At 68.3% G+C, this 111,043-nt stretch carries 109 protein-coding genes, 1 tRNA gene and 1 riboswitch (1 of these 111 cut by a window edge); of the genes, 73 read left to right on the top strand and 37 right to left on the bottom strand.

Features of this window, described 5'->3' with window-relative positions:
• Both hpxZ and AruCF_RS07845 read left to right on the top strand, forming a co-directional pair.
• On the top strand, positions 1 to 6 hold the end of the coding sequence (hpxZ, locus tag AruCF_RS07850) for an oxalurate catabolism protein HpxZ (RefSeq protein WP_049072899.1). Its footprint begins 372 nt before the window's first position; only the last 6 of its 378 coding nucleotides appear in the window; its start codon lies off the left edge, out of view; it ends in the stop codon at positions 4 to 6.
• Between the two features lie 147 nt (positions 7 to 153).
• Positions 154 to 708 (top strand): NADPH-dependent FMN reductase, encoded by a 555-nt coding sequence (locus AruCF_RS07845; RefSeq protein ID WP_049072898.1) that lies wholly within the window; start codon positions 154 to 156, stop codon positions 706 to 708.
• Positions 709 to 1,643: 935 nt separating this feature from the next.
• Here AruCF_RS07845 and AruCF_RS07840 read toward each other — a convergent pair.
• A complete protein-coding gene (locus AruCF_RS07840; protein WP_006386517.1) occupies positions 1,644 to 1,862 on the bottom strand; it encodes a dodecin in 219 nt (72 codons plus the stop codon).
• Positions 1,863 to 2,050: 188 nt separating this feature from the next.
• On the opposite strand from AruCF_RS07840, the gene AruCF_RS07835 reads away from it, so the two are divergent.
• Positions 2,051 to 2,554, top strand: a complete 504-nt coding sequence (locus AruCF_RS07835; protein WP_049072897.1) for a DUF6496 domain-containing protein — start codon at positions 2,051 to 2,053, stop codon at positions 2,552 to 2,554.
• 12 nt (positions 2,555 to 2,566) lie between these two features.
• Here the strand turns inward: AruCF_RS07835 and AruCF_RS07830 are convergent, their stop codons facing one another.
• Entirely contained in the window at positions 2,567 to 3,478 is a 912-nt protein-coding gene (locus AruCF_RS07830) for a LysR family transcriptional regulator (protein ID WP_049072896.1), read from the bottom strand.
• Between the two features lie 110 nt (positions 3,479 to 3,588).
• Here AruCF_RS07830 and AruCF_RS07825 point away from each other — a divergent pair, with 110 nt between their 5' ends.
• The 3 genes from AruCF_RS07825 to AruCF_RS07815 all read left to right on the top strand — a co-directional run bounded on the left by AruCF_RS07825 (position 3,589) and on the right by AruCF_RS07815 (position 5,842).
• Positions 3,589 to 4,383 (top strand): SDR family NAD(P)-dependent oxidoreductase, encoded by a 795-nt coding sequence (locus tag AruCF_RS07825; RefSeq protein ID WP_049072895.1) that lies wholly within the window; start codon positions 3,589 to 3,591, stop codon positions 4,381 to 4,383.
• 27 nt (positions 4,384 to 4,410) lie between these two features.
• Positions 4,411 to 5,424, top strand: a complete 1,014-nt coding sequence (locus AruCF_RS07820; RefSeq protein ID WP_049072894.1) for a zinc-binding alcohol dehydrogenase family protein — start codon at positions 4,411 to 4,413, stop codon at positions 5,422 to 5,424.
• A gap of 118 nt (positions 5,425 to 5,542) precedes the next feature.
• Positions 5,543 to 5,842, top strand: a complete 300-nt coding sequence (locus AruCF_RS07815) for a hypothetical protein (protein ID WP_372363406.1) — start codon at positions 5,543 to 5,545, stop codon at positions 5,840 to 5,842.
• Between the two features lie 94 nt (positions 5,843 to 5,936).
• On the opposite strand, the gene AruCF_RS07810 is transcribed toward AruCF_RS07815, so the two are convergent.
• The 4 genes from AruCF_RS07810 to AruCF_RS07795 form a co-directional block, all read right to left on the bottom strand.
• Entirely contained in the window at positions 5,937 to 6,227 is a 291-nt protein-coding gene (locus tag AruCF_RS07810; protein WP_235432758.1) for an antibiotic biosynthesis monooxygenase, read from the bottom strand.
• A gap of 190 nt (positions 6,228 to 6,417) precedes the next feature.
• On the bottom strand, positions 6,418 to 6,774 hold the full coding sequence (locus AruCF_RS07805) for a hypothetical protein (RefSeq protein ID WP_049072891.1): 357 nt from the start codon (positions 6,772 to 6,774) through the stop codon (positions 6,418 to 6,420).
• A 78-nt stretch (positions 6,775 to 6,852) separates the two neighbouring features.
• A complete protein-coding gene (locus AruCF_RS07800) occupies positions 6,853 to 7,758 on the bottom strand; it encodes an aldose epimerase family protein (RefSeq protein ID WP_049077641.1) in 906 nt (301 codons plus the stop codon).
• 91 nt (positions 7,759 to 7,849) lie between these two features.
• Positions 7,850 to 8,860 carry an NAD-dependent epimerase/dehydratase family protein gene (locus AruCF_RS07795; protein WP_049072890.1) on the bottom strand — a complete coding sequence of 337 codons (1,011 nt, stop codon included), beginning with the start codon at positions 8,858 to 8,860 and terminating at the stop codon, positions 7,850 to 7,852.
• Between the two features lie 86 nt (positions 8,861 to 8,946).
• Here AruCF_RS07795 and AruCF_RS07790 point away from each other — a divergent pair, with 86 nt between their 5' ends.
• The 7 genes from AruCF_RS07790 to AruCF_RS07760 all read left to right on the top strand — a co-directional run bounded on the left by AruCF_RS07790 (position 8,947) and on the right by AruCF_RS07760 (position 15,979).
• Positions 8,947 to 9,846, top strand: a complete 900-nt coding sequence (locus tag AruCF_RS07790; protein ID WP_049072889.1) for a LysR family transcriptional regulator — start codon at positions 8,947 to 8,949, stop codon at positions 9,844 to 9,846.
• A 108-nt stretch (positions 9,847 to 9,954) separates the two neighbouring features.
• Positions 9,955 to 10,218, top strand: coding sequence for a hypothetical protein (locus tag AruCF_RS07785; protein ID WP_063579915.1), 264 nt, complete (start codon positions 9,955 to 9,957; stop codon positions 10,216 to 10,218).
• 238 nt (positions 10,219 to 10,456) lie between these two features.
• On the top strand, positions 10,457 to 10,762 hold the full coding sequence (locus AruCF_RS07780; RefSeq protein WP_049072887.1) for a cupin domain-containing protein: 306 nt from the start codon (positions 10,457 to 10,459) through the stop codon (positions 10,760 to 10,762).
• 132 nt (positions 10,763 to 10,894) lie between these two features.
• The gene (locus AruCF_RS07775) at positions 10,895 to 11,521 is read left to right on the top strand and encodes a pyridoxamine 5'-phosphate oxidase family protein (RefSeq protein WP_049072886.1); all 627 of its coding nucleotides are present in this window, start codon (positions 10,895 to 10,897) and stop codon (positions 11,519 to 11,521) included.
• Between the two features lie 168 nt (positions 11,522 to 11,689).
• On the top strand, positions 11,690 to 14,344 hold the full coding sequence (gene mutS, locus AruCF_RS07770; protein WP_049072885.1) for a DNA mismatch repair protein MutS: 2,655 nt from the start codon (positions 11,690 to 11,692) through the stop codon (positions 14,342 to 14,344).
• Positions 14,341 to 15,534 (top strand): ribosomal protein uL16 3-hydroxylase, encoded by a 1,194-nt coding sequence (locus tag AruCF_RS07765; RefSeq protein WP_049072884.1) that lies wholly within the window; start codon positions 14,341 to 14,343, stop codon positions 15,532 to 15,534. Before mutS ends, AruCF_RS07765 begins: the two co-directional genes overlap by 4 nt.
• A 217-nt stretch (positions 15,535 to 15,751) precedes the next feature.
• Positions 15,752 to 15,979, top strand: a complete 228-nt coding sequence (locus AruCF_RS07760) for an endopeptidase (protein ID WP_080977372.1) — start codon at positions 15,752 to 15,754, stop codon at positions 15,977 to 15,979.
• Between the two features lie 169 nt (positions 15,980 to 16,148).
• Here AruCF_RS07760 and bamC read toward each other — a convergent pair whose 3' ends face one another.
• From bamC to AruCF_RS07740, 4 genes are all read right to left on the bottom strand, one after another.
• Positions 16,149 to 17,273, bottom strand: a complete 1,125-nt coding sequence (gene bamC / locus AruCF_RS07755; RefSeq protein WP_049072883.1) for an NlpB/DapX family lipoprotein — start codon at positions 17,271 to 17,273, stop codon at positions 16,149 to 16,151.
• Positions 17,274 to 17,290: 17 nt separating this feature from the next.
• On the bottom strand, positions 17,291 to 18,196 hold the full coding sequence (gene dapA, locus AruCF_RS07750; protein ID WP_049072882.1) for a 4-hydroxy-tetrahydrodipicolinate synthase: 906 nt from the start codon (positions 18,194 to 18,196) through the stop codon (positions 17,291 to 17,293).
• An 87-nt stretch (positions 18,197 to 18,283) separates the two neighbouring features.
• Complete coding sequence (locus AruCF_RS07745; protein WP_049072881.1) at positions 18,284 to 18,931, bottom strand: site-2 protease family protein; 648 nt, start codon at positions 18,929 to 18,931, stop codon at positions 18,284 to 18,286.
• Between the two features lie 126 nt (positions 18,932 to 19,057).
• Positions 19,058 to 19,684: an L-threonylcarbamoyladenylate synthase gene (locus AruCF_RS07740; protein WP_049072880.1), complete on the bottom strand. Its 627-nt coding sequence runs from the start codon at positions 19,682 to 19,684 to the stop codon at positions 19,058 to 19,060.
• Positions 19,685 to 19,773: 89 nt separating this feature from the next.
• Here AruCF_RS07740 and ypfJ point away from each other — a divergent pair, with 89 nt between their 5' ends.
• From ypfJ to AruCF_RS07725, 3 genes are all read left to right on the top strand, one after another.
• Positions 19,774 to 20,628, top strand: a complete 855-nt coding sequence (ypfJ, locus tag AruCF_RS07735) for a KPN_02809 family neutral zinc metallopeptidase (protein ID WP_049072879.1) — start codon at positions 19,774 to 19,776, stop codon at positions 20,626 to 20,628.
• Between the two features lie 181 nt (positions 20,629 to 20,809).
• Positions 20,810 to 21,346, top strand: coding sequence for a hypothetical protein (locus AruCF_RS07730; RefSeq protein WP_049072878.1), 537 nt, complete (start codon positions 20,810 to 20,812; stop codon positions 21,344 to 21,346).
• Positions 21,343 to 22,110: a DUF1828 domain-containing protein gene (locus tag AruCF_RS07725; protein WP_049072877.1), complete on the top strand. Its 768-nt coding sequence runs from the start codon at positions 21,343 to 21,345 to the stop codon at positions 22,108 to 22,110. The genes AruCF_RS07730 and AruCF_RS07725 overlap by 4 nt, the downstream gene beginning before the upstream one ends.
• Before the next feature lie 2 nt (positions 22,111 to 22,112).
• Here the strand turns inward: AruCF_RS07725 and AruCF_RS07720 are convergent, their stop codons facing one another.
• From AruCF_RS07720 to AruCF_RS07710, 3 genes are all read right to left on the bottom strand, one after another.
• Positions 22,113 to 22,385: a hypothetical protein gene (locus AruCF_RS07720; RefSeq protein ID WP_080977371.1), complete on the bottom strand. Its 273-nt coding sequence runs from the start codon at positions 22,383 to 22,385 to the stop codon at positions 22,113 to 22,115.
• Positions 22,386 to 22,612: 227 nt separating this feature from the next.
• A complete protein-coding gene (locus tag AruCF_RS07715) occupies positions 22,613 to 23,263 on the bottom strand; it encodes a hypothetical protein (protein ID WP_049072875.1) in 651 nt (216 codons plus the stop codon).
• A gap of 132 nt (positions 23,264 to 23,395) precedes the next feature.
• A complete protein-coding gene (locus AruCF_RS07710) occupies positions 23,396 to 24,136 on the bottom strand; it encodes an ArsR/SmtB family transcription factor (RefSeq protein ID WP_049072874.1) in 741 nt (246 codons plus the stop codon).
• A 78-nt stretch (positions 24,137 to 24,214) separates the two neighbouring features.
• Here AruCF_RS07710 and AruCF_RS07705 point away from each other — a divergent pair, with 78 nt between their 5' ends.
• Positions 24,215 to 25,477 carry an MFS transporter gene (locus AruCF_RS07705; protein ID WP_049072873.1) on the top strand — a complete coding sequence of 421 codons (1,263 nt, stop codon included), beginning with the start codon at positions 24,215 to 24,217 and terminating at the stop codon, positions 25,475 to 25,477.
• Between the two features lie 134 nt (positions 25,478 to 25,611).
• On the opposite strand, the gene AruCF_RS07700 is transcribed toward AruCF_RS07705, so the two are convergent.
• From AruCF_RS07700 to AruCF_RS07690, 3 genes are all read right to left on the bottom strand, one after another.
• Complete coding sequence (locus AruCF_RS07700; RefSeq protein ID WP_049072872.1) at positions 25,612 to 26,244, bottom strand: FMN-binding negative transcriptional regulator; 633 nt, start codon at positions 26,242 to 26,244, stop codon at positions 25,612 to 25,614.
• Positions 26,245 to 26,388: 144 nt separating this feature from the next.
• Complete coding sequence (locus tag AruCF_RS07695; protein WP_049072871.1) at positions 26,389 to 26,874, bottom strand: GNAT family N-acetyltransferase; 486 nt, start codon at positions 26,872 to 26,874, stop codon at positions 26,389 to 26,391.
• Between the two features lie 30 nt (positions 26,875 to 26,904).
• Positions 26,905 to 27,099: a hypothetical protein gene (locus tag AruCF_RS07690; protein ID WP_049072870.1), complete on the bottom strand. Its 195-nt coding sequence runs from the start codon at positions 27,097 to 27,099 to the stop codon at positions 26,905 to 26,907.
• 470 nt (positions 27,100 to 27,569) lie between these two features.
• On the opposite strand from AruCF_RS07690, the gene AruCF_RS29450 reads away from it, so the two are divergent.
• From AruCF_RS29450 to AruCF_RS07660, 7 genes are all read left to right on the top strand, one after another.
• Positions 27,570 to 27,737 (top strand): hypothetical protein, encoded by a 168-nt coding sequence (locus AruCF_RS29450; protein WP_006390438.1) that lies wholly within the window; start codon positions 27,570 to 27,572, stop codon positions 27,735 to 27,737.
• A gap of 131 nt (positions 27,738 to 27,868) precedes the next feature.
• Positions 27,869 to 29,482 (top strand): PQQ-binding-like beta-propeller repeat protein, encoded by a 1,614-nt coding sequence (locus AruCF_RS07685; RefSeq protein ID WP_049072869.1) that lies wholly within the window; start codon positions 27,869 to 27,871, stop codon positions 29,480 to 29,482.
• A gap of 54 nt (positions 29,483 to 29,536) precedes the next feature.
• Positions 29,537 to 29,908 carry a tRNA-binding protein gene (locus AruCF_RS07680; RefSeq protein ID WP_049072868.1) on the top strand — a complete coding sequence of 124 codons (372 nt, stop codon included), beginning with the start codon at positions 29,537 to 29,539 and terminating at the stop codon, positions 29,906 to 29,908.
• Positions 29,909 to 29,950: 42 nt separating this feature from the next.
• Positions 29,951 to 30,130: riboswitch (yybP-ykoY riboswitch) on the top strand.
• Between the two features lie 4 nt (positions 30,131 to 30,134).
• Entirely contained in the window at positions 30,135 to 30,704 is a 570-nt protein-coding gene (mntP, locus tag AruCF_RS07675; protein WP_049072867.1) for a manganese efflux pump MntP, read from the top strand.
• Between the two features lie 215 nt (positions 30,705 to 30,919).
• Positions 30,920 to 32,143 (top strand): phosphoadenosine phosphosulfate reductase, encoded by a 1,224-nt coding sequence (locus AruCF_RS07670; protein ID WP_049072866.1) that lies wholly within the window; start codon positions 30,920 to 30,922, stop codon positions 32,141 to 32,143.
• Complete coding sequence (locus AruCF_RS07665) at positions 32,140 to 32,685, top strand: GNAT family N-acetyltransferase (protein ID WP_068958993.1); 546 nt, start codon at positions 32,140 to 32,142, stop codon at positions 32,683 to 32,685. The genes AruCF_RS07670 and AruCF_RS07665 overlap by 4 nt, the downstream gene beginning before the upstream one ends.
• Positions 32,630 to 33,205 (top strand): IbrB-like domain-containing protein, encoded by a 576-nt coding sequence (locus tag AruCF_RS07660; protein WP_232732789.1) that lies wholly within the window; start codon positions 32,630 to 32,632, stop codon positions 33,203 to 33,205. Before AruCF_RS07665 ends, AruCF_RS07660 begins: the two co-directional genes overlap by 56 nt.
• Here the strand turns inward: AruCF_RS07660 and AruCF_RS07655 are convergent.
• Entirely contained in the window at positions 33,141 to 34,514 is a 1,374-nt protein-coding gene (locus tag AruCF_RS07655; protein WP_049072864.1) for a sensor histidine kinase, read from the bottom strand. The genes AruCF_RS07660 and AruCF_RS07655 overlap by 65 nt on opposite strands.
• Complete coding sequence (locus AruCF_RS07650; protein ID WP_063569081.1) at positions 34,511 to 35,176, bottom strand: response regulator; 666 nt, start codon at positions 35,174 to 35,176, stop codon at positions 34,511 to 34,513. The genes AruCF_RS07655 and AruCF_RS07650 overlap by 4 nt, the downstream gene beginning before the upstream one ends.
• 72 nt (positions 35,177 to 35,248) lie before the next feature.
• Here AruCF_RS07650 and AruCF_RS07645 point away from each other — a divergent pair, with 72 nt between their 5' ends.
• The 5 genes from AruCF_RS07645 (at position 35,249) to AruCF_RS07625 (ending at position 41,327) form a co-directional block, all read left to right on the top strand.
• Positions 35,249 to 36,040 (top strand): sulfite exporter TauE/SafE family protein, encoded by a 792-nt coding sequence (locus tag AruCF_RS07645; RefSeq protein ID WP_049077638.1) that lies wholly within the window; start codon positions 35,249 to 35,251, stop codon positions 36,038 to 36,040.
• 514 nt (positions 36,041 to 36,554) lie between these two features.
• On the top strand, positions 36,555 to 37,106 hold the full coding sequence (locus tag AruCF_RS07640; protein ID WP_049072862.1) for a fimbrial protein: 552 nt from the start codon (positions 36,555 to 36,557) through the stop codon (positions 37,104 to 37,106).
• A gap of 158 nt (positions 37,107 to 37,264) precedes the next feature.
• Entirely contained in the window at positions 37,265 to 39,754 is a 2,490-nt protein-coding gene (locus AruCF_RS07635; protein WP_049072861.1) for a fimbria/pilus outer membrane usher protein, read from the top strand.
• A gap of 41 nt (positions 39,755 to 39,795) precedes the next feature.
• On the top strand, positions 39,796 to 40,542 hold the full coding sequence (locus tag AruCF_RS07630; RefSeq protein WP_049072860.1) for a fimbria/pilus periplasmic chaperone: 747 nt from the start codon (positions 39,796 to 39,798) through the stop codon (positions 40,540 to 40,542).
• A gap of 203 nt (positions 40,543 to 40,745) precedes the next feature.
• A complete protein-coding gene (locus AruCF_RS07625; protein WP_049072859.1) occupies positions 40,746 to 41,327 on the top strand; it encodes a fimbrial protein in 582 nt (193 codons plus the stop codon).
• A gap of 219 nt (positions 41,328 to 41,546) precedes the next feature.
• Here the strand turns inward: AruCF_RS07625 and AruCF_RS29085 are convergent, their stop codons facing one another.
• Both AruCF_RS29085 and AruCF_RS07620 read right to left on the bottom strand, forming a co-directional pair.
• Positions 41,547 to 41,759, bottom strand: a complete 213-nt coding sequence (locus tag AruCF_RS29085; protein WP_144419109.1) for a hypothetical protein — start codon at positions 41,757 to 41,759, stop codon at positions 41,547 to 41,549.
• 50 nt (positions 41,760 to 41,809) lie between these two features.
• The gene (locus AruCF_RS07620; protein ID WP_144419108.1) at positions 41,810 to 42,271 is read right to left on the bottom strand and encodes a hypothetical protein; all 462 of its coding nucleotides are present in this window, start codon (positions 42,269 to 42,271) and stop codon (positions 41,810 to 41,812) included.
• A gap of 197 nt (positions 42,272 to 42,468) precedes the next feature.
• Here AruCF_RS07620 and AruCF_RS07615 point away from each other — a divergent pair, with 197 nt between their 5' ends.
• The 10 genes from AruCF_RS07615 (at position 42,469) to AruCF_RS07570 (ending at position 55,154) form a co-directional block, all read left to right on the top strand.
• A complete protein-coding gene (locus tag AruCF_RS07615) occupies positions 42,469 to 43,659 on the top strand; it encodes an EAL domain-containing response regulator (protein ID WP_049072857.1) in 1,191 nt (396 codons plus the stop codon).
• 8 nt (positions 43,660 to 43,667) lie between these two features.
• Positions 43,668 to 46,970: an ATP-binding protein gene (locus AruCF_RS07610; protein ID WP_049072856.1), complete on the top strand. Its 3,303-nt coding sequence runs from the start codon at positions 43,668 to 43,670 to the stop codon at positions 46,968 to 46,970.
• A gap of 65 nt (positions 46,971 to 47,035) precedes the next feature.
• Entirely contained in the window at positions 47,036 to 47,683 is a 648-nt protein-coding gene (locus AruCF_RS07605; RefSeq protein WP_049072855.1) for a response regulator, read from the top strand.
• A 75-nt stretch (positions 47,684 to 47,758) separates the two neighbouring features.
• Positions 47,759 to 48,853 (top strand): extracellular solute-binding protein, encoded by a 1,095-nt coding sequence (locus tag AruCF_RS07600; RefSeq protein ID WP_080977369.1) that lies wholly within the window; start codon positions 47,759 to 47,761, stop codon positions 48,851 to 48,853.
• 161 nt (positions 48,854 to 49,014) lie between these two features.
• Positions 49,015 to 49,752, top strand: a complete 738-nt coding sequence (locus tag AruCF_RS07595; protein ID WP_049072853.1) for a DUF1120 domain-containing protein — start codon at positions 49,015 to 49,017, stop codon at positions 49,750 to 49,752.
• Between the two features lie 46 nt (positions 49,753 to 49,798).
• Positions 49,799 to 50,551, top strand: coding sequence for a hypothetical protein (locus tag AruCF_RS07590; RefSeq protein ID WP_049072852.1), 753 nt, complete (start codon positions 49,799 to 49,801; stop codon positions 50,549 to 50,551).
• 54 nt (positions 50,552 to 50,605) lie between these two features.
• Entirely contained in the window at positions 50,606 to 51,277 is a 672-nt protein-coding gene (locus AruCF_RS07585; RefSeq protein WP_049072851.1) for a DUF1120 domain-containing protein, read from the top strand.
• 38 nt (positions 51,278 to 51,315) lie between these two features.
• Complete coding sequence (locus AruCF_RS07580) at positions 51,316 to 51,951, top strand: DUF1120 domain-containing protein (RefSeq protein ID WP_049072850.1); 636 nt, start codon at positions 51,316 to 51,318, stop codon at positions 51,949 to 51,951.
• A gap of 69 nt (positions 51,952 to 52,020) precedes the next feature.
• Positions 52,021 to 52,734 (top strand): fimbria/pilus chaperone family protein, encoded by a 714-nt coding sequence (locus AruCF_RS07575; RefSeq protein ID WP_049072849.1) that lies wholly within the window; start codon positions 52,021 to 52,023, stop codon positions 52,732 to 52,734.
• Entirely contained in the window at positions 52,731 to 55,154 is a 2,424-nt protein-coding gene (locus AruCF_RS07570) for a fimbria/pilus outer membrane usher protein (RefSeq protein WP_049072848.1), read from the top strand. The genes AruCF_RS07575 and AruCF_RS07570 overlap by 4 nt, the downstream gene beginning before the upstream one ends.
• Positions 55,155 to 55,169: 15 nt before the next feature.
• Here the strand turns inward: AruCF_RS07570 and AruCF_RS07565 are convergent, their stop codons facing one another.
• A complete protein-coding gene (locus tag AruCF_RS07565) occupies positions 55,170 to 56,744 on the bottom strand; it encodes a methyl-accepting chemotaxis protein (RefSeq protein WP_372363418.1) in 1,575 nt (524 codons plus the stop codon).
• Positions 56,745 to 57,514: 770 nt separating this feature from the next.
• Between AruCF_RS07565 and AruCF_RS07560 the strand changes: the two genes are divergently transcribed.
• The 5 genes from AruCF_RS07560 (at position 57,515) to AruCF_RS07540 (ending at position 65,274) form a co-directional block, all read left to right on the top strand.
• Positions 57,515 to 60,367 carry an autotransporter domain-containing protein gene (locus AruCF_RS07560; protein ID WP_302476741.1) on the top strand — a complete coding sequence of 951 codons (2,853 nt, stop codon included), beginning with the start codon at positions 57,515 to 57,517 and terminating at the stop codon, positions 60,365 to 60,367.
• 335 nt (positions 60,368 to 60,702) lie between these two features.
• Entirely contained in the window at positions 60,703 to 61,620 is a 918-nt protein-coding gene (locus tag AruCF_RS07555; RefSeq protein ID WP_049077633.1) for an N-carbamoyl-D-amino-acid hydrolase, read from the top strand.
• A gap of 99 nt (positions 61,621 to 61,719) precedes the next feature.
• Positions 61,720 to 62,118: a DUF6157 family protein gene (locus tag AruCF_RS07550; protein ID WP_049072846.1), complete on the top strand. Its 399-nt coding sequence runs from the start codon at positions 61,720 to 61,722 to the stop codon at positions 62,116 to 62,118.
• 198 nt (positions 62,119 to 62,316) lie between these two features.
• A complete protein-coding gene (locus AruCF_RS07545) occupies positions 62,317 to 63,024 on the top strand; it encodes a response regulator transcription factor (protein ID WP_049072845.1) in 708 nt (235 codons plus the stop codon).
• 558 nt (positions 63,025 to 63,582) lie between these two features.
• Positions 63,583 to 65,274, top strand: coding sequence for a flagellin N-terminal helical domain-containing protein (locus AruCF_RS07540; protein WP_049072844.1), 1,692 nt, complete (start codon positions 63,583 to 63,585; stop codon positions 65,272 to 65,274).
• A gap of 109 nt (positions 65,275 to 65,383) precedes the next feature.
• Here the strand turns inward: AruCF_RS07540 and AruCF_RS07535 are convergent, their stop codons facing one another.
• On the bottom strand, positions 65,384 to 66,865 hold the full coding sequence (locus tag AruCF_RS07535; protein ID WP_080977368.1) for a methyl-accepting chemotaxis protein: 1,482 nt from the start codon (positions 66,863 to 66,865) through the stop codon (positions 65,384 to 65,386).
• Positions 66,866 to 67,328: 463 nt separating this feature from the next.
• Here AruCF_RS07535 and AruCF_RS07530 point away from each other — a divergent pair, with 463 nt between their 5' ends.
• Together AruCF_RS07530 and AruCF_RS07525 are read left to right on the top strand one after the other, a co-directional pair.
• On the top strand, positions 67,329 to 68,294 hold the full coding sequence (locus AruCF_RS07530; RefSeq protein ID WP_049072842.1) for a Bug family tripartite tricarboxylate transporter substrate binding protein: 966 nt from the start codon (positions 67,329 to 67,331) through the stop codon (positions 68,292 to 68,294).
• A 118-nt stretch (positions 68,295 to 68,412) separates the two neighbouring features.
• Positions 68,413 to 69,030: a LysE family transporter gene (locus AruCF_RS07525; protein WP_049072841.1), complete on the top strand. Its 618-nt coding sequence runs from the start codon at positions 68,413 to 68,415 to the stop codon at positions 69,028 to 69,030.
• A 33-nt stretch (positions 69,031 to 69,063) separates the two neighbouring features.
• Here the strand turns inward: AruCF_RS07525 and AruCF_RS07520 are convergent, their stop codons facing one another.
• The 3 genes from AruCF_RS07520 to AruCF_RS07510 all read right to left on the bottom strand — a co-directional run bounded on the left by AruCF_RS07520 (position 69,064) and on the right by AruCF_RS07510 (position 71,343).
• Positions 69,064 to 69,441 (bottom strand): HVO_A0114 family putative DNA-binding protein, encoded by a 378-nt coding sequence (locus AruCF_RS07520; RefSeq protein ID WP_049072840.1) that lies wholly within the window; start codon positions 69,439 to 69,441, stop codon positions 69,064 to 69,066.
• A complete protein-coding gene (locus AruCF_RS07515; protein ID WP_049072839.1) occupies positions 69,438 to 69,725 on the bottom strand; it encodes a toxin-antitoxin system TumE family protein in 288 nt (95 codons plus the stop codon). Before AruCF_RS07515 ends, AruCF_RS07520 begins: the two co-directional genes overlap by 4 nt.
• A 160-nt stretch (positions 69,726 to 69,885) precedes the next feature.
• Positions 69,886 to 71,343: a phospholipase D-like domain-containing protein gene (locus AruCF_RS07510; protein WP_049072838.1), complete on the bottom strand. Its 1,458-nt coding sequence runs from the start codon at positions 71,341 to 71,343 to the stop codon at positions 69,886 to 69,888.
• A gap of 204 nt (positions 71,344 to 71,547) precedes the next feature.
• Here AruCF_RS07510 and AruCF_RS07505 point away from each other — a divergent pair.
• Positions 71,548 to 71,623 (top strand) — tRNA-His (locus tag AruCF_RS07505).
• A gap of 104 nt (positions 71,624 to 71,727) precedes the next feature.
• Here the strand turns inward: AruCF_RS07505 and AruCF_RS07500 are convergent.
• Positions 71,728 to 72,663: an alpha/beta fold hydrolase gene (locus AruCF_RS07500; RefSeq protein WP_049072837.1), complete on the bottom strand. Its 936-nt coding sequence runs from the start codon at positions 72,661 to 72,663 to the stop codon at positions 71,728 to 71,730.
• A gap of 95 nt (positions 72,664 to 72,758) precedes the next feature.
• Here AruCF_RS07500 and AruCF_RS07495 point away from each other — a divergent pair, with 95 nt between their 5' ends.
• Positions 72,759 to 73,343: a CGNR zinc finger domain-containing protein gene (locus AruCF_RS07495; RefSeq protein ID WP_049072836.1), complete on the top strand. Its 585-nt coding sequence runs from the start codon at positions 72,759 to 72,761 to the stop codon at positions 73,341 to 73,343.
• Positions 73,344 to 73,386: 43 nt separating this feature from the next.
• On the opposite strand, the gene AruCF_RS07490 is transcribed toward AruCF_RS07495, so the two are convergent.
• Positions 73,387 to 73,815, bottom strand: coding sequence for a PaaI family thioesterase (locus AruCF_RS07490; RefSeq protein WP_049072835.1), 429 nt, complete (start codon positions 73,813 to 73,815; stop codon positions 73,387 to 73,389).
• A 171-nt stretch (positions 73,816 to 73,986) separates the two neighbouring features.
• On the opposite strand from AruCF_RS07490, the gene AruCF_RS07485 reads away from it, so the two are divergent.
• The 3 genes from AruCF_RS07485 to AruCF_RS07475 all read left to right on the top strand — a co-directional run bounded on the left by AruCF_RS07485 (position 73,987) and on the right by AruCF_RS07475 (position 77,004).
• A complete protein-coding gene (locus tag AruCF_RS07485) occupies positions 73,987 to 74,892 on the top strand; it encodes a helix-turn-helix transcriptional regulator (RefSeq protein WP_049072834.1) in 906 nt (301 codons plus the stop codon).
• Positions 74,893 to 75,216: 324 nt separating this feature from the next.
• On the top strand, positions 75,217 to 75,924 hold the full coding sequence (locus AruCF_RS07480; protein WP_144419107.1) for a fumarylacetoacetate hydrolase family protein: 708 nt from the start codon (positions 75,217 to 75,219) through the stop codon (positions 75,922 to 75,924).
• A gap of 207 nt (positions 75,925 to 76,131) precedes the next feature.
• Entirely contained in the window at positions 76,132 to 77,004 is an 873-nt protein-coding gene (locus AruCF_RS07475; RefSeq protein WP_049072832.1) for an NAD(P)-dependent oxidoreductase, read from the top strand.
• Between the two features lie 21 nt (positions 77,005 to 77,025).
• Here the strand turns inward: AruCF_RS07475 and AruCF_RS07470 are convergent, their stop codons facing one another.
• Together AruCF_RS07470 and AruCF_RS07465 are read right to left on the bottom strand one after the other, a co-directional pair.
• The gene (locus AruCF_RS07470) at positions 77,026 to 78,297 is read right to left on the bottom strand and encodes an MFS transporter (RefSeq protein WP_054417706.1); all 1,272 of its coding nucleotides are present in this window, start codon (positions 78,295 to 78,297) and stop codon (positions 77,026 to 77,028) included.
• 155 nt (positions 78,298 to 78,452) lie between these two features.
• A complete protein-coding gene (locus AruCF_RS07465; RefSeq protein WP_049072830.1) occupies positions 78,453 to 79,415 on the bottom strand; it encodes a LysR family transcriptional regulator in 963 nt (320 codons plus the stop codon).
• Positions 79,416 to 79,556: 141 nt separating this feature from the next.
• Between AruCF_RS07465 and AruCF_RS07460 the strand changes: the two genes are divergently transcribed.
• The 3 genes from AruCF_RS07460 (at position 79,557) to AruCF_RS07450 (ending at position 82,359) form a co-directional block, all read left to right on the top strand.
• On the top strand, positions 79,557 to 80,534 hold the full coding sequence (locus AruCF_RS07460; RefSeq protein WP_049072829.1) for a Bug family tripartite tricarboxylate transporter substrate binding protein: 978 nt from the start codon (positions 79,557 to 79,559) through the stop codon (positions 80,532 to 80,534).
• Between the two features lie 65 nt (positions 80,535 to 80,599).
• Positions 80,600 to 81,553 (top strand): substrate-binding domain-containing protein, encoded by a 954-nt coding sequence (locus AruCF_RS07455; RefSeq protein WP_049072828.1) that lies wholly within the window; start codon positions 80,600 to 80,602, stop codon positions 81,551 to 81,553.
• A 17-nt stretch (positions 81,554 to 81,570) separates the two neighbouring features.
• Entirely contained in the window at positions 81,571 to 82,359 is a 789-nt protein-coding gene (locus tag AruCF_RS07450; protein WP_049072827.1) for a deaminated glutathione amidase, read from the top strand.
• 34 nt (positions 82,360 to 82,393) lie between these two features.
• Here AruCF_RS07450 and AruCF_RS07445 read toward each other — a convergent pair whose 3' ends face one another.
• On the bottom strand, positions 82,394 to 82,963 hold the full coding sequence (locus AruCF_RS07445) for a helix-turn-helix domain-containing protein (RefSeq protein ID WP_049072826.1): 570 nt from the start codon (positions 82,961 to 82,963) through the stop codon (positions 82,394 to 82,396).
• Between the two features lie 38 nt (positions 82,964 to 83,001).
• On the opposite strand from AruCF_RS07445, the gene AruCF_RS07440 reads away from it, so the two are divergent.
• Positions 83,002 to 83,883 carry a DMT family transporter gene (locus AruCF_RS07440; protein WP_049072825.1) on the top strand — a complete coding sequence of 294 codons (882 nt, stop codon included), beginning with the start codon at positions 83,002 to 83,004 and terminating at the stop codon, positions 83,881 to 83,883.
• A 10-nt stretch (positions 83,884 to 83,893) separates the two neighbouring features.
• Here AruCF_RS07440 and AruCF_RS07435 read toward each other — a convergent pair whose 3' ends face one another.
• Complete coding sequence (locus AruCF_RS07435) at positions 83,894 to 84,550, bottom strand: GntR family transcriptional regulator (protein WP_049072824.1); 657 nt, start codon at positions 84,548 to 84,550, stop codon at positions 83,894 to 83,896.
• A gap of 216 nt (positions 84,551 to 84,766) precedes the next feature.
• Between AruCF_RS07435 and AruCF_RS07430 the strand changes: the two genes are divergently transcribed.
• The 4 genes from AruCF_RS07430 (at position 84,767) to AruCF_RS07415 (ending at position 90,196) form a co-directional block, all read left to right on the top strand.
• Positions 84,767 to 85,741 (top strand): Bug family tripartite tricarboxylate transporter substrate binding protein, encoded by a 975-nt coding sequence (locus tag AruCF_RS07430; protein ID WP_049072823.1) that lies wholly within the window; start codon positions 84,767 to 84,769, stop codon positions 85,739 to 85,741.
• 25 nt (positions 85,742 to 85,766) lie between these two features.
• Positions 85,767 to 87,362: a gamma-glutamyltransferase gene (gene ggt, locus AruCF_RS07425; RefSeq protein ID WP_049072822.1), complete on the top strand. Its 1,596-nt coding sequence runs from the start codon at positions 85,767 to 85,769 to the stop codon at positions 87,360 to 87,362.
• A gap of 108 nt (positions 87,363 to 87,470) precedes the next feature.
• The gene (locus AruCF_RS07420) at positions 87,471 to 88,811 is read left to right on the top strand and encodes a trypsin-like peptidase domain-containing protein (protein WP_049077631.1); all 1,341 of its coding nucleotides are present in this window, start codon (positions 87,471 to 87,473) and stop codon (positions 88,809 to 88,811) included.
• A 122-nt stretch (positions 88,812 to 88,933) separates the two neighbouring features.
• On the top strand, positions 88,934 to 90,196 hold the full coding sequence (locus tag AruCF_RS07415) for an arsenic transporter (protein ID WP_049072821.1): 1,263 nt from the start codon (positions 88,934 to 88,936) through the stop codon (positions 90,194 to 90,196).
• 99 nt (positions 90,197 to 90,295) lie between these two features.
• Here AruCF_RS07415 and AruCF_RS07410 read toward each other — a convergent pair whose 3' ends face one another.
• Complete coding sequence (locus AruCF_RS07410; protein WP_100508524.1) at positions 90,296 to 90,841, bottom strand: thioredoxin family protein; 546 nt, start codon at positions 90,839 to 90,841, stop codon at positions 90,296 to 90,298.
• 101 nt (positions 90,842 to 90,942) lie between these two features.
• Entirely contained in the window at positions 90,943 to 91,635 is a 693-nt protein-coding gene (locus AruCF_RS07405) for a cytochrome c biogenesis CcdA family protein (RefSeq protein ID WP_049072820.1), read from the bottom strand.
• 182 nt (positions 91,636 to 91,817) lie between these two features.
• On the opposite strand from AruCF_RS07405, the gene AruCF_RS29080 reads away from it, so the two are divergent.
• From AruCF_RS29080 to AruCF_RS07395, 3 genes are read left to right on the top strand one after another with little or no spacing between them, the layout of a single operon-like run.
• Positions 91,818 to 91,979 carry a hypothetical protein gene (locus AruCF_RS29080; RefSeq protein WP_156524610.1) on the top strand — a complete coding sequence of 54 codons (162 nt, stop codon included), beginning with the start codon at positions 91,818 to 91,820 and terminating at the stop codon, positions 91,977 to 91,979.
• Between the two features lie 8 nt (positions 91,980 to 91,987).
• Complete coding sequence (locus tag AruCF_RS07400) at positions 91,988 to 92,725, top strand: response regulator (RefSeq protein ID WP_049072819.1); 738 nt, start codon at positions 91,988 to 91,990, stop codon at positions 92,723 to 92,725.
• Positions 92,726 to 94,051 carry a sensor histidine kinase gene (locus AruCF_RS07395; RefSeq protein WP_083036593.1) on the top strand — a complete coding sequence of 442 codons (1,326 nt, stop codon included), beginning with the start codon at positions 92,726 to 92,728 and terminating at the stop codon, positions 94,049 to 94,051.
• Between the two features lie 117 nt (positions 94,052 to 94,168).
• On the opposite strand, the gene AruCF_RS07390 is transcribed toward AruCF_RS07395, so the two are convergent.
• The gene (locus AruCF_RS07390; protein ID WP_049072817.1) at positions 94,169 to 94,594 is read right to left on the bottom strand and encodes an organic hydroperoxide resistance protein; all 426 of its coding nucleotides are present in this window, start codon (positions 94,592 to 94,594) and stop codon (positions 94,169 to 94,171) included.
• A 126-nt stretch (positions 94,595 to 94,720) separates the two neighbouring features.
• Complete coding sequence (locus AruCF_RS07385; RefSeq protein ID WP_049072816.1) at positions 94,721 to 95,674, bottom strand: LysR family transcriptional regulator; 954 nt, start codon at positions 95,672 to 95,674, stop codon at positions 94,721 to 94,723.
• Between the two features lie 269 nt (positions 95,675 to 95,943).
• Here AruCF_RS07385 and AruCF_RS07380 point away from each other — a divergent pair, with 269 nt between their 5' ends.
• The 9 genes from AruCF_RS07380 (at position 95,944) to AruCF_RS07340 (ending at position 105,927) form a co-directional block, all read left to right on the top strand.
• Positions 95,944 to 96,918 (top strand): ABC transporter permease, encoded by a 975-nt coding sequence (locus AruCF_RS07380; RefSeq protein ID WP_006390493.1) that lies wholly within the window; start codon positions 95,944 to 95,946, stop codon positions 96,916 to 96,918.
• Positions 96,915 to 97,820: an ABC transporter permease gene (locus AruCF_RS07375; RefSeq protein ID WP_049072815.1), complete on the top strand. Its 906-nt coding sequence runs from the start codon at positions 96,915 to 96,917 to the stop codon at positions 97,818 to 97,820. The genes AruCF_RS07380 and AruCF_RS07375 overlap by 4 nt, the downstream gene beginning before the upstream one ends.
• An 8-nt stretch (positions 97,821 to 97,828) precedes the next feature.
• On the top strand, positions 97,829 to 98,812 hold the full coding sequence (locus tag AruCF_RS07370; protein WP_049072814.1) for an ABC transporter ATP-binding protein: 984 nt from the start codon (positions 97,829 to 97,831) through the stop codon (positions 98,810 to 98,812).
• Positions 98,809 to 99,837 carry an ABC transporter ATP-binding protein gene (locus AruCF_RS07365; protein ID WP_080977366.1) on the top strand — a complete coding sequence of 343 codons (1,029 nt, stop codon included), beginning with the start codon at positions 98,809 to 98,811 and terminating at the stop codon, positions 99,835 to 99,837. Before AruCF_RS07370 ends, AruCF_RS07365 begins: the two co-directional genes overlap by 4 nt.
• Positions 99,834 to 101,429, top strand: coding sequence for an ABC transporter substrate-binding protein (locus tag AruCF_RS07360; protein WP_049072813.1), 1,596 nt, complete (start codon positions 99,834 to 99,836; stop codon positions 101,427 to 101,429). Before AruCF_RS07365 ends, AruCF_RS07360 begins: the two co-directional genes overlap by 4 nt.
• A complete protein-coding gene (locus AruCF_RS07355; protein ID WP_049072812.1) occupies positions 101,426 to 103,324 on the top strand; it encodes a CocE/NonD family hydrolase in 1,899 nt (632 codons plus the stop codon). Before AruCF_RS07360 ends, AruCF_RS07355 begins: the two co-directional genes overlap by 4 nt.
• Positions 103,325 to 103,433: 109 nt before the next feature.
• Positions 103,434 to 104,450 (top strand): porin, encoded by a 1,017-nt coding sequence (locus tag AruCF_RS07350; RefSeq protein ID WP_049072811.1) that lies wholly within the window; start codon positions 103,434 to 103,436, stop codon positions 104,448 to 104,450.
• Positions 104,451 to 104,626: 176 nt separating this feature from the next.
• Positions 104,627 to 105,103: a hypothetical protein gene (locus AruCF_RS07345; protein WP_063569072.1), complete on the top strand. Its 477-nt coding sequence runs from the start codon at positions 104,627 to 104,629 to the stop codon at positions 105,101 to 105,103.
• Positions 105,100 to 105,927 carry a DUF2145 domain-containing protein gene (locus AruCF_RS07340; protein WP_049072809.1) on the top strand — a complete coding sequence of 276 codons (828 nt, stop codon included), beginning with the start codon at positions 105,100 to 105,102 and terminating at the stop codon, positions 105,925 to 105,927. The genes AruCF_RS07345 and AruCF_RS07340 overlap by 4 nt, the downstream gene beginning before the upstream one ends.
• A 52-nt stretch (positions 105,928 to 105,979) precedes the next feature.
• On the opposite strand, the gene AruCF_RS07335 is transcribed toward AruCF_RS07340, so the two are convergent.
• Both AruCF_RS07335 and AruCF_RS07330 read right to left on the bottom strand, forming a co-directional pair.
• Positions 105,980 to 106,507: a DedA family protein gene (locus tag AruCF_RS07335; protein WP_063569071.1), complete on the bottom strand. Its 528-nt coding sequence runs from the start codon at positions 106,505 to 106,507 to the stop codon at positions 105,980 to 105,982.
• Positions 106,508 to 106,555: 48 nt separating this feature from the next.
• Positions 106,556 to 107,926, bottom strand: coding sequence for an aminotransferase-like domain-containing protein (locus AruCF_RS07330; RefSeq protein ID WP_235432756.1), 1,371 nt, complete (start codon positions 107,924 to 107,926; stop codon positions 106,556 to 106,558).
• A 315-nt stretch (positions 107,927 to 108,241) separates the two neighbouring features.
• On the opposite strand from AruCF_RS07330, the gene AruCF_RS07325 reads away from it, so the two are divergent.
• The gene (locus tag AruCF_RS07325; RefSeq protein WP_049072807.1) at positions 108,242 to 109,165 is read left to right on the top strand and encodes a LysR family transcriptional regulator; all 924 of its coding nucleotides are present in this window, start codon (positions 108,242 to 108,244) and stop codon (positions 109,163 to 109,165) included.
• A gap of 117 nt (positions 109,166 to 109,282) precedes the next feature.
• Positions 109,283 to 111,031 carry an FUSC family protein gene (locus tag AruCF_RS07320; RefSeq protein WP_083036591.1) on the top strand — a complete coding sequence of 583 codons (1,749 nt, stop codon included), beginning with the start codon at positions 109,283 to 109,285 and terminating at the stop codon, positions 111,029 to 111,031.
• Positions 111,032 to 111,043 lie beyond the last annotated feature (12 nt).

Below are 111,043 nucleotides of genomic sequence, written 5' to 3'. Positions count from 1 at the left end.
GCGTAACCCGTCCGTGCCGCCCGTGGGACCGGGCCGGGCCGCCGCGTCCTGACACAAGTCAACACCGTCCATAACCTTATGGGTTCGCCGCCATTGAGCCGTCATGAGGACAGGTCTACACTGGGCTTTCCCCCGACCCAGGAGCCCCGCCTCATGAGCACCTACAAGATCGCCGTCTTCGTCGGCAGCCTGCGCGCCGCATCGATCAACCTGCGCCTGGCGCGCGCACTGGAAAAACTGGTTCCCGCGGACTTCAAGTTCGACTACGTCAGCCTGGGCGACGTGCCGTTGTACAACCAGGACAACGAGAACAACCTGCCCGCGCCCGCGGCCAAGCTCAAGCAGCAGATCCTCGATGCGCAGGGCATCCTGTTTGTCTCGCCCGAGCACAACCGCTCGGTGCCCGCCGCCATCAAGAACGCGATCGACTGGGGCACCCGTCCGTGGGGCCAGAATTCATGGGCCGGCAAGGCCGTGGGCATCCTGGGCACCTCGCCCAGCGCCGCCGGCACCGCCCTCATGCAGCAGCACCTGCGCAACATCCTGGCCGCCGAAGGCGCCAACGCCCTGACCACGCCGGAAGTCTTCCTGCAGTACACCGATGGCCTGGTCGACGACCAGTACAACATCACCAACGAAGGCACGCGCAAGTTCCTGCAAGGCTGGATCGACCGCTACGTCGACTGGGTCAAGAAGTTCAACGCCTGATTGCCGCCGCTGCCGGGCCAAGGGCGCCTGCCCGCCCGGCAACCGATCGCCCGTCTACCTCCGGGCGATCACGCCCCCCGCCAAGCCGGGGGGCTTTTTTTGTGGATAGAGCGCCCCCGCTCCCAAATATTTCCCTTCGCCTCCGCCTCAGCAGGCAACAAGCACGCCTCGCGCGCGCCCCCCTGCCCACCAACACCGCCCCAAAAAAAGCCGCCCGGCCGCCCGAGGCCGGGCAGCCCCCCTCGGGGGGCTGCAAGCACACGCAGTGCGCGCCGCGCGGGGGCCAACAATATCCCCGCCAACTGTGGAGAAGCTTGAGGACAGCTGTGGGGCAGGTGCGAAAAAGCCTGTCATGCCAGGCACTTGCAAGTGTCGATCAAAAAATGCGCAATCGACCGTTTGGCCGATCTCCGGAGCACTTATCCACCGCCTGAAGGACGAATCCCGCGCCTGGCGCCAGCACACGCGCCAACACGGCCATTTGTCCCAGCATTCTGTGGACAAGCATGAGGACAGAATGAGGGCAGCTCGGATTTTCCCTTGCACATCAAGCACCTGCGAGGGGTGATCAAGAAAGGCCCAGCGCGGCCCGAAAAGGCGCCGGGTTGTCCCCGGGAAATGTGGATAAGGCTGAGGACAGCCTGCGGGCAGCCACGAAAATCCCTTTGCCGCCAAGGCCTTGCGGCGGGCGGGCAATAAACGCTCAGGGCCGCTCCCGCGGTACGACCGCGACCGCCGCCGCGCGATGGATGCGGCGCGCGGCCGGATTTGTCCCCACGGAATGTGGACAAACCTCTGAACAGTCTCATGACAAGCTGAAAAAAAGCTTATCCGGCAAGCACTTGCAGTCAGCGCTCAAAAAAGGAGCAGCCGCGCGGACGCGCCCGCGACCTGCACGCCACCCTGTGCGGCCGGGACCGCGCCCCGGCGACGCGCTAGACGTCGCCATCCTCCAGCCGCATGCCGATCTTCAGGCCGACCTGCCAGTGCGCCACCTTGCCGTCCTTGATGTGGCCGCGCACCTCGGTGACCTCGAACCAATCCAGGTGGCGTAGCGTTTCGGACGCGCGTTCGATGGCCTTGCTGATCGCATCGTCGGTGGACTTGGTGGACGAGCCCACCAGTTCGATCTGCTTGTAGACATGATTCGACATGGCTTGTCTCCTTTGAGGGGGAAGCGTTGCGAATCGTCGGCCGCGCGCGGGGTTCCGGCGCTTACGACCGGCAATCCATTCGAACACACAGGATACCGCGCGGGGCATAGAGTGGTGTTACGAGTTCCGTCGGCGCGGCCTCGCCCACGTCGCGGTCTCGCTTCTGAAACGCAAGCCAGGAGGTTGTCATGCCTGAACGGAAAACGCTGCAACGCGCCGCGCGCGACAAGAAGCAAGGCAAGTCCCCATCCACCCAAGCGGGCGAATTCGTGCGCGAGGAAATCGACCACGTGCGCGAAGGCAAGCACGGCGTGCGCTCGACCAAGCAGGCCATCGCCATCGGCCTGTCGAAGGCGCGCCGCGCCGGCGTCGACCTGCCCTCGCCCAAGAAGGCCGGCGCGGCCACCCGCCGCAAGGCCAAGCAGGACAGCGAGGCGGCGCACGACGGCCACGCGAAATCCGCCACGCGCGCCCGCGCCACCACCCGCGCCCTCAAGCGTGAAAGCGCCAAGCCGGCGTCCAAGTCCGCCCTGTCGCGCCATGCGTCCAAGACGGCCAGCCGGCGCACGGCGGCGGATCGTTCGGCCGCCGCGAAAAAGGCCGCCGCCACCAAGGGCGCGGCGGGACGCTCGGCCGCCGCCAAGAAAGCCGCGCGCACCCGCGCCGCCAACCGCGCCGCCGCCCATCACTGAGCGGCGCGGCGGTCACGGCGTGGCGCCGGCCTCGAACTCCCGCAGGCGCGCCTGCAGGAATTCACGCAGGCGCTTGACCGCGGGCGACAGCAGCATGCGGTGCACGCACAGCAGGTACAGCGGCGACGGTTCGCCGATGTAGTCGGGCAAGGCCTGCACCAGCCGCCCGGCGCGCAGATCGGCCAGCACGTCGTAGCGCGACTTGTAGGCCACGCCGTGGCCGGCCAGCGCCCAGCGCCGCACCAGGTCGCCATCGTCGCCAACGCGGTCGCCCTTGACCGGCACGGTCACCGCGTCGCCCTCGTGCTCGAAGGCCCAGCGGTCGTGCAGGGACTCGCCCAGCACGAAGCACAGGCAGTTATGGCGGCGCAGGTCGGCGGGGGTGCGCGGCATGCCGTGGCGCGCGAAATAGGCCGGCGCGGCGCACACGACGCGGCGGTTGTGCTCGCCCAGCGGCAGCGCCACCAGGCCCGAATCGCCGGGCGTGCCGTAGCGCAGCGCGATATCGACCGGCTGCCGGTACAGGTCGGCCAGGCGGTCGCTGATGCGCACCTGGAAGTTCACGCGCGGATGGCGCTGCTGGAATTCGTCCAGCCAGGGCAGCAGCACATGGCGGCCCAGGTCCGACGGAATCGACACCGACAGCGTGCCGGAGATCGCCGTCTTGTCGCGCGCCAGCGCGCTCTGGCCGGCCTGCAGGCTCGACAAGGCGGCGCGCGCGTATTCCAGGTAGCGCTCGCCGTCGCCGGTCAGCCGCAGGCTGCGCGTCGAGCGCACGAACAGGCGGGTTTCGAGCGACAGTTCGAGCCGCTTGAGCGCGGCGCTGGCCACCGCCGGTGTCAGGTCCAGCTCGCGCGCGGCAGCCGAAAAACTGCCGTGATCCGCCGCCGCCACAAAGATGCGCAGGTCTTCAAACCGAACCATGAAGGGCTCATTTTCAAAAAATTATTGAAACTGAGTCCGATGCTAGCCGGTTTTTCCGCATTCGCCACTGGGTAATGATGGCGTCACCCCCACGCTTTTGGAGTCCCCCCATGAAAATCGAACTCGACGGCAAGAAGGCCCTGGTCACCGGCTCGTCCGGCGGCATCGGACTGGCCATCGCCCAAGGCCTGGCCGAGGCCGGCGCCCAGGTCGTGCTGCACGGCCGCAACGCCGACAAGCTCAAGCAGGCCGCCGACGCCGTCGCGCGCCAGCATCCGGGCGCCCAGGTCCACACCGTGCAGGCCGACCTGTCCACCGCCGACGGCGCCGCCTCGATCTGCGCCGCCCATCCCGATGTCGACATCCTGGTCAACAACGCCGGCTACTTCGCGCCCAAGTCCTTCACCGAGATCACCGACGACGACTGGCGCTACATGCTCGACACCAACGTCATGAGCGGCGTGCGCCTGTCGCGCTATTACCTGCCGCGCATGCTGGCCGCCGACTGGGGCCGCATCGTCTTCATCTCCAGCGAATCGGCGCTGCACATTCCCGCCGAGATGATCCACTACGGCGTCAGCAAGACCGCGATGCTGGGCGTCTCGCGCGGCCTGGCCGAGCTGACCGCAGGCAGCGGCGTGACCGTCAATGCCGTGCTGCCCGGCCCGACGCGCTCCGAAGGCGTGGTCGATTTCTTCGCCGAAATGGCCAGGGAACAAGGCCTGCCGCAAGAACAGATGGAACGCGACTTCATCGCCCAGCACCGCCCCAGTTCGCTGCTGCGCCGGCTGGCGACGGTGGAGGAAGTGGCCAACATGGTCGTCTACACCTGCTCGCGCCAGTCCTCGGCCACCAACGGCGCCGCCCTGCGCGTCGATGGCGGCGTGGTCCGCACCATCGCCTGATCCCTTTTTCCCGTTCAGAGATCCCCCATGAAAGCCATCGCCTACTTCCAGAACCTGCCCGCCACCGACCCGCAATCGCTGCAGGACATCACCGCGCCCGAGCCCGTGCCCGGCGACCACGACCTGCTGGTCGAAGTCAAAGCCATTTCCGTCAACCCGGTGGACGTGAAGATCCGCGCCAACCGCAAGCCGAAGGACGGCCAGCCCGAGATCATCGGCTGGGACGCCGCCGGCATCGTGCGCGCCGTGGGCGCCAAGACCAGCCTGTTCGCGCCCGGCGACCGCGTCTGGTACGCCGGCGCCCTGACCCGCCCCGGCGCCAACAGCGAACTGCACGTGGTCGACGAGCGCATCGTCGGCCGCATGCCGCAGCGCCTGGATTTCGCGCAGGCCGCCGCGCTGCCGCTGACCACCATCACTGCCTGGGAACTGCTGTTCGACCGCCTGCGCGTGCTGGACAACGCCGCGCCCAGCCAGGGCTCCCTGCTGGTGGTCGGCGCGGCCGGCGGCGTCGGCTCGATCCTGGTGCAACTGGCGCGCCAGCTGACCGGCCTGACCATCATCGGCACCGCCTCGCGGCCCGAGACCCAGGCCTGGGTCACCGAGCTGGGCGCCCATCACGTCATCGACCACACCCGCCCGCTGGCCGAGGAACTCAAGCGCATCGGCCATCCGCAGGTCAGCTTCATCGCCGGCCTGACCCAGACCGACCAGCATTTCCCGCAACTGGCCGAAGCCATCGCGCCGCAGGGCAGGATCGCGCTGATCGACGACCCCTCGGCCATCGACGTGCGCCTGCTCAAGGGCAAGTCGGCCTCGCTGCACTGGGAATTCATGTTCGCCCGGCCGCTGCACAACACGCCCGACCTGATCGCCCAGCACGAGCTGTTGAACCAGGCCGCGCGGCTGATCGACAACGGCACCCTGCGCACCACGCTGGGCGAGCACTACGGCCGCATCAACGCCGAAAACCTGCGCCGCGCCCACGCCTTCATCGAGAGCGGCAAGGCGCGCGGCAAGGTGGTGCTGGAAGGCTTCTGATCCGCCCGGCCCGTCCCGACGAAAAAAATGGGACGGGCGTCTCGCATTCGCCCGGAGAAAGAGGTAAAACCTCGACTGCGCGCCGCGGGCCTGCCGCCCGCCGCCGCGCCTTCGGGAGTTGGCTCTGATTTCTCACCTGTTCGACCAAGCGCGGGAACCCATGCTCTGGGGCATGGTGGCGGTCGCCCTGCTGATGCTGCGGCTGGTGCCGCTGCAGGGCTGGAAAGCCGTCATCGTGGCGGGCATCACCGCCGGGCTGGTGTTCGACACCATCCAGTTCCGGGTCGGCCCGCCGCGCCTGTGGGACGCCCTGGTAATGGGTTCGATCCTGGCCGCCCTGCTGGTGGCCGCGGCGCAGGAACTGCTGGTGCTGGTGCTGCGGCGCCTGCGCGCGGCGCGTTCGCGGGCGCGCGCCTGACCCCGACCCGAGCCGCCGACACATCCTGTCGGCGCCGCCGCGCGTTTCTTCACACAGCCCGATCAAATCGCGCGAAACCTGGCGCGCCGTCGGCTCAGGCGGCGGGCAGCCCGGGCAACACCAGGTCATCGACCTGGTAGGTGTGGAATTCGCTGGTCGATACCGCATCGAGCTTGCGGAATTTCTCCACGAACACCGGATCGGAAAAGAATTCGTCGACCTTTCCCGCCCCCGAGATCGCCTCGATGTTCACCACGGTCTTGCCGTCCGTGCTTTTGGCCAGGTTGCTCCACAGGAACCCCGGCTTGGTGCGCGCGACATAATGCACCACCTCCTGGATCGCCTGGAAGGCGTCCTCCTGCCGGCCCGGATGGGCATGAATCACGTTGACGATGAATACCGTGCCATCCGGCGCGGGCTTGAAGGTGGCTGAAACGGGAAAGGCCCTGTCGGCTCCTGCGGTGAAAGACAGGCAACACTATGGCCCGGCGCGACGCCGCGAAAAAGAGGCCGGCGGGCGCGAGACTACGGACATTGCCGTCCGCAATCGCGCGCCTTCCCGGCCCGGAGCCGGATCAGGCCTGCCCGTCGCGCCGGGCGCGGGCGTGCGGATCGCGGATCTCGTCTTCCAGTTGCGCGATCAGCCAGTCGAACCAGCCGTTTTCGGTGCGCGCATACACCGCCGCGGCCGGAATCTTGCCTTCGCGCCAGCCCGGCTGGTGCGTGTCCATCCAGGCCGACAGGCTTTTGTGCGGGGCCAGCAGGCCCGACAGCCACGACCAGACATAGTCGGGCACGTTGCGCCGGAATCCCTTGGCGCAAGCGTAGATCGTCGGCTCCAGCGGCAGGTTGCCCGAACGGGCCAGCCTGGCCTGCACCCGGCGCAGCGTTTCGGCGGCCGCCTGCAATTGTTCGGTGCTGAGCTTTTTCACGTAACGACTCCTGGATTGGGTTTTTGCCGGATTATCGCCGGAGCGTCGGGTCGTTGCCAGCGGCATCGCCGCGCGCCATCAACGCACGCCACGCGGCGCTTGCAGCGCCAGCAGCATCGACGCGCTGAAACGCTCGCCCGGCGCCAGCACCCGCAGGCCGGTGCGCGTCTCGCCCGCCGCAGCCAGGTTGAAGGCGTCGGCCACATTGGTGACCGGCTCCACGCACAGGAAATCCGCTCCCGGCGCGGTGTAGACCACCAGGTGCGCGAAAGCCGGATCGGCGTGCAGCGCCAGTTCATGGCCATCCGGCCAGTGCAGCGTGGCGCGGCCGCCCCACTGCGACAGATAGGTATCGCAGCCCTCCGCCGACTGGCCCAGCTCGCGCACGTGGGCGGTCTGGCTGGCGCCGGGCAGGCCATCGGCATCGGTCGGCCAGATGCGCCGCGCATGCAAGGCAACGCGCGTCGCGGTGAAATACGGGTGAATGCCGCAGCCGAATGGCATCGGCGCATCGCTGTGGTTGATCATCAGGAGCGTGAGCGACAGGCCGCGCGAATCCAGCCGGTAGCGCTGCACGCATTCATACGGCCACGGCCAGCCCAGCACGCCGGCAGGCTGCCGCAGCACCAGATCCACGGCATCGTCGGCCAGGTGCCGCACCTCCCAGGGTTGGTACAGGCCGCCGCCGTGGATCGCCTGCGGCCGTCCCGGCAAGGATTGCAGCGCATGCCGCGCGCCGCCGAAAGTGAACACCCCGTCGCGCACCCGGTTCGAGTACGGCGCCAGCGGATAGGAACCGGCGCGCGGCCATTGCGCCAGCGGCCAATCCGTCTCGGCCAGCGGCACGATCCAGTCGTGCGCATCGGTCGACAGGCGCGTCAGGCGCCCGCCGCCGCCGGGCGCGAACTCGGCGCGGTGCGGGCCGTGGGCGATGGTTACGCGTTCGCTGGCATCCAGCGTCGCGGGAAAGGGCAAATCAGGCATCGGGCGCTCCCGCGGCGCTGCGAACGGCCGCGTGGCGCCATTGTGCATGGCCCGGTCCGGCGCCAGCAAGCCGGATGCGCCGGCGCCCCCTTCAGGCCGCGGCCGCCGGCAACGCGGCCGGCAGGCAATTGAGCCCGCGCAGCGTCGCCGCGACCGCCTCGTCCAGCGGCGTATGCGGTTCGGCGCCCAGCACGCCGACCAGGCGCGCGTTGTCCATGCGCAGCGGCTGACGCCACAGGTAACGCATCTCCAGCAGCTCGCGCACGGTCTCCGAAAAAGGCGCCGCCAGCCGCAGCAATCCCCATGGAAACGCGGCCACGCGCGGTTCGAGGCCGTGACGGCGCGCCACCCGCGCGATCGCCGCCGCCATCCCTGTGCCGTCGGGATCCCAATGCCCCGCCATATGCAGGGCGGTGAACGGCGCCAGCGCCTCGCGCCGCGCCAGCAGCTCGACCAGGGCCCGGCCCACGTCCGGCAGATAGCTCCACTGATGCCCCACGCCCGGCGTCCCCGGGTTGCTGATGCGCCGCAACGGCCGCCCCGGCTTGACCAGTCCTTGCGAGAACCAGTTGTTGCCGGCGCGCGGGCCGAAGAAATCACCCGCGCGCAGCACCAGCGCGCGCGCGCCGCGTTCGCTGGCCGCCCGCAGGCGACGTTCGAGCTCCACCCGGATCGCGCCCTTGCGCGTCAGCGGATGCTGCGGCGAACTCTCGCGCAGCACCGCAAACGCATCCGGCCCGTAGTTGTAGATCGTGCCCGGCAGCACGATCGTCGCGCCCTGGGCGGTCGCCACCGCAATGGTGTTGTCGATCATCGGCAACACCAGTTCGCCCCAGCGGCGATAGCCCGGCGGATTGACGGCATGCACGATCACCTCGCACCCCAGCGCCGCCCGCGCCACGTCCTGGCGATTCATGGCATCGCCGCGCAGCCACGTCATGCCGTCGCGCCGCGCCGTTTCCGTCGCCAACCCGCGCGCCAACGCGCGCACGCCCCAACCGGCGTCGCGCAGCTGGCGCGCCGCCTCGCCGCCAACGCCGCCCGTGGCGCCCAGCACCAGCGCGGCGCCCGGCCGGCTCGATTCGATCATCGTCATGGTCATCTCCCGTGAATCCATGGCGACCATTCTGGCGCGGCGGCCATACGAAATAAATTGCCGAACTTCGCCCTGCCGCTATACATTTCTGCATGACCAAACCGATCGGCTGGGAACTCTATCGCAGCTTTCTCGCCGTGCTCGCCGAGGGCTCCCTGTCCGGCGCGGCACGGGCGCTGGGCATCACCCAGCCCACCGTGGGCCGTCACATCGCGGCGCTCGAACGGGCCCTGGGCCAAGTCCTGTTCACCCGCTCGCAGACCGGCCTGCTGGCCACCGACGCCGCCTTGGCGCTGCGCGGCTACGCCGAAGCCATGCACAGCCACGCCGCGGCCCTGGAACGCGCGGCCGCCGCGCAGGGCCCGGGTGTCTCCGGCACCGTGCGGATCTCGGCCAGCGAGGTCATCGGCATCGAGGTGCTGCCCCCGGTGCTGGCGCGCCTGCGCCGCGACCACCCGCGCCTGACCCTCGAACTGGCCCCCACCAACCGCGTGCAGAACCTGCTGCTGCGCGAAGCCGACATCGCCGTGCGCATGGCGCCGCCGAAACAGGAACAACTGATCGCGCGCCCGGTCGGCCATGTAGACATCGGCCTGTACGCGCGCAAGGACTACCTGCGCCACCGCGGCACGCCCGCCACGCTGGCCGACCTGGCCGGCCACACGCTCATCGGCTATGACACCGAAACCCCCTTCCTGCGCGGCGCCGGCAAACGCCTGGCGGTCCCCTGGAGCCGCGACAGCTTCGCCCTGCGGGCCGACAGCGACCTGGCGCAACTGGCCCTGATCCGCGCCGGCGCGGGCATCGGCTTCTGCCAGGTGGCGCTGGCCCGCCGCGACCGGCGACTGGCGCCGGTGCTGCCCGACCATGTGTCATTCCAGCTCGAAACCTGGATCACCATGCACGAAGACCTGCGCGCCAGCCCGCGTTGCAAAGCGGTGTTCGACGCGCTGGTGCAATGCCTGCTGGCCCATACGGGGGCAACGCGCTAGCGCCGGCGGCCCGGCTCCCGGCGGTGCGACATGCGGTCGGGATTCGGTCCGATGTTCGGATATACTGTTTATCCATACAGCAATCCGACCGCAAGGGCGCCCCACCCCATGACCAGTCTGATCAATTCCCCACCCAGCCGCAGCATCTGGCTCAGCGCCTTCCCGCGCCTGGCCGGCGTCAAGAATGGCGACTACCTGCCCTTGCGGCGGCTGCAGGAAGCCACCGGCCTGGACGGCGGCCAGAAACTGCGCGACGTGCTGGCCGCGGCCGAGCGCGAAGGGCTGCTGCTGATCGATCGCGGCGCCACGCCCGCCAGTTACCGCGCCACGTACGCGCTTGAACGCCAGGTCACGCTGTTCGCGGCCGACTGACGAGCCGCCCGCGGCGATAGAGTGCTAACGATCCCTTGCAATGCTGTTACATCTCGGGAAATAGAATTTCCCGGAATGCACCCTACGGAGAAAAACATGCAAGAAGACACCGCCAAGCCCGAACCCACCCGCCGCCGCTGGCCCTTCGGCTACGGCCAGGAAGGCTGAACCGCTTTTCTCTTTCCCGGGGCATGCAAGCGCAGCCCATCCGCTCGGGCGCCGTCCCGATACACCGACCATGCCCCTGCTCAATCTGGTTGACGCCGCCAGCCGCCTGCCCGACGCCTGGAAATCCGAGGTGCTCGCCCGAACGGGCGGCAGCAACATCAAAGTCCTGCGGATGGATGGCCAGCCCTCCCCCGCCGAAACCCACGACTACGACGAGGCCCTGATCGTCATCAGCGGCGCCCTGCGCCTGTCGGTGCGGGACGAAGTGATCGAGGTCGCGGCCGGCGGCATGTATCTGGCGCCGGCCGGCGTGCCGCACGCCGTCGTCGCGGGCAGCCATGGCGTGCTGATGATCGTCGATCCGGTCGGCAGCTGAGGCCGCGACGGATATGACGCTCGCTGACCGCGAGCGGGAACGCGGCGACACCCGTGAGGTATTCTTCTCCGTTTGCAGCACGTCGGCACGGGTCCAATCGCCCGCCGCCCACCCTTTCCCCGAGCCTTCGCCATGCCCCTGGACACCGCCCATCTCGTTACCGACGCCGCCGCCCTGCAAGCCCTGTATGGCGAACCGGGCGAAGCTTCGCTGAAAAAAGAAGTGGACCACGTCCATCCGCACTACCGCGCCTTCATCGAGGCCGCCCCGTTCGCGGCGCTGGCCACCTCCGGCCCGGACGGCCTGGATGTGTCGCCGCGCGGCGATCCCGCCGGCTTCGTCGTGGTCGAGGATGAAAAGACCCTGCTGCTGCCGGACCGGCGCGGCAACAACCGCATCGACAGCCTGCGCAACATCCTGGCCGAGCCGCGCGTGGCGCTGCTGTTCCTGATTCCCGGCGTCAACGAAACGCTGCGCGTGAACGGCACCGCGCGCATCAGCGTCGACCCGGCGCTGCTGCAACGGTTCGAGATGGACGGCAAGCAGCCGCGCTCGGTCCTGATCGTCGACGTACAGAAAGTGTTCTTCCAATGCTCGCGCGCCCTGCTGCGCTCGCGGCTGTGGGACCCCGCCACCCAGATCCCGCGCACGGCGCTGCCCAGCGTCGGCCGCATGCTGTCCGACCTGACCGCTGGCACCTTCGATGGCGTGGCTTACGACCGGGACCTGCCGGCTCGGGTCGCCAGCACGTTGTACTGAGACGCGCGGTTCCATGAGCCTCGTCGGCATTTTCGTGCTGGTCCACGGCATCGTCCTGCTGCCCTTCCTGGCCTGAAGGTTCCCGCGCCGGGCAACCCGGCCGGGCGACGCCGCGCCACCCTCCGCCTCAGCTCCCCCGCCCCGCCCCGGCCCGATACAATCACGGGCATGAATTCCGCAACACAGACCACCGCCGCCGAGGCCCACGCGGGCCACACCCCCATGATGCAGCAATACCTCCGCCTGAAGGCGGAGGCCGGCCCCCTGCTGCTGTTCTACCGCATGGGCGACTTCTATGAAATGTTCTATGAAGACGCGGAACGCGGGGCGCGCCTGCTCAACCTGACGCTGACCAAGCGCGGCTCCTCCAACGGCACGCCGATCCCCATGGCCGGGCTGCCGGTGCACGCGATGGAGCAGTATCTGGCGCGGCTGGTGGCGATGGGCGAGTCCGTCGCCATCTGCGAACAGATCGGCGATCCCGCGGCCTCCAAGGGCCCGGTCGAGCGCCGCATCGTGCGCATCGTCACCCCCGGCACGCTGACCGACGACGCCCTGCTGCCGGCCAAGGCCGACCGCGCGCTGGCCGCGGTGTTCGTCACCGGCAACGCGCGCGCGCCGCGCGCCGGGCTGGCCTGGCTGAATCTGGCCAGCGGCGACTTCCGCGTCACCGAATGCGCGCCGGCGCAGCTCGAATCCGAGCTGCACCGCATCGCGCCGGCCGAGATCGTCTGCGCCGACAGCGCCGAATTCGACTTCCCGTTCGAAGGCGCCCGTTCGCGCGTGCCCGACTGGCACTTCGAAAGCGACGGCGCCCGCGCGCACCTGCTGGCGCACTTCAAGACCGACACGCTGGCCGGCTTCGACATCGAAGACATGCCGGCCGGCATCTGCGCCGCCGGCGCGCTGCTGCGCTATGCCGCCCGCACCCAGTCACAGGCGCTGGCGCACGTGCAGAGCCTGTCGGCCGAGCGCCCCGGCCAGTTCGTGCTGCTCGACCCGGTCACGCGCCGCAACCTCGAACTGACGCAGACGCTGTCGGGCGAGGATTCGCCCACGCTGTTCTCGCTGCTGGACGGCTGCCGCACGCCGATGGGCAGCCGCCTGCTGCGCCGCTGGCTGCACCATCCGCTGCGCGAGAACGAACAGGCCCACGCCCGCCAGCATGCCATCTCGACGCTGCTGGCCGGGCGCATGGACGTCGAACAGACCTTCGGCTCGGCGGGCCTGCTGGAGACGCTGCGCGGCGCGCTCAACGCCTTCCCCGACATCGAACGCATCGCCGCGCGGCTGGCGCTGCGCTCGGTGCGCCCGCGCGAACTGGCCAGCCTGCGTGATGCCCTGCAAGCCCTGCCGGCGCTGCGCGACCTGGTCGCGCCGATGGCCGCCTCGCCGCGCCTGAACGACCTGGTCTCGCATCTGTCGGTGGACCCGGCGCTGGCCGCCCTGCTGGCCCGCGCCATCGCCCCCGAGCCGGCCGTGGCGATCCGCGACGGCGGCGTGCTGGCCGCCGGCTTTGACGCCGAACTCGACGAACTGCGCGCCCTGGCCGCCGACGGCGGCGACTTCCTGGTGCAGCTGGAAGCGCGCGAACGCGAGCGCACCGGCATCAGCAACCTGCGCGTCGAATTCAACCGCGTGCACGGCTTCTACATAGAGGTCACCAAGGGCCAGACCGCCAAGGTGCCCGAAGACTACCGCCGCCGCCAGACGCTCAAGAACGCCGAACGCTACATCACCCCGGAACTCAAGACCTGGGAAGACAAGGTGCTGTCGGCGCAGGACCGCTCGCTGGCGCGCGAGAAGTGGCTGTTCGAGCAACTGCTGGACGTGCTGGCCGAACACGTGCGCCCGCTGTCCGACTGCGCCGGCGCGCTGGCCGAACTCGACACGCTGGCGGCATTGGCCGACCACGCGCGGCGCCACGACTGGATCGCCCCCGAACTGTCCGAGCAGGCCGACATCGACATCGACGCCGGCCGCCATCCGGTGGTCGAACAGGCCATCGAACGCTTCACGCCCAACGGCTGCCGCCTCGATCCCGCGCGCCGCATGCTGCTCATCACCGGCCCCAACATGGGCGGTAAATCGACCTACATGCGGCAGGTGGCGTTGATCGTGCTGCTGGCGCGCATCGGCAGCTTCGTGCCGGCGGCGCGCGCCCGCATCGGCCGCATCGACCGCATCTTCACCCGCATCGGCGCCGCCGACGACCTGGCCGGCGGACGCTCGACCTTCATGATGGAGATGACCGAGGCCGCCGCCATTCTCGCGGCCAGCACGCCCAACAGCCTGGTGCTGATGGACGAGATCGGCCGCGGCACCTCCACCTACGACGGCCTGGCGCTGGCCTGGGCCATCGCCTGCCGCCTGCTGGCGCACAACCGCGCCCTGACGCTGTTCGCCACCCACTACTTCGAACTGACGCGCCTGCCGGCCGAACAACCCGCTTCGGCCAACGTGCACCTGGCCGCGGCCGAGTCGGCCGGCGGCATCGTGTTCCTGCACGAAGTGCGCGAAGGCCCGGCCAGCCGCAGCTACGGGATCCAGGTGGCGCAACGCGCCGGCGTGCCCGCCGCCGTGATCCGCCAGGCCACCCGCGAACTCGAACGGCTCGAAGCGCAAGGCGCGCCCACGCCGCAGCTCGGCCTGTTCTCGGCCGCGGCCGAGGCCGACGCGCAGGCCTACGCCGAAGCCGACCGCGCCGACGCCATCGAGGCGCTGGACACGCTGCGCGAGGAACTCGCCGGCATCGACCCCGACAGCCTGACCCCGCGCGAAGCGCTGGACGCCCTCTACCGCCTGAAGAAGCACCTGCAATGAACCTCGACCATCCCCTGCCGCTGCTGGGAAACCAGAGCCCCAACGACTTCATGCGCCGCTACTGGCAGAAGAAGCCGTTGCTGATCCGCCAGGCCATCCCCGACTTCAAGCCGCCGGTGACCATCGCCGCGATCAAGAAGCTGGCGCGCCGCGACGACGTCGAATCGCGCCTGATCTGGCGCGAGAATGGCGAATGGCAGATGGAGAACGGCCCCTTCGCCCGCCTGCCCAAGGACAACGAAGGCGACTGGACCCTGCTGGTGCAAAGCGTCGACCTGCACAGCGACGCCGCGGCCGAACTGATGCAGCAGTTCCGCTTCATTCCCGACGCGCGGCTCGATGACGTGATGATCAGCATCGCCAGCCACGGCGGCGGCGTCGGCCCGCACTTCGACAGCTACGACGTGTTCCTGCTGCAAGCGGCCGGCGAGCGCGAATGGCGCTACGGCCGCCAGAAAGACCTGTCGCTCGAACCCGACCTGCCGCTCAAGATCCTCAGCCATTTCCAGCCCGAGGAACAGGCCGTGCTCGCGCCCGGCGACATGCTCTACCTGCCGCCGCAGGCCGCGCACGACGGCATCGCCGCCGGCGACGGCTGCATGACCATCTCGATCGGTTTCCGCGCCCCCACGCAGGCCACGCTGGCGCGCGGCCTGCTCGAAGCCGCCGCCGATCAGGTGATGGCGCGCGTCGGCCTGCTGGGCGGTCCCTACGGCGAGCCGGCGCTGCCCGGCCCCAAGCTGTCGGCTGTCTACCGTGATCCGGCCCAGGCCGCCGTGGCCACGCCGGCGCAGGTGCCGGATGCGCTGGTGCAGGCCACGCTCGACACCGTCAGCAAGCTGCGTTTCGACGACGCGCTGGCCTCGCGCTTCCTGGGATGCTGGCTGACCGAGCCCAGCAATCTCAGCGTGTTCGACGGCCCCGAAGGCCTGGACGTGGACCTGGAAGAAGACTGGCCCGCCAGCGGCAGGCTGGTGCTGGACCGCCGCAGCCGCATGCTCTATCGCGGCAAGCAGCTTTTCATCAACGGCGAAACCGCCATGACGCCCGCGACGCCCGCGCTATGCAAGCTGGCCGATGCCCGCAGCCTGGACTGCGCCGATCCGGCCTGCGCGCGCCTGTCGGACGAGGCGCGCGCTTGCCTGGCGGACTGGCTCGACTCGGGCTGGATCCATTACGTCGCCTCGTAGTATCCGGAAACCTGCGCGTATCCGTCTTGCACAGAACGCAATGAGGTCTATGCGCAGGGTCACATAAAGCAAGACATCACACCGCGCGGAAAGGTTTGTTGCCGTTGGGATGCGACCTTTTTAACTTTCACACTCGCAAGGCTTACGCGTTCCTGTAGCCTGGATTCTGGTTTCCCCTGACGGGGTTTCAAGAGTCGTCATCTACAGGAGTCCAAAAATGATGAGCAAAACCTTGATTATTGCGTCGGTGCTGGCGGTCTCGCTCAGCGCGTGCAACAAGAAGGAAGATGCCCCGGCCCCCGCGAACAACCCCACGCCGGGCGCCACCACCCCGGCCCCCTCGAGCACGCCGCCGGCCAGCTCGCCGGCGCCCGCCCCCACGCCTGGCACCACGCCTGGCGGCGGTTCGAACACCCCGGGCGGCTCGACCACGCCCGCATCGTAATCAGCGACCAACCCCCGCGCTGATCACGCAAAAAGCCTCGGCCACGCGCCGGGGCTTTTTCTTGTCTGTCTGTTTCTCTATCAAGGGAAAGGCGCCCAAAAAGGAAAAGGCCCCCGCAGGGGCCTTTTCCGGGCCAGCCAGGCGACGCGACGCCTGGCCAGGGGCAGGATTACATCTTGTCCTTCAACACGCTCAGCAGGCGCTGGGCGGTGGCGCTGTTGTCGCGTTCGCCCTTGGCGTCCAGCACCGTCACGTTGGTCTGGTCGCCGCTGGCGCTCAGGTGGATGCGGTACTGCGGCGCCTCGGCCTTCTTGTCGCCCGAGAACATGCGGCTGAAGAAGCCCGGCTGGTCGATCTTCTCGCCCGTGTCGGTGTCGAAGTAGCGCACGTAGTAGTCGCCGGCGGAACGGTCGCGGTCCTCGACCGAGAAGCCGCCGCCGTCCAGCGCCACGCCGACACGGCGCCAGGCGCGGTCGAACGATTCGCTGACGATCAGCTGCGCGCCCTGGGTTCGGACATCCTGCTGCACCGCCGGCTTCTGCGGCGCGGCCTCGGCCTGCTGCACCAGCTTGCGGGCGTTGTCGACGTCGGTGCCCAGGTAGACCATCATGCGCGCCAGCATGGCGGCGTTCAGGCCCGGATCTTCCTTGCCGTTCTGCCACTGCACTTGCGAGCCGTCGCCGCCGACGCGCTTTTCGAGCATCTGGCGGTGGCTGACGTAGATCTCGGTGTGGCCGTTGACGCGTTCGACGCGGGTGCGGAATTTCTCGCGCTCGCCGCTGTCCCAGGCCGACTCCAGCACCGCGCCCAGGGCCTGGCGCAGCCAGCTTTCCGGGATCTTGGCGCGGTTTTCCGCCCAGTCGGTCTCGATCAGGCCGGCGGCCGGATTGTTGCTGGCGACGGTGAAGCCGTTTTCGGTCCAGAAGTCGACCAGGCGCGGGAACACGTCCTCGGGCGCGCGGTCGACCACCAGCCAGCGCAGGTCGCCATCGCGTTCGACGCGCATGTCCTGGCGGTTGGGCAGCACGTTGCTGGCCTTGGGCGCTGAGGCCTGGGCCTGGCCCTGCTGCTGGAACTGCGAATAGGTGGTCGAGCCCGACGTCGGCGCGCGATAGCGCGGATCGCTGGCGGCCTGGGTCAGGTCGGGCGGGATGCTGAGCGGTTCGCCACGTTGCGTGACGGCGCTCTTGTAATTGACGGACTCTTCATTGCCCAGGAATTGGTTGACCTCGCTGCAGCCGGCCAACAACACCAGAGACATCAATGCCGACAGACCGGCATGACGCTTGTTCATACGTATCCTCACGATATTTAGAGCAGGCCCGTTTCCTGGAGCGCGCGACGCACCGTTTCGTGGTGCGATACGCCCAGTTCCACCAGCGGCAAGCGGTAGCCCAGCGCGGTGCGGCCCATTTCGGCCAACGCCCACTTGACGGGAATAGGATTGGCTTCAACGAACAAAGCCTTGTTCAGACGGGCCAGGTGCGCATTAAGTTCACGCACCTTCGGCACATTGCCCGCCAGGGCGGCGGCGCACAAGTCACGCATGAGCTTGGGCGCGACGTTGGCGGTCACGGAAATATTGCCGCGCGCGCCCAGCAGGATCAGGGCGGCGGCGGTGGGGTCATCGCCGCTGAACACCTGGAAGCTGGCCGGCGCCTCGCGCAGCAGCAGGCCGCCGCGGGCGATGTCGCCGGTGGCGTCCTTGATGCCGATGATGCCCGGCACCTGGGCCAGGCGCAGCACCGTGTCGTTGCTCATGTCGGCAACGGTGCGGCCCGGCACGTTGTACAGGATGGTCGGCAGATCGACGGCTTCCGCGATGGCGCGGAAGTGACGGTACAGGCCTTCCTGCGACGGCTTGTTGTAGTACGGCACCACCGACAGGCCGGCCTGCGCGCCCACCGCCTTGGCGTGGCGCGTGAGGTGGATGGCTTCGTCGGTGGAGTTGGCGCCCACCCCGGCGATGACCGGGATGCGGCCCGCGGCATGCTCGACCGCGACGCGGATCAGTTCCGCGTGTTCTTCCATGGAGACCGTCGGCGATTCCCCGGTGGTGCCCACCACCACCAGTGCATCGGTTCCTTCCTGGATGTGCCAGTCGATCAGCGACCGATAGGCCGCGTAGTCCAGGCTGCCGTCGGGCTGCATCGGGGTGACGAGGGCCACCATGCTGCCCTGGAAATTAACGCCTGCGGCGGTTGCAGGGGATGCCATAAATGAGGGGCTCCAAAGCCCCACGGCGGGATGCCCCAGGGCCAGAATCAATGAAACCGCTGAGTTTAACGGATATTGGCCAAAATCCTAGAGGAACCACTGAACGATCGTCGTTCCCAAAGCCAATACCGGACGCATCAATATCCACAGCACGTCGGTCACCAGCAGCACCACCACGATCACCAGCCCATACGGCTCGATTTTCGAGTATTGCCAGGCCAGGCGGTTGGGCAGCAGGCTGAAAAGGATGCGTCCCCCATCCAGCGGCGGAATCGGCAGCAGGTTCAGCGCCATCAGCACCAGGTTGACCTGCACGCCGGCCATCGCCATTTCGAACCAGAAGCTCTCCTGCATGCCGGTTTCCAGGAACAGGCGCAGCGAAAACACCCACAGGATGGCCATCAGCAGGTTGGCGGCGGGCCCGGCCAGCGCCACCCACAGCATGTCCTTCTTGGGACGGCGCAGACGGCCGAAATCCACCGGCACCGGCTTGGCCCAGCCGAACAGCATGCCCGGGCTGCCCAGCAGCTTGGAGGTCAGCAGGATCACCACCGGCACCAGCAGCGTGCCGATCGGGTCGATGTGGCGCGCCGGGTTCAGGCTGATGCGGCCCGCCTGGTAGGCGGTCGGATCGCCGAACATGCGCGCGACGTAGCCATGCGCGGCCTCGTGCAGGGTGATGGCGAAGATTACCGGTATCGCGTAGACCGCGATCGTCTGGATGATGTCATTCATGGCGAAGCGGATTGTAGAGGAGCCGCGTGACGAACAGTGCGGCCGGATGCAAAGCGGCGCCATGCCTGCCGCGTGGCGGCGGCGGCCGGCGGCGCGCGCCGCCGCGTGAACGCGCGATCGGCCGTTTCAGGCCAGGCCCAGCGTGGCCGGATCGCCGCGCCCCACCCGCACCACCACCGGCTCGGCGCCGGTCAGGTCGATCACGGTGGTCGGCGAATGCGGGCAGGCGCCGGCGTCGATGATGGCGGCCAGGTCGTGGTCGTAGCGCTCGCGGATGTCCTCGGCGTCGTTCAGGGCGTCGTCCTCCCCCTTCGGGATGAGGGTGGTGGACAGCAGCGGCGCGCCCATCTGTTCCAGCAGCCCCAACATGACGGCGTGATCCGGCACGCGGATGCCGATGGTCTTGCGCGATGGATGCGAAACGCGTCGCGGCACTTCCTTGGTGGCTTCCAGGATGAAGGTCCACGGCCCCGGCGTGGCGGCCTTGAGCAGGCGGTACTGGCGGTTGTCGACGCGGGCGAAGTGGCCGATCTCGGCCAGGTCGCGGCACAGCAGCGTGAGGTGATGGCGTTCGTCCAGGCCGCGCAGGCGGCGCAGGCCGTCGGCCGCGTTCTTGTCGTCCAGGCGCGCGACCACCGCGTAGCTGGAGTCGGTGGGCACCGCCACCAGCCCCCCGTCGTTCAGCCATTGGGCGGCCTGCTTGAGCAGGCGCGGTTGGGGATTCGCGGGGTGGATATCTAAATGGAGAGCCATGGGTTTATCCTAACACTCTTGAAGGCCGCTTCACCATTGGCGGCCCTGGCAACACATGGCGGCCTTGCCGGCCCGCCCGGAGACACAGTATGCGCCTGGACGATTCCCGCGAAAGCGACAACGTGGAAGACCGCCGCGCCAGCGGACCGCGCATCGGCGGCCGTGGCACCATCGGCATCGGCACCATCGTGCTGGCCCTGGTGGCCATGTATTTCGGCGTCGACCCCAGCGTGGTGCTGCAAATGGCCGAGGGCCCGCCCGCCCAGCAGCAACAGGGCCCGGCCGCGCGGCCGCCCGCCAACGACCCGCAGGCGCGCTTCGTCTCCAAGGTGCTGGGCGAAACCGAGGACACCTGGAGCGCCATCTTCCAGAAAGACCTGAACCGCCAGTACGTGCCGCCCAAGCTGGTGCTGTTCCGCGGCGCCACGCCCACGGCCTGTGGCACCGGCCAGGCGGCCATGGGGCCGTTCTACTGCCCGGGCGACAGCAAGGTCTACATCGACCTGGCCTTCTTCGACGAGCTGCAGAACCGCTTCAAGGCGCCCGGCGATTTCGCCCAGGCCTACGTCATCGCGCACGAGGTCGGCCACCACGTGCAGCACCTGCTGGGCATCTCCGACCAGGTCGACAACCTGCGCCGGCGCAACCCGTCGCAGGCCAACGCGCTGTCGGTGCGCATGGAACTGCAGGCCGACTGCTTCGCCGGCCTGTGGGCGCAGCGCGCCAACGCCGCCCGCAACATCCTCGAAAGCGGCGACGTCGAGGAAGCGCTGGCCGCCGCCACCGCCATCGGCGACGACCGGCTGCAGAAGCAGAGCCAGGGCTACGTGGTGCCGGACGCCTTCACCCACGGCTCGTCGGCGCAGCGCGTGCGCTGGTTCAAGCGCGGCCTGGACAGCGGCGACCTCAAGCAATGCGATACTTTCGCCGCCAGCTCGCTGTAGGCCGGCATGCCGGCCGCCGCGCCGCCAAGCCTGTATATCCATACAGCCTCGGACCCGACGCCGTCTTCATCTTGTAAGATTACGCCCCCGCGCCCATCAGGCGGCGCGGGCCAGAGCCCCCGCGAGGGGGCTTTTCCGCTGGGCGGCCCGGCGGTGCATTCCCAGACTCTAGATCCGTTCCATGGCCAACAAGTTCGAACCGTTAATCACCCCTGACGAGGTGCAAGAGATCCTTGCGGAGCCCAAGGAAACCGTCAAGCCGGTCGCCTGGATCCCCAAGCCGGCCGCGATCACCCCGCTGTGGATGGAATTCGCCAGCCCGTGCCGCGTCAAGGGTGAAGTGCGCGACGACGTGATTTTCCGCGCCACCTACCGCGGCGCCCGCACCGACGTGCACGGCCAGGCCACCATCTTCCTGGCCGAGGCGTTCTGTGCCAGCCTGTTCGTCGGCCCGCACCGCGTCTTCGGCGTCGACACCGACGACTCCTTCCACACCAGCCTGGTGGGCGAAGGCCGCCCGCAATATCGCAAGCCGCTGGCGGACCGCAGCCACGAACACCTCTGGGTGGACGAAGGCGAAGGCTACGCCGAACCCGTCGTGCCCGCCCTGCACACCATCGCCGAGCTGATGCAGTATTTCCTGCCGAGGGCCAACCTGACCCTGACCGGCGGTTTCGCGCATCCCCTCAAGGGCCGACAAATCGAACTGATCCTATGAGCAATTTCCTGGAAGCCTCCGGCTGGACCGTTCTGCCGGCGGGCGAACACGCCATCCGCGCGATCTCGCCGATGACGCTGGGCCTGGACGGCCAGCACGCGGCATTTTTCATCGCCCATCCGGACGACGCCACGTTCTACCTCACCGACGCCTGTGAAACGGCGATGCACGCCTCCAGCTACGGCATCGACCTGGCGGCCAAGCGCATCGACATCCTCAACGAAACGCCGGGCGTGAGCCTGGCGCACTTCGACAAGTCGGGCGCCATCGTCGCCTCCGGCCCCAACGAACAGTTGCAGGAAGCGCTGTGGGATGCGGTCAAGCTGGCCATGGCGCTGTCGTTCCAGTGCGCCAAGTGGATGCCGCGCTTCAGCCAGCTGCGCTTTCGCGCCCAGGTCGGCCGCGCGCTGGCGGCCGGCGTCGGCCCCAACCGCATGGTCAAGGGCGCGCGCGCCAAGGGCAGCAGCGGCCATACCGCCGACTTCGCCTTCGCCGTGCGCGCCGCCGGCAGCACCGCGCTGACCTACATCGAACCGATCGCCCTGAAGGCCGGCAAGAAAATGGACTGGACGCAGGTCTACCAGACCCACGGCAAGATGTCGGACGTGAAAATGGCCGATGCGCGCAACTCGCGCATGGTGATCCTGGAAGACGGCGCCTCGGCCGAGGAACTGAAGAAGGCCGTGGCCATCCTCGAACAGTCGGCCAGCGTGCTGACGCTGGCCAAGACGCGCGACTGGAAGGCGGTATTCGCCGCCGAATAGGGTCAGGACGCCATGTGGGTCAGGCCGTCGACGATCTCGCGGCCATGCAGGATGGCCGCATGCACCGCTTCGCGCGGACTGTAGACGAAGCCGCCCTCGGCAAAGCGTGGCACGGGGTATTCGTCGCCGCCTTCCTGCACGGCGCCCGCCTGGACCACCATGATCGATGCGATGAAAACGGGGCCGCTGGGCAGCGCCTGGACTTCAGCGCCGTCGCCCCGGGACACCTTGGCGGTAAGCCGGTATCCCTTGTAGATCAAGTTGTTCTGATGCACTTCGGATGCCCTCTTTCTGCGACCCAGCATACCGCGCCTGTTCATGACAGTTCGGATATGTTTTGTAACGCCGGCTGCCGATAGAAACATTGTTGCGATACGGAAATTGCGTCCCCGTTTCCGTGGCAGGTCCGGCCAAGGCATCCACAGGCAGGCAGGACGGGGCTTGCGGCCGCATGACAGGGTCCTGCGCTGCGCGCCGCGCTGATCCGTCCCGGGGATTTCCCCTAGGGCTGTTGCGAAAGCGCACTTTCGGCCACTTGCATGGCCGTGACGCGCAGATAGTCCGGCAGCGTCCAGCCGCGGCCCAGCAGGAACATGCGGGTATGCAGGTCGTCCAGCACCGCCGCCGTCACGGCCGGGCCGAGATAGGTCAGGCGCTTGCGCCGCAGGTCGACATAGCCCAGCGTGTAGTCACGCGCCAGGCCCAGCCACAGGCGATGGGCGCCGACCGACTGGCGCGCCCCGCTCATGATGCACAGGCCCGCCTCCAGCCCCCAGCGATACACCGCCGTGGCCAGCCCCATGCGCTGGTAGGGCGCGGCGTACTTCGAATGCGGCGCGCGCACATAGGGATCGGCGCGCCGGCCCACTTCGATCAGGCGGTTGAACACCGTATAGCCCGCCAGCCGGCCGCGCCGCACATCCACCACATACACGTAATACTCGCCATCGGCTTCGCGGTAGCGAAGCACCAGGCCAGGGATCTCGGTTTGAACCTCCGGCAAGCCATGCAGGCGATCCAAGGGTCGACTCATGCGGTCGTGGATGGCATCGAGTTCGGCTTCCACTTCGCGCGGGCCGTGGTTGACATCGATGCGCAGCTCCGTCACGCCAGGCAAGGCGCGACGGAAAACGTGCAGGGCCAGCGTAGGCAAGGCCACCTCCTGTACAGGGCAAATGCCCGATGAAAAAAAATGTGCGCGCTCGCGCGGCCTGCCGGCCCGCGCGAGCGCGAAAGCGAATTCGAGGGGATGCGCATGAAGCCGGGGAACCCCGGCCGAAAAACGCTAGGCGGCGTGGCCGCCCTTCAGGTTCCAGTCCACCGCGTCGGCGGCCGCCTCCCCGGGCATGCCGAAAAATGCGGGGAACTGCCGCGCGCCCTTGCGGGTGATGGACAGCGCGCGCGAATCCAGGTCCTTGTCGACCCAGCCGCGTTGCAACAGCGCCTCCAGCAAGGCGGCGCCCAGCGCGCCGCCCAGGTGCGAGCGGCGCTCGCTCCAGTCCAGGCACGGGCAGGCGAAACGGCGGCGGCGCTGGCGCGCCTGCGTCACGTCTACCCCCACCTGCGCCAGCGAGGCTTCGCCCAGGGGCGTCAACACGTAATCGCGGCCATCGGCCGCCAGCCACTGGCGCGCCAGCATCGCGTCGTGGACGCGCACCGCCAGCGTGCCGGCCATGTGGTCGTAGCAGGTGCGCGCTTCGCGCAGGGCCGAGGGCGTGTTGGGCTTGAACGGCGCGCGTTCGGCGCCCGCCACCACCAGCAGCGCCTCCAGCGCCCGCGCCACTTCGGCATTGGCCAGCCGGTAATAGCGATGCTTGCCCTGCGCCGCCTGCTCCACCAGGCCCTGCTCGCGCAACCGCTGGAAATGGCTGCTGGCCGTGGATGCGCCGATGTCGGCGGCCGCCGCCAGCTCGGTGGCGGTGCGGGCACGGCCATCGAGCAGCAGGCACAGCATGCGGGCCCGCGCCGGATCGGCGATGGCGCCGGCGACGGCCGAGAGGTTGATGTCGGCGAACTCGGATTCCATGATTCGGCCCAGGCCAAAGTGTTGGATACGGGCTCAAGCATACTGCGACTCATCGCAACAGGACAGCCCGTTTCCATCATGCCCAACCCTTCGCGTTTCTTCGGCTGGAAGGTCCTCCACGCCACCTTCGTGCTGGCCATCTTCGGCTGGGGCGTGGGTTTCTACGGACCGCCCGTATTCCTGCACGCGGTGGTGCAGCGCACGGGCTGGAGCGTGACGCTGGTGTCGGCGGCCGTCACGCTGCACTTCCTGTGCGGCACGCTGATCGTGGCCAACCTGCCGCGCCTGTACCGGCGCTGGGGCGTGCCGGGCGTGACGCTGGCCGGCGCCGTGGCGCTGGCGCTGGGCGTCTGCGGCTGGGCGCGCGCGGCCGAACCGTGGCAGCTGTATGCGGCCGCGCTGTTATCCGGCATGGGCTGGGTGACGCTGGGCGCGGCGGCGGTCAATGCCTTGATCTCGCCCTGGTTCGTCAGGCGCCGGCCAGCCGCGCTGGGCATGGCCTACAACGGCGCCAGCGTCGGCGGCATCCTGTTCTCCCCGCTCTGGGTGTTCCTGATTGCCAGCTACGGCTTCGCGCGGGCGGCCGCATGGGTGGGCCTGGCAATGGTGATCGTGATCGCGCTGCTGGCGCGCCAGGTGTTCGCCGTCACGCCGCGGCAGCTGGGCCAGCATCCCGACGGCATGCCGCCGGGCGCGCCGGCGCAGGCGGACGCCGCGACCTGGCCGCGCGTCTCGCGGCTGTGGCGCGACCGCGCTTTCCTGTCGCTGGGCGCGGGCATGGCGCTGGGGCTGTTCGCGCAGATCGGCCTGATCGCGCACTTGCTGTCGCTGCTGGCGCCGCTGCTGGGCGCGCAGACCGCCGGCATCGCCATGGGGCTGGCCACCGCCAGCGCCATCGCCGGCCGCAGCCTGGTGGGCTGGCTGATGCCGCCCGTGGCCGACCGCCGCCTGGTGGCCTGCCTCTCGTATGGCGCGCAGATCGCCGGCTCGCTGGTGCTGATGCTGGCGGCGGGCCACGCCTGGGCCGTATGGCTGGGGGTGCTGCTGTTCGGCGCCGGCATCGGCAACGCCACCTCGCTGCCGCCGCTGATCGCGCAGGCCGAATTCGCGCGCGAGGACGCGGCGCGGGTGGTGCCGTTGATCGTGGCCCTGTCGCAAGGCGCCTATGCCTTCGCGCCCGCCGTATTCGGCGTGCTGCGCACGCTCTCCGGCCAGGGGCCGCATCCGCTGTTCTGGTTCCTGGCGGCGGCGGCCGGGCTGCAGGCAGCGGCCATCGCCTGCCTGGCATGGGGCCGCGGCGCCGCGCACCAGCGGCGCCTGCAGGTGGCCGGCGCGGCCTGATCGGCCGCGCCATCCGGATCGCTCAAACCCGGTCGATCAAACCCTGTCGATCAAACCGTATCGATCAAGCCGTATCGATCAAGCCACGCCGCTCAACCAACGTGACGCGGCCGACGTGCCGGGACGGGCCCGGCTCAATCCAGCCCGCCGCGGCGCGCCACCAGGCCGGCCATCACGACATCGCCCTGTTCGCCGGCCAGGCCGGCCGCCACGCCCTGGCGGTCGGCCGCGTTGCGGTTCTGGCTGACCTTCCACTTGCCTTCGATGCGCGTGATGGCGATTTCCACGCCGACAATGGCGCGCATCTGTGCCGCAATGAAATCCTCGGGCGCGTCCTCGACCCGCCAGGGCTGCGCGCGCGCCTTCTCCTGCGCATCGGTCAGCGCGCCGATCTGCGCCCGCACCCAGGCCGGGTCGTCATGCACCGTGGGCGTGCCCCAGACGTGGACGGCCACGAAGTTCCAGGTCGGCACCACTTTGTGGGTCTCGGCCTTGGTGGCGTACCAGGAGGGCGTGATGTAGGCTTGCGCGCCATGGAACACCAGCAGGCATTCGGCGCCGGCGGCCAGCTCCTTCCATTGCGGGTTGGCGCGCGCCATGTGCAGCCGCAGCACGCCTCGCGGCCCCTCCGGATAGAGCAGACAGGGAATGTGGTTGGCCATCAGTCCACCCTCCCCGCCGGTCATGAGCACCCCGAGGGGATGCGCGCGGATGAAATCGTGCTGGACCTCCAGCGAGTCTTCACGGAAAGCGGACGGCAGGTACATGGCGAATGGCGTGGATGACGGGAAAAGCACACCATAGCGCCGCCCTGGCCCCATTGCCAGAGCCAGATGACCATCGAATCATGGGGCCACGGGAGCACCCCCCGGAACCGGCCGGACCGCCGCCCTTGCGCGCGCGGCCGGCGTTCAGGCCAGCGGCTTGACCAACAGCACCGTGGTGAAGCCGCTATCCCATTCCTCGTCGGGATAGGTGTCGACCTCGGCATAGCCGTGCTTGCCGTAGAACGCGCGACTTTGCGTATTAAAGGTATCGGTCTCCAGCCGCGCCTCGGCGTGCCCGTCGGCGCGCATGCCGGCTTCGGCCACGGCCAGCAGCGCCGCGCCCACGCCGCGGCGCTGCAGATCCGGATGCACATGCAGCGCCCAGATGAAGTTCTGTTCCCAGTCGACCATGCCGGCCACGCGGCCTTCGACCTCGCACACGTGAAAGCGCGCGCCGCGCTCGGCGACATAGCGGGGGATCTTGCCGCTGTCCAGGAAGTACCGGTATTTTTCCGGCGTCATCTGGGGCTGCCAGGTGCCTTCGTAGGTGCGCGTCAGCACGTCTTCAAGCGCCGCCGCGTCATCGGGGCGCGCCGTCCGGATCATCAGGGGGTTCGTGGATTGCTTCATGCGCGGCAGTGTAGCAACCGCGCCGCGGCCCTATCGTCGGACGCGCTCGTAGGCCAGCTTCATGCGCTCGCGCGCCGCGGTTTCATGCGCATAGGCGCGGTCATAAGTGGCCAGGCAATCCGGCGTGGGATCGGGCCACTTGATCGCGGCGATGGCGCTGGTCAGTTCATCGCGCGCGCGCTGCCATTCCTTGACGGCGGCATACCATTCCTTGGTCGTGTCCATAGCTTCCTCCCTATGTGCACGAGCCCCATCGTAGTCCCGCCATCGCCGCTTGCAATAGAGACTTTCGCCGATGCAAACGGATGAGCCCGGATGCCATCCGGATGATGCCCGCGAGCGGAGGCGCGGCGCGGGCGCGGTAGAATTCCGCTATCCGCGCTCGGCACAGGCACCGCCACGCGGGTAGCGGCAGGCGTCGCGGCATGCGCGGCGCGCCAACCGGGTATATTGCGCCTCCGCGCCAGCCCGTGCGCCCGGCCCGCGATCCGCATCGCGGCCCCCTCGACAACCCCTCACGAAATCCGCTCCCATCAATCAGTGAACGCGCCGCCGTCGCGGCGGTCGTATAGCAGCCGGCCGATGCCGCGCTTGCCGATTTACCTCATCACGATGCGATGAATATTGACGTCAACCCTCACTTACTCACGGCCACAGCAAATGCTACTGTTCCGCCTGTGCAAGGAGTACAAGCAATGGATCAGAAAACGAAGCCCTGGGCCTTTCCCAAACCCCATCCGGAAAACACCCCGCGGGGCGAACGAAACAAACAGGAGTTCGACACGCCGCCGGTGAGCGAAACGCCCGCGGCCAAGCCGCGCGGCAAGAAAAGCGCCACCACGGCCGCCGCCGCCAAATCATGACGCGTCATTGACGGCCCTGCGCCCATGCGCCCGCCCGCCGCCGCGCCGCTTCCCGCCGCCTTCGCGCGGCCGGTCCGTGGCCCGCGAGTCCTGAATCCGCCGCGCGCCCAGGGGCGCCGGCCGCATCAATCATGAACGCGTTCATGAATCCGGCGCTGCAGGGCGCCGGCCGCATCACCGGCGTGTTCTTCCATCCGGCCGGCGACCTCGTCGCCGTGGCCTCGGCCTTTCCCCTGCTCATCAACCCGCCCGCGCGAGCCGCCTATGGCGGCGCCGCGCTGCGCTATCGCGTCGGCTTGTACCGCCGCGGCGAACCCGCGCCGTTCGCGGCCTGCGACGCGCCGCGCCTGCCCATCAACGACGTCGCCTTCCATCCGGACCAGCCCCTCATCGCCATCGGCGGGGGCAGCTATGACGGCGGCTATATGTTCGAAGGCGAGCTGATCGCCTGGAACTGGGACAGCGGCGCCTGCCATCGCCCCTTCCTCAACGTGCCCGAAGTGGTGCGGTGCCGCTACCTGCAAGACGGCCGCATCGAGGCCTGGGTCCGCCCCTGGGACGAATCGTGGGACGAACAGGACGACGATGTCCCCGCCGCGTCCGAAACACTGCTGCGCGTCGAGACCGCCGCCGGCGTGGCCACACCGGAACTGGACCCCGCCACCGCCACCCTCGACCACGCCACGCCGCCTGATGTCGGCGACGCCGCCAAGCGCCTGGCCGACTGGCTGGGCCTGCCCGAACTGGGGCTGCGCGGCGCCATCTGGGACCTGGCGTGGCTCGACGCCGACACGCTCGCCGCGGTCCACGACGCCTGCCTGCTCGACCGCTACCGCGCCGACGGCGCGTTGCTCGCGCGTCACGACGGCGGCGGCCGCGGCGCCGAGATCCTGCGCGCCACGCCGCTCGTCGTGCACGCCATCGCCCCGCCCGATCCCGCCGACCGCTTCCGCCGCGACTCGCGCCTGTACGCGCTGCGCGACGGCGCGCTGACGGCGCTGCGCGACGAGGATGGCCAATACACCTTCTGCGCCAGCGCCGACGGCCGCCTGCTGGGCCGCCGCGACCGCATCGATGCGCGCCGCCGCACGGCCGGCGACGTGCTGCTGGACCCCACCCTGACCGGAGAACGACGCCTCGATCTCGGCCACTACGACTGCTTCAACCACTACATCGGCATCAACGGCGCGCCCGATCTTTTCTCGCTGCAAGGCACGCCGCCCGGCTCGCACGAAGGCAAGCACCTGTGCCGGGTCCACGCCGATGGTCGCCTCGAACGCCTGTGGCCATTGCTCAAGCCGGACGGCACGCCCGCCAGCCACGCCATGGAATGCCGTGGGGCCTACGTCGATGACGCCCTCGGCGCCAGCGTGGTGATCGCCGGCAAGCACTACTCGCCCACGGTCGGCAACGCCTATCGCGGCTTCATCTACCGCAAGTCGCTGGCGCGCGGCCAGGAACGCTGGCGTCATGCCACCCCGGCATCGGCCAGCGCCATCATCGTGGCCGACGGCCTGGTGCTGGCGGCCTTCCTCGACGGCACCCTGATGCTGATTGACGCCGCCAGCGGCGACCTGCTGCTGGCGTCCCGGGTCCGCATCGGCGGCGTCGCCACCGTGCTCTACGCGCTCGCGGCGCACGGCGGCAGACTGGCCGTCGGCGCCATCGACGGCCGCATCGCGCTGGTCGATCTGGCCGCGCTGGCCGCCCTGCGCCCGACCCGTGGCGGCATCGATCTGGCATGATGGGGCCATCGCGGGCATCGTCGCCCGCTCCCCTTGAACCGATCGCCCACGCCCATGCACTACACCCAGGACCCCGCCACCCCGCCCGCCCCCACCGTCGGCTTCGACGACTTCATGAAGGTCGACATCCGCGTCGGCACCATCATCGCCGCCGACCCGTTCCCCGAGGCGCGCAAGCCCGCCTACAAGCTGACCATCGATTTCGGCGCCGGCGTCGGCGTCAAGAAAAGCTCGGCGCAGATCACCGGCCGCTACACGCTTGAGGAACTGCCGGGCAAGCGCATCCTGGGCATCGTCAATTTCCCGCCGCGCCAGGTCGGCCCGGTGCGCTCCGAAGTGCTGGTGCTGGGGCTGGCCGACGCCAACGACCACACCATCCTGGTGACGCCCGAGCACGACGTCCCCAACGGCGCCCGGCTGACCTGAACCCGCCGTGTCACACCGGCGCCCTGCGCCGTTTGGTACACTGCAAGCCTCCTTGGGGAGTAGCCTCTTCCGGCCCCGTCCGGAAGCGCCCGCGTCAACACTCTTGGCCCACCTGGCCATGGCGCGCGCGACCGACACGGTCAGGCGAGACCACGGACTGATCCATAGCTCACGACCGGGCGATATGGACGGTCTGTGTGTTTCGCCCGGTCGGAGCCTCTCCCGCATGAACGCCCTCTCCACACTCGTCCTGGCTTTCGCCATGTCCACCGACGCCTTCGCCGCCGCGGTCGGCAAGGGCGCCGCCCTGCACAAGCCCCGCCTCTCCGAAGCCCTGCGCACCGGCGTGATATTCGGCGTGATCGAAGCCATCACGCCCGTGATCGGCTGGGCGCTCGGGTCCGTGGCCGCCCGCTACGTGCAGGAGTGGGATCACTGGATCGCCTTCGTCATGCTCTGTATCCTGGGCGGCATGATGATCCGCAACGGCTGGCGCGCGGACCATGACGAAGCCGCGCCGCCGGTCGCCCGCCATTCCTTCTGGCTGCTGGCCGTCACCGGTTTCGCCACCAGCATCGACGCCATGGCGGTGGGGGTCAGCCTGGCCTTCATCGACAACAATATCGTCGTCACCGCGCTGGCCATCGGCCTGGCCACCATGCTGATGGTGACCCTGGGCGTGATGGTGGGCCGCCTGATCGGCAACGTCGCCGGCAAGCGCGCCGAAGTGTTGGGGGGCCTGGCGCTGATCGGCATCGGCGCCACCATCCTGTACGAGCACCTGAAGGCGGCGTGACCGCGCGCGCCGGCTCGCGCATCGCGCGGCCCGGCGCGGTTCGTGCCTCTCCGTCAATGTCGGACGCATTGACCGCTTTGACGCCTCGCGTTCGGGCTATCCTCACAGGCCTGTCGCGGCGGATACGCATAAATTTTCCCTGGCCGGCAGATACACGGCGCCGCGGCTCCGCACGCGCGGCGCGTCCGGAACGCCGCGCGCATGGAGGGAAAAAAATGGCGGTCAAGCATTACCGCGACTGCAACGTCCTCGACGCCGCCCGGGCCCGCATCCGCCTGGTGTTCCAGCACTTCGAACGCGTCTGCGTGGCGTTCTCCGGCGGCAAGGACAGCTCCGTCACCCTGCACCTGGCGCTGGAGGTCGCGCGCGAAATGGGACGCGGCCCGGTCCACGCGGTGTTCATCGACCTCGAAGGCCAGTACCAGGCCACCATCGCCCACGTCACCGAGATGTTCAACCGGCCCGACGTGCGGCCCTGGTGGATCTGCCTGCCCATCAACCTGCGCAACGCCTCCAGCCTGCGCGAACCCTACTGGTGCGCCTGGGAACCCGGACGCGAGGCCGACTGGGTCCGGCCGCTGCCGCGGCATCCCGCGGTGATCAACGACCCCGACTACTTCCCGTTCTTCCGCCACCGCATGGAATTCGAGGAATTCGTTCCCGAATTCAATCACTGGCTGTCGGGCGACGTCGCCACCGCGTTCCTGGTCGGCATCCGTTCCGACGAATCGCTCAACCGCTACCTGGCCGTCAAGCGCCGCAGCAAGAAGTGCGCCTGGACCCCGCCCGGCGGCCGCAAGGCGCTGGCCTGGAGCACCCGCGACAAGCTGCGCGACCGCGCCGTGACCTTCTTCCCCATCTACGACTGGAAGTTCGAGGACCTCTGGCGCTACACCGGCGAACATCACCACGCCTATAACCGCCTCTATGACCAGATGCTGCGCGCCGGCGTGCCGTACTCGCAGATGCGCATCTGCCAGCCTTACGGCGACGACCAGCGCAAGGGCCTGGACCTGTTCCACAAGCTCGAACCCGCCACCTGGTTCCGCGTCGTCCAGCGCGTCGAGGGCGCCAACTACGCCGCGCGCTACTGCCGCCAGCGCTTTCTCGGCTATCGCGGCGGCCTGGGCCTGCCGCCCACCTTCAGCACCTGGCGCCAGTACAGCCAGTTCCTGCTCGACAGCATGCCGGCCACGTTGCGGCAGGTCTACGTGCGGCGCATCGACGTCTTCATCGCCTGGTGGGAACAGCGCGGCCATCCCATCGGCCTGTGGCCCGACGCCGGCGTGCCCGATCTCGAAAACCGCAAGGTGCAGCCGTCCTGGCGCCGCATCGGCCTGTCGCTGCTCAAACAGGACATGGCCCGTTCGCTGTCGTTCGGCGCGGCCCGGCGCGACATCGACATCCTGCTTGCCCCCGCCGCGCGGACGTCCCCATGACCGCCCTGAACCAATACGACTTCCTGCGCCTGCGCTCCTACGAGGACGAGGCCGCGTTCTTCTCCCAGATGGGCCGTTTCTTCGCCAGCGCCACCGTGCGGCGCGATTGCGGCGGCTACCCGCTGAACGACAGTCCCCGTCATCGCTGGTTCGTGGTGCGCCGGCGCGGCCAGAAGCGGCTGCTGGGCTTCGTCGGCATCGAGCTGCTGACCGGCGCCGTCCGCATCCGCGACGGCTACATCCGTCCCGAAGCGCGCCAGCGCGGCCTGTTCCGCGAACTGCGGCGTCAGGTGCTGGAATACATCGACGAACTTGGCCAGCCCTGCACGCTACGCGTGCCGCATGACTGCGTGGCGCTGCTGCTGCCGCATGGTTTTCGCATCCAGTCCTCGCGAGGCAACTGGGTCACACTGAAAAGGAACACGCATGCCGACCGTGACGGATCTGGAGAGGCGGGCCCGGGCCCTGTTCAACGAGTTGCAGACATTGCCCCTGAAGGACCGCATCGACGCCATCAACCGGATCCGGCTCTGCCTGCATGAGCACAGCCCGTTCGCGGCCGAACCGGTCGATTGCGTGCGGTGGGTTCCCGGCGAACAGGTCGAGGCCAATGACTACAACCCCAACAGCGTCGCGCCGCCGGAAATGCGGCTGCTGGAACTGTCGATAGGCGCCGACGGCTACACCCAGCCCATCGTGGCCCACCACGTTGCGACGAACCGCTATGTGGTGGTGGACGGCTTTCACCGCCAGCGCGTCGGCAAGAAGAAAGGCCCGATCCAGGCACGCCTGCACGGCTACCTGCCGCTGGTGGCGATCCGCCCCGGGCGTGACGCGGCCGCCGATCGCATCGCCGCCACCATCCGCCACAACCGCGCCCGCGGCGTGCACGGCGTGATGCCCATGACCGACATTGTCGTGCGGCTGCTGCAGGCTGGCTGGAACGACGCCGATATCGCGCGCCAGCTGGGCATGGACGAAGACGAGGTGCTGCGTTTCAAACAGGTGTCGGGCCTGCCCGAGCTGTTTCTGGACCACGGGTATTCGCGCTCGTGGGAGTAGCCTGCTGCCCCCCGGCCAGGCGTAGCGTGAGACGGGCGTGCAAACCACCTCCCATGGCCGGCGCCAGCGCCAGCATGCCGCCATGGCGTGCCGCGATGGTGGCCACGATCGACAGCCCCAGACCCGCGCCCTCGGCCTGGCGCTGGCCGCGCCAGAACGGCTCGGTCGCCTGCGCGCACTGCGCGGCGCTCAACCCCGGACCGTAGTCGCGCACCCCCACCACCAAGCAATCCGCGACTACCCTGGCATCGACCTCCACCGGCATGTCCGGGGGCGAATACTTGAGGGCGTTTTCCACCAGGTTGCGCACCGCGCAATCGAGCAGGGCATCCGGCAAAGCCACCCACGGCTGGCCGACGGGCAGGCGCCAATGCACGCGGGCCGGTTTGCGGCAGGCCACCCGCTGCAGCACAGCCACCGCATCGCAGGCCGCGTCCGCCTCGCCGCCATCGGCGCGCGCCAGTACCAGCAGCTGTTCAATCAGGCGTTCCAGGCGCACAGTGCCCTGCAAGGCGTGCGCGATCGCCTGCTGGCTTGCGGCATCCCGGGCCGCCGTCGGCAGCCGCTGCAGCACCTGCAGGTGGGCCTTGATCGCGGTGACCGGCGAGCGCATCTCGTGCGCCGCCTGATCCGAAAAATGGCGCTCGCGCCGCAGCATTTCTTCCATGCGCCGCGACCGGTTTGCGAGCGTCTGCGTGAACGGCATGAGTTCGCGCGGGACCTGATCGCCTGCCAGGTCCGGCGCGAGCCAGGGCTCTTCGCGCGCCAACCGGCGGCGCAACCCTTCGACCATGGCCAGGCCACGGCCCACGCCGAACCACAGCAGCACGATCCCCACCAGCAGACCAGCCATGCCCGGCGCCAAGGCCGTCCAGGCCATCTCGCGGTGCAGCGCCTTGCGGATGTCCACGCGGCCGGCGGTGATGACGCGCAAATCGCCGGAGTCGAAGGCATAAGTGCGCCATATGGCATCGTTGCGGGCAAGCGAGCCAAAGCCAAGCGGCGCGGCCTCGAGCGCCGGCCCGTCGGGTGAGCACGTCCGCCTGGCGCCGCCGCGCAAATCCACTTCACAGGCCACGCCGCCGTTCGCGGGCCGACCGATGGCCGCCACCATGCCGCTGGCGGGCGGCGACGGCGGCAATGGCGGCGCCATCAGGCGCGCCACCATCGCCGCCGATGCCGCCAGGCGCGAATCCAGCGCGGCGTCGAGTTCGGCGCTGGCGCGCTCGAACATCCACAGCGTCACGGCGCCACCCACAACCAGCCAGACGGCGCCCAGCAACAGCATCAGGCGGGCGCGCAGGCTCACGGTGCCGGCGTCCCCAGCCGATAGCCCCAGCCACGTACGGTTTCGATCAAGCCGGCGCCAAACTTGCGACGCAGTTTGTGGATGTGCACGTTGACGGCGTTGCTCTCGACCCGGTCGTCGAAGCCATAGAGGCTGTCGCGCAGTTGGTCCATCGTGAGGATCTGTCCGGGATGCTGCAACAGGGTCTTGAGCAGCGCCAGCTCGCGCCGCTGCAGCGGGACGCGGACGCCATCGAGCAACACCTCGCCCCGCGACAGGAACAGCGTCAGGCGACCGTGGTCGATGCGATCCGCGCAATGCCCGGCCGCGCGCCGTATCACTGCGTGCAGGCGCGCGCCCAGTTCGTCCAGGTCGAATGGCTTGGGAACGTAGTCGTCGGCGCCGGCGCGCAGCGCGCCGATGCGCCGCGACACCTCGGACTGAGCGCTGAGCACCAGCACCGGCAGGTTCTCGCGCCGCGCGCGCCACTTCGCCAGCAGCGTCATGCCGTCGCCATCGGGCAGGCCCAGGTCCAGCACGCAGGCGCTGACGTGCGACGTCTGTACCGCCAGGTCGGCCTGCCGCAGGCAGCCGACCGTATCCACCACGAAGCCCTGCAGCCCCAGCCCGACCTGAATCGCCAAGGCGATGGAGGCGTCATCCTCGATCAACAAAATGCGCATCACGGCACCCCTGTACCTGCACGTTATAATTATCTTCAGTAATAAAGTAATTTCTAAAAGTCATTAAAAATGATGACCGCAATCCTGCTCGGACTATGCATCGGCGTCTCCCTTGGCCTGACCGGCGCGGGCGGCGGCATCCTGGCCGTGCCCGCGCTGATGTTCGGGCTGGGGCTGACGCTGACGCAGGCGGCGCCAGTGGCGTTGATTGCCGTGGGCATCGCCTCGGCGGTCGGCGCCTTGCAGGGCCTGGTGCGCGGCCTGGTGCGCTACAAGGCCGCCATGCTGATGGCGGCGGTGGGCGCGCTGACCGCTCCCTTGGGATTGTCGCTGGCGCGCCATCTGCCGGCACACTGGCTTAGTCTGACTTTTGCGGGCGTGATGCTGCTGGTGGCGGCGCGCATGGTGCAGCAATCGCGCCGCCGCGCGCCGGCCGGGGATGCCGCCGACGCACCACCCAAGGCCTGCCGGCTGTCGCCCGACACCGGCCGCTTCATCTGGAACCGCCTCACCGCCGCCACGCTCGGTGGCATCGGCGCCGTGTCGGGCCTGTGCACCGGCATGCTGGGCGTCGGCGGCGGTTTCATCATCGTGCCGGCGCTGACGCACTTCAGCGATGCGCGCATGATCAGCATCGTCTCCACGTCCCTGATGGTCATCGCGCTGGTGTCGGCCGCCACGGTCAGTTCCGCCTTGCTGCACGGCCTGACGCTGTCGGCGGCGCAATGGGCCTTCGTCGGCGCGGCCATCGCCGGCATGGCGGCCGGCCGCATGCTGGCCCCGCGCGTGCCGCAGGCGGTGCTGCAACGGGTGTTCGCGGCGGTCTGCGTGGTGGTTGCCGGCGTGCTCGCCTGGCGCGCCTGAGCGGCGCCCACCTGCGCTCTTCGGCCCTGTCGCGGGGCCACCTCCCGCAGCGGTTTTCGGCGGCGCGATAGACGCCTTACTTGCCTCTGAATCGTGTTAACGATCAGATAATCGCCGCCATGCAAGATGCCTTGCATGACGAAAAGATCTCATATCCCTTCGTGTGCCTGGCGGGTCGCGATCGACTCTCCGCCGGCCGCGCCAATGCGCGCGTTCGCATCGACGGCGCACCCCGCGGCCGCCGCCAAACCCGGCGCCGTGACTCGCAGAGCCATGCCCGGCACGCCGCGATCCGTGGATAGCGGCATAGCCGCATTCGAGCGTGGCACGGCCGCATCCCACCGTTCAAACCCATGGCGCGCATCCTCCCGCGGACCTATAGATCCCGCTATGGACGCATGAAAAAAATGCGCCGGCCAAACCCATAATTTTTTCCCGCCCCATCGATTTTTTCAACCACTGCGCGGCAACCCCCGCAGGCCATCCCCCAACGGATATCACATAAGGACTATCCATGTTTAAGAAGACCCTCCTCGCCACCGTCACCACCGCCGCCCTGCTCGGTCCGGTCGCGGCATTCGCCGCCGGTGAAATGGGCCAAGGCACCATTACCTTCACCGGCTCGGTCACCGAAGCGCCGTGCTCCGTGTCGGCGGCCGACACCAACCTGGCCATCGACCTGGGCCAGGTCTCCAAGAACTTGCTGACCGGCACGGGCAAGTTCGGTACGGCGGTGCCGATCGAGATCCACCTGACGGGCTGCAGCTTCGCTGCGCCCGCCGCTAATGCAACCGCGGCCCCGCTGTCGAAGGTGTCGGTCTCGTTTCCCGGCCTGACCAGCACCACCGGCATGGTCCCCAACACGGGTAACGCCACGAACGTCGCCATCCAGATGTTGAACCGCGACAACACGAACCTCAACTTCACGACGGGAAGCAGCGAGACCGAAATGCGCAACGGCGACGGCAGCCTGCAACTGTTCGCCCGCATCGCCAGCAACTCGGCAACCGCGGCCGGCTCGGGTTCGGTCACGGCCAAGGTCACCTACATGCTGAACTACAAGTGAACGGCTGATCCCGCCCGTCGCGCGTGCCCCCGCCCCGCTGGTGGCGGGGCCCCAGGCCCGCGCGATTCTTACCCCACCGAGGCGGCCGCGCAGCGCCGCCGTATCGACGCCGAGACAGTCCGGCACCCCTTCAGGCCGGCGATTCGGCAGCAGACATCATGACCATGGCCCGTTTGGCATCCTTCGTGGCGATCAGTACTTTTGCGTGCGCGGCACAGGCAACGGAATTCAGCGTTGGCTTTCTCAATATCAAAGACAAGAGCAACATCGATCTTTCGACCTTCAGCCGCGATGGTTATGTCGCTCCCGGCAGCTACCTGCTCGACATCTACCTGGATCGGCGGCTGATCCAGAGCCAGACCCTGGTCCGGGCCGTGCCGGTGATCGGCGACGGCACGGTGTTCTGTGTCACGCCTGAAATGGTCGACATGCTGAACCTGAGGGATGACATCCGCGCGCGCCTGGCCACGGTCGACGGCGCCCAGGACGGCCCCTGCATCGAGCTGAACACCGCCGACAGCCGGGCCGTCTACAGCGCCGAACGCCAGAGCCTGACCTTGACGGTGCCGCAGGCCTGGCTGCAATACCAGGACCCCGACTGGATTCCGCCCGCGCGCTGGAGCGATGGCGTGAACGGCGTGATCCTGGACTACAACCTGCTGGCCAACCGCTACATGCCGCGCCAGGGCTCGACCTCGGCGAGCTATACGTTGTACGGCACCGCAGGCCTGAACCTGGGCGCGTGGCGCCTGCGCGGCGACTACCAGTACAGCCGCTACGACAGCGGCGGCCAGTCGCAAACGCGCTTCGCCCTGCCGCAGACCTACCTGTTCCGCGCGCTGCCGCAATGGCACTCCAAGCTGACGCTGGGCCAGAGCTACCTGTCATCCGCCATTTTCGATCCGTTCCGCTTCGCCGGCGTGACGCTGGCCAGCGACGATCGCATGCTGCCGCCATCGCTGCAGGGATACGCGCCGCAGATCACCGGCATCGCCAGCAGCAACGCCGAAGTGACGGTCAGCCAGAACGGCCGCCTGCTGTACCAGACCCGGGTGTCGCCCGGCCCGTTCGTGCTGCCGGCGCTGAGCCAGAACATCAGCGGCAACCTGGACGTGACGCTGCAAGAAAGCGACGGCAGCAAGCGCAGCTGGCAGGTCAGCACCGCCAGCGTGCCGTTCATGACGCGCAAGGGCAACCTGCGCTACCAGCTGTCGCTGGGCCGCCCGCTGTTGGGCGGCCCCAGCGGCAACCACGTGGCCGATCCGCGCTTCGTGACGGGCGAAGCCACCTGGGGCGCGTTCAATAACACCTCCCTGTATGGCGGCCTGATCCTCACCGCCGACAACTACCGGGCGCTGGCGCTGGGCGCGGGGCAGAACATGGGCAAATGGGGCGCGGTTTCCGCCGATGTCACGCGCTCGGATGCGCGCTTGCCGTATTCGTCGGAACCGCGGCGCGCGGGCTACAGCTACCGCATCAACTACGCCAAGAGCTTCGATGACCTGGGCAGCACGCTGGCCTTCATGGGCTACCGCTTCTCGGGGCGGCACTTCCTGTCGATGCGTGAATTCATCGTTCGCTCGGCCGCGCATGGCGGAGATTTCCGCGACGAAAAGCAAAGCTACACCGTTTCCTACAGCCAATACATCCGGCCCCTGGAACTGAGCGTTTCCCTGTCGCTGAGCCGGCTCAACTACTGGAATGACACGGCGGGCAACAACCACTACATGCTGTCGTTCAACAAGAACGCCAACTTCGGGCCGTTGCGCAATGTCAACCTGTCGCTGTCCCTGGCGCGCACCCAGGGCTTTTATGGACCGGTTCAGAACCAGATCTACGCCAGCATCAGCATCCCGCTAGGCGACACCCGCCATCTGAGCTACGGCTATCAGAACGGCGGCGGCGGCCGCATGCAGCAGAACGTGGGCTACACCGACTTCAGCAGTCCCGACACCACCTGGAACCTGAGCGCCAGCGACGACCGCGGCGATGACTCGCGCCACCAGAGCCTGAGCGGCAATATCCAGAGCCGCACGTCCTATGGCCGCGCCGCCGGCGACTTCACCCTGCAGCCGGGCCAGTATCGCAGTGTCGGCCTGAATTGGTACGGCTCGCTGACCGCGACCGCCGAGGGCGCGGCCTTCGGCCCACCCGCGGCGGGCAACGAGCCGCGCATGATGATAGACACCGACGGCATCGCCGGCGTGCCGATCGAAAACGGCAACGGCGTCACCAACCGCTTCGGCATCGCCGTCGTCAACGGCATTTCGAGCTACCGCGAAAGCAACCTGGCGGTGGACGTCAACGCCCTGCCGGAAGGGGTGGACGTGGCCGATGCGATGATCAATCAGGTGCTGACCGAGGGCGCCATTGGCTACACCCGGGTCAGCGCCAGCCATGGCGAGCAGGTGCTGGGCCGCGTCGAACTGGCCGGCGGCGGCCATCCGCCCCTGGGCGCGCTGGTGCTGTCCGCCCGTAGCGGCAAGACGGCGGGCATGGTGGCCGACGACGGGCTGGTGTACCTGAACGTGGAACCCGACGACCGCGAGGCGCTGACCGTGACCTGGGCCGGCACCGCCGAATGCCGCCTGTCGCTGCCGGCCACGGCGGCCATCGACCAGGGGCCGCGGCCCCTGCCCTGCCAATGAAACACCCTTCGAGGCGCCTCCATTTCCTGCAAGGAGCACACATGAAACACAGATATCTGCGGGGCCTGCTGCTGGGCGCCGCCCTCGCGTGGGGGCTTTGCGCCCAGGGGGCCATCAACGTCGACCGCACCCGCATCATCATGGGCGGCAGCCAGAAATCGGTATCGGTCGTCCTGAGCAACGAAAGCCAGGACACGCCTTATCTGGCGCAAACCTGGGTCGAGGACGCCGACGGCCAGACGGTCAACGACCTGGTGGCGCTGCCGCCGCTGCAACGGATCGATGGCGGCAAGAAGGCCCAGGTGCGCATCATGCGCGCCAACGACGGCCTGGCCGCGAGTCTGCCGCAAGACCGCGAGACCCTGTTCTATTTCAACGTGCGCGAGATTCCGCCGGAGCCGCCCAAGACCGACGCCAACATCCTGCAGCTGACCACGCAAAGCCGGCTGAAGCTCTTCCTGCGCCCGGCCAAGCTGGCCGAGCGAGGCGAGGCGGAACCGGAAAAGAACCTGCAGATACAGGCCGGCGGCCAGCAGCTGACACTGAAGAATCCTTCCCCCTACTACACCACGGTGATCTGGATAGGCCAGGACCGCAAGCAGCCCCTGCCCGGCTTTGGAACGCCCATCATGCTGGCGCCATTCGCCGAGCAGACGCTGAAGTTGCAACTGCCCGCGAGCGCCAGCCAGATGATGCTGGGCAATGTGGATGACTATGGCGGCCTGCGCATGAGCCGATATCGCTGCGCGGCGGGCAAATGCGTGTTCGAGGAGCGGGTAAATGAATAAGGCATGCGGCGGACCCGCGCGACCGTTATCGCTTGTCCGCACAAAAGCGGACCATCAAAAACCCTTCATAAGGAGAATTGCACCATGGAATCGGGCGAAGCATGCACGCCTTTCAGCCCTGAGATAGATCCTCCCTTTTGTTCATGAATCTCTACCTTCTTCCAGAGGCCAACTCCCCCAATCAACCTAAAGGAACCCATCCGATGATCAAGAAAACAATCCTCGCCGTCGCCATCGGCCTTCTTTCCCTCCCTGCCGCGGGCATTGCAGCCGGTGACATGGGCCAGGGCACCATCACCTTTTCAGGCTCCGTCACCGAGGCACCTTGCTCCATATCGACCGGCGACAACGATATGACCATCGACCTGGGCCAGGTCTCAAAAAACATGCTGAACGCGCCAGGCAAGTTCTCCGACTCGGTTCCGATTGAAATTCATCTGACCGGCTGCGAATTCGCGCAGGATACAGGCGCCAACGCCAATCCGGCGGGCAGGCTGTCAAAGGTCGGCGTGCAGTTTCTCGGCGCCATCACCAACGCGACCCTGGGCAAAATCACCAACGCGGGCACCGCCACCTCCGTCGCCGTCCAACTATTGGACAGCGACAATCTGTCGCCAGTCGTCATCGGCGCCGCCCCCACCGCGGCCAATGCGGTGCAATTGCGAGATGGCAGCAACGTGTTGCGCTATTTCGCCCGGCTGTCCGTGGTCGGCGGGCCGGGGCCTGCTGCCTCCGGCACCGGTTCAATCTCGGCCAGCGCCACTTACTCGCTGACTTACTTCTAGGCGCGGCGGGAGCGCCGGCGCCACGGCCGCATCCACCTTGAAACGCGGCGCCAGTCGCGCTGGCCAGCACGCCCGCGCTCGCCCAGCGCGAGCGCGGGCGTGCTACCGGCCCACGGCGGCAAGGCGGCCGCTGATGAACTGGTGTGCCTGAATCGGGAAGTTGGCGCCCGAGAAACACCCCCGCGCCCCGTCACACGCACGACTCGCGCACGGCGCTTTTCATCGCCTGCCGAACCAGGCGACGATGGCCAGCATGCCGACCAACGTTCCGCCCACAACCAGTCCGGCTCGCGCGGCGCCTCGGGAATCCTGCAAATAAAGCCAACAAGAGCCGGCCGCCGTCATGGCGGCCAGCAGCGCGAGGAAAACATCGCGCCAGTGGCGAAGCGCTCGGGAAAACAGGCGGGCCAGGACAGGACCTAATCGACGCATGGATTTCCTCGCGCGAGCCACGGCACGCGCGTCAGGCCAACCCCCCCCCATCATCCGTCCGCCCTGTTGGCCGCGATGGCCAAGCGTTGCTCCATCCTTGCCAGCGCCGACAGCGCCGCCACGATTTCGCGGGGTAGCGCCGAACCGGGCAGGCACATGTCGGCGTCCGCCAACAACAATTTGCTGCGCTCGGCCGAACCGGGCCGGTCGGTCACGATGGCAATGACGCCCGACAATTGCGGACAATGCGGTACCGCGAAAAACCGCTGCAGCCACAACGAACGCCCCTCCACCAGCAGATAGTGCCGGCCCGGCGCGCCGCTGCGCGCATACAGGCTGGCCTGGGTATCGGCATACAGGCTGAGGGAGGCGATCGACTCGCGCAGGTTGTCCGCGAGCCGCGCCGCGCGATCGATGTATTGCGCATGTATGTGCAGATGATGCAGAAAGGAGAAATGGGGCACGGCACGGAATGGATGAACAGGGCGTTGCATTCTAGAAAGCGCCGGCATGCCAATGAATCAGACAGTTCCTAAAAGCGGGCACGCGCCAGAACGCCGCACGTGCCGATCGAGATTCGGAAACGTCTGATACCCAACCCACGGCTGGACTTCTCTAATGGCGGATTGCCTGCCGCCGACGCCGGCCGCCCTGGCGCCGCGCCCGGCCGCGCGCGTGGCGGAAAACCGCGAGCCTTGGAGAATCAACCATGCTGTCCTATCGCGTCTTGATCGTCGATGACCAGCTATTGCAGCGCGAATACCTGAGAAGCCTGTTTCTCCAGGCCGGCGTCGCGCACGTCGAAACCGCCGAGAACGGCTGTCATGCCCTGCGCCTGCTGGAACAGCAGCGCTACGATCTGGTGCTGAGCGACCTGCTCATGCCCGAGCTGGATGGCGTGCAACTGATCCAGCGCCTGTCCGCCTACGAGGCGCCCCCCCTGCTGGCGGTAATCAGTTCGTCCCCCAAGCGCCTGATCGCGGGCGCCAGCCTGGTGGCCAAGACGCTGGGCATGCGCGTTATCGACCAACTGTCCAAGCCTGCGCAGCCGCAGGCCATCATCGCGCTGGTCGCCAAGCTGAAGGCCGCCTCACGCCTGAAGGCCGAATCGTTGGTATCGGGGCAATCGTTCGACCGTGCCGCGCTGCAACATGCATTGCGCTCCGGCGAGGTCCGGGCCTGGTTCCAGCCCAAGATGCGCATCGCCGACGGTTCGGTCACCGCCGCCGAGGCGCTGGTGCGATGGGTGCGGCCCGATGGCAGTGTGTTGCTGCCAGGCCAATTCCTGCCCGCGCTGATACTGGACGAGCTGGAAGACGACCTGCTATTGTCGATGCTCGCGCAGACTATCGCGGCGCAGCACGCCTGGCAGCAGCACGACTTCCGGGTGGAGGTGTCCGTGAACCTGCCTACGCACCTGCTGCAGGACGCGGCCCTGCCGGATCGCCTCTACGACCACGTCATGCGCCTGGGCGGCAACCCGCAGGACATCTGCTTTGAACTGACCGAGGGTACGACCACGGATGCGATAAGCGATTATTATGCCGGCGCGTGCCGCCTGCGCATGAAGGGGTTCGGCCTGGCCCAGGACGATTCGGGCCAGGGCTACAGCTCGGTGTTCAACCTGGTGTCCACCCCCTTCACCGAACTGAAGATCGACCGCTCGTTGATCAGCCGCTGCGTGGCCGACGATGGCGCGCAGGCCGCGGTCGAGAGCATCGTATCGCTGGGGCGGCGGCTCTCGCTCAATGTGGTGGCCGAAGGCGTCGAGACCTGGGAACAACTCGCGCTGCTCAAGAAAATGCAGTGCGATACCGCGCAGGGATTCCTGATCTCGCGCGCTTTGACGCCGGAATTGCTGCTGGCGTTCCTGAAGCGGAATCCGGCGCTTGCGCCGTGACACGCAAGATGCCCCGACACAGCCGCATTGCTTCCATCGGCGACCTGGCGCGCGTATCGCTGCGGGTGCAGGCGCTGTTCATCGTGACGCTGAGCCTGGCCATCGTCATGGTGATACTGTGCTACTGGGTAGTAACCAGCCTGGTCAGCCTGGCCAGCAACGACGCCCGAGCCCATTTCCGCCAGCTGGCGCTGAACCTGCATGGCCAGGAATCGTTCCTGGCGCGCGCCACGCACAACGACGCCACGCGGCTCGGGCTGGCGGTGCCCTCCGGCAGCCCGGCTTCGTTCGAACTGATCGACAGCGACGACATTACCAATACCTACGAAGGCCAGCGCGGGAGCCTGGCGATGCCGTACATCATCAAGGTCGGCCGCGCCCAGACGCCGGCGGGCGGCGACCACAGTCGCCGACTGCAGACCGCCGCCGCCGCGCTCTCGTCGCTGTTCGGCACCTATCGCAACGCCTGGCAGCAGCCAGGCATGCAGGCGTTCCTGCTGGACCTGAACAGCGTGACCAGCATTTCCGTGCCCTGCTCCGAAGATTCCATGACCGACGATGTGCACCGCTGGTGGCGCTGTCCGCTGTCGGCGAACCGCATCCGTGAACTGCTCTACACGCAGACGCCGCGTCCCAGCCCGGACGGCGCGCAATGGCTGGAGGTGAATCTGCCGGGCGCCGGCGAGGGCCGTATCGGCTATGTCGTCTATGCGCCGATCGAACTGCCGGACGCCCTGTGGATACCGGAGACGCCAAAGCGCCAACTGGTGCTCGCGACATTCACCGAAATGCGCGATGTGCTGGCCCAGGACTCCGACTACGGCAGGGTCTACTTCCAGCATCTCGCCATCGCGCCGGGCTTGACTCCCCCGCACGCGCCGTCCCAGGAGCATGGCGCCCTGGAAGCCATCCAGAGCGACGTGCGTTTCGCCCTGGATGGCGTCTACATCCAGACCTGGTGCGAGGACGGCTGGCACGGCACCTACCTGGTGCCCTACCAGCAGTTTTTCCAGGCAGCAGGATGGCAATTGGCCTCTTTCGGCCTGTTGATCCTGCTGTGCGTGGGCGGCAGCCTGGCGCTGTACCGGCGCCATCGCAACCTGATCGTGCGGCCGGCCCAGGCCAGCCACCAGCGGGTCGTGGAAAGCGAATCCTTCAACCGCGCGGTGATCGACGCCGCGCGCGTGGCGGTGTGCGCCCTGCGCTTGTCCGATCACCAGATCGTCGCCAAGAATCAGCTGGCCGACGCCTGGCTGGGCGACGCCGACACCATCCGGCGGCTGACGCTGGCCGCCCACGACGCGGCCGGCGCGGGCGACGCCGAGGACGTCCAGATCAACGGCCGCCATCTCAGCGTCAGCGCGTCGCGGGTGACGTATCAGGGCGACGAGGTGATCCTGGCCACCTTCAGCGACATCAGCGACCACAAGCGGGTTCAGGAAGCGCTGGCACAGGCCAAGCGCGCCGCCGATGACGCCAACGCCGGCAAGACCGTGTTCCTGGCCACCATGAGTCATGAGATCCGCACGCCGCTGTATGGCACGCTGGGCACGGTCGAGCTGCTGGGCCTGACACAACTGACCAATCTGCAGCGCGCCTACCTGCGCACCATTCAGAGTTCATCGGCCGGCCTGCTCAATGTGATCAACGATATTCTGGACGTGTCCAAGATCGAGTCGCGCCAGATGACGCTCAAGGACAATCGGCTGGATCCGGCGGCGCTGACCGAAGAGACCCTGCAGGCCTACGCCGCCACCGCGGATGCCAAGGGCCTGCAGTTCTTCGCGACCATCGCCACCGACGTGCCGGTATCGGCCCATGGCGATGCCCTGCGCATCCGCCAGGTGCTGAACAATCTCATCAGCAACGCCATCAAGTTCACCGAAGCCGGCTGGGTCCGCGTCGACCTGACGGTGGCGGACCAGGGCGAAGGCCAGGCCATGCTGGAATGGCGCATCGCCGATACGGGGCTGGGCATTGCGGCGGACCAGCAACCCATGCTGTTCCAACCCTTCTACCAGGCCTACGGCACGGGGCATGCCGCGCCCGGCACCGGATTGGGGCTGTATATCTGCCACAGCCTGTGCGAACTGATGCAAGGCAGCATCACGCTGGACAGCAGCCCGGGGCGCGGCAGCACCTTCATCTTCCGCCTGCCCTTGCGCATCGACGCCGATGCGACGCGCCTGGCCGGCGTCGAGATAGCCCCCGCCCCGCCCGTGTGGGTGCGCGCGCCAATGGCCGACCTGGCGCAGGACACTTGCGCCTGGCTGGCCCTGGCCGGCGCCAGCGCCCGGGCCATCCAGGGCGGCGCCCTGCCCGCCAAGCGCGATGGCATCCTGGTGGAACTGCTGCCGGAGCGGCTGCCGCCGATCGAATGGAATGGCGCGCGCGTGTCCTGCATCCCGGACGGTCCGGACAAGCCACAATGGAGTCTGTCGGAAATCCACGTAACCAGCCATATGCGCCACAGCATCGTCGAAGCGGTCGCCATGGCGCAACACGGCCGCTCGCTTGCTTCCGACGACGCCGATGCCGATGCCGACGACGCCGACGACACCGACACCGACACCCGGGCCGCGGCGGAATACCGGCCTGACGCCGGCCTGCGCCGCCTTGGCCTGCGGGTGCTGGTGGCCGAGGACAACCCCGTCAACCGTACCCTGCTGGTGCGGCAGCTGGAGGAATTGGGCTGCGAAGTCACGCTGTGCGTTGACGGCGTCGAAACCCTGGCGCGCTGGAACGCCGACGAATTCGATGTGCTGATCACGGACATGAACATGCCGCTGATGAACGGTTACGAGCTGGTGCGCGCCCTGCGCGCGCGCAGCACCAATGCGCCGATCATCGGCCTGACCGCCAATGCGCTGCAGGCGCAGCGGGAGGCGGGCCTGGCGGCCGGCCTGAATGCCTGGATCGTCAAGCCGGTGGACCTGCGCACATTGCACGATGCGCTCAGCACCGCCTGCGCGCGCATCATCAGCGCCAAGTTCACCGTGCCCCCCCAGGCCAGCCTGGAACGCGAAAAGTCCAAGGAGTTCTACGAAACGCAGTTGCGGGCGGCCTTCAATACCACCATGCGCGAGGACATGGCGTCGATGCGGGAGGCGCTGGCCGCCCGCAACCCGGCCGCCGCCGTATCCACGCTGCACCGCATGCGCGGCTCGCTGGTGGTGGTCAATGCGGACGAGACGGCGCGCTTCTGTGGCGTGCTGGAACAGAAGATCGCCGCGGAAGGCCTGACGCCAGTACTGGAAAACGCCGTCCGGAGCACACTGGCGCAGCTGACCGAAAAGTTCAAGGAGCTATGACCCTCCCGAGCCGGACCAGACCGGCGGCCAGTTGGCCGCGCGCGTCACACAAGGAGCGATAAACAATGACACGAATCCTGCTGGCCGATGATCACCAGGTGGTGATCCTGGGCGTGCGCAATGTCCTGGAACGCGCGCCCCATTATCAGATCGTGGGCGAAGCGACCAACGCCGCCGAGCTGATCCGCAAGACCCGCGAGCTTGCGCCGGACGTCATCGTGACGGACTACAACATGCCTTCCGACGACGGCTATGGCGACGGCCTGGCGTTGGTGCAGTACCTGCGTCGCAACTTTCCGGCGGTGCGCATCCTGATCCATACGATGATCACCTCGCCAGTGATCGTCGCCAGCCTGTACGAAGAAGGCGTCAGCGGCGTGGTGTTCAAAAGCCGGGACCTGACGGAGATTCTTACCGCGCTGGGCGCGCTGGAGCGCCACCAGGTGTACCGCAGCGGGCCGCAACCCGTGTCCGGCAATGGGCTGCGCGGCGAGGCCCAGGACGCGGCGGCGCGCATTGCGCGCCTGTCGCCCAAGGAGCTGGAGGTACTGCGGCATTTCCTGGCAGGCACATCGGTGGGCGAGATCGCGCGCATCATGAATCGCAGCGTCAAGACGACCAGCACGCACAAGATCGCGGCCATGCGCAAACTTGAAGTGGAGACCGACCACGAACTGGTCATGTTCGGCGTCAATCACGACCTCTTCAAATGACGCGGCAATGCTGTCGTCGGGCGCTGACGGTCATTCGCACCGGATGCGCCCGCATCATCACGATGGAGCTTTAGCATGTCTTGTGATTTGCCCCGCCGCGCGTTCCTCGGCCTTGCCCTGGCGGCAACGGCCGCCTCCCTGCCGCTGGCCACGGCCCGCGCCAGCACGCCAGTCCGGCTGACCGTCATGGCCTACGGCGTGGACGCGTTCGACGATAAGTACCAGCGGACCGTCATTCGCCCGTTCGAAGCCCAATATCCCAACATCCAGGTGAGCTACTACGCGGTGCGCGATTCGCGCAACGCCCTGTCGGTTCTGCGGTCGCAGCGCCTTTCGCCGCAGATCGACGTGGTGATCCTGGACCCGCCGAACGCGCGCCTGGCGCAGCGCGAGAAGTTGATCGAGCCGATGGATCCAAAGCTGGTGCCCAATGTTGCCGACCTCGGCGCGTTGGGCCGGGAGCTGGGCTTCTGGGCGCTGCCGGCCATGTACGACTCGATGACGCTGGTGTATGCCAAGTCGGCCTTTACCCAACCGCCCAAGAGCTGGCGGGAACTGTGGGATCCGAAGTATGCCGGCAAGGTCGCCATCGCCACCAACCCGGCCGTCAACGGCAGCATGATCGCCATGACGATGCTGGCCAACCGCCTGGCTGGCGCGCCCGATGGCGGCGGCAACTTCGATGCCGGCCTCGCCTATCTCGAAAAACTCCGCCCCAACGTGGGGACGTGGAACCCCCGCCCCAACCAGTACTGGCTGGTGGGACAGAACCAGATGCTGCTGGCCGTTGGGTGGAACTCGCGCAGCCAGAGCCAGCTGGATTCACAGCCGGGCTATGCATCCACCGTGCCCGCGGAAGGCACGATCGCGGTGCCGATCCTCATCGCGCGTGTCGCCGACCGCCCCAATGCCCAGGCCGCCCAGGCCTTCATCAATTATTCGCTGGGGCCACAGGCGCAACAGGCTTTCTCGGAAGCGATGTATTACGCGCCGTCTAACCGCAAGGCCAGAATCGGCGAGGCGGCCCGCGCGCGCATTCCTCTGTTGTCCACGGGCACGGCGGCCAAGCTGATTCCGGTGGACTGGGCCGGATTCACGCCGCAGCATGTTGCCGCGATGCGCGAGGCGTGGCTGACGCGCATCATGCAGGCGCCGCGCCCGGGAAATTAGCCCCTCGCGACGCGGTTTCAAGGGATTACCAGAACTGTCTGATAGTGCACTGCGGTATCGGGTTGCTACCTTAGATTCCGTGACGAACGCGCCTGGATACGACGGCCAGCGCAGGCGGACACGACCTTCGACCCGTACCCCATTTTGGCTTTCAGACAGATATGAAACACCACACCAGCAAGCTTTTCGCCGCCCTCGTGGCCTGCGCCGCCAGCACCGGCGCCCTGGCCCAGACCGCGCCCGCCGCCGCGCCCAGCTTCAAGATCAGCGTCACCGGCACGATTGCCCCGGGCAGTTGCACGCCGAGTTCCGGCGACCTGACCTTCGACATGAAAAGCATCAACCCGAAGTCGTTGAACAACGACAAGGTCTCGATGCTCAGCGGCATCACCAACAAGGTCAAGATCACCTGCACCGCCGACACCGCGATCGCGCTGAACGTGACGGGCTACACCAAGGCCTCGAAGGCATACGGCACCAACATGGAGAACCACCCGGCCGGCACGTCGACCTACGAAGCCTCGCTGTATGACCTGGTCAACCCCGCGGACGGCAACAGCCGCGTCGGCGTCTACGCCATGCAGTTCCGCAATTTCGTGTACACGGGCGGCGGCACGGGCGCCGTCGCCACCAAGGCCGAGATCATCAAGAGCGACGACAAGAACTCGTGGAGCAACAACACCTCCAGCCCGAACGGCTGGGACACGGCGCAGCTCAAGAAGGACGGTAGCAATTACATCTCGTTCGCCGACCCCAAGGCCAATACCACGCCGGTGCTGGCCAGCACCTTCGAAGGCGAGCTGATGCTGGCCCCGCTCATCCTGGCCAAGAAGGACCTGAAGCTGACCGGCGACCTCAAGTTCGAAGGCGGCGCGACCATCACGCTGAATTACCTCTGATCCACGCGTCAGGCGTGACGCACGCTTCGATATACCGAGAGCCACAATGAAACACTCCCACACCCGCAAGATCCTGTTCGCGGTGCTGGCATGCGCCGGCGGCGCGGCGGCATCGGCACAGAGTGCCCCGGCCGCGGCCTCCGCGCCGTCGGCGCTGAACGTCGCCGTCGGCGGCGTCATCAGCCCGGGCAGCTGCACCCCGACTTCCGGCGCGATCGCCTTCGACATGAAGAAGATCAATCCGGCTTCGCTCAAGGACAAGGCGGAGACGCCGTTGGCGCCTATCGTCCAACCGCTGTCGATCAAGTGCGATGGCGGCGACGCCGCGGTCGCATTGTCCGTCGCCGGCACGGTCAAAGCGCCCACGCCGTCCGACGCCGCCCTCGAGCACAAGGCCACCGGCATCCAGGCGGAAGCCAAGAAGGGCTACATCTATGACCTGGTCGATGCGGCCACCTCGACCACCCGCATCGGCCGTTACGTGTTCCAGTTCCGCAACTTCCAATACACCACCGCGGCGGCCAATGGGAAGCAAGCCAAGGCGCTGGTGGTGACCAGCAGCGACCGGGCCGCATGGGCCAATGCCGCGGACACCGCCGCCAACGCCGCGCAACTGAAGTCGGATGGCACGACGTATGTGACCTTCGTGGACCCCGCCACGCCCACCGTTCCGGTTTCGGCTTCGCTGTTCAACGGCGACATCGTGATCGGCGCCGTCATCCAGCCGAAGTCCGAACTGACGATCAACACCGATCTGACGTTCCGCGGCGAGACCACCATCACGCTCAGCTACCTGTGATCCACTCGCCTGCCGGTGCGCTCGCCGCCCCGGCAGGCTGATGGCCAAAACACGATGAAACTCCGATATCTCCTGGCCTGCGCCGCCGCGGCCACGCCCATGGCCGCCCTGGCGCAGAGCACTGCGCTGAACGTTGCCGTGCAGGGTTCGATCAAGCCCAGCGCGTGTACCTTCCAGATTGCCGAGCAAGGCACCTTCAACTACGGCAAGGTGAAGCTCAAGGACCTGAACAAGGACACCTACACGCAATTGCCGATCATCGACCGGGAGCTGCGCATCTCTTGCGAATCGCGGACCAAGGTGGCGCTGACCATCAGCGACAGCAATCCCGGCCTGGTGGCGTTCAAGGAGGACATGGTGTTCTTCGGCGGGCGGGGCAAGAGTTGGTCGCCCAGCCGCCAGTACGGGCTGCGCAATGACTCGGGACGCAGCATCGGCTCCTGGGCGCTGCAACTGGTGCCCGGCTTCAAGGTGGACCAGCAGGACACGCAGTCGATCTATAGCGGCGACGGCGGCAAGTCCTGGGACCCCTCCGTCGGCAATTTCTTCCACGACGACGGCAGCCTTGAAACCTGGAGCATACCCGGGCCGCGCGAGCCGGCCTACGGCCGTGAATTCGTGGGCACCGTGCGCATCCAGGTGGCCCTGGATCGTAGCGCCCAGCTGGGCGTGGCGACCGAGGTTCCCTTCACTGGCGGCGCGGTCATAACGCTCGTCTATCTCTAGCGGCCGCGGCCGCCTCGCGCCGGGAGTTCCGGCTGATCATGAAGCCTTACCTGCATTCCCTTAGCGCCCTGCTGGGCGCCCTGCTCAGCGCGGCGAGCCTTGCCGCGCCACCCGCGCCGCAGGCCAATAGCTGCCGCATCCAATTGGGCGGCGGGGCCACGGTGGACTACGGCAAGATCAAGCGCAGCCTGTTGCGCGCCGCCGAAGCCGCGCCATTGCCCGCGCAGCAACGCAGCGTCACGGTGAGCTGTGAGCAGCCGGCGACACTCGCGCTGCGTCAATCCGCTGTCGACGGCTCGGTCAGCAGCGCGGCGGGCGGCAGGCTCGGCCTGGCGGGCGAGACCGGCCACGGCATCGGCCTGGCATCCGGCAAGCCCCTGGGCGCGTTCGCGCTGCGCTGGCGGCGCGACGCCGCCACCCTCGACGGCGCGCCGGCGCGCCTGATCGTCTCGTCCGATGGCGGCGCGACGTGGCGCGAGCTGGAGTCCGACACGGTCATCAGCGCCGCCGACCTGATCGCCTGGGCGAGCGGCGCGCAACGCCGCCCGGCCAGCGGCCGCACCCTGACGGCAGGCGTGCGGATCGAAACGGCCATCGCGCCGACATCCACGTTGTACCTGGGCCGCGAGGTCCAGCTCGACGGCTCGATAAGCCTGTCGGCCGTTTTCCCGTAGGCCCTCTTCCGATGGCCCTTTCCCGCAGGCCGCGACCGGCCGGCGTCAACACGTCTTTTGATTGCTGATATGAAATCCTTCCTGACTTGCGTTCCCCTGGCCTGCGCCCTGCTGGCCAGCCCCGCCGGCGCCGCCGGCGTCGTGCCGGAAAGCTCGGTGCTCATCGTCGATGAAGCCACCGGCGAGGGCACCATGACCGTGCAGAACACCGACGCCGCGCCGGTATTGCTTTACACCACCATCGAGAATACCGCCGAGGATACCGAGGAATTGGTGGTGGCCACCCCGCCCATGGCGCGACTGGAAGCGGGCCAATCGCAACTGGTGCGCTTCATGCTGACCAAGAAGGGCCCGCTGGCCACGCAACGCCTCAAGCGCGTGGCGTTCGAAGGCATCCCGTTCGCGCGGGGCGCCGACAACCAGGTGCAGACCACCTTTCGCCAGAATATCCCGATGATCATCCAGCCGCGCGCGCTGGAAAAACTGAAGGACCCGTGGACGCGCCTGACCAGCAGCGTGGATGGCGACAAGTTGCGCCTGTGCAATGACAGCGGCTATGTGGTACGGCTGGCGCAGCAGGCGCGGCTGGAAAGCGCCAATGTCAACCTGCCTCTGCCCAAGACCTACCTGCTGCCTGGAGAGCGCTTCGAGCTGCCGCTGGCCGGCAAGCACGCGGCCGCCAGCGGCACCGTGACGATCTGGCCCGCCACGGTCTACGGCTATGCCGCGGGCAGCTATGGCATCCCGTTGTCGAACGCCTGCAAATCGACACCTTCAAGATGAATCGGCTCAAGAACGCGGTGGCGGGCCTGACCGCCTGTATCTGCATGGCGCTCCCGGCCGCCGCGTTCGCGCAACAATTCGATCCCCAGACCCTGCAACGCTTGGGCATTTCCCCCGAAGCGGCCGCCTACTTCAGCAAAACGGCGCGTTTCCTGCCTGGCACCAGCCGCGTGCGCCTGAGAGTCAACGGCGTCGACCAGGGCACGATGGACGTGCGCTTCAATGAAGAAGGCACTCTGTGCTTCACGCCCGAGCTGCTGCGACGCGTCGGCCTGAAGGTGCCGGACGGCACGTCCGAGGAAAGCTGCCAGGATTATCGCAAGGCCTATCCCGAAACCGACATCACCCAGTTGCCGAACCAGTCGCAGGTCGACATCGTCACGCCGCTGTCGGCCCGCGCCCCCGCCGAAGAGGCAGTCCAGGGCCAGTATGTCTCAGGAGGCACCGCCGCGTTGATCAATTACAACCTGAGCGGCTCGCGCAGCGGCGGCGGCGATTCCGGTTATCAGTACCTGCGCGCCTATAGCGAAACGGGCCTGAACGTCGCCGACTGGATCCTGCGCAGCCGCCAGGACTATTACTCACAGGGCGGCCGCGCCACGTTCACCCAGGGCGACACGTATGCGCAGCACGCCGTGCCGAGCCTGCGCGCCACCTTCCAGGCCGGCCAGATCTCGCCCGCCGGCTCGCTGTTCGCGGTCGGCACGCTGCGCGGCGCGCAGCTGTTTCCCGAATATGCGTTGCGACAGACGCAGGCGTCGGGCGTCGGCTTCAACGGCATCGCCAGCGGCCCGAGCCGGATCGAAGTGCGGCAGATGGGCACACTGATCCTGATGACGCAGGTGCCGGCCGGCGCCTACACCATCAGCGACGTGCCCATCATCAGTGGCAATTCCGATCTGGACGTGCAGGTGATTTCCACGAGCGGCGAGCGACAGCAATTCATCGTGCCGGCGGCATCGTTCGGCGCGGTGCGCAACGCCACGGCACAGGGGCTTTCGGTCGCCATTGGCCGCTACCAGGCCTACCGCAACAGCGATAGCGAGACGCCCCTGGTCGCCACCGCCAGCAACGGCTGGACGCTCGGGCGCCGCGCCAGCCTGAATGCCGGCGCATTGGTGTCCCCTTCCTACCGCGCCCTGGCCGCCACCCTCACCGCCTCGCCCAGCGAAGCCATCAATGGCTCGATCGGCATCCGCGCCTCCAGCGCGACGGCGACCGGACAAAAGCTCCAGGGCCAGCAGATCACATCGACCCTGTCGGTGTCCCCCATGGATAGACTGTCCACCAATTTCTCGGCGACCTGGCAGACCGAGGGGTACCGAGACCTGGCGCAAGTGCTGCAACGCGTGGAGGACCCGCGCGCCGGGGCCCGCGCGAGCCAGACCTACACCGCCGGCGTCTCCTGGTTCCAGCCCACGCTGGGCGCGCTGTCCGCCACCTATGCCGCGAGCCGCCTGAGCGGGCTGGATGCCACCCGCCAACGCGCCACGTTGTCATGGAACCGCAGCTTCGGGCGCACGTCGGTGACGCTGTCGGCGGCGAAGGACCTCAGCGCCGACACCCGGGCGCGCTCGGACAACCAGTACTTCCTGACGCTCAGCTTTCCGCTGGGCAGCGCCAGCGCCGGCGTCTATGTCAGCAAGGCGGGCGATAGCAGCGCGGTCGGCGCCAGCTATTCGGAAACCGTCAATCCGCAGCTCAGCTACAACCTGAGTTCGAGCATGGCCAATCCGGGCCGCGCCGTGAACTCGTCCATCGCCATCGACGCGCTGCCGCGCTATGCCCGCGTCAACCTGTCGGCCAACCGGGATGCACAGGGCAGCCTGTCGACGAACTGGGGCGTCCAGGGGTCGGTGGTGGCGGCCGGCGGCGCGGTCGCGTTCTCGCCATACGAAGTCGGCGACACGTTCGGCATCGCCGAGGTCGGCGATCTGGCTGGGGTGCAGATCCAGACCCCAGCGGGCCCGGCGTGGACCGATGCATGGGGCCACGCCGTGATCCCGGGGCTGCCGGCCTATAGCGAGAGTTCGGTCGAGATCAACACCGCCAGCCTGCCGCGCAACGCCAACCTGCCCAACGGCGTCCAGTCGGTGAAACCGGCGCGCGGCGCGGTTCAGGTGGTGGACTTCAACCTGCGGCAGGTGCAGCGTTATCTGTTGTCGGCGGTGTCCGAAGCCGACCGGCAGCCTCTGGCCGAACGCCTGGCGGTGATGGACGGTCGCGGCAACCTGGTCACGCTGGTCGGCCGGCACGGCCAGATCTTCCTGGACGACGCCTATGCGGCGCCGCTGCAGGTTGCGTTGAAGGACGGCGGCAAGTGTTTCCTGGATTTCCAGCCTAGCGACAAGCCGGATCCGGATCGGCCTTATGAGGATGCGCGGGCAGTGTGCCGCGCGGCGCCGCCCGCGGCGTCATAGGCGAGCCCGCCAGCGTCAGGCACGCAGTGCCACCGGCTCCAGCACCGCCTGCGTGCCGAGCTTGAAGCGCCGCACCTGCTGGGCCAGCCGGCCGGCCTGCTCGCGCATGCTTGCGGCCGCGGCGGCAGCCTGCTCCACCAGCGCGGCGTTCTGCTGGGTAACGTCGTCCATCTGCGCCACGGCCTGGTTTACCTGGCCGATGCCGGTGGACTGCTCGGCCGACGCGCCGGCGATCTCACGCACCAGCGTGACCGTGCGGTGCACGCTATCGACCACTTCGCGCATGGTGCGGCCGGCCGCGTCGGCCTGGCGCGAGCCGTCCTCGACGCGGCTGACGGATTCGTTGATCAACGCGTTGATCTCCTTGGCCGCGACCGCGGAACGTTGCGCCAGCGTACGCACCTCGCCGGCCACCACGGCGAAACCGCGCCCTTGCTCGCCGGCGCGCGCCGCCTCGACGGCGGCATTCAGCGCCAGGATGTTGGTCTGGAAAGCGATGCTGTCTATGACATTGGTGATGTCGGCGATGCGGCGCGAACTGTCAGCGATGGCGTCCATGGTCCGCACTACCCCATCGACTTCTTCGCCGCCGCGCGTGGCCACGCTGGAGGCGCGGGTGACCAGCAGTTCCGCCTCGCGGGCGTGGTTGGCGTTCTGCTGCACCGTGCTGGTGAGCTGCTCCATGGAGGCCGCGGTCTGCTCCAGCGAAGCGGCCTGCGCCTCGGTGCGTTGCGACAGGTCGGCGTTGCCCTGCGCGATTTCGGAAGACGCCGCGGCGATGCCTTCGCAGCCATCACGCACATCGCGCACGATACGCGCCAGGCCGTCGTTCATGCCCTTGAGCGCGACCATCAGGTCGCCGGTCTCGTCACGCGTGGCGGCACGGATGTCGCCGGTCAGGTCGCCGTCGGCCACCTGGCGCGCGGCGTTCACCGCCTGCCCCAGCGGGCCGACGATGCCACGCGTCATCAACCAACCCAACAGCACGCCAAGCGCCACGCCAGCGATCGACAGCGCGACCATGATGGCGCGCATGCGCGCATACAGTTCCGTGCCTTCCCGCACCGATTGCGCCATGGCGGTCTCCTTGTTGCGGGCCAGTTTGGCCATGAGGCCATCCAGCAGCTCGGAGGACGCGATCACGTTCTTCTCGATCTCGACGGCGCGGGGATCCTTCTGCATCAGGGGCAACGCACTGGCGGCGGCGAAGAAGGCCTCGGCGTCGCGCTTCCAGGTATCTTCCATCTGCTTGAACAATGCCAGCAGCCGGCGGCCCTCGGCCGTGCGGTAATAGGTGTTGGCGCGCTCGCGCAGGATATCCATGGCCCGCACCGCCGCGTCGAACTGCTGGCGGATGGCTTCGCGCTCGCGCTCGGTGGACGCCGCCAGATAGCTGTTGCGGGCGCGGCCGGCGTACACCAGTTGCAGGTTGGCGTCCTTCATTTCAGACAACCCGCGCAACTCGACCTCATAGAGCTCGGTATTCATGTCGTTGATATGGGCCAGGCCCCAGACGCCAAAGGCGCCGACAGCCCCGCCCAGCAACGCCACCATCAAGAACGCGCCCGACAGGCGGGCGCGGATACGCATACCAGAAAATAACCGAGACATGCTTGCTTCCTATATGGCCCCGGCCGGATGGCGCGATGGCGCCTATTGTTGTCCCGGGGCCTGATTGATCCGGACGGGCATGGTAGGACGGCATGAAGATTAGGGATAACCCTAGGAACGAACGATTTTTCCGACTGTTCCCCCTGCTGGTTCAAGCAACGGCTTAAGCCCCTCATAAATTTCAGTAATAAGCCACCTACTCGTCACGGCTGGCGCACGGCTGTCCGGCGGTCCGACAACATGCCCGCACGCCGCCCGCCAGGCATCCGCTAATGCCCGGTTAATGCACGACACCCAACATTCGGCATCGATCAAACCGGGCATGGCCGCCCCTCATCTCGCGCCGGCGCGCTGTGCTCGGGGCCGGGAGCCCCCACCAATACGGAGATTGCCTCGTGCGCCAACGCCGATCCGTGCCGATCGCATTCGGACGCGCCCTGCCGATCCTGACGCTGGCCATCCTGGCCGCGTGTGCCGGAGGAAGCGGCGGCGGTGGCAATGCAGGGGCAGTCCTGCCGGCCCTGGGGAACAGCGGTGGAGCCAGCGGCAAGGACGACCGGGGCGGCATGGCGCCTCCCGGTGCCGGGGCTGCCCCAGGGGGCAGCGGACCAGCCGTGGTTCCGGTCGAGCCTGCGGACCCTGTTGTGCCGGCCGATTCCACTGCGCCTGCCGATAGTGCGCGGCCTGGGGACCCCGCGCCGCCTTCCGATACTGCGCGGCCAGCCGATCCAGAGCCGCCTGCCGATCTTGTGCTGCCCGCCGAGCCCTCGCAGCCGGCCGATCCTCCGCAGCCGGCCGATTCCACGCAACCTGCTGATTCCGCGCCGCCCGCCGATTCCGCGCCGCCTGCCGATTCCGTACCGCCTGCCGATTCCGTACCGCCTGCCGATCCCTCGCCGCCCGCCGATCCCTCGCCGCCCGCCGATCCCGCGCCGCCCGCCGATCCCGGCGCCGCCATCGAGCCCGTCGGCGACACGGGCGTTCCCGGCTGGCGACCGACCTCGCCCGCGCCGACCCCGCCCGTCGCGGCGGCCTTCGATGGCGCCGGCGTGAACATCGGAGTGATCGACAATGGCTTCGAAGCCGATCCGACCACGGACCACCACAAGCTGGCGGTCCGGGACGTGCTGCGCGAGGTGATCGCTCCCGAAGACGCCGAAGCCACCAACGAGGACGGCGATATCGCCACCCATGGCGCCATCGTCAGCCGCATCGTCGGCGGCCGGATCGTGGCCGACGACCCCTTTGCCAAGGGCGCGGCCACGGGCATCAACCTGTATCAGGCAAACCAGGCCACCGACTTCTCGAACCAGACCCTGCGCGAGCTGCTGTCGGCCTTGGACGCACGGGGGGTCAAGATCGTCAACAATTCCTGGTCCTTCGCCCCTGGCCCCGATTACGCCTTGCCCGACGGCGATGAAACCCAGCCCGATTCATCGACCGTCCAGGGCTTCTTCCCGGTCCTGCGCGAAGCGGTGAACGACAACGGCCAACTGCTGATCTGGGCCAACGGCAACGAAGCCAGGACCGATCCCTATCTACTCGCCGGCGCCCCCTCACTGGAGCCCGCGCTGGAACGTGGCTGGCTGACCGTGACCCAACTCCTGGCCAACGGCGATCTCGCTACCTGGTCCAACGCTTGCGGCATCGCCGCGAACTGGTGCCTCAGTGCGCGATCGCCGGACGATGACACGCTTAGGGGGACATCGTTCAGCGCTCCCGTGGTGACCGCCGCGGCGGCATTGGTATCACAGGCCTATCCCTGGATGGACAACAGCGCCCTGCGCCAGACCCTGCTGTCGACGGCTGACGACATGGGCGACCGGAGCCGATTCGGCTGGGGCCGCTTGAACAGGGATCGCGCGGTGCGCGGCCCCGCCCTGTTCGACACGCGCCTGACGCTGGGCGGGGATTTCGTGGCGGACTTCGATGGCATGCGCTCGGCGTTCTTCAATGACATCGGAGGCGATGCCGGCCTCGACAAGCGGGGCACCGGGGCGCTGGTGCTATGGGGCAGGAACGACTATGCCGGCGCCACGACAATCACCAGCGGCACGGTGGAGCTGTACGGCAGCGTGGCAAGCGACATCGTGATCCATGCCGATGGCGCGCTGATCGCCGACGGCGGCGTGGCGGGGCGTTCCGTGGCCAACAGCGGCACACTGCTGGCCAACGGCAACGGCCTGCACATTCGCGGCGACTACACGGCCACGCGGCCCGAGGCCCGCATGATGGCGCAGCTCGGCACGGCCGTGACCGTCGACGGCACCGCCGCGCTGGGCGATTCCACGCTGGTGGTCACCAAGCCCGACGATGCCTACGTGGTGAGGTCGCGCGAACCCGTGCTCAAGGCCGGCCAGGTGGTCGGCCGCTTCGGCACGGTCGAGACGGACGCGGGCCTGCTGTACACGGTCAGCCCCGACTACTCGGCGACCCAGGTCGACCTGAACGTCACGCGCGGCAACGTGGCGGCCGTGGCGCGCGGCCTGTACGCCGGCCAGACCGCCCGGCTGGACGCCGCGCGGGCGGTCGAGACCGCCTTCCAGGCCGCCGACGCGAAAGTGCTCGGCGCCGGCGCCAATGTCAGCGACGCGTTCGTCGCGGGCGCGGCCAGGCTGCAAGCCGTCGGCAGCGCGCCGGCGCTGGCCGCCGCGCTCGACAGCGTCAGCGGGCAGATCCACGCCTCGTCGCAGGCGCTGGCATTCCAGCAATCCGAGACCGTCAATCGCGCCCTGTCCGACCGCATCGACGGCTTGTCGCCAGCTGACACGCCAAGCGGCGGCTGGGTCCACATGACCGGCGGCACCGGCCGGTTGCGCCAGTCCGGCTATGCCAGCGCCGACACACGCCAGTACGGCGGTCAGGCCGGCTTCGACCACGCCGTCGCGGACAACGCGATACTAGGGGTGGCGCTGGCGTGGTCCGACGCCAAGGCCGCCTTCGACAGCCATGGCGGCCGCGCCAGGAGCCAGAGCACGGGGCTGTCGCTGTACGGACGCATCGGCGCCGCCGACGGGCCCTATCTGGCGGCGCGCGCTGGTCATGAATGGATCCACGCCGACATCAGGCGCGAGGTCCTGGTCGGCAACGCCGATCATCTGGAAAGTGGCCGCGGCGATGGCCTGACCTCGCTGTACGCCGAAGCCGGCCATGTGTTCGCCAAAGACGGCGGCCGCATCGCGCCGTTCGCGGGCCTGTCACATGACCGTCTGCGGCGCGGCCCGATCGACGAAGGCGACCAGCCCTTCGCTCTCCGGGCCAGCAGGCGTTCCTATCACCAGACAGCCGCCCTGCTCGGCCTGCGCTTGCATGCCGCGCCCCTGGCCTGGGCCGGCGGACTCACCACCTTCAGCGCCTACGGGGCCTATCGCTACGGCAACCCGACACGGCTGGACTTCACGGCGGCCTTCGCTGGCGCCCCCGATGCCAGCTTCAGGGTCGAAGGCATCGGGCTACCCCGCCATGCGGGTTGGGTCGGCTTGGGCGCCGGCACAGACGTGGGCGACGCAATGTCGTGGTTCGTCAACGGCAATGTGCGATTCGGCCATGGCGGCGTGGCCAGCAATGGGGTGTCGGCAGGCTTGCGTTATCGGTTCCCATGATTCCAGGACGGTGTATCGACGCGCCGGCATCCATGAAGGCCGCCGCGCCTATCAATCTTTGCGCATCACTCATGCGCCATCGTTATGGCCTGCAACCCGCATGGCTGCCTCATGGAAAAAAATCTCCATTCAAAACAGACCCTTAGGGAAACAATGTAGATCCGGCGCACGCGCCACCACAGGCATCGTCCCTGGGTTCCCCTATCGCCCGCCAGCGGGCAATCTAGGCGGTTTGATTCCAAGAGGCCCGCACGCGAGGCCTCGATCCCCCTACGAGGAGCTTTCCTGTGAGCAAAACTTCCACCCGCCGCAAGCTTGGCCTGGCGGTCGCGCAGATGGGCCCGGTGCACCTGGCCGACGACCGGGCCGCCGTGGTCAAGCGGCTGGTCGCCATGATGCGCGAGGCGGCCTCGCGCGGCAGCGAATTCGTGGTCTTTCCCGAACTGGCGCTGACCACGTTCTTCCCGCGCTACTGGATGAGCGAAGCCGAGGCGGTCGAGCGCTTCTTCGAGCGCAGCATGCCCAACGCCGACGTCCAGCCGCTGTTCGACACCGCGCGCGACCTTGGCATCGGCTTCTATCTGGGTTACGCCGAGATCACGCCGGACGGCCGCCGCTTCAATACGGCCGTGCTGGTCGACCGGACCGCGCGCGTCATCGGCAAGTACCGCAAGATCCACCTGCCCGGCCACGACGACCACAAGGTCGACGCGCCCTTCCAGCATCTGGAGAAAAAATTCTTCGAAGTGGGCGACCTGGGTTTCGGCGTGTGGGACATGGAAGGCACCCACGTCGGCATGTGCCTGTGCAACGATCGTCGCTGGCCGGAGACCTATCGCGTGATGTCGCTGCAGAGCGCCGAACTGATCGTGCTGGGCTATAACACGCCCTCGCTCAACATCCACTGGAACGAGCCGGCGCACTGGCGCACCAGCACGCACGAGATTGTGCTGCAGGCCAGCGCCTACCAGAACGCCGTCTGGATCGGCGCGGCCGGCAAATGCGGCTCGGAAGACGGACACCACATGATCGGCAGCTCGATGATCGTGGCCCCCTCCGGCGAGATCGTGGCGCGTTCGACCTACGAGGAAGACGAGGTCATCACGGCCCATATCGACCTGGCCATGGGCCAGACCTTCCGCGAGCACGTGTTCAATTTCGCCAAGCACCGCAGCCCGCACCACTACCGGCTGATCGTGGAGCGCACCGGCGCCGGCGAGCCGCTGCCGACGCGGCAGCCTGACGCGGATTAGCGACTACTGCCCGCCGGGGCGCGTACACTGGTCCATTACAGGCCGGACGCGCCCCGAGCCGTCGCGAGACACCGGCCGGCTCGCACACGGGAACCCGCCATGACGACTAACTACACGCAGACGTTCATCACCGCCTCGCCCGACAGCACGGCCACTGCGGGAACCGTGCCGCCCAAGGCTGGCTCCATCGCGCAACTGCAGCACGCGCTGCTGACGCAACGGCCTTACCACTACACCAGCGACGATCTGCTGTTCGAGGTCCACGCCCTGCGGCACGGCATCGCGCCGCGCGACCGGGCGCAGGCGCGCGAAGCGTTCTTCGCCCGCCCGCAGGCCTGCCTGCGCGCCTCGCCGCTGGTCAAGCAATTCGGCTGGGGCATCCATCATGACGCCGATGCCCGCATCGCCGCCTACGGCGTGGAAACGCCGGCCTACCGGAAACTGAGCGCCGCCGCGGGCGTGAAGGTGGTGGCGGGCATGCGCAGCCGCAGGGCATGAGTTCCCGCAGTGCGGCCGACGCGGTCGAGGGCCCGGCGCACGGATCGCGCCAATATCAGACCAATACCAATACTTCAGGCGCGCATCGCGCCAGCCGCCGCCCCTAGAATCTCGGAGGTCTGGATTTCGAAGGGGATTGCTGGACGAACCGGGTCGCGGCCCCTTGGCGGGACGCGACCGGCAACGCCAGGCATGGGTATGCGCATCCTAGTCGTTGAAGATCCGCCCGATTGGGCGGACACGGTATCGCGGCACATCGCCGAACTCGGTCACGCGGTGCGGACATGCGCGGGCCAACGCGAAGCGCTCGACCACATCCGGCGCAGTCCGCCGGAGATCCTGGTCACCGGCGCTTCGCTGCCCGATGGCGACATGCTCGGGCACATCGCCGCGCTGCGCCGCGCCCTGCCCGCCATGGGCATCATCGTCTTGACCGGCAGCGTGCGCATGCACGCACAGCTGCAGGGCATGAGCGATGGCGCCGACCACTACCTGATCAAGCCGGTGCAGTTGCCCGTGCTGGCCGTCACGCTGACCGCGCTGGAACGCCGCCTGCTCACCGGCGCGCAGGCGCAGGCGGACAAGCCGCGCTGGACGCTGGACGTGGCTTCGCGCGAGCTACGTTCCACCGAGGGCGACCAGGTCGCGCTGACGGCCAAGGAGTCCATCGTGCTGGCCTCGCTGATCCAAAGCCCGAAATTCCCGGTCAGCCACAAGCGCATGTCGCAGTTGCTGGGCTATCCCGAAGTCATCTACGACCAGCATCGGGTCAATGCCCTGCTCTACCGCGTGCGCAAGAAACTGTCCGCCATCCGCGGCACCCCGATGCTGATCCGCAACATCTATTCCGAAGGCTCCCTGCTGGTCCTGCGCGACGTCACGGTCGGCATCGCCATGCCGGGCTGAAACGCCGGGCATGCGCGCCGGGCATGCGCGTCGGATATGCGTTGCTGGATATGCGTTGCTGGATATGCGTTGCTGGATATGCGTGCTGGATATGCGTGCTGGATACGCGTGCCGGATATGCGTGCCGGATATGCGTGCCGGATATGCGTGCCGGATACGCGTGTCGCGCAGAGGCGCGACCGCGTGTTTCCATGCGGACCGGTCACCCCGCGACACGCGCGATCATTTGTGATTTTTCGACCTGGCAGGCTCGCCTACACTGAACAGGTCTTTCAACTTTCCCCAAGAGAGAAAAGACAAGAAAGCCCCGCCAGCTACAAGCCGGCGGGGCTTTCTCTTTGCGCGCGAAAACTACACCATGTTTCATCAATTGCGAACAAAAACTCACAAAAAATCATAAACCCCGGAATTGGATACTCTCCAACTAAATATCGTTTCTCCTGCTGTCGTAGTCCTGGCAACGGACGAGCCCGCATCCCGCGTTGCCGGTTCGTCACGTGCATCCCGGGCGGCGTCGCCGCCCTGTTTGATCAAGCCACTCTTTCCAGGAGCAAACACATGGCTGCAGTCATCAATACCAACTACTTGTCGCTGGTTGCGCAGAACAACCTGAACAAGTCCCAGTCCGCCCTGGGCACCGCCATCGAGCGCCTGTCGTCGGGCGTGCGCATCAACAGCGCCAAGGACGACGCCGCCGGCATGGCCATCGCCAACCGCTTCACCGCCAACGTCCGGGGCCTGACCCAGGCCTCGCGCAATGCCAACGACGGCATCTCGCTGGCGCAGACCACCGAAGGCGCGTCCGCCGAGATCACCACTCACCTGCAGCGCGTGCGCGAACTGACGGTGCAAGCCGCCAACGGCAGCTATTCGCCGGAACAGCTCGACTCCATCCAGGACGAAATCAACCAGCGCCTGTCGGACATCGACCGTATTTCGCAACAGACCGACTTCAACGGCGTGAAGGTACTGTCGGCCAGCGCCAAGCCCCTGACGCTGCAGGTCGGCGCCAATGACGGCGAGACCATCACCCTGAACCTGTCGGAAATCAGCGCCAAGACGCTGGGCCTGAACGGCTTCAACGTCAATGGCAAGGGCATCATCGATAACGACAAGGCCACGGTAACCAATCTGCTGGCCGCGGGCGCCCCCACGCCCGCCGCCGCCACGCCGAACGATTACGTCGTGACCACCACGTTCGCCAAGGTCAGCGCCGAACAGGCTTTCGCCAAGCTGCAAAACGGCAACACTGTTACGGTGGCGGCGGCTGCGGGTAACACCACCTACACGTACGACGCCGCCAACGATAACTTCACGTTCGAGAATAAGACCGCCACCGCCACATTGGGCGCCCTGGTCACGAAATTGACCCCACCCACCGGCAGTGTCACCGCCACCTACACGAACAAGGGCGCAGCGGGCACGACCTTCGAAGTGGACTCGGCTGGCAACGTCACCATTGGCGGCAAGGCAGCCTTCCTTACCACAACCGGCGAACTCACCACCAACAACCCTACCGGCGCGGTACCCGCCGCCACGCTGACCAGCATTCTGACGGCAACCTCCAAGGCTGCTGTCAACGACGCCTCGGTATCCATCGGCGGCAAGCTCTACAACAGCAGCGGCACCGCGGGCGAAGTGCACTACGTCGACACCAAGAGCAAGGATGAGGTCCTGGCGGCTTTGAAGGCAGGCCCCGTCAATAGCAACGTCGTCCTGGGCGACGGCTTCGCCACCGCCACGCTGGCGTTCACCAACGGCCAATCGACGGACACGTACGTCGACGACGCGGGCGATTTCACCACGATCGCCGGCGGCACGTACACGACGACCTACACCGCCGACCCCAATAACGGCACCATCACGGTCAAAGACGGCACCGGTACGGGCGCGTATGCACCCAGGATCGGCGCCACCGTCTACGTGAGCGCCGCGGGCAAGCTGACCACGGAAACAACTAGCCAGGGTGACAAGACCACGGATCCGCTCAAGACCTTGGACGCGGCCTTCAATGTGCTGAACAAGCTGACCGGCGAAATGGGCGCGGTGCAGAACCGCCTGGAATCGACCATCAACAATCTGGACAACGTGGTCAACAACCTGTCCAACGCGCGCTCGCGCATCCAGGACGCCGATTACGCCACGGAAGTGTCGAACATGTCGCGCGCCCAGATCCTGCAACAGGCCGGCACGTCGGTCCTGGCCCAGGCCAACCAGGTGCCGCAGACGGTGCTGTCGCTGCTGCGTTGATCGCTTCGTAGCTTGACGGCCTCGGCCCCCGGACCTCGCGCAAGCGGGTTCCGGGGGCCGATTCGCATGACGGCGGTCCGTTGCACGGCCGTGCGGCCGTGGCGAGCGCTCAGGCGCCCGCCAGGGCCAGCGCGGCGGGCGCGTGACGGTGTGGCACCGCGACCGTCCCTGGCGCGGCCTGCAACCGGAACAGCTCCACCGCCCGCAACAATTGCGCCGCCTGTGCTTGCTGCGAGGTCGAAGCGCTGGCCGCCTGGGCCACCTCGGACGCGGTTTGCCGGACGAGCTCGTCCATATTGGCCACCGCCAGGTTCACCGCATCGATGTCGGCGCTCTGGGTCTGCCCGGCCTCGCCGATCTCTCCCACTACCCGCGCGGCCTGATCGATGCTGGACACCACTTCGCGGATCACGCCGGCCGCGTGATCGGCCTGGCGAAAGCCGTCGCTGGTCTTTTGCAGGGAATCGGCAATCAGCGCGCGGATATCGCGCGCCGCGCTGGCGCTGCGTTGCGCCAGGGCGCGGACCTCGGTGGCGACCACGGCGAAGCCACGGCCGCTTTCGCCGGCGCGCGCCGCTTCCACGGCCGCGTTCAGGGCCAGGATGTTGGTCTGGAAGGCAATGCTGTCGATCAGCCCGATGATCTCCGCGATCTTGCGCGCCTGTTGCTGGATCTCGCCCATGACGGTCGCCACGCCGGCCACGGCCGCGCTGCCGGTATCGACCGTCTGGCGCGCCTGCTCGGTCAGTTGCCGCGCCTGCTGCGCGCGCGCCGCGTTGTCGTGGACGTTGGCCGCCAGGTCGCGCATCGACGCGGCGGTCTGCGCCAGCGATTCGGCCTGGGTGCGGGCATGCCCGTCGAGCTGCTGATTGCCTTGCGCCATCTCGCGCGCGGCCGCCGACAATGCCGTTGCCGTGGCGCGCACTTCGCTCATGGTCCGATGCACGGCGTCCATGGTGCGCTGGAAACTCTGGCCCAGCATGCTATCCATTTGCATGCCGCCGAAGCGCAGGTCGAACACGCCGCTCTCGCGCCCGATGTGGGCGCTCAGGCGCGCCAGTTCCTCGGCGGCGATGGCGGCGCGCTCCATCTTCCACGCGAGCCAGCCCAACGCCGCGGCCTGCACCACCACATAGGCAGCGTGCAGCAGCACCATGCCCAGGCCGGGTTCGGTGAAACAGATGGCGCCATAGCCCCACTGTTGCAGGTAATTGAAGGACAGGTGGTGCAGCGCAATGACCACGGCGGCGCACAGAATGACGCGCCAGTCCCGGTAGGCCAGCAACAGCGAGAGCAGCACGAAGATGCCGAAGTGGATCTCGGCCTGCCCGGACAGCAAGTGAATATGGAGCGCGGCCAGCACCATCAGCGCACAGGCCACCGCCAGCCGCGTGACCACGCGCCCGGGCCGCCACAGGATCAGCAGCGACGGGATACCCGCCGCCAGCAGTCCCACGACGATGGCGGCGTACCAGCGGCCGTACTGCGGCGCCATGCCCAGGCCAACCAGAAACAACAGCCACAGCAGCGGCAACATCGCACGATCGGTACGTCGATACGAATCCAGCAACAAGCCGCGCGCGGTGGACATGATCGGGTCCTTGAAATGGAAGATGCGCCATGACCGGCGCAGGTCCTATTCTGCGGGGATAATATCAATTTGTGAATATTTATTTCATATCGTTTTCCCTTCTTGGGCGCAAGGCGGTGCGGACTCGCGCGATTCACACGACTCGCGCGAGTCGCACGATTCACACGATTCGCACCGTTCGCACGATTCGCACGATTCGCACGATTCGCACGATTCGCACGATTCGCACGATTCGCCCGACTCGCCTGATTCGCCTGATTCGCCCGGCTCGCCCGACTCGCCTGAATCGCCCGACTCGCGCCGCCGCCCCCCGCCCCACGTGAAAACCCTGCCCTCGCCAAGGCGTCGAAGCGCTTTTCGCAATTTAGTTAACATGTTAAAAAACACTCGCTGTCCGGTATCACCTCGCCATACGTAGCGTTCTTCCACGTTCGACAAGCACAGAGAGACAACGAGGTTTCCCATGCATATTCTTGCGAAGCGCCTGCTGGCGCTGGCGGCCCTGTCGCTGGCCGCCGCGGCCCAGGCCCAATCCTGGCCAACCCAACCCATCCGCTGGATCGTGCCCTATCCGGCCGGCGGCGGCACCGACGTGCTGGCCCGCACGGTCGTCAGCGGGCTCGAAAAGCCGCTGGGGCAGACCCTGGTGGTCGAGAACCGCCCCGGCGCGGCCACCATCGTGGGCGCCACCGCGGTGGCAGAATCGGCGCCGTCCGGCTATGTGGTCGGCTCAGTCGACATCGCCACCCTGGCCTTCAACCCGGCCCTGTACGCCAGCCTGAGCTACGACCCCGCGAAGTTCACCTACATCGGCGGCCTGGCCAGGTTTCCGATGATGCTGGCGGTCAGCGCGAATTCGCCCTACGAGACGCTGGACGAGGTATTGCAGGCGGCCAGGAAGCAGCCCGGCAAGCTCACCGCCTCGTCGGCCGGCAGCGGCACGCCGCACCACCTGGCGCTGGAGCTGTTCAAGCAACGCACCGGCGCCGACATCCTGCACGTGCCCTACAAGGGCGCGGCGCCGGCCATCCAGGACCTGCTGGGCAATCAGGTGGACCTGATGTTCGTCGACCTCACCAGCGCGCTGCCGAACATCAAGGCGGGCAAGCTGCGCATCCTGGCGACGGCCACGCCGCAGCGGCTCAAGGAACTGCCGGACGTGCCGACCATGGCCGAACAGGGCGTAAACGACTACACCGTCTATTCCTGGCAGGGCGTGGTCGGCCCGCGCGGCCTGCCCGAAGCCGTCACGAAAAAACTGTCCGCCGAACTGCAGGCCGCGATCCGCACGCCCGCCATGTCGCAGAAGATGGCCGATATCGGCGTGCAGCCCATGCCGATGTCCGCGGAGGAATTCAGGGCCTATGCCGAGCAGGAGCGGCGGGACTGGGCCGAAGTGATCCGCAAGGCCGGCATCAAGCGGGAGTAAAGCGCGGGGCGGACCGGCCGCCCCATGCGCGGCAACCGCGCGCCCGGCTCGGGCGCATGGAACGATCCCGCCGGCGTCGGCGGCTCTACAATGCCGCTACCTTTTCGGGAGTCTTTCCATGCTCGGTGTCACCGACTATGGCGCCTTCGTGCTCGCCTTCATCATGCTGTTGATCATCCCGGGGCCGGGCAATTTCGCCCTGCTCACCGCCACCGGCAAGGGCGGCATCAAGGCGGGCCTGGCCGCGACCTGCGGCGTGATCCTGGGCGACCAGGTATTGATGTGGCTGGCAGTGGCCGGCGTGTCGGCCCTGCTGGCGGCCTACCCCACCGCGTTCCATGTCGTGCAGTGGGCGGGCGCCGCGTACCTGGCGTGGCTGGGGCTGCAGATGATGCGCAGCAAGCCTGGCGCCGCGCCGCGCCCGAGCCGCATGGACAACGGCCATTACCTGCGCCAGACCGCGATGATCACGCTGCTGAACCCCAAGGCGATCATGTTCTACATGGCGTTCTTTCCGCTGTTCATTGATCCGGTCAGGCACCAGGGGCTGGTGACCTTCGCCTTCATGGCCGTCACCGTGGCGGCGCTGACGTTTCTCTATGGCCTGGCGGCGGTGCTGCTGACGCATCACCTGGCCGAGCGCATGCGCGCCAACCCGCGCGTGGCCAATCTGCTGGAGCGATTGGCCGGCGTGTTTTTGCTGGGATTCGCGGTGAAGCTGGCGGCGATACGGTAGGTTCTCACTTTCTCCGGCCGATTCATCAGCCAGCTACGCCGCCTTGCGCCTGTCCTGGGTGAGATGCATATCGATGTGAATATCGGCGAAAGGGCATATGAGCCCCCCCCCCTCGTCTTGTTCCAGGAGCCCAAGGGCAACGAGGGCATGGGCATCCTGGTGAACGCGCTTTACATCGCGGCCCAGGCGGCGGGCTAGTTCTCGCACGCCAACCCGACCCGCGCCCAGCATTTCCCGCACCATGTTCCAACGCAGTTCCGTCAGCTGACCAAAGAAAGCAGCGGCGGACTCAAAGTTAAGCCGCTCTCCTTGATACTCGCCTGACCGCGCCCCGGCAACGGCACGCTTGCCAACGCCTGCCAGAAAGGCGCGCCAATCTTGATTGATAGTGACAGTCAAGGTTCGCTTCATATGCTGCCTCTCCATTTCGTGACCTCCACAACGAAGTCCTCCAGCAACTGCGCTATGCCCCGGAACTCATAAGGAAGCTCTCGTTCTTCCTGGTGCATGTGATCACCCTTGCCACGTTCGTTATCGAAACCCACGATCCGCTTGCCATCACGGGCATACACCAACCGATACTTGAAACCATGGGTGGCCGGAGGAACTGGCCGCGGCACCTTCCAGATAACGATCTGCAGAATGCCGCCTTCGGCATCGACGCTCTTTTCGCTGATGATCAGGGTAGCGCGCATGTTGTCAATTGTGCCAACGCAAATTGGTGTTGTCAAAATTGACAACACCATGAAAATCAGGCCGGGAATCGCCAATCCCGCGCAGGTTGGCGGGTGGCGGCAGGCATTGTGGTCTTACTTCCGGGTCTGCCCGGAGGCCGAAGGGCGCACTCGCGCTACGCTAGAGATAAGGCGTCGCCAGCCAGATCACCTTGTTGCGCAGCCGTTTGGCGAACGGCGCCTGCTGCAATTCGTCGAGCGTCTGCCGGCGGGCATTGGCCACCAGCGCATCGATGCGGGCGCCGATCCAACATGCCACCCGCGGGTCGTAGATTTCGGTATCCAGCTCGAAGTTCAGCCGCAGGCTGCGAGGGTCCAGGTTGGACGAACCGACATAGGCCCAGCCGTCATCCACCGTCATCAGCTTGGAATGGTCAAACGCCCCGCGCGAGCGCCAGACGCGGCAGCCGGTGCGCACCACCTGGTCCAGTTGCGCCGTCATGGCGTAGTCGACCAGCCGCAGGTTGTTCTTGCCCGGGATAACGATGTCGACGATCACGCCACGCCGCGCCGCCGTCGCCAGCGCGCCGATAAGCGGCTGGTCCGGCAGGAAATAAGGAGACTGGATGCGCACGTGGCGCTGCGCCACCGCCAGCGCGCCCAGGATGATGCTGTGCGCGCTGCCCATGGCCCGGTCCGGCCCCGACGGCACGCAGCGCATGGGCACCACGCCATGCGGCGGCTGCGCCTGCGGATCGAACCACGGCTGCGCCGGCAGCGACTCGTGGGTGGTGAAGTTCCAGTCGTGCGCGAACACCGACATCAGCTGCGTCACGATGGGGCCTTCCACCCGGAAATGCGTATCGACGTTGGTCGCCGCGCCCGACAGCGCCGTCACGAAGGCCGCCCGCACGTTCATGCCGCCGGTGAAACCGATGCGCCCGTCCACCACCAGCACCTTGCGGTGGCTGCGCAGATTGGCATAGGGCATGCGCAGCACGCCCAGCGGATTGGTCATGAAGCGCGCCACCGGCACGCCGCCACGCGCCAGCATGCGCACGATCGGCGGCCGCGAATACTTGGCGCCGATGGCATCGATCAGCACCCGCACCTGCACCCCGCGCCCGTGCGCCTCGATCAGCGCCTGCGCCATCTCGCGGCCGATTGCGTCGTTGTCGAAGATGTAGCTCTGCATCGCCACCGCGTGACGCGCCTCGCGGATCGCCTGCAACATCGCCGGATAGGCTTCGTCGCCGCCAGCCAGCGGCCGCACCGCGTTGCCGCCCAGCAGCCGGAAGCGGCTGACCTGGTCGCCCAGCACCTTCAGCGACGCGAACTGCGGCCCCGAGATTGGCGCCACGTCCACGCTGGGCGTTTCCACCAGCGCCGCGTCCACCAGCATCGCCTCGTCGCGCTGCTGCGACAGCCGCGTCTTGCGGATCCGGTTGATTCCGGCCACGAAATAGGCCGCGGCCCCGAACAACGGCGAGAACAGCGTCAGGCCGACCCAGCCGATGGCCGAGCGTACATCCTGCTTGGTCATGGCCGCGTGCACCGCCGCCCCGGCGCCCGCCACCACGCTGACGCCGAACACCATGTGCGGCCAATAAGCGATCAGTAATTCGTGTATGCGATCCATGGCAACGGCGCGACGCGGGCCTCCAGAGCGTGATTCGAGCGCCAAGGATAGCAAGGCCGGCGGGCCTGGCAAGAGGACGGAAATGTCCTGGGTGACCCGGCCATACCCACGGTTTTACACGGCCCGAAAAAACATGCTAGAATTCGGCCTCTTTGCAGTTGAGCACGAAATGTTGTGTGCCATTTAACAGCAAGGAAACCAGTGGTGGCTGTAGCTCAGTTGGTAGAGTCCCGGATTGTGATTCCGGTTGTCGTGGGTTCGAGTCCCATCAGCCACCCCACCGAATTTTCCAGAAAACAGCCGCTCCTTGAGCGGCTGTTTTTTTTCGCCTGTTTTTTCGGCTGCGTTTTTTGGCGAACCTGGGTTGGCGAACTTGGCCCTTCGCTACTTCACATTGCCATCCAGAAACGCCCGGATCACCCCGCCGATCTCCACCCCATGCGTTTCCAGCGCCAGGTGCCCGGTGTCGTAGAACCGCACCTGCGCGCCAGGGATATCCCGCTTCCAGGCCTGGGCGCCGGCGGGCAGGAAGAACGGATCGTTCTTGCCCCACACGGCCAGCAGCGGCGGCCGATGCTCGCGGAAGTAGGCCTGGAACCGCGGATACCGCGCCACGTTGGAGGCGTAGTCCAGCAGCAGGTCGAGCTGGACCTCGGCGTTGCCGGGCCGGGACACCAGCTGGCTTTCCAGCGCGATCGCATCGGGCGCGACCAGGGTCTTGTCCGGCACGCCTTCAAGGTATTGCCAGGCGATGGAAGCCGGCGTGGCGAATTCGCGCAGCGCGTCGCGATTGGCCTGTGACGGCTCGTTCCAATAGCGCTGGATCGGCGCCCACCCCTGTCCCAATCCCTCTTCGTACGCATTGCCGTTCTGCGAAATGATGGCGGTGATGCGGGACGGCTGCGCCGCCGCGATACGCCAGCCCACCGGCGCGCCGTAGTCGAACACCTGCATGGCGAAGCGTTCCAGCTTCAGTTGGCGGGTGAACTGGTCGATGGTCCTGGCGAGCTGGTCGAACGTGTACGCATACTGGCCGCGCGCGGGCGCCTCGGTGAAGCCGAAGCCGGGCAGGTCCGGGGCGATGACGTGATACTTGACCGCGAGCATCGGAATGAGATTGCGATACATGAACGACGAGGCCGCATAGCCATGCAGCAGCAGCACCGCGGGCGCGCCGCGTTGGCCCGCCTCGCGGTAGAACACGTTCACGTCGCCCACCTGTTCGAAACGGTGCCGGACCTGCAGGTCCGCCGCCTGTCCGTCGCCCGTCTGCTCCGCTGCGCCCGACCCGCCCGCGCCCGCCACGTCTTCCGAAGCCATGATGACACTCCTTAGTAACCGTTAAATTGAATTTAAAAGGTTACTTTGATGAAAAGTAACTGGTCAATGAATTTTTTATAGGTTACATTGATCGCATGCCGGAAACCCCAAAATCCCCCAAGGCTCCGCTGTTCGTCGGCGATGACCTCGCGCTCGACTTCATCAATAGTGCGTATGGCGTCGGCGCGGCGCGCCACGACTGCTTTACCGACGATGACGCCGTGTTGGCATGGCTGCAGCTGGCCGGCGCGCAGCCCGCCGACGCCGGCGCGGCGCCTGCCGGCCTGAAGGTATTGGCCGTGAAGTTGCGCGACAACGCGCGATCACTGTTGGATGCGGCGCGCCAGCAAGGCAGCACGGATGCCGCGGTCGTCAATCATGTGCTGCAGGCCGGCCGCGCAGCGGAGGCGTTGCAGTGGGATGAGGCCACCCAGGCGTTCAAGGTGGTCAGGGTGCGCCGCCGCGACGATGCGGCGAGTTTTCTGGAACCCATCGCGCAAGCGGTGGCCAGGCTGCTGACCGACACGCCGTTGGCGCTTGTCCGGCAATGCGAGGCCCACGACTGCACACTGATGTTCCACGACAAGACGAAGTCTCATCGGCGCCGCTGGTGCAGCATGGCGCTGTGCGGCAATCGGATGAAGGTGGCGGCCTTCCGCTCGCGGCAGAAGGCGGAGTGAATGAGGGGCGGCGCGCCCAGGCGATAGGGCCGCCCCCGCCCGCTCAACCGTCCGAGGTCGGCACCGCGGCCTGGCGTACGGCGAAGACGGCGCTGGCCTTGAGCACCAGGCGCTGGTCTACCTTGAGGTGGCAAGTGGCGTAGATCAGGCGCTTGCCGCGCTTGTCGATGGTGACGTGGGCTTCGAGCCAATCGCCGGGCATGACGGCGTTGAGGTATTCGACCGACATCTGCGCGGTGACGACCGACGCCTGGCACTGGTGGGCAATGACGTAGCCGAGGGCGCTGTCGGCCAGCGTCGCGAGCAGGCCGCCATGGGCCATGCCGTGCATGTTGCCGTGGGCCGCGCCGACGCGCATGGCCAGCACGTCGTCGGCCTCGCGCCGGTAAAAACCGCCCAGGTCCGCCAGGTGACGCATGAACTGGCTGCTGGGGTGCCAGGGCGCGAAGCCGGCGGGAATGGTGTCTGTCATGAGGATGAGGGATGTCTGCTGCGCAATGTCCCACGGTAGCGCAAAGCGGGCGGCGCCCGCCAGCGCGAGTCGGCGGCGACCGGTGAGCGGACAATTTCGGCGGCGACTGGCGCCACCGTCGCGCCGGCGCTACATTCTGCCCATGCAATCGTCCGTTTCACCGCCCCGCGCATGAACCGCATCAAGACCTACGGCATGGCCGAGCGCGCGGATTATTTCGACTTCGATATCCGTGCGCAGCAGGTGCGCGAGCCGCTGGAACAGCCGCACCGGCACGAGTATTTCCAGATCCAGGTGAACCTGGAGGGCGATACGCGCCAGACCATCAGCGGCACCACGCGGCCGTTCCCGCGCGGCGGGCTGAGTTTCGTGCTGCCGTACCGCGTGCACCTGGTGCCGCATCCGCCGGGCGCGCGCTACGTCATCATCAATTTCGCCCAGCGGTTCCTGTGGCCGGAGCTGGCGGTGGATGCGCTGGACCTGGAGGATGTGCCGGTGTCGCAGGCGCCGGCGCTGGCGCCGTTCCTGTTCCAGGAATACCTGGATTTCGAGCTGGACGCGCAGGGACTGGCCGAGGCCGAGGGGTTGATCGCGCGCCTGATGGAACAGAACCGGCGACGCGGCTTCGGCTCGTCCACGGCAATCCGCGGGCTGCTGCTGCAATTGATCGGGCTGGTGTGCGGCCGCTACGAGGCCGACCTGCTGCACCTGGCGCGGCATCACGCCGGCAGCAGCCGGCGCGAAAGCGTGCGGCGGGTGCTGGCGCACATCGGCGCGCACCTGGCCGAGAACCTGACGCTGAACGATGCGGCGGCGGCGGCGTTCCTGTCGCCCAATTACCTGGCGCACCTGCTCAAGAAAGAGACCGGCAAGACCTTCACCGAGCTGGTGGCAGAGCGCCGCATGGCGCTGGCGCGCGACCTGCTGGCGCACACGGCGCGCAGCGTGGCGCAGGTGGCGCATGCGGCGGGGTTCGCGGACGAGGCGTATTTCTCGCGCCGCTTCCGCCAGCTGGAAGGCGTCAGCCCGACCGGCTACCGCGAGCGCCTGCGCGGCGGCGAGGCGCAGGCGCGATGAGGTGGAGGCGCGGGTGGGCCGATGCACTGTGAGGCCGAGGTACGGTGAGGCCTAGGCACTGTGAGGCCGATGCACAGTGAGGCCGAGGTACGGTGAAGCCGATGCACGGTGAAGCCTGGGCACGGTGAGCCCGCCGGCGGTAAGGTCGACCCGCTATGAAGCCCCCACCCTGGCGACAGCCCGCCACAAGGCGCGGAGAAGGACACGACAAGACGCGCGGCGAAATGCGCGGAATCGTCCACGGATTGCGTAATCGTCTCCAGGCGGCGCGGGCGAGGCGGACCTAAGCTGGCGGCAACCCTCGCAACCTTCAGGAGACCCGCGATGACCCAGGCCGTCCAAACCCCGTTTACCGTGGCGCAGACCACCGTGCCGATCGCCGGCAGCGCGCTGCGCTTTCCGGTGCGCCGCATCTATTGCATCGGACGCAACTACGCGGCCCACGCCATCGAGATGGGGTCGGACCCGAGCCGCGAACCGCCGTTCTTCTTCCAGAAGCCGACGGACGCGATCCAGGTGGTGCCGCCGGACACGGTGACCGACCATCCCTACCCGCCGCTGACGCAGAATTACCACTACGAGGTGGAGCTGGTGGCGGCGCTGTCCCAGGGCGGCCGCGACATTCCTCTGGACAAGGCACTGGACTGCGTCTACGGCTACGCGCTGGGACTGGACATGACGCGGCGCGACCTGCAACGCGGCATGGGCGACCAGAAGAAGCCGTGGGAGATCGGCAAGAGCTTCGACCACGCGGCGCCGATCGGCCCGATCCATCCGGTGGCCCAGACCGGTCACTACAAGGAAGGCGACATCTGGCTGGCGGTCAACGGCGAGCGCAAACAGCAGGCCACGCTGTCGCACATGATCTGGTCGGTGGCCGAGCAGATCTCGCGGCTGTCGCAGGCGTTCGAGTTGTTTCCCGGCGATCTGATCTATTCGGGCACGCCGGAGAACGTCGGCCCGGTGGTGCGCGGCGATGTGATCGTGGCGCACGTGGACGGCCTGCCGGAACTGAGCATCCGCATCGTGTGATGCGCGGCGCAGGCTGGCCCTGCCGCCCTCCCCGGCGCCAGCCTGGTCTTGGCGCCTCGCCGCCCGGCATGCGGCGGGGCGCCGTAAGGCCGTCCGGCAAGGGATCGCGGCGCCGCGCCCCACGGCGGTGCGGCGTCCGGGTCCTCGCGGATCTGAGAGTAAGATTTATGCCATAACAAACAGCCCGTGTGGCAGGAGCAGTGGAAGATGGCAAAAATCGGTATGGTGGGCATCGGCCTGATGGGCCATGGCATCGCAAGCAATCTGGTCAAGCATGGTCACGCGCTGACGGTGCTGGAACATCCGGGCAACCAGCCGCTGGACGCGCTGAAGGCGGCGGGCGCCACCAGTTGCGCCGACGGCGCGACGCTGGCGGCGCAGTCCGACGTGATCATCCTGTGCGTCACGGGCAGTCCGCAGGTCGAGGCGGTGCTGCTGTCGCCCGGCGGCGTGCTGGAAGGCCTGCGGCCCGGCACGGTGATCATCGACTGCTCGACGGCGATCCCCTCCTCCACCGTCAAGGTGGCCGAGGCCGTCACCGAGAAGGGCGGCCGGTTCCTCGACGCCCCCATGACGCGCACGCCGAAGGAAGCCGCCGAAGGCCGCCTGAACCTGCTGGTGGGCGGCGACAAGTCCCTGTTCGAGGAATGCAAACCGATCCTGGCGTGCTTTGCCGAGAATATCGCGCACGCCGGTCCGGTGGGCGCGGGCCACCGCATGAAGCTGCTGCACAACTACGTGTCGCTGGGCGCGATCGCGCTGCTGTCGGAAGCGGCCGCCTGCGCGCTGCGCGCCGACATCGACCCGGCGGTGTTCGCCGAGGTGCTGACCAAGGGCGGCGGCGGCGGCGTGGCGCTGGAGCGCCTCAAGCCGTATCTGCTGGAACAGGACCCGTCGTCGCTGCGCTTTTTCATGTCGAATGCGCAGAAGGATCTTTCCTACTACAACACCATGGCGGCCGAGACTGGCGCGGTGCGCGAGATCGGCGCGGCCGTGCTGCACACCTATGACCAGGCGGTCAGCCAGGGCGGCGGCGAGCGCTACGTGCCCGAGCTGGTGTCGCTGCTGAAGGACCGCTGAGCCGGATGGCGCGGCGCGGGCTCAACGCCCGCCCGCCGCCATCGCCGGCACGGCGCGCAAGGCGCCGCGCCGCGGCAGTTGCAGGGAAATGGCCGCGGCCAGCAGCAGCAAGGCGCCGGCCGCGCCGAACGCCACCCAATGGGTATGGAAGGTCTCGAAGGCCCAGCCGCCCAACCATGAACTGATCATGCCGCCGACCTGGTGGCCCAGGTAGGTCAGCCCGTACAGCACGCCCACCAGGCGCACGCCGTAGACGTCGGCCAGGATGGCCGACGACAGCGCGATGCTGCCGGCCCAGACCACGCCGCCGATGGTGGCGGCGGCATACAGTTCCCAATGCGCGCCGACCATCACCAGCGCGAAGAATCCCAGCCCGCGCACCAGATAGATGACGGCCAGGATGTTGCGCCGCTCGACCTGATCCGACATGCGGCCCAGCACCAGCGTGCTGAAGATCGCCACCAGGCCGATCAGGCCGATGCCCAGCGAGCTGGTGGTGGCGTCAAAGCCATGGTCCATCAGCATCGGCATGCCGTGGGTGCCCAGCAGGTTCATGCTGAAGCCACAGGCGAACAGGCCCAGCGCCACCTGCCAGAATGGCAGCGTGCGCACGGCGTCCTTGACGCGCGGCTCGGGGCCCTTGGCGGCGGGCCTGGCGCCGGATTTCTTTTCCACGATCTGGTGCGGCAACAGGTCGGTGTGCTCGGGCGCCTGGTCGCGCATCACGAACAGCGCCATCGGCACGGTCAGCAGCGCGAACAGCACGGCGAATGCCAGCAGGGTTTCTTGCCAGCCGACAGCGCCGATGGCGAAAGTGAGCGTGGGCGTCATCAGGGCGATGCCCGCCATGGACCCGGTGGACAGGAAGAACAGCGCCATGCCGCGCTGGCGCGTGAACCAGCGGCTGATGACGGGAGTGAGCGCCACCGGGCTGGTGAAGGCCAGACCGATCGACAGGGCCACGCCGAAGGCCAGCAGGAATTCGATGGGGCCGCGCGCGAATACGGTCCAGATCGACGAGGCCACCACGATGGCGGTGCCGGTGAGCAGCACGAAGCGGGTGCCGCGGGTGCTGACCAGGTAGCCGGCCAGCGGCATGCCCAGACCGTAGCAAAGCATGCCGACCGCCACGATGCCCGACAGCAGGCTGCGCGAGAAACCCAGGCCGTCGGCCATGGGCAGGAAAAACGGGCCAATGCCCATGCGCAGGCCCACCGTGAGCAGCGTCAGCACGGTGGCCGCCCCGACAATGTTCCAGCCGAAATACCAGCCGCCCGATGCTTGCTTCTCCACTTGCCTGTCTCCTTGTGTGTTCTTGTCGCGCCGGGGCGCTTCGGTACACGGGCATCGGGGATGCGAGGAGACGGAAGCCGGCCGCCGGACGCGCCATATTACTCCCGGCTATATGCGGGCGACGGAGCGGCGATGAAATCCTGTCCGGTGAGCGGTCAGGCGGCGCGCGGCTTGCGACGGCGCGGCCTGGGCGCGCTGTCAGCGGGCGCGGCAACCAGCGTCTCGACCTGGCGCAGCTTTTCGGCCGCGACGGCGCGCAGGTGCCGGATCAGCAGTTGCGCGGCCGGCGACGGCGGGCGCGCCTTGGGGTAGATCAGGCCATATTGCAGCGGCGTTTCCGGCTCGAAGCGGCGGATCTGCGCGCCCAGGTGGATCTGCGACAGGGCCGACAGCGGGTCGCTCAGGGCCGCGCCGCAACCGCGCACCGCCAACTGGCAGGCGATGAAGCCAAACGAGACATCGAACTGCGCATCGGGCTCGTAGCCGGCCTGGGCGAAGGCGCGCGCATAGCGGTGATGCAAGGCGCCGCGCTGCGGCAGGCCGATGAAGCGGCCCTGGCCCAGGATCCGAGGGGTGATGACGGCCTGCGCGGCGCGCGGGTCCGCGCCGCTGAGGACGGCGACGGCGCGCGATTCGGCCAGGATCTCGGTGGTCAGCAGCGGATGCTCGACCGGCAGTTGCGCCAGCGCCAGGTCGAATTGCTGCTGGCTGATCCAGGCATCGACATTGGGCGGCATGCGCGCGTTGATGGTGACGCCGAAGGCATTGTCCTCTTGCACCGCGCCGGCCACGGCGTCGACCAGAAGGCCCTCGATCAGGTGCTGGGCCACCAGCACGTTGACGTGGGTGCGGCTCTTGCGCCGGGCGCCGCGGGCGTATTCGCGCACGGCGTCGCCGGCCCGCAGCATCTCGTCGATGCGCTGGTAGAAGCCCTGTCCCTGTTCGGTCAGCGATAGCCGCCGCCCTTCCTTCAGCAGCAGCGGAAAGCCGGCCTCGTCCTCCAGCATGGCCAGCAGCCGGCTGACCTGCGACGGGCTGCGATGAATGCGCAAGGACGCTTCGGCGATGCTGCCGCCTTCGACGAAGGCGCGCAGCGCCTCCAGGGCCATGAAGTTCATGGCGGGCCTCCAGACAGTTGTGCGTTATGCAAGTATCACGCCGAATTTCGACATTGACGCATATTAGCCCCCCTGCCGACAATGGCCTTGCCGATGGCGCCCGACGCTGGCGCCCGGCCCAGAACAGCAAGGGGAAAATCCATGAACGCAATCCACCGCCTGGCCGCCGCCGCCACGCTCGGCCTGGCCCTGGCCGGCCCGGCCCAGGCGCAGGACGCCTATCCGTCCAAACCCATCAAGGTCATCGTGCACACGCTGCCGGGCGCGTCGTCCGACGTGCTGGCGCGCGCCGTCAGCAAGACGATGGGCGAGCAGTTGGGGCAGTCCTTCGTGGTCGAGAACCGCTCGGGCGCCGGCGGCGCCATCGGCGTGGACGCCGTGGCCAAGGCGGCGCCGGACGGCTATACGCTGCTGGCCGGCGCCTCCAGCGCCATGGTGATGCTGCCTATCGTGCTGAGCCGCAAGCTGCCGTATGACGAGAACAAGGACTTCGCGCCCATCGGCGTGATCTCGCGCTCGCCGTTCGTGCTGGTGGCCAGCAAGGCCTCGGGCATCCGCAGCGTGCAGGACCTGATCGCGCGCGCCAAGGCCGAGCCGGGCAAGCTGACCTACGGCAGCGCCGGCCCCGGCACCAACCCGCACCTGCTGGGCGAGCTGCTGAGCCAGCTGGCCGGCATCGAACTGTCGCACATTCCGTACAAGGGGCCGGCCGCCGCCGAGTCCGACCTGATCGGCGGCACCATCGACATCCTGTTCGATACGCCGTCCTCGGCGCTGCCGTACGTGAAGGCCGGCAAGACCGTGGCCATTGCCGCCACCAGCGACAAGCGCGTGGCCGACGCGCCCGAGGTGCCGACGGTGGCCGAGCTGGGCTATCCGAGCCTGACGCTGTACGGCTGGACCGCGCTGTACGCGCCGGCCGCCACGCCGCCCGCGGCGTTGGCCAAGCTGCGCGAAGCGCTGCGCCAGGCGCTCAGGACGCCCGCGCTGCGCGAGTTCATCCTGAACTCGGGCAACGACATCCTGGACCTGTACGGCGACGACCTGCTCAAGATGCAGGTCGGCATGCAGGACTTCTGGCGCGACGTCGTCAAGGCGCGCGGCATCCGCCTGGACTAGGCGCGGGCCGGCCCTCCCCCTTCCCTCCCCCCAACGCGGCCGTCCGGCCGCGAGGACACCTTTCCATGAGCATCAAGATCCGACTCGCCGTGCGCGACTGGGACTACATCGTCCCGCTCGCCCTGGGCGATGTGACCGCCCGCGACATCGACCTGGAGATCCACCGGGTCGGCGCCCTGCCCGACGACCTGGCCAGCGACCCGCGCTTCGACGCCGGTGAAATGTCGATGAGCCGCTATTGCCTGGGCCGCGCCCGGGGCCGCGACGACATCGTCGGCGTGCCGCACTTCCTGATGCGCGGCTTTCGCCATCGTTGCATCATCACCGCGCGCGACAGCGGCATCACGCGGCTGGACCAGTTGGCCGGCGCCCGCATCGGCATGACCGGCTGGCAGGACTCCGGCAATACCTGGACCCGCGCCCTGCTGCGGCGCGAGGGCATCGGCGTGGAGGACGCGGTCTGGAAGGTGGGACGCCTGACCGGCGCGCACCCGATCACCGACCGGCTGGGCGGCTTCGGCCGGCCCGGCGTGATCGAGGCGGTGGCCGACGAGCGCCCGCTGGTGGACCTGCTGCGCGCCGGCGAACTGGAGGCGGTGTTCACGCCCTTCATGCCGGACGGCTTCTTCGACGCCGGATCGGACCTGCGCCAGCTGCTGCCCTCTTGCCGCGCCAGCGAGGTCGACTACTTCCGTCAGGTCGGCTACGTGCCGGGCATCCACCTGCTGGGGCTCAAGCCGGCGCTGGCCAACGCCCATCCCTGGGCGGCGCAGGCGCTGAGCGAGGCGCTGGACGCATCAGCCGCGCTGTGGCTGGACAAGCGCCGAAAGTATGCCGACACCACGCCGTGGATCCTGGACGAACTGATCCAGACCTCGCGCGACCTGCCCGAGGCCTGGAACCGCAACGGCCTGGAACCAAACCTGAAGATGATCGGCGACTTCGCCGCCGAGCTGCACGCCCAGCAACTCGCCGACCGCGTCATGACGCCGACCGAGCTGTTTCCGCACGCGCACTGAACACCGAGGAATCCATTATGAAAATCGCCATGGGGCAATTCGCCGTCCGCCCGGTCTGGGAAGACAACGCCCGCGTCTGCCTGGACCTGATGCGCCGCGCTGCCGAGGCCGGCGCCGACCTGTTGGTGCTGCCCGAGGGCATCCTGGCGCGCGACATCGCCGACCCCGACCTGGTGCGGCGCGCCGCCCAGCCGCTGGACGGCCCGTTCATGACGCAGTTGCAGGCGCTGTCGCGCGGGCTGGACCTGACGGTCATCATGACCGTGCACACGCCCGCGGCGGGCGAGCGCGTCTGGAACACGCAGGTGGCGCTGCGCCGCGGCGAGATCGTGGCGCAGTACCGCAAGCTGCACCTGTACGACGCGTTCTCGATGCAGGAGTCGGTCAACGTGGTGCCGGGCGACGAGGTGCCGCCGCTGGTGCCGGTAGCTGGCATGCGGGTCGGCATGATGACCTGCTACGACCTGCGCTTTCCGGAGCTGGCGCGCCGCCTGGCGCTGGATGGCGCCGACGTGCTGGTGGTGCCGTCGGCCTGGGTCAAGGGACCGCTCAAGGAAGCGCACTGGTCGGTGCTGAGCACGGCGCGGGCGCTGGAGAACACCTGCTATGTGGCGGCGGTGGGCGAATGCGGCCCGCGCAACATCGGCGCCAGCCTGGTGGTGGATCCGCTGGGCGTGGCGATCGCGCAGGCGGGCGAACAGGAGGCGCTGGTGTTCGCCGACCTGGATCCGGCGCGCATCGCGCATGCGCGCGACGTGCTGCCGGTGCTGAAGAACCGCCGCTTCGCGCGGCCCGAACTGGCCTGACCCGCCGGTTGGCGTGCCACCGCCCGGCGGCGGGCTATCTCAACACATTGCGCACGAAGCGCAGCGGCGCGTCGGCGTCGTTGCGATAGGAATACGGCTGGGCGCTGCTGTAGATGGCGAAGTCGTTGGCCCGCACCTGCTGCACGGCGCCCGAAAGCTCCAGCAGCAGCGTGCCCTCGATGACGTAGATCATCTCGTGCCAGCCTTCCGGGTCGGGCTCGGCCACGTAGGTCTCGCCCGGTCCCAGCGACCAGATCCACAGCTGCGCCTCGCAACTGGCGGGCGCCGCGCCCAGCAGCACGGCCTGGCTGCCGGGGCGCTTGCCGCGCCAGGCGCGGGCCTCGATGCGGCGCCGTTCGCGCGCCGGATCGCTGACCAGGTCGACAAACCCCACATCCAGCGCCTGCGCCAGCTTGTCCAGGCTGGACAGGCTGATGTTGGCGTTGCCCGCTTCCAGGCCGGCGATCATGCGGCGGCTGATGCCGGAGGCGTCGGCCAGCGCCGACTGGCTCAGGCCGGCCAGCTTGCGCAGGCGTTTCAGATTGGCCCCCACGTGCGTGAGGACATCACTGTCGGAATTGGTAATGTGCAGTATATTGCTCAAATTAGTGACACCTGAAGTCCGCCGTGAAATCCGAATCGATGTTTGCCCTGTCGCGCCAGGAAATCGCCCTGGTGCTGGTCACCATGCTGTGGGGAAGCACTTTCCTCATTATCCATATCGCCATGCAGCATAGCGGACCGCTGTTCTTCGTGGGCGTGCGGTTCACCCTGGCGGGGGTGGGGTCGATGCTGCTGTTCCGCCGGCACATGGCGGGGCTGACGCGGCGCGAGACCGGGGCGGGGGTGGCGATCGGCTGCGCCCTGTTCCTGGGGTATTACCTGCAGACCTACGGCCTGCGCACCATCACCAGCAGCCAGTCGGCCTTCATCACCGCGCTGTACGTGCCGATCGTGCCGTTGCTGCAATGGGCGGTGCTCAAGCGCCCGCCGGGCCTGATGAGCTGGGTCGGCGTGGGGCTGGCGTTCACCGGGCTGGTGCTGTTGGCCGGGCCCGAGGCGGGCACGCTGCATTTCAGTCCGGGCGAGGTCGCGACGCTGGCGGGCGCGGCGGCGATTGCCGCCGAGATCATTCTGATCGGCCATTTCGCCAGCTCGGTGGACAGCCGCCGTGTCACGGCGGTGCAGTTGCTGACCGCGGGGCTGGTGTCGTTCGCGCTGATGCCGCTGCTGGGCGAGGCCGTGCCGGCGTTCTCGTGGCGATGGGCCGGCGGGGCGATCGGGCTGGGCCTGGCCAGCGCGGTGATCCAGTTGACCATGAATTGGGCGCAGAAGTCGGTGTCGCCGACCCGCGCCACGGTGATCTATGCCGGCGAGCCGGTGTGGGGTGGCATCGTCGGCCGGCTGGCCGGGGAACGCCTGCCGGGCGTGGCGCTGGTGGGCGCGGCGCTGATCGTGGCCGGGGTCCTGGCCAGCGAGATCAAGTTCAAGCGCAAACCGAAGCCGCTGCCGCGCGAGGCCTGACCGCCGGACCTCAGTTTGCCCGTTCGAGGAAGGCCTGCAACGCCGGCACCGTGTTCAGCACGTGCTGGCGCATCGCCGCCTCGCAGCGGTCGGCGTCGCCGGTGAGCAGCGCGTCGATCAGTTCCTGGTGCGATTCGCGCACCCGCAGCACGCGTCCCGGCTGGGCGGCCCACAGGCGCATGTAGGGCTCGACCACCGAGTGCAGTTCGGAAATCTGCCGCAACAGGCGCGGCTGCTGGCAGAAACTGCAAAGGTATTCGTGGAAGTCGCGATGGGCGCTGGTCCAGTCCAGGTAATCGCCGGAGCCCTGTTCGAGCTGGTCCAGCATGTTGGCCAGGCGGCGGATGTGTTCGGCGCTCATGTGACGCACGGCGTTGCGCACGGCCAGCCCTTCGAGCACCGAGCGCATTTCGAAGACTTCGCGCATTTCCTGCTGGTTCAGGCCGCGCACCACGGCGCCGCGATTGGCGCGGATCTCGACCAGGCCCTCGGAGGCGAGCCGGCGCAGCGCGCCGCGCACCGGCATGCGGCTGGTGCCGATCTCGCTGGCGATGACCTCGGGCACCAGGCGGTGGCCGGGCGGGTAGTTGCCCAGCCTGATTTCGCGCTGCAGGTGCTGGTAGGCCTCTTCTTCGGCGCTGACGGCTGTCTTCTGAAACTGCAGCATTCTCGTCCCCGGGGTTTTCAAAGCCGCCATGATAGATAAACGCAAAAATAACACAAATTGGATCCAGTGATCCATGGATGCAAATACCTATATTCGGATCGCCGGCGCTCGCGTCAAATCCGTGACTGGCGCGCCGACCTTGCGCGTCCGCCGGGACCGCAACGGGCGACAGACCCGCCTGGCGCTCCATCGATACAACGCATTCAAGGGGAATCCATGCCTTTCCGTCTCATCCGCGCCCTGGCGGGCGCCGCCGCCGTGGCCTTCGCCGCGCAAGCCGGCGCCCAGGCCACCGATTGGCCGCAGCATCCGGTGCGCATCGTGGTGCCGTTCCAGGCTGGTTCGGCCACCGACCTGATTTCGCGCCAGCTGGGCGCGGCGCTGTCGACCGAACTGGGCCAGCCCTTCGTGGTGGAGGCCCGCCCGGGCGCCGCCGCCGCGATCGGCAGCGCCTCGGTGGCGCGCTCGGCGCCCGATGGCTACACACTGCTGATGGGCGGCCCGGCCGCCGTCGTCACCAACCGCTTCCTGCAAAAGCGCCTGGCCTACGATCCGGACAAGTTCGAGCTGGTGTCGATGGTGGCGTATACGCCCAACATCCTGCTGGCCAATCCGCAGCAGCCGTTCAAGACCCTGCCCGAGATGATCGCGTACGCCCGCGCCAACCCCGGCAAGCTGACCTACGCCTCGTTCGGCACCGGCACCACCTCGCACATGGCGGGCGAAATGCTCAAGTCGGTGGCCGGCATCGACATCCTGCACGTGCCCTACAAGGGCGCCGGCGAAGCGATTCCGGCGCTGCTGAGCGGCCAGGTGACGATGTACTTCGACACCATCATGACCGGCCTGCCGCAGGTCAAGAGCGGCGCGCTGCTGGCGCTGGGCATGTCCAATTCGCAGCGCTCGTCGCTGGCGCCGGACATCCCCACCATCGCCGAGCAGGGCTATGCCGGCTACGACATCGCCCCCTGGTACGGGCTGGTGGCGCCGGAAGGCACGCCCGCGCCGATCCTGGACAAGCTGAACCGCGCCGTCAACAAGGTGCTGGCCGATCCCGCCTTGCGCGGTAAGCTGGCCGAAGCCGGCGCCGAGCCGCGTGGCGGCAGCCGCGAGGAATTCGCCGCCTTCATCAAGGCCGAGATTCCGCGCACCAAGCAGCTGATCGACCAGGCCGGCATCACCCCGCAGTAATTTTCCACAGAGTCTCCACGCCACCATGTCTTCTTCCTTCGATTGGTCTTTTCCGTACGCTTCCCGAAAAATGCCGGTGCTGGCCGCCAATGCGGTCGCGACCAGCCAGCCGCTGGCGGCGCAGGCCGGGCTGCGCATGCTGCTGGCCGGCGGCAACGCCGTGGACAGCGCCATCGCCACCGCCATCGCGCTGACCGTGGTCGAGCCCGTGATGAACGGCATCGGCGGCGACATGTTCGCGCTGGTGTGGCACGAAGGAAGACTGCATGGCCTGAACTCCAGCGGCTGCTCGCCGGCGGCGTGGACGCCGGCGTACTTCGCCGGCCGCGAGGCGATGCCGGGCACCGGCTGGGGCACGGTCACCGTGCCCGGCCAGGTGGCGGGCTGGAAGGCGCTGTCGGACCGCTTCGGCAAGCTGCCGTTCGCGCAGTTGTTCGAGCCCGCCATCGCCTACGCCGAGAACGGCTTCGCGGTCAGCCCGACGATCGCGCGCCAATGGGCCAACCAGGCGTCCAAGCTGGCGCAGGAGCCGGGCTTCGCGCAGGCCTTCCTGCCGCAAGGCCGCGCGCCGCAGGCGGGTGAATGGTGGCGCTTTCCGGACCAGGCGCGCACCCTGCGCGAGATCGCCGAAAGCGGCGGCGACAGCTTCTACCGCGGCGCGCTGGCCAACAGGATCGCCGATTTCGCCGCCCGCACCGGCGGCGCGCTGAGCGCGGCCGACCTGGACCAGCATCGCCCCGAGTGGGTCGAGCCGATCTCGCAATCGTTCCGCGGCTACCAACTGCATGAAATCCCGCCCAGCGGCCAGGGCATCTCGGCGCTGATGGCGCTGGGCATGCTGGAACAGTTCGACCTGGAATCGATGGGCCGCGACAGCGCCGATTACTACCACGTCAGCATCGAGGCCATGAAGCTGGCCTTCGCCGACCTGCATCACCACGTGGCCGACCCGCGCCACATGCGCACCGACGCCCGCGCCCTGCTCGACCCGGCCTATCTGGCCGAGCGCGCGCGGCTGATCTCGATGGATCGCGCCGCCGTGCCGGTGGCCGGCACGCCCGCCACCGGCGGCACGGTCTATCTGACCGCCGCCGACGCGGCCGGCACCATGGTGTCGTTCATCCAGTCCAACTACCACGGCTTCGGTTCGGGCGTGGTGGTGCCGGGCACCGGCATCAGCCTGCACAACCGCGGCCTGAACTTCGTGCTGACGCCCGGCCACGTCAATCAGGTGGCGCCGCGCAAGAAGCCGATGCACACCATCATCCCGGCCTTCGTCACCCGCGGCGGCGAGCCGGTGATGTCGTTCGGCGTGATGGGCGGCTCGATGCAGGCGCAGGGCCACCTGCAGATGATGACGCGGCTGGCGGCCTTCGGCCAGAATCCCCAGGCCATGAGCGACGCGCCGCGTTTCCGCGTGGAAAAGGGTCCGGTGGTGAACGTCGAATCGCACCTGCCCGCCGACGTGGTCGACGTGCTGCGCCAGCGCGGCCACAACGTGGCGGTGGCGCCGGTCGACAGCCTGGAGTTCGGTTCGGCGCAACTGATCCGCCGGCTGCCCCAGGGCGGCTATGTGGCGGCGTCCGATTCCCGCCGCGACGGTCAGGCGGTCGGCTTCTAGGCGCGCCGGGCGCGGCGGCGGAACACGCCGCCGGAAAGGGGCTTGATCGGTCATATGGGCGACGCCGGGCGCGGCGATACTGCCGTGCAGACTCAGCAAGGCCCCCCCATGAACCGAATCCTGTCCGCCGCGGCCCTGGCCGCCTCCCTGGCAATCCTGTCCGCCCTGCCCTGCCGCGCGCTGGCCGCGCTGCCGATGGCCGTGGACGGCCAGCCGTTGCCCTCGCTGGCGCCGATGCTCGAACGCGTGACGCCGGCGGTGGTCAACATTTCCGCCCAGGGCGACGGCGGGCAGGCGCCCGCCTTCGGCCCGGCCCGCGCCGGCGGACGCCAGAGCATCGGCTCGGGCGTGATCGTCGACGCGGCCCAGGGCAACATCCTGACCAATCACCATGTGGTGCGCGGCGCCACCTCCATCCGCGTGTCGCTGCAGGACGGCCGCAGCTTCACCGCGACGGTGGTCGGCAGCGATCCGGACACCGACCTGGCGGTGCTGCGCATTCCGCCCGACCGGCTGCAGGCCCTGACCCTGTCCGATTCCAGCGACTTGCGGGTGGGCGATTTCGTGGTCGCCATCGGCGACCCCTACGGCCTGGGGCAATCGGCCTCGTCGGGCATTGTGTCGGCGCTGGAGCGTTCCAGCCTGCGCGCGGCCGGCTACCAGAACTTCATCCAGACCGACGCCTCCATCAATCCGGGCAACTCGGGCGGCGCGCTGGTCAACCTGAACGGCGAGCTGGTCGGCATCAACACCATGATCTACACGCCCTCGGGCGGCAACGTCGGCATCGGTTTCGCGATTCCGTCGAACCTGGCGGGCGAGGTCATGCGCCAGCTGCTGCAGCACGGCCAGGTGCAGCGCGGCGGCCTGGGGCTGGACACCATCGACGTCACGCCCCGCAACGCGCGCCAGCTGGGCATGGCGCCCAACGCCACGGGGGTGGTGGTGGCGCGCGTGGCGGACGGCTCGCCGGCGCAACAGGCGGGGGTGCAGGCACGCGACCTGATCGTGGCGCTGGATGGCAAGGCGATCGGCAGCAGCGCCCAACTGCGCAACGCCGAGGGCCTGCTGCCGGTGGGCAAGCAGGTGCGGCTGACGCTGTCGCGCGGCGGCCAGCGCTCGGAGGTGACGCTGCGCATCGAACCCGAGAAAAACGAGCGGCTGCACGGCGGTTCGCTGGATGCGCGCCTGAACGGCGTGGAATTCGCCGAGATCGGCCGCGAACAGCGCCTGAAGGGCAACGATGGCGTGGCGGTCAGCGCCACCTATCCCGAGCGCGGCGCGGTGGCGGCGCGGATGCAGCGCGGCGACGTCATCATCGGCGTCAACCAGCGCCCGGTCAGCCGGCTGGCCGACCTGCGCGGCCTGCTGGCCGGCGCCGCGCCAGGGCAGCCGCTGCTGCTGACGCTGGTGCGCGGCCGGGCGATGTATACCTTGCAGATCCAGTAGGCGCGTCGAACCGGTCGCCCGGACGGCGGCGGCACGGGCGCCTGACCGCTCGCCCCGCCGGGCCCGCGGCGCGCCGAACCGGCGATAATGCTTCCCGCCCTGGATTCTCGCCGTCGCCGCCCATGTCCTTTCCCGCTCCCTCCCTCGCCCTCTGGGGCATTTCCGCCCTGGCGATCGTCGGCATCCTGCTGCGCCCCTGGAAGCTGCCCGAATACGTCTGGGCCGGCGGCGCCGCGCTGCTGCTGACGGCGACCGGGCTGATCCCGTGGCAGGCGGCGCTGGGCGCGGTCGGCAAGGGGCTGGACGTGTACCTGTTCCTGATCGGCATGATGGTGCTGGCCGAGCTGGCGCGCCAGCAGGGGCTGTTCGACTGGCTGGCGATGGTGGCGGCGCGCCATGCGCGCGGGTCGGCGCGGCGGCTGTTCGACCTGGTGTTCCTGGTGGGTATCCTGGTCACCGTCTTCCTGTCGAACGACGCCACCGCCGTGGTGCTGACACCGGCGGTGTACGCCGCGGCGCGGGCCGCCGGCGCGCGGCCGCTGCCCTACCTGTTCATCTGCGCATTCATCGCCAACGCCGCCAGCTTCGTGCTGCCGATCTCCAACCCCGCCAACCTGGTGGTGTACGGCAGCCAGATGCCGCCGCTGCTGGACTGGCTGCAACGCTTCACGCTGCCGTCGCTGGCGGCCATCGGCCTGACCTATCTGGCCCTGCGCTTCAGCCAGCGCGAGGCGCTGCGCCAGCCGCTGCGCACCGACATCGTGCCGCAACCGCTGGCCGCGGGCGCGCGCCTGACCGGCATCGGCATCCTGCTGACGGCGGCGGTGCTGATGCTGGCCTCGGCGCTGCACGCAGACCTGGGCCTGCCGACCTTCATCGCCGGGCTGGCCACCGCCGGCCTGATCCACCTGAAGCAGCGGCTCAGTCCGCTGCCGGTGCTGCGCCACGTGGCCTGGGGCGTGCTGCCGATGGTGGCCGGCCTGTTCGTGCTGGTCGAGGGCCTGGCGCTCAGCGGCGCCATCGACGCGCTGGCGCGGGCGTTGCTGCGGCTGGCAGGCGACTCGGCCGGCGGCGCGCTGTGGGGCGCGGGCATCGTGGCGGCATTGGCCAGCAATGTCATCAACAACCTGCCGGCCGGGCTGATCGCCGGCTCGGTCGGCCAGATCGCCGACCTGCCGGCGCAGACCGCCGGCGCGCTGCTGATCGGCGTGGACCTGGGCCCCAACCTGTCGATCACCGGTTCGCTGGCGACGCTGCTGTGGCTGATCGCCGTGCGGCGCGAGGGCCAGCACGTCGGCGCGCTGCGCTTTCTCAAGCTGGGCGCGTGGGTGATGCCGCCGGCGCTGCTGGGCGCGCTGCTGATGCTGGCGCTGGCCGGCGGCTGACAGCGCGCGGCGGCGCCGCGCGCCGCTCCCGCGTGCCCTCGCCCGCCCTCTGGCGTACCCAGCGGCGCTCCGTCGCGAGGGCGGCGCCGCGCGCAGGGCTCAAGACTGGGGCTGCGCCAGCAGCCGCTGGATCTCGGCCTCGGTCTCGGCATAGCGCCCCTCGCCGAAGTGGCGGTAGACGATGTTGCCGCCCTTGTCGATCAGGTAGAACGCGGGCCAGTACTGGTTGCGGTAGGCGTCCCAGGTCTTGTACTGGTTGTCCTGCGCCACCGGATATTCGATGCCGAAACGCTTGATGGCGTCCGCCACGTTCCGGGTGGTGCGCTCGAACGGGAATTCCGGCGTGTGCACGCCGACCACGACCAGGCCCTGGTCCTTGTATTTCTGGTTCCACTGCTTCACGTACGGCAGGGTATTGATGCAATTGATGCAGGTGTAGGTCCAGAAATCGACCAACACGACCTTGCCGCGCAGGCCGGCCAGGGTAAGCGGCTCGCTGTTGAGCCAGGTCTGGATGCCGGTGAATTCCGGCGCGGGAGCCGGCGCGGGCGCGGCGGCGTGCGCGGCAGCGCCGACCAGCAGGCCGGCCAGGACCAGTTTGGCGGAGATGAGGGCCCGGCGGGCCGGCAGGCGGATGGATGGCATGGTGCGCTCCTTCAGGTTGCGTGTAAGCGGGTCACGGAAAGCGGTTACGGAAAGGCGGTTACGGAAAAGCGAGTCAGGCAAGGCCGGGTTGGAACGACGGCTCAGGAAAACAGGCGGCTGATCCAGGCATAGGCCAGCACGTCGTACTGGAAATGGATGGCGACGGCCGAAGCCACCAGCAGCACGCCAAAGGCGCGCTGCAGGCGCACGGCGTGGTGGGCGATGGCGCCGACCCGGCGCGCGGCAAAGCCGCCGCCGTAGGCGATGGCCAGCATCGGGATGCCCGCGCCCAGCCCGTAGACGAGCAACAGCAGGCTGGAATGGGCCAGGTTGTCGGCGCGCGCGGCCAGGATCAGGATCGAGGCCAGCACCGGGCCGGCGCAGGGGGTCCAGACGGCGCCCAGCGACATGCCCAGCAGGAAGCCGCCGGCATTGCCCGAACCGCCTTTGTCGCCCAGGCCGATCACGCCTTGCAGCGGACCGCTCAAGCGCGCCGCGAGCCAGTCGTAGGGCCGCGGCCAGATGCGCGCCAGGCCGAACAGCGCCAGCGCCGCCACCGACACCGAACGCACCGCCTCGTGGGCCGACTCGACCGCGCCCGACAACAGGCTGAGCGCGATGCCCAGCCCGGAAAACGCCGCCACGAAGCCCAGCACAATGAACAGGGGACGCAGCCGGCCGCCGCGCTCGACCGCGCTGCCCAGCAGGATGGGCAGCAGCGGCAGCACGCAGGGCGAGGCCACCGTCAGCATGCCGGCGGCCAGGGCAAGGGGGGTGTCGATGAAGGTGGTCATGGCGCGGCGGTCCGTTTGTGTCTCGATGACCGAATTGGACGCGCGCCGGGTATCCGTCCTGTGCCCGGAAAGCGGGTTTTTACCCGGCTTTTGTATCGTGTCCGGCCCCGCATACACTACGACACACTTGGCGGCGCGGGCGGCGCTATAACCTGCCGGACACCCGTTGCCGGAGCCCGCGCATGAACACCGTTCCCCTTCCCCGCCCCCGCCTTTCCTGGCGGCGCCTGCTGGCCGTGCTGGCGCTGCTGGCCGGCGGCCTGGGCGCCGAAGCCGTGCAGCCCGGCCCCTGCCAGCTGATCGTCAACAGCCAGGCGCGCCGCCGCGCGCTGCCCGCTGAGTAGAATGCGCCATGGACAATCCAGACCACATCCTGATCGTCGACGACGACCGCGAGATCCGCGAACTGGCCGGCAACTTCCTCAAGAAGAACGGCCTGAACGTCACCCTGGCCGCCGACGGCCGACAGATGCGCACGCTGCTCGAAACGCTGACCGTCGACCTGATCGTGCTGGACATCATGATGCCCGGCGACGACGGCCTGGTGCTGTGCCGCGAACTGCGCGCCGGCAAGCACCGGCGCACCCCGATCCTGCTGCTGACCGCGCGCGACGAGGACATGGACCGCGTGCTGGGACTGGAGATGGGCGCCGACGACTACCTGGTCAAGCCGTTCGTGGCGCGCGAGCTGCTGGCGCGGATCAAGGCGATCCTGCGCCGCACCCGCATGCTGCCGCCCAACTTCCAGGTCACCGAGCCGGGCCGCGCCGTGCGTTTCGGCGACTGGACGCTGGACACCACCGCGCGCCACCTGGTCGACGCCGAAGGCACCATCGTGTCGCTCAGCGGCGCCGAATACCGGCTGCTGCGGGTGTTCCTGGACCACCCGCAGCGGGTGCTGAACCGCGACCAGCTGCTGAACCTGACGCAGGGCCGCGACGCCGATTTCTTCGGCCGCTCGATCGACCTGCTGGTCAGCCGACTGCGCCAGCGGCTGCGCGAGGACGCGCGCGAGCCGATGTACATCAAGACCGTGCGCAGCGAAGGCTATGTGTTCGCCGCGCAGGTCGACGTGTCCGAGGCGACGTAGATGGCCACGCTGGTTCCGGCGCTGCGCCGCTGGCCGCGCACCCTGGCGAGCCGGCTGTTCCTGATCTTCCTGGTGGGCCTGGTGCTGGCGCACGGGCTGTCGTTCGGGCTGCAATTCTACGAACGCTATCAATCGGCCAAGAGCGTCATGCTCGACAACCTGGAGCGCGACGTGGTGGTGGCGCTGGCGATCCTGAACCGCCTGCCGGCCGACGAACGCGCGGCCTGGCTGCCGCGCCTGAGCGGCAACAACCGTCAATACCTGCTCGGCCCCGGCGACATCGACCGCCCGCTGCAAACGCCCGCCGCCGAAGCGGTGCGCGACTCGATCCAGGTGGCGCTCGGCAACGCCTATCCGCTGGCGTTCGGCACCGTCGGCGACGATCCCAAGCACATCCAGGCGCGCGCCACGCTGGCCGATGGCCAGGCGGTCACGCTCGACATCCACATGACCGTGATGCCGCTGGCGATGTGGCTGCCGGTGGTGCTGCTGGCGCAACTGGCGCTGCTGATCCTGTGCGCCTGGCTGGCGGTGCGGCTGGCGATCCGCCCGCTGACGCGGCTGGCCGGCGCGGCCGATGCGATGAGCCCCGACCGCCGCAGCCCGCGCCTGGCCGAGGACGGGCCGGCCGAAGTGGCGCAGGCCTCGGCCGCCTTCAACGCCATGCAGGACCGCATCGCCGCGCACCTGGCCGAACGCATGCAGATCCTGGGCGCGCTTTCGCACGACCTGCAGACGCCGATCACGCGCATGAAGCTGCGCTCGGAATTCATGGACGATTCGGCCGACCGCGACAAGCTGGCGCATGACCTGCAAGAGGTCGAACAATTGGTGCGCGACGGCCTGGCCTACGCGCGCAGCGCCGGCGCGGCCACCGAGCCGCCGGCGCGCATCGACCTGGACGCGTTCCTGGACAGCCTGGTGTGCGACTACACCGACATCGGCAAGCCGGTGACGCTGCAAGGACACTGCCCCGGTCCCTGGCAGACACGCCCGCGCGCGCTGCGGCGCATCCTCGGCAACCTGATCGACAACGCGCTGAAATTCGGCGGCGCCGCCGAGGTCGAGGTCGGCGCGGCCGACGATGGCCGCGGCGTGTCGATCCGCGTGCTGGACCGCGGTCCCGGCATTCCCGAGCAGGAATTGCAGGCGGTGCTGCAGCCGTTCTACCGGCTGGAAGGCTCGCGCAACCGCGACAGCGGCGGCACCGGCCTGGGGCTGGCCATCGCACGGCAACTGGCCGATGTGATCGACGGCGAACTGCACCTGCGCAACCGCGAGGGCGGCGGGCTGGAGGCGCAAGTGCTGTTGCGGCCCGGCGCCTGAGCCCGGGCGCCGGACGGCGCATCGACGCGCCCTGCTCCCGCCCGCCCCGGTTCCCGGCTGCATGAAAAACGCCCCGCGATGTGTCATCGCGGGGCGTTGCGCTTGGCGTTGGGGGATTCAGACGATCGCCAGTTCCACATCGATGTTGCCCCGGATCGCCCCCGAGTAGGGGCAGGTCTGGTGCGCGGTGTCGACCAGTTGGCGCCGCTGTTCGTCCGACAGTCCCGGCAGCGAAATGTTCAGCCTGACCGCCAGCGCGTAGCGCGCGCCGCCGTCGGTCTTGCCCAGCGACACCTCGGCATCGACCGCCACGTCGCGCGGCACGGCGATGCCGAGCTTGGCGCCGGCCAGTTGCATGGCGCCGATGAAGCAGGCGGAATAGCCGATGCCGAACAGTTGCTCGGGGTTGGTGCCGGGCCGGCCCGAGCCCGGCGGGCTGAGCGGCAGCAACAGCGCGCCGTCGTCGCTGCGGCCGGCGCCGTCGCGGCCCCCGGTGGTGTGGGTGTGGGCGGTGTACAGCACGGTTTCCAGCGCTTGGGACATGATGGCTCCTGGTGTCGGAATTGAGGAACCCGCATTGCACCAAGGCGCTGTATCCCGCCTGTGTCGCAAGACCGCCGCTTTTGCGTCGTACTGTATCCCGCGTCCGTGCCGGCGGCGGCGCGCGCCTCAGGCCGGCGCGGCAGGCGCGGCGGCGTCGTCCGGCGCCAGCAGCGTGAAGGCGTCCGGTCCCGCCCGCCGCGCCATCGCGTCGAGGATGCGCTGGACCAGTTCTGGCACCAGCGGGTGCGGCGGCTGGCCGGCCAGCGTGGCCATGCCCACGCAGTAGTCGATGCGCGGCCGGAACGGCCGGCAGGCGATGCCCATGTCCAGGCACAGGCGCGCGAACAGGCCGTTGACGATCGACACGCCGATGCCCTGCGCGGCCAGGCGGCAGGCCATTTCCACCGAATGCACCTCGGCCTTGATCTGCGGCATCATGCGGCCCTGTCGGAAAGCCTGGTCGATCTGCAGGCGCAGCGATCGCTGCCGGCCCAGCAGCACCAGGTCGACGCCGATCAGGTCGGCCGGGCCGATCTCGTCCAGCGCCTCCAACGGATGGCCGGGCGGCATGATGCAGACCGCCTCGGTGGCCAGCCGCCGCATCATCGACAGACCCGAATTCATGGGCGGCGAACGCACCAGCGCCAGGTCGGCCTCGCGCCCCAGCACCGCCACTTCGCTGGTTTCGTAGGTGCCCACCAGCACTTCCAGCGCCACGTCGGGGTGATCGGCCAGGAACGACTCGACCACGGCGGGCATGACCGACTGCGCCACCGTGCTGGGCAGCTGCACGCGGATCAGCGTGCGCCGCTGTCCGCCCAGCCGCAACTGGTTGACGTGGCGCTGCAGCGACTCGGCGTCCGAGATCATGTTCTGCACGTCGGGCAGCAGCGATTCGGCCTCGGCGGTGGGATGCAGGCGGCCCTTGCGGCGCACGAATAGCGGCACGCCCAGGTCGGTCTCGAACTGGCTCAGCAGGCGGCTGACGGCCGGCTGCGACGAGCCCAGCCGCTGCGCGGCCTCGATGGTCGAGCCGGTGGTCATGAAGGCGAGAAACGCCTCTAGCTGCTTGAAGTTCATTCTGTGCCGCAAGGTCCGAAATGCCGGCCCGCGCGGCGAATCGACGCGCGGGGCCTAGGGTTAACACCAAATTTCTCGTCATTCACATAGCCATATGCCGCCTTCGCATACGGTTGCCAGCCGGGCGCGATGGATCGAACATTCCGCCCATCCGGATTCTCGCCATTCACGAATCCGCAATCAATACGCGATATCGCCGATATTGTCCGGCAAGGAGCCCCATCGATGCGCGCCGTTCCGTTCCCCGCTTCCTGTCGCCGCGAGGCGCCATGACCGCGTTCATTATCCGCCGGCTGTGCCAGAGCCTGGTGATCCTGGCGCTGACCTCCCTGATCGTGTTCGCCGGCGTCTACGCCATCGGCGACCCGATCGAGATCCTGGTGCCGGCCGACGCCACGCAGGCCGAGATCGCGCAGGCGGTGCAGTCGCTGGGCCTGGACCTGCCGCTGTACCAGCAGTACCTGAAGTTCGTCGGCAACGCGCTGCACGGCGACCTGGGCAACTCGTTCGTCTTCAACCAGCCCGCCATCCAGCTGATCCTGCAACGCCTGCCGGCCACGCTGGAGCTGGCCTGCGTGGCGCTGCTGCTGGCCCTGGCCATCGGCCTGCCGCTCGGCCTGGTGGCCGGCCTGAAGCCGGATTCGGCGCTGGACCGCGGCATCATGACCGGCTCGATCCTGGGCTTCAGCCTGCCCAACTTCTGGCAGGGCATCATGCTGGTGCTGATCTTCTCGGTGACGCTGGGCTGGCTGCCGTCCACCGGCCGCGGCCCCACCGGCGAGATCCTCGGCATCCACACCAGCCTGGCGTCGTGGGACGGCATCCGCCACCTGATCCTGCCGGCGCTGAACCTGGCGTTGTTCAAGATCGCGCTGATCGTGCGCCTGACCCGCAGCGGCGTGCGCGAGACGATGCCGCTGGACTACGTGAAATTCGCCCGCGCCAAGGGCTTGCGCGAATCGCGCGTGATCTATATGCACGTGCTCAAGAACATCCTGATCCCGATCGTCACCGTGGTCGGCATGGAGTTCGGCTCGCTGATCGCCTTCGCCACCGTCACCGAAACCATCTTCGCCTGGCCCGGCGTGGGCAAGCTGATCATCGACAGCATCATGAAGCTGGACCGCCCGGTGGTGGTCGCCTACCTGCTGATCGTGGTCACCATGTTCATCGTGCTCAACCTGCTGGTGGACATCATCTATTCCGTGCTGGATCCCCGTGTCCGCGTGGGAGCCTCCGAATGACATTGCTTGCGAAAAAATGGCTGCCCGGCCGCGACACCACTTTCGGCCAGGCGCTGCACGGCGTGCTGGACAGCCGCCCCGCGACGCTGGCCGCGATCATCTTCCTGCTGCTGGTGCTGGCCGCGCTGCTGGCGCCGTGGATCGCGCCGCAGAACCCGTATGACCTGGCCGCCATCACCATCCTGGACGGCCGCATGCCGCCGGGCAGCCAGGGCATCTATGGCGACATCTACTGGGCCGGCACCGACGCCCAGGGCCGCGACATGCTGTCGGCCATGATGTATGGCCTGCGCACCAGCCTTTCCGTGGGCGTGCTGAGCGGCCTGTTCGCCATGGCCGTGGGCACGGTGCTGGGCCTGACGGCGGCGTATTTCGGCGGCCGCATCGACGCGCTGATCATGCGCCTGGTGGACCTGATGCTGGGCTTTCCCACCATCCTGGTGGCGCTGATGATGCTGGCCATCCTGGGCCAGGGCGTGGACAAGGTGATCCTGGCGCTGGTGGTGGTGCAGTGGGCCTACTTCGCCCGCGCGGTGCGCGCCACCGCGGTGGTCGAGCGCCGCAAGGAATACATGGAGGCGGCGCTGTGCCTGGGGCTGAGCCACCGGCGCGCGCTGTTCAGCCAGCTGCTGCCGAACTGCATCCCGCCGGTCATCGTCATCGCCATGATCCAGACCGCCAACGCCATCGCCGCCGAGGCCACGCTCAGCTTCCTGGGCATCGGCCTGCCGGTCACCGAGCCGTCGCTGGGCCTGCTGATCGCCAACGGCTACCAGCAGATGCTGGCCGGCCTGTACTGGATCAGCGTATTCCCCGGCGTGCTGCTGCTGACCGTGGTTTTCACCATGAACATCGTCGGCGACCGCGTCCGCGAGGCGCTCAATCCGCGCCTGCAGAAATAGGAAGCGCCATGCAATCGGCAACCCCCACCCTTTCCGTGCGCAACCTGCGCACCTGGTTCCACACCCGCGCCGGCCTGGTGCGGGCGGTGGACGACGTCAGCTTCGATGTCCATCCCGGCGAAATCCTCGGCCTGGTGGGCGAGTCCGGCTCGGGCAAGTCCATCACCGGCTTTTCCATCCTGGGCCTGATCGACCCGCCCGGGCGCATCGACGGCGGCCAGATCCTGTTCAAGGGCACCGACCTGGCGACGCTGTCGCGCGAGGAACTGCGTCAGTTGCGCGGCAACCGCATCGCCATGGTGTTCCAGGATCCGATGATGACGCTGAACCCTGTGTTCCGCATCGAGACCCAGATGGTCGAGACGGTATTGAGCCACGAACGCTGCAGCCGCAAGGCGGCCTGGGACCGCGCCCGCGACACGCTGGCCGCGGTCGGCATCCCGTCGCCGGCCGAACGCCTGAAGGCCTACCCGCACCAGTTGTCGGGCGGCATGCGTCAGCGCGTGGCGATCGCCATCGCCATGCTGCACAAGCCCGACCTGATCATCGCCGACGAACCGACCACGGCGCTGGACGTCACCATCCAGGCGCAGATCCTGGCCGAAATGCAGAAGCTGTGCGCCGAGACCGGCACCGCCATGGTGTGGGTCAGCCACGACCTGGCGGTGGTGGCGGGCCTGGCCGACCGCGTCTGTGTGATGTACGCCGGCCGCGTGGTCGAGTCCGGCAGCACCGACGACATCCTCGACCGTCCGCGCCACCCGTACACCATCGGCCTGATCGGCTCTGTGCCCAGCAACGAGCACACCGGCGACCGCCTGTACCAGATCCCCGGCATGGCGCCGTCGCCGCTGGCGCTGCCGGCCGGCTGCGCCTTCAACCCGCGCTGCGGCCACGCCACCGAGCGCTGCCGCGCCGAGCAACCGCCGCTGGAGACCACGGGCGTCCGTGGCCTGCGCTGCTTCCATCCCCAGACTGGAGTGCTTTCGTGAGCCCGACGATCCTGATGCAGGCCAACCAGGTGTCGCGCCTGTTCGTGAAGCGGCCCGACTACGCCGAACGCCTGGCCGGCCTGCTGGGCGCCAAGGTGGCCTCGCACACCGTGCACGCGGTCGACCGCGTCGACCTGACCATCCACCAGGGCGAAGTGGTCGGTCTGGTGGGCGAATCCGGCTGCGGCAAGTCGACGCTGGGCCGGGTGCTGGCGGGCATCCTGCCGGCCACCTCGGGCAGCATCCAGACGCCCGCCGGCGAGCTGTCCACCCTGACCGGCCGCGCCGCGCACGCGCAGCGCATGGCCACGCAGATGATCTTCCAGGACCCGATGTCCTCGCTCAATCCGCGCAAGCGGGTGCGCGACATCATCGGCGAGGCGCCGCTGGCCAACGGCATCATCGCGCGCCGCGACTACGACGACTACGTGGTGCAGGTGATGCGGCGCGTGGGGCTGGACCCCGACTACCGCAACCGCTTTCCGCACCAGTTCTCGGGCGGGCAGCGCCAGCGCGTGGGCATCGGCCGGGCGCTGGCGGTCAAGCCGGGCTTCCTGATCTGCGATGAGTCGATCGCGGCGCTGGACGTGTCGATCCAGGCGCAGATCCTGAACCTCTTCATGGACCTGCGGCAGGATCTGGGCCTGACCTATCTCTTCATCAGCCACGACCTGGGCGTGGTGCGGCGCATCAGCGACCGCACCGTCATCATGTATCTGGGCCGCGTGGTCGAATCCGGTCCCACCGCCGAGGTGTTCGCCGCGCCGCGCCATCCCTACACCCAGGCGCTGCTGCAGGAAGTGCCGCGGCTGTCGAACCGCAAGCGGCGCTTCAACGCCATCCAGGGCGAGATCCCGTCGCCGCTGAACCCGCCGGCCGGCTGCCATTTCCATCCGCGCTGCCCGCAGGCCATGGCGCGCTGCAAGACCGAGCAGCCCTTGCTGCGCGTCACGGCCGACGGCCACCAGGCGGCCTGCCACCTGCTCGATGGCGCCGCGCCCCTCCAAGGAACTCCCGCCGCATGAACCGCTTTTCCACTCCGATCCGCCGCGGCGTCGCCGCGCTGGCCCTGCTGACGCTGCTGGCCGGCGCCGCGCCCGCCCTGGCGCGGCCGCTGTTGACCATCGGCCACTCCAGCGAGCCATCGTCGATGGACCCGCTGTTCTCGCGCACCGGCAACAACCAGGCCGCCGCCGAGAACATCTTCGAGCGGCTGGTGTCGACCGACGAGAACATGCAGATGCGGCCGGGCCTGGCGCTGTCGTGGCGGGCACTGGCGCCCGATACCTGGGAGATCAAGCTGCGGCCCGGCGTCCGCTTCCATGACGGCTCGCCGTTCAGCGCCGACGACGTGGTCTTTTCATTGGCGCGCGCGCCCAAGGTGCCGAACAGCCCGGCACCCTTTAGCGGCGCGGTGCGCTCGATCGCCGCGGTCGAGGTGGTCGATGCGCTGACGCTGCGCATCCGCACCAAGGAGCCCACGCCCGACTTCATGGAGCAGATCGGGCTGGTGTACATCCTGTCGCGCCACGCCGCGCAGGACAAGCGCTCGGAAGACTTCAACAGCGGCGTGGCGGCCATCGGCACCGGCCCCTACAAGTTCGTGCGCTGGCAGCCGGGCGACAGCCTGGAGCTGGCGCGCAACGACGACTACTGGGGCGCGCGGCCGGACTTCGAGCGCGTGGTGATCCGCTACATCGCCAACGACGCGGCGCGCATCTCGGCGCTGCTGTCGGGCACGGTCGACCTGATCGACAGCGTGCCGCCGACCGACGCCAAGACGCTCACGGGCAAGGCCGGCTACACGCTTTATCGCTCGCCGTCGGCGCGCCTGATCTACCTGGCGCTGGACTCGGCGCGCGATGTCAGCCCGTTCGTCACCGACGCGCAGGGCAAGCCGATGACGGTGAACCCGCTCAAGGACGTGCGGGTGCGCCAGGCGATCTCGAAGATGTTCATGCGCGGCCCGATCACCGAGCGGCTGCTCAGCGGCGCCGGCGTGCCGGCCGGACAGATGGTCCCGGAGGGCCTGGGCGGCTACAGCCCCAACCTGCCGGCGCCCGCCTACGACCTGGCGGGCGCGCGCGCCCTGTTGGCCGAGGCTGGCTATCCGCACGGCTTCGGCCTGACCCTGCATTCATCGAACGACCGCTTCGCCGGCGACAGCGACCTGGCCCAGGCGCTGGCGCAAATGATGGCGCGCGCCGGCCTGCGCATCAACGGCGTGGTGACCCAGCCCTACAACGTCTACGCCGGCGCCAGCGGCAAGCAGCAGTACAGCGCCTTCATCTTCTCGTACGGCAACAGCACCGGCGATTCGTCCAATGGCCTGACCAACGTGCTGGCCACCTACGACAAGGCCGCCGGCACCGGCGCCTTCAACCGCGCGCGCTATTCCAACCCGGCCGTGGACCGCTTGCTGGCGCGTGCCGCGGTGGAGTTCGACCCGGCGCAACGCGACGCCCTGCTGCGCCAGGCGGCGGAAACCGCCTTCAACGACGTCGGCATCGTGCCGCTGTATTTCCCGGTGGCCTTCTGGGCCGCGCGCGACGGCACCGTCATGCGCGCCAACAAGCTCGAACGCACCTCAATGCTGTACATACAGGAAGCAAAATGACCGCCCCCGAAGTTTCTCCCGCCGTGCTGCTGGCGGACCAGATGGTGCGCATGCGCGACGGCGTGCGCCTGGCCACCGACGTGCACCTGCCGCCCGGCTATCGCCCCGGCCAGGACGCGCCGCTGCCCGTGATCCTGGAGCGCACGCCCTACGGCAAGGCCGAGGTGTCGCGCTCGGAACAGATCGACGGCCGGCTCGGCGTGCCGCGACCCGAGGTGGCGCGCTATTTCACCGCGCGCGGCTTTGCCGTGGTGTTCCAGGACTGCCGCGGCCGCTACGGCTCGGAAGGCCACTTCACCAAGTACCTGTCGGAAGGCCCGGACGGCTTCGACACGCTCGCCTGGATCGTGCAGCAGCCGTGGAGCAACGGCCGCATCGGCACCATGGGCCTGTCGTATGCCGCGCACACGCAGATGGCGCTGGCCTGCCTGAACCCGCCGGGCCTGGCCTGCATGGTGCTGGACTCGGGCGGCTTTTCCAACGGCTACCAGTGCGGCATCCGCCAGTCGGGCGCGTTCGAGCTGAAGCAGGCCACCTGGGCCTACAAGCAGGCCAAGCTGAGCCCGGCCGCGCGGCAGGACCCGCTGGTGCTGGCCGCGCTTGAAGCCGAGGACATCCGCCAGTGGTTCACGCGCATGCCGTGGCGTCCCGGCCATTCGCCGCTGGCCAGCGTGCCCGAGTACGAGGACTACCTGTTCGAGCAATGGCGCGCCGACACCTTCGACGAATCCTGGCGTCAGCTGGGCATCTACGCCCAGGGCTACTACGACGCGATTCCCGACATCCCGGTGGCGCTGATGTCCAGCTGGTACGACGCCTACGTGCGCACCACCCTGGAGAACTACGCCGGCCTGACGCAGGGCCGGCGGTCGCCGGTGCGGCTCATCATGGGCCCGTGGCTGCATGGCGACCGCAACACCACCCACAGCGGCGACGCCGAATTCGGTCCGCGCGCGGCCTTCGACGGCAACCTGGCGCGGCACTGGCTGGACTTCCGGCTGGCGTGGTTCCGGCGCTGGCTGCAGGACGCGCCGGCGGGCGCCGCGCCGGACCCGGTCGCGCGCCTGTTCCTGATGGGCGGCGGCAGCGGCGCGCGCGACGCGCAGGGCCGCTTCGACCACGGCGGCGCCTGGATCCAGGCCGACTCCTGGCCGGTGCCGCAGGCCCGCGCCACCGCCTTCTACCTGCACGCCGACGGCCGCCTGGACCAACGCGCGCCGACGGGCGAGGCGGACCGGCTGCGCTACCAGTACGACCCGCGCAATCCCGTGCCGACGATCGGCGGCGCGCTGACCTCGGGCCAGCCGGTGTTCGAGGGCGGCGGCTTCGACCAGCGCGAGGACGCGCGCTTCTTCGGCGTGCGCCAGCCCGGCCTGCCGCTGGCCGCGCGCGACGACGTGCTGGTGTTCCAGACCGAGCCGCTGCCAGAGGACCTGGCGGTGGCCGGGCCGGTGACGGTCCGGTTGCACATTTCGTCGGACTGCCCCGACACCGACTTCACCGCCAAGCTGATCGACGTCTACCCGCCCAGCGCCGACTACCCGCAGGGCTATGCGCTGAACCTGACCGACGGCATCTTCCGCTGCCGCTTCCACGAGACCTGGGACGAGGCGCGGCCGCTGGCGTCGGGCAAGGTCTACGAGATCACCATCGAGCCGTTCGCCACCTGCAACCTGTTCCAGCGCGGGCACCGCATCCGCCTGGACATCTCCAGCAGCAACTTCCCGAAGTACGACGTCAACCCGAACAGCGGCGAAACCGCCGCCGACGCGCGCGAGAAGCGCATTGCGCTGAACACAGTGCATCTGTCGGCCGCCCATCCGTCCAGCGTCACGCTGTGCGTGGCCGCGCCACGGGACCTGACGCCGCTGCCCGCGCACGGGGCCCTGACATGACCCGCTAGCGCCCGCGCCGACACCTCCGCTTGCTTCATCCTTTGCCGCCGGCGAGCCGGCGGCAGGGGCTTCTTTTGTCCAACGCCATACCAATCGAGGGGATCACACCATGAAAAGAATCATCCGCCATCGCAGCACCCTGGGCGCCGCCCTGGCCCTGAGCTGCCTGAATCCGGCGCAGGCGGCCGAGGCCAGCAGCGTGACGCTGTACGGGATCGTCGACCTGGGCACCACCTATGAACGCAAGGACGGCCAGTCCAGCCTGCGGCAAAAGAGCGGCAACCAGTCGGGCTCGCGCTGGGGCCTGCGTGGCTCGGAGGACCTGGGCAACGGCTACAAGGCCGTGTTCCGCCTGGAAAGCGGCTTCAACGCCAACAACGGCACGCAGGCGCAGGGCCGCCTGTTCGGCCGCTGGGCCTATGTGGGCCTGGCTGGCGACTTCGGCGAAGTGCGGCTGGGACGCCAGTGGGTCTATGGCTTCGAGTGGGCCGGCGTCGGCTCGCCGTTCGGCACCGGCTGGGGCCAGTCGTCCAACAACGCCAGCCTGGGCTACAACGACGGCGATTTCGGCGCCGGCGGCCGCGTCAACAACGCCGTGTTCTACGCCACGCCGCGCCTGGGCGGCTGGCAGGCGGGCCTGGGCTACAGCTTCGAGGCGCACGACGGCGAGGCTTTCGCCACCAACGCCCATGACCGCGTGCTGACCGCCGGCCTGCGCTACAACGGCGGTCCGGTGGCGGCGGCGCTGACCTACGAACGGCTCAACCCGAATTCACAACTGCCGAACAAGAAGACCGCGGGCAACCTGCAGTTGGCGGGCTCGTACGATTTCGAGTGGATCAAGCTGCACGGCACCTACGGCAACCTGCGCAACGCCAACACCGGCCCGTCCGCGGGCTACGACCGCGTCAATTCGTACATCGCCGGCGTCAGCGTGCCGACCGGCAAGGTGGGAACGCTGATGGCGTCGTACCAGCGCGCCACGGGGTCCGACATCACCGGCTGGGCCCTGGGCTACCAGTACGACCTGTCCCGGCGCACCAACCTGTACGCCTACGTCAACCGCCTGGATATCCGCGAATCGCACACGCTGCAGACGTCGGTCGGCATCCGTCACATGTTCTGACGCGTTTTCTTGTGCCGGCATTCTTTCAGATTGCACGATCTGTTCTGATTTTCGGACTCATCTAATTTACCGCGCCGGGATCCCTCAATACCCTAGTTGGAGTTTTCACCACATCCTCCCCACTCCGCCGCCCCATACCGGGGCGCTGGAGCCTCCGGGGGGGTCCGAGAGACTCCATGCATTCCATTCCGCTATCCCGCCTCGGTACCCGCATGCTGGGACTCGCCCTGCTCATGAGTACCGCCGTCGCGCACGCGCAATCCGTCGGCTCGCAAAACGCTTCGCAGAATTTATCTTTGGGCACGGTATCCATCCTGGCTTCGCCCGCAGCAAGTGTCGTCGGCAGCGCCGACGGCGACGCAAGCCTGGGGGCCGCGCTTGCTGTCACGGGTACCTCATTTGTCGTGACCAGCATCGCGCAGCTGTCGGCCGACACCACGGAGATCATTCTTGACGCCGTAAGCGGCGCCGCCAAGCTATCGGTACATGTCGCCACTTCCGTGGCGCGCGGCCTGAGCATTTCGGCCGGTACCGCCGTGCAGGCCGTAGCGGCCTCAACCGGCACTGTGCTACTGGCTTCGGGCAAAGTCCTCGCGTTCATCCCCAATACGGTGGGCCAGGCCTTGCTGCATCATGAACGGGTGCCAGGATGAACAATATCCCCGCCTCGCGTATCCGCCGGGCCTTGTGCGCCGTTGCCGCCTGCTGCGCGCTCTGCGGCATGTCGACCACGCCGGCCTTGGCCGGCCAGGGTTGCGCCGACACCGCCCTCAGCGCCAACACCCTGATCACCGCCATGGATACCGCGCAACGGATATCCGCCATCCTGGACGAGCTTCCAGTGAACGTCGTGGTGTTGGGGCGGATGGGCCAGGATCTGTCCGAATATCACCTGCGCTATAGCCATGCCGGCTTCGCCTACCGTGAGCGAGCAGGCGCCCCATGGCGCATCGCCCACTTGCTCAATGAATGCGGCACAGCGCAATCCGACCTCTGGTATGAAGGACTAGGCAACTTCTTCCTGGACGATTTGTTCAGATTCGACACGCTATTGCTCATCCCCCCAGAGCCGATCGCTGACGCATTGCTGACGCGAATTCAACAGCCCAAAACCTTGCGCTCGCTATTCGATCCGCACTACAACATGATTGCGTTTCCTTTTTCCACACGCTATCAAAACTCCAACGCCTGGGTGCTGGAAACCATCGTCAGCGCACAAGCCAAGGACACTCCCATCGGCAATCGTGAACAAGCACAGGCTTGGCTGAAGACGGCCGGCTATCAGCCGTCTGAACTGCGGATTAGCGCATTGACGCGCTTGGGCGGGCGCCTGTTTAAGGCGAACGTCGCCTTTGACGATCATCCTGATGAGCTGCGTTATGCCGGTCGCATCAACGCCGTGACCGTCGATTCATTGCTGGATTTTCTGACACGCCATGAAGGGTGGACAGTCCGAGAAGTTCGCGCTCCGCATTGAAGCGGTCTCACCGGCCGCACTGGGTCCATCCGTACCGGCGTGTTCTTCGTCTTCACAGGAAAGCGCGCGTGCCCCACCAGCCGGGCAACAGCAGCGCGGCCGCCCACAGGAAGGCCGAGGCCCAATTGGCGATCTGGAATGCGGCGGGGCGCATGCCGCAGATGCCGGCGATCATCGGCACGGTGGCGCGCAGCGGACCGAAGAAGCGGCACAGCACGATGCTGAGCACGCCCCACTTCTGGATGAACAGGGTGCTGCGATGCAGGAGCGCGGGGCGTTTGCGCAGGGGCCTGGACCGCATCAGGCCGGGTCCGAACCACACGCCGCAAGCGTATTGCACCCAGTCGCCGAGCGCGGCGCCCACCGCGATCGCCAGCCAGACCGGCACGAAAGCGCTGTCGCCCAGCCCCAGGATCGCGCCGATCGACAGCAGCAGCGCCGTGCCGGGAATCACCAGCGCCACCAGCGGCAGCGACTTCAGGAACGCGAACGCGAAGCCCAGCGGCGCCAGCCAATCGGCGTGGGTCCGGGCGAAATCGACCAGGGTTTCCTGCAGCGAGTGGAAAGTCTCGAACAACATGCGGCGTCAGCACCAGGCAGGCATCAGGGCCATATTACGGCCTGGGGCTCAGACGATCACATCGCGCAGGCCGCGCGGGCGCCGGCGCACCAGGCCAGCCAGCCGCTCCAGCGCCTGCGCCAGGGCGGCACGCTCGGGAATGCTGCCCAGCGAGATGCGGATGGCGTTGGGCGCGCCCATGCCCAGGTGGAAGGCTTCCGAGGAAGTCACGCTCAGGCCTTCGTCGCGCGCGACCCGCTCCAGGTCGACGGCGGTCCAGCGGTCGGGCAGGGGCTGCCACAGGTGGATGCCCGCCTCCGCTTCGGGAAACGGCCCCGGCAGCGACCGGCGCGCCAGTTGCTGGCGCGCCCGGGCCTCGGCGCGTACGCCGTCCAGGATCTGCCGCGCCGTGCCGCTGGCGATCCATTGCGTGGTCAGCACCCCCATCAGCGGCGCGGCCATCACGGCGAACGAACGCATCGCCGCCAGCACGTTGCGGCGGCTGTCCTGGTCGGGACTCAGCACGAACGCGGTGCGCAGTCCCGGCGTCAGCGTCTTGGCCAGTGTGGCGATGTAGAACACCGAGGCCGGCGCCAGGCTGGCCAGCGCCGGCGGCGCGCCGTCCAGGAACAGCGAATAGGGATCGTCCTCGATGATGCGGGCGCCACAGGCCACGGCCGCGCGCACCAGGTCGCGGCGGCGCGCCGCGCTCATGGTGTGGGCGGTGGGGTTCTGCAACGTGGGATTCAGGTAGACCAGCCGGCCGCCCTCGCGGCAGGCGCGCTCCAGGCCGGCGGGGGTCATGCCGTCGGCATCGGTCTCGGCCACCAGCACGCGGCGGCCCAGTTGCCGCGCGGCGGTCAGGAGGCCCGGGTACACCAGCGGCTCGGCGACGATGCCGTCGCCCGGCTGGCTGTAGGCCAGCATCACCGCGGCCAGCGCGGCCTGCGCGCCGGGACACACCAGCACGCGGTCCGGATCGACCCGCTCGACCGACTGCGACAGCCATTGCGCCCCGGCCTCGCGCTCGGCGGGACCGCCGCCGGCCTGGTGGTAGGTCATCATCACGCCGACGTCATGACGCTCCATGGCCTTGGCCAGGCCGCGCCGCAGCAGGTCCTGCAGATCGCAGCCCAGCGGCAGCGGCGGCATGTTCATGCCCAGGTCCAGCATCTGTTGCAGCGGCTGTTCCGCCGGCCGCGCGATGAAGGTGCCCAGCGGCCCGCGCGCCTCGATCAGGCCGCGTTCGCCGGCCTCGGCGTAGGCGCGCGTCACCGTGGTCAGGTCCACGCCCAGGTGCTGGGCCAGCCGCCGCTGCGGCGGCAGGCGATCGCCCGGCTGCATGCGGTTGGCGGCCACGGCGCCTTCGATGAAATCGGCGATCTGGCGGTAGCGCGGGCCACCGCCACGCACGAAGCGCAAGGGCCAGGACGCAGACATGTCGTCGTGATGCATGGAGTTTATGGCGGCAACATGCCGCAATGCATGGGTCGGGTGAATCGAGCAGTATGGCAACAAACTCGATTTCAGTCCATACATAGAGGATCTTGTACGGGCTTTCGCGGGCCGTCCCGCTCGTCGCGACGCCGTCGGCGAACTGGCGCCACCCATCCCTGCCGCGGGCGGAGATTGTGGCAAGGCCTGCGCCGGCCACACGCCAGCCCTGCGCCGGCCGCACGCCCGGCGCGGGTGGCCGGCCGGCTTGCGCGGCATAATCGGGCTGAACAAGATCATGCGCCCGCTCTTCTCCATCCCATGCGACCCGACCTGAACCTGCTGTACGCCCTGCAAGCCCTGCTGGAGGAAGGCAGCGTGGTCGGCGCCGCGCGCCGCATGAACCTGAGCGCGCCAGCCATGAGCCGCACCCTGGCCCGCATCCGCGAAACCACCGGCGACCCGATCTTCGTGCAGTCCGGCCGCACGCTGGTGCCGACGCCGCGCGCCATGCAATTGCGCGACCAGATCCGCGACGCGATCGAGCAGGCCTGCGGCGCGCTCGCGCCCGGCGAGCAGGTCGACCTGAAGCGTCTGGACACGCGCTTCAATGTGCGCGCCAACGACATCTTCATCGGCATCTACGCGGGCCGCCTGCTGGATGCGTTGCAGAACGACATGCCGCGCGCCACGCTGCGCTTCATGCCCGAGGAAGACGATATCGACGACGAGTCGCTGCGCGCCGGCCGCGTCGACCTGTTCATCAGCGCCGCGCGTCCGCTGGGCCACGAGATCCGCGTGCAGCCGCTGTTCACGACCCGCATGGTCGGCGTGGCCTGTGAAGACCATCCCTTGTTCAAGGACGAGATCAGCGCGCGGCGCGTGGCGCGCTGGGGCCACATCAGCGTCTCGCGCCGCGGCAAGACGCAAGGCCCGATCGACGACGCGCTGGCGCAACAGGGCCTGGACCGGCAGGTCACCCTGACCGTGCCCACGCCCAGCGCGGCGCTGCTGGCCCTGCACGGCTCCGACCTGATCCTGCCGCTGCCCGAACAACTGGCGCGCGCCGCCGCCCGCATGGGCATGCGGATCCGCCTGTTCGACCTGCCGCTGGCGCTGGAACCGGTGCTCATCACGCAGGCCTGGCACCCGCGCTACCAGCACGCTCCCGCGCACCAGTGGCTGCGCCGCACCATCCGTGCCCTGACCGAGGACGCGCGCGACGCTGACGAATTGCCGCGCTGACCGCGCCGCGCGCCGACCGTGCGCGCCACGCACGCCTGACGTGCGAACTCTCGACTTCTCCGCGCCCGGAGCCGCTCCTAGACTGGCTTATCGCAAGCATTCCGGAGCGCACCGTCCATGTCCCAAGCCCCGTCCGCCGTCGCGGACGCCCCGTCCTCACGGCTCGGTCGCGCGCTGGCCCTGCTGGCGCGGCTGGACCTGATCACTCCCCGCGGCGCCTACATCGCCCGCTCGACCGCCGCCGCCCTGCTGGCGCTGGGCGTGGCCTACCTGCTGGAACTGGAGATGCCGTTCTCGGCCGCCTCCACCGTGCTGCTGGTGATCAATCCGGTGCAGGGCGCCGTCATCGGCAAGGGCGCCTGGCGCATCATCGGCACACTGGTCGGCATGCTGGCGGCCGTGGCATTGATGGCCGTGGCCGGCCAGATGCCGCTGCTGTTCATCCTGGGCTTCGGCGCCTGGCTCGGGCTGTGCGTCGGCGCCATGACGCTGCTGCGCCATTTCCGCGCGTCGGGCGCGGTGGTGGCCGGCTACACCATCGGCCTGGCCACCTACGGCGCCATGGGCCACCCCGAGCACACCTTCGAGCACGTCATGGGACGCGGCGCCACCGTAATGGTCGGCGCCGTCTGCCTGGGCCTGGTCAGCAGCCTGTTCAGCGCCCGCACCCTGCGCGCCCGGCTGCATGCGCAATACCAGCGGCTGGCCGCCGGCGTGGCCGGCGCGATCGCGCGCCAGCAGCACGCCGCGCCCGTCGAGGCGCAGTCCGCACGGCAGGACGTGATCGCCGAGGTATACGGCGTGGACGACCTGCTGGCCGCCGGCAAGGCCGAGTCCGAAGACCTGGCGCAACGCGCCGCCGCCATCCGCAACGGCATGGCGGCGCTGTTCGGGGCTTTGGTGGGCGGCGCCGCGCCGACCGGCGACCACGCGCTCTGCCCGGCCCTGGCGGCGTTGCGGACGCCGTTGCAACAGGCCTGGGACGGGGCAGCCCAGGCGTTGCGGCAGGGCGACGCGGCGCGCGCGGCGGGTCTGCTGCGCCAGGCCCGCCGGCAATTGGCGGAACCGCTGCCCATCCCCGATCGCGCGGACGCGCGGCACGAGGCCGCGCTGCTGATCGCCGCCGACCGGCTGCGCGAACAAGTGGACGCCTACCTGGTGGCGCTGGACGGCCTGGCGGCCCTGTCGACGCCGCGGCCGCCGGCGGCGGGCGCGCCCGTGCGCTTCCATCGTGACTATGCCGGCGCGCTGCGCAACGGCCTGCGCTCGATGAGCGCCATCGTGCTTGCCGGCCTGTTCTGGCTGTACACCGGCTGGCCGCAAGGCGACATGATGCTGCTGGTGCTGGGGCCCTACTGCGCGCTGCTGGCCACCGCCGGCGACCCGCCGGCCGGCGCCCGCGCCTTTCTCCGCGGCACACTGTACGCGGTGCCGGCCGCCTGGCTCTGCGCCTTCGGCGTGCTGCCGCGCCTGGACGGCTTCCCGCTGCTGGCGCTGACGCTGGCGCTGTTCTGGCTGCCGGGCATCTATGCCACCAGCGCGCCCGCGACGGCGTTGACGGGACTGGCCTACCTGGTGGCCTTCAACACGCTGGCCGCGGCCGACAACCCCATGCACTACGCGCTGCAAGACTTCGCCAATTACGCCGTGGCGTGGGTGCTGGCGACCGCCTTCGCGTTGCTGTGCTTCCGCCTGATCCTGCCGCGCGATGTCCATCGCGACGCGCTGCGCCTGCGCCACGCCATCCGCGACGACGCGCTGGCGCTGCTGCGCGGCAAACGGCCCGGCCAGCGCGGCTGGCAGCAACGCCAGCAACATCGCCTGGCGCAGTGGGCGCCATGCTCAAGGGCCGGCCCGAGACCCTGACCGTCGCCCTGG

The sequence above is a fragment of the Achromobacter ruhlandii genome (genome assembly GCF_002082135.1).
Lineage (GTDB): Bacteria > Pseudomonadota > Gammaproteobacteria > Burkholderiales > Burkholderiaceae_B > Achromobacter > Achromobacter ruhlandii.
The sequence above is the reverse complement of the archived record's forward strand: the minus strand, read 5'-3'. Positions and strand labels throughout refer to the sequence as shown.

Bases quoted from the DNA above. Each gene is read 5' to 3' on its own strand.
- AruCF_RS07570 (WP_049072848.1), top strand. From the start codon at position 52,731: ATGAATCGGCTCAAGAACGCGGTGGCGGGCCTGACCGCCTGTATCTGC.
- AruCF_RS07405 (WP_049072820.1), bottom strand. From the start codon at position 91,635: ATGACCACCTTCATCGACACCCCCCTTGCCCTGGCCGCCGGCATGCTG.
- AruCF_RS07780 (WP_049072887.1), top strand. From the start codon at position 10,457: ATGCCCCTGCTCAATCTGGTTGACGCCGCCAGCCGCCTGCCCGACGCC.
- AruCF_RS07345 (WP_063569072.1), top strand. From the start codon at position 104,627: ATGCATTCCATTCCGCTATCCCGCCTCGGTACCCGCATGCTGGGACTC.
- AruCF_RS07370 (WP_049072814.1), top strand. From the start codon at position 97,829: ATGCAATCGGCAACCCCCACCCTTTCCGTGCGCAACCTGCGCACCTGG.
- AruCF_RS07330 (WP_235432756.1), bottom strand. From the start codon at position 107,926: ATGTCTGCGTCCTGGCCCTTGCGCTTCGTGCGTGGCGGTGGCCCGCGC.
- AruCF_RS07495 (WP_049072836.1), top strand. From the start codon at position 72,759: ATGCCGGAAACCCCAAAATCCCCCAAGGCTCCGCTGTTCGTCGGCGAT.
- AruCF_RS07800 (WP_049077641.1), bottom strand. From the start codon at position 7,758: ATGCCTGATTTGCCCTTTCCCGCGACGCTGGATGCCAGCGAACGCGTA.
- AruCF_RS07610 (WP_049072856.1), top strand. From the start codon at position 43,668: ATGCCCCGACACAGCCGCATTGCTTCCATCGGCGACCTGGCGCGCGTA.
- AruCF_RS07685 (WP_049072869.1), top strand. From the start codon at position 27,869: ATGAACGCGTTCATGAATCCGGCGCTGCAGGGCGCCGGCCGCATCACC.
- AruCF_RS07420 (WP_049077631.1), top strand. From the start codon at position 87,471: ATGAACCGAATCCTGTCCGCCGCGGCCCTGGCCGCCTCCCTGGCAATC.
- AruCF_RS07820 (WP_049072894.1), top strand. From the start codon at position 4,411: ATGAAAGCCATCGCCTACTTCCAGAACCTGCCCGCCACCGACCCGCAA.
- AruCF_RS07465 (WP_049072830.1), bottom strand. From the start codon at position 79,415: ATGAACTTCATGGCCCTGGAGGCGCTGCGCGCCTTCGTCGAAGGCGGC.
- AruCF_RS07400 (WP_049072819.1), top strand. From the start codon at position 91,988: ATGGACAATCCAGACCACATCCTGATCGTCGACGACGACCGCGAGATC.
- AruCF_RS07500 (WP_049072837.1), bottom strand. From the start codon at position 72,663: ATGGCTTCGGAAGACGTGGCGGGCGCGGGCGGGTCGGGCGCAGCGGAG.
- AruCF_RS29450 (WP_006390438.1), top strand. From the start codon at position 27,570: ATGGATCAGAAAACGAAGCCCTGGGCCTTTCCCAAACCCCATCCGGAA.
- AruCF_RS07475 (WP_049072832.1), top strand. From the start codon at position 76,132: ATGGCAAAAATCGGTATGGTGGGCATCGGCCTGATGGGCCATGGCATC.
- AruCF_RS07830 (WP_049072896.1), bottom strand. From the start codon at position 3,478: ATGGTTCGGTTTGAAGACCTGCGCATCTTTGTGGCGGCGGCGGATCAC.
- AruCF_RS07680 (WP_049072868.1), top strand. From the start codon at position 29,537: ATGCACTACACCCAGGACCCCGCCACCCCGCCCGCCCCCACCGTCGGC.
- AruCF_RS07825 (WP_049072895.1), top strand. From the start codon at position 3,589: ATGAAAATCGAACTCGACGGCAAGAAGGCCCTGGTCACCGGCTCGTCC.
- AruCF_RS07580 (WP_049072850.1), top strand. From the start codon at position 51,316: ATGAAGCCTTACCTGCATTCCCTTAGCGCCCTGCTGGGCGCCCTGCTC.
- AruCF_RS07630 (WP_049072860.1), top strand. From the start codon at position 39,796: ATGAAACACAGATATCTGCGGGGCCTGCTGCTGGGCGCCGCCCTCGCG.
- AruCF_RS07490 (WP_049072835.1), bottom strand. From the start codon at position 73,815: ATGACAGACACCATTCCCGCCGGCTTCGCGCCCTGGCACCCCAGCAGC.
- AruCF_RS07450 (WP_049072827.1), top strand. From the start codon at position 81,571: ATGAAAATCGCCATGGGGCAATTCGCCGTCCGCCCGGTCTGGGAAGAC.
- AruCF_RS07410 (WP_100508524.1), bottom strand. From the start codon at position 90,841: ATGCCATCCATCCGCCTGCCGGCCCGCCGGGCCCTCATCTCCGCCAAA.
- AruCF_RS07745 (WP_049072881.1), bottom strand. From the start codon at position 18,931: ATGAATGACATCATCCAGACGATCGCGGTCTACGCGATACCGGTAATC.
- AruCF_RS07635 (WP_049072861.1), top strand. From the start codon at position 37,265: ATGACCATGGCCCGTTTGGCATCCTTCGTGGCGATCAGTACTTTTGCG.
- ggt (WP_049072822.1), top strand. From the start codon at position 85,767: ATGTCTTCTTCCTTCGATTGGTCTTTTCCGTACGCTTCCCGAAAAATG.
- AruCF_RS07355 (WP_049072812.1), top strand. From the start codon at position 101,426: ATGACCGCCCCCGAAGTTTCTCCCGCCGTGCTGCTGGCGGACCAGATG.
- AruCF_RS07640 (WP_049072862.1), top strand. From the start codon at position 36,555: ATGTTTAAGAAGACCCTCCTCGCCACCGTCACCACCGCCGCCCTGCTC.
- AruCF_RS07565 (WP_372363418.1), bottom strand. From the start codon at position 56,744: ATGCGTATCCGCGCCCGCCTGTCGGGCGCGTTCTTGATGGTGGCGTTG.
- AruCF_RS07595 (WP_049072853.1), top strand. From the start codon at position 49,015: ATGAAACACCACACCAGCAAGCTTTTCGCCGCCCTCGTGGCCTGCGCC.
- AruCF_RS07585 (WP_049072851.1), top strand. From the start codon at position 50,606: ATGAAACTCCGATATCTCCTGGCCTGCGCCGCCGCGGCCACGCCCATG.
- AruCF_RS07390 (WP_049072817.1), bottom strand. From the start codon at position 94,594: ATGTCCCAAGCGCTGGAAACCGTGCTGTACACCGCCCACACCCACACC.
- AruCF_RS07710 (WP_049072874.1), bottom strand. From the start codon at position 24,136: ATGGAATCCGAGTTCGCCGACATCAACCTCTCGGCCGTCGCCGGCGCC.
- AruCF_RS07335 (WP_063569071.1), bottom strand. From the start codon at position 106,507: ATGTTGTTCGAGACTTTCCACTCGCTGCAGGAAACCCTGGTCGATTTC.
- AruCF_RS07435 (WP_049072824.1), bottom strand. From the start codon at position 84,550: ATGCTGCAGTTTCAGAAGACAGCCGTCAGCGCCGAAGAAGAGGCCTAC.
- AruCF_RS07550 (WP_049072846.1), top strand. From the start codon at position 61,720: ATGACGACTAACTACACGCAGACGTTCATCACCGCCTCGCCCGACAGC.
- ypfJ (WP_049072879.1), top strand. From the start codon at position 19,774: ATGCGCCTGGACGATTCCCGCGAAAGCGACAACGTGGAAGACCGCCGC.
- AruCF_RS07545 (WP_049072845.1), top strand. From the start codon at position 62,317: ATGCGCATCCTAGTCGTTGAAGATCCGCCCGATTGGGCGGACACGGTA.
- AruCF_RS07440 (WP_049072825.1), top strand. From the start codon at position 83,002: ATGTTTGCCCTGTCGCGCCAGGAAATCGCCCTGGTGCTGGTCACCATG.
- dapA (WP_049072882.1), bottom strand. From the start codon at position 18,196: ATGGCATCCCCTGCAACCGCCGCAGGCGTTAATTTCCAGGGCAGCATG.
- AruCF_RS07790 (WP_049072889.1), top strand. From the start codon at position 8,947: ATGACCAAACCGATCGGCTGGGAACTCTATCGCAGCTTTCTCGCCGTG.
- AruCF_RS07430 (WP_049072823.1), top strand. From the start codon at position 84,767: ATGCCTTTCCGTCTCATCCGCGCCCTGGCGGGCGCCGCCGCCGTGGCC.
- AruCF_RS07350 (WP_049072811.1), top strand. From the start codon at position 103,434: ATGAAAAGAATCATCCGCCATCGCAGCACCCTGGGCGCCGCCCTGGCC.
- AruCF_RS07555 (WP_049077633.1), top strand. From the start codon at position 60,703: ATGGGCCCGGTGCACCTGGCCGACGACCGGGCCGCCGTGGTCAAGCGG.
- AruCF_RS07765 (WP_049072884.1), top strand. From the start codon at position 14,341: ATGAACCTCGACCATCCCCTGCCGCTGCTGGGAAACCAGAGCCCCAAC.
- AruCF_RS07375 (WP_049072815.1), top strand. From the start codon at position 96,915: ATGACATTGCTTGCGAAAAAATGGCTGCCCGGCCGCGACACCACTTTC.
- AruCF_RS07460 (WP_049072829.1), top strand. From the start codon at position 79,557: ATGAACGCAATCCACCGCCTGGCCGCCGCCGCCACGCTCGGCCTGGCC.
- AruCF_RS07515 (WP_049072839.1), bottom strand. From the start codon at position 69,725: ATGCGCGCTACCCTGATCATCAGCGAAAAGAGCGTCGATGCCGAAGGC.
- AruCF_RS29080 (WP_156524610.1), top strand. From the start codon at position 91,818: ATGAACACCGTTCCCCTTCCCCGCCCCCGCCTTTCCTGGCGGCGCCTG.
- AruCF_RS07835 (WP_049072897.1), top strand. From the start codon at position 2,051: ATGCCTGAACGGAAAACGCTGCAACGCGCCGCGCGCGACAAGAAGCAA.
- AruCF_RS07510 (WP_049072838.1), bottom strand. From the start codon at position 71,343: ATGGATCGCATACACGAATTACTGATCGCTTATTGGCCGCACATGGTG.
- AruCF_RS07730 (WP_049072878.1), top strand. From the start codon at position 20,810: ATGGCCAACAAGTTCGAACCGTTAATCACCCCTGACGAGGTGCAAGAG.
- AruCF_RS07725 (WP_049072877.1), top strand. From the start codon at position 21,343: ATGAGCAATTTCCTGGAAGCCTCCGGCTGGACCGTTCTGCCGGCGGGC.
- AruCF_RS07385 (WP_049072816.1), bottom strand. From the start codon at position 95,674: ATGAACTTCAAGCAGCTAGAGGCGTTTCTCGCCTTCATGACCACCGGC.
- AruCF_RS29085 (WP_144419109.1), bottom strand. From the start codon at position 41,759: ATGCGTCGATTAGGTCCTGTCCTGGCCCGCCTGTTTTCCCGAGCGCTT.
- AruCF_RS07705 (WP_049072873.1), top strand. From the start codon at position 24,215: ATGCCCAACCCTTCGCGTTTCTTCGGCTGGAAGGTCCTCCACGCCACC.
- AruCF_RS07740 (WP_049072880.1), bottom strand. From the start codon at position 19,684: ATGGCTCTCCATTTAGATATCCACCCCGCGAATCCCCAACCGCGCCTG.
- AruCF_RS07665 (WP_068958993.1), top strand. From the start codon at position 32,140: ATGACCGCCCTGAACCAATACGACTTCCTGCGCCTGCGCTCCTACGAG.
- AruCF_RS07795 (WP_049072890.1), bottom strand. From the start codon at position 8,860: ATGACCATGACGATGATCGAATCGAGCCGGCCGGGCGCCGCGCTGGTG.
- AruCF_RS07530 (WP_049072842.1), top strand. From the start codon at position 67,329: ATGCATATTCTTGCGAAGCGCCTGCTGGCGCTGGCGGCCCTGTCGCTG.
- AruCF_RS07590 (WP_049072852.1), top strand. From the start codon at position 49,799: ATGAAACACTCCCACACCCGCAAGATCCTGTTCGCGGTGCTGGCATGC.
- AruCF_RS07775 (WP_049072886.1), top strand. From the start codon at position 10,895: ATGCCCCTGGACACCGCCCATCTCGTTACCGACGCCGCCGCCCTGCAA.
- AruCF_RS07645 (WP_049077638.1), top strand. From the start codon at position 35,249: ATGACCGCAATCCTGCTCGGACTATGCATCGGCGTCTCCCTTGGCCTG.
- AruCF_RS07760 (WP_080977372.1), top strand. From the start codon at position 15,752: ATGATGAGCAAAACCTTGATTATTGCGTCGGTGCTGGCGGTCTCGCTC.
- AruCF_RS07625 (WP_049072859.1), top strand. From the start codon at position 40,746: ATGATCAAGAAAACAATCCTCGCCGTCGCCATCGGCCTTCTTTCCCTC.
- mutS (WP_049072885.1), top strand. From the start codon at position 11,690: ATGAATTCCGCAACACAGACCACCGCCGCCGAGGCCCACGCGGGCCAC.
- AruCF_RS07320 (WP_083036591.1), top strand. From the start codon at position 109,283: ATGTCCCAAGCCCCGTCCGCCGTCGCGGACGCCCCGTCCTCACGGCTC.
- AruCF_RS07455 (WP_049072828.1), top strand. From the start codon at position 80,600: ATGAGCATCAAGATCCGACTCGCCGTGCGCGACTGGGACTACATCGTC.
- AruCF_RS07325 (WP_049072807.1), top strand. From the start codon at position 108,242: ATGCGACCCGACCTGAACCTGCTGTACGCCCTGCAAGCCCTGCTGGAG.
- AruCF_RS07690 (WP_049072870.1), bottom strand. From the start codon at position 27,099: ATGGACACGACCAAGGAATGGTATGCCGCCGTCAAGGAATGGCAGCGC.
- AruCF_RS07520 (WP_049072840.1), bottom strand. From the start codon at position 69,441: ATGAAGCGAACCTTGACTGTCACTATCAATCAAGATTGGCGCGCCTTT.
- AruCF_RS07845 (WP_049072898.1), top strand. From the start codon at position 154: ATGAGCACCTACAAGATCGCCGTCTTCGTCGGCAGCCTGCGCGCCGCA.
- AruCF_RS07670 (WP_049072866.1), top strand. From the start codon at position 30,920: ATGGCGGTCAAGCATTACCGCGACTGCAACGTCCTCGACGCCGCCCGG.
- AruCF_RS07695 (WP_049072871.1), bottom strand. From the start codon at position 26,874: ATGAAGCAATCCACGAACCCCCTGATGATCCGGACGGCGCGCCCCGAT.
- AruCF_RS07525 (WP_049072841.1), top strand. From the start codon at position 68,413: ATGCTCGGTGTCACCGACTATGGCGCCTTCGTGCTCGCCTTCATCATG.
- AruCF_RS07360 (WP_049072813.1), top strand. From the start codon at position 99,834: ATGAACCGCTTTTCCACTCCGATCCGCCGCGGCGTCGCCGCGCTGGCC.
- bamC (WP_049072883.1), bottom strand. From the start codon at position 17,273: ATGAACAAGCGTCATGCCGGTCTGTCGGCATTGATGTCTCTGGTGTTG.
- AruCF_RS07395 (WP_083036593.1), top strand. From the start codon at position 92,726: ATGGCCACGCTGGTTCCGGCGCTGCGCCGCTGGCCGCGCACCCTGGCG.
- AruCF_RS07535 (WP_080977368.1), bottom strand. From the start codon at position 66,865: ATGTCCACCGCGCGCGGCTTGTTGCTGGATTCGTATCGACGTACCGAT.
- AruCF_RS07380 (WP_006390493.1), top strand. From the start codon at position 95,944: ATGACCGCGTTCATTATCCGCCGGCTGTGCCAGAGCCTGGTGATCCTG.
- AruCF_RS07840 (WP_006386517.1), bottom strand. From the start codon at position 1,862: ATGTCGAATCATGTCTACAAGCAGATCGAACTGGTGGGCTCGTCCACC.
- AruCF_RS07540 (WP_049072844.1), top strand. From the start codon at position 63,583: ATGGCTGCAGTCATCAATACCAACTACTTGTCGCTGGTTGCGCAGAAC.
- AruCF_RS07615 (WP_049072857.1), top strand. From the start codon at position 42,469: ATGCTGTCCTATCGCGTCTTGATCGTCGATGACCAGCTATTGCAGCGC.
- mntP (WP_049072867.1), top strand. From the start codon at position 30,135: ATGAACGCCCTCTCCACACTCGTCCTGGCTTTCGCCATGTCCACCGAC.
- AruCF_RS07415 (WP_049072821.1), top strand. From the start codon at position 88,934: ATGTCCTTTCCCGCTCCCTCCCTCGCCCTCTGGGGCATTTCCGCCCTG.
- AruCF_RS07605 (WP_049072855.1), top strand. From the start codon at position 47,036: ATGACACGAATCCTGCTGGCCGATGATCACCAGGTGGTGATCCTGGGC.
- AruCF_RS07485 (WP_049072834.1), top strand. From the start codon at position 73,987: ATGAACCGCATCAAGACCTACGGCATGGCCGAGCGCGCGGATTATTTC.
- AruCF_RS07600 (WP_080977369.1), top strand. From the start codon at position 47,759: ATGTCTTGTGATTTGCCCCGCCGCGCGTTCCTCGGCCTTGCCCTGGCG.
- AruCF_RS07700 (WP_049072872.1), bottom strand. From the start codon at position 26,244: ATGTACCTGCCGTCCGCTTTCCGTGAAGACTCGCTGGAGGTCCAGCAC.
- AruCF_RS07480 (WP_144419107.1), top strand. From the start codon at position 75,217: ATGACCCAGGCCGTCCAAACCCCGTTTACCGTGGCGCAGACCACCGTG.
- AruCF_RS07340 (WP_049072809.1), top strand. From the start codon at position 105,100: ATGAACAATATCCCCGCCTCGCGTATCCGCCGGGCCTTGTGCGCCGTT.
- AruCF_RS07620 (WP_144419108.1), bottom strand. From the start codon at position 42,271: ATGCCGGCGCTTTCTAGAATGCAACGCCCTGTTCATCCATTCCGTGCC.
- AruCF_RS07785 (WP_063579915.1), top strand. From the start codon at position 9,955: ATGACCAGTCTGATCAATTCCCCACCCAGCCGCAGCATCTGGCTCAGC.
- AruCF_RS07575 (WP_049072849.1), top strand. From the start codon at position 52,021: ATGAAATCCTTCCTGACTTGCGTTCCCCTGGCCTGCGCCCTGCTGGCC.
- AruCF_RS07650 (WP_063569081.1), bottom strand. From the start codon at position 35,176: ATGCGCATTTTGTTGATCGAGGATGACGCCTCCATCGCCTTGGCGATT.